This window comes from Rhizobium sp. RAF56, from assembly GCF_052113965.1.
GTDB lineage: Bacteria > Pseudomonadota > Alphaproteobacteria > Rhizobiales > Rhizobiaceae > Rhizobium.
Window position 1 is genome coordinate 114,621 of the sequence record NZ_JBFRDU010000001.1, and the last position, 112,550, is coordinate 227,170.

At 61.4% G+C, this 112,550-nt stretch carries 110 protein-coding genes, 1 tRNA gene and 2 pseudogenes (2 of these 113 cut by a window edge); 58 read left to right on the forward strand and 55 right to left on the reverse strand.

What is annotated here, in order from left to right:
* Together purL and AB4048_RS00505 are read right to left on the reverse strand one after the other, a co-directional pair.
* Positions 1-973, reverse strand: the start of a protein-coding gene (gene purL / locus AB4048_RS00500; RefSeq protein ID WP_442199941.1) for a phosphoribosylformylglycinamidine synthase subunit PurL. It extends 1,256 nt beyond the left edge of the window; only the first 973 of its 2,229 coding nucleotides appear in the window; its start codon is at positions 971-973; its stop codon lies off the left edge, out of view.
* Between the two features lie 143 nt (positions 974-1,116).
* Positions 1,117-2,535, reverse strand: coding sequence for an aminotransferase-like domain-containing protein (locus AB4048_RS00505; protein ID WP_442199942.1), 1,419 nt, complete (start codon positions 2,533-2,535; stop codon positions 1,117-1,119).
* Between the two features lie 104 nt (positions 2,536-2,639).
* Between AB4048_RS00505 and AB4048_RS00510 the strand changes: the two genes are divergently transcribed.
* Entirely contained in the window at positions 2,640-2,954 is a 315-nt protein-coding gene (locus AB4048_RS00510; protein ID WP_442199943.1) for a DUF1127 domain-containing protein, read from the forward strand.
* Here the strand turns inward: AB4048_RS00510 and AB4048_RS00515 are convergent.
* From AB4048_RS00515 to AB4048_RS00545, 7 genes are all read right to left on the reverse strand, one after another.
* Positions 2,908-3,312, reverse strand: coding sequence for a hypothetical protein (locus AB4048_RS00515; protein ID WP_442199944.1), 405 nt, complete (start codon positions 3,310-3,312; stop codon positions 2,908-2,910). The two genes, AB4048_RS00510 and AB4048_RS00515, sit on opposite strands and share 47 nt — an antisense overlap.
* Positions 3,313-3,414: 102 nt before the next feature.
* Positions 3,415-4,086, reverse strand: coding sequence for a phosphoribosylformylglycinamidine synthase subunit PurQ (purQ, locus tag AB4048_RS00520; protein ID WP_442199945.1), 672 nt, complete (start codon positions 4,084-4,086; stop codon positions 3,415-3,417).
* Entirely contained in the window at positions 4,083-4,340 is a 258-nt protein-coding gene (locus AB4048_RS00525) for a hypothetical protein (protein WP_442199946.1), read from the reverse strand. The genes purQ and AB4048_RS00525 overlap by 4 nt, the downstream gene beginning before the upstream one ends.
* 17 nt (positions 4,341-4,357) lie before the next feature.
* Complete coding sequence (gene purS / locus AB4048_RS00530; RefSeq protein WP_442199947.1) at positions 4,358-4,600, reverse strand: phosphoribosylformylglycinamidine synthase subunit PurS; 243 nt, start codon at positions 4,598-4,600, stop codon at positions 4,358-4,360.
* A 17-nt stretch (positions 4,601-4,617) separates the two neighbouring features.
* Entirely contained in the window at positions 4,618-5,382 is a 765-nt protein-coding gene (gene purC / locus AB4048_RS00535; protein WP_442199948.1) for a phosphoribosylaminoimidazolesuccinocarboxamide synthase, read from the reverse strand.
* Between the two features lie 258 nt (positions 5,383-5,640).
* On the reverse strand, positions 5,641-8,190 hold the full coding sequence (locus tag AB4048_RS00540) for a sensor domain-containing protein (protein WP_442199949.1): 2,550 nt from the start codon (positions 8,188-8,190) through the stop codon (positions 5,641-5,643).
* Between the two features lie 125 nt (positions 8,191-8,315).
* Positions 8,316-8,870, reverse strand: coding sequence for an RBBP9/YdeN family alpha/beta hydrolase (locus tag AB4048_RS00545; RefSeq protein WP_442199950.1), 555 nt, complete (start codon positions 8,868-8,870; stop codon positions 8,316-8,318).
* A gap of 166 nt (positions 8,871-9,036) precedes the next feature.
* Between AB4048_RS00545 and AB4048_RS00550 the strand changes: the two genes are divergently transcribed.
* Positions 9,037-9,846, forward strand: coding sequence for a DUF2189 domain-containing protein (locus AB4048_RS00550; protein WP_442199951.1), 810 nt, complete (start codon positions 9,037-9,039; stop codon positions 9,844-9,846).
* 79 nt (positions 9,847-9,925) lie between these two features.
* Here AB4048_RS00550 and purB read toward each other — a convergent pair whose 3' ends face one another.
* The 3 genes from purB to rpe all read right to left on the reverse strand — a co-directional run bounded on the left by purB (position 9,926) and on the right by rpe (position 12,515).
* Positions 9,926-11,227, reverse strand: coding sequence for an adenylosuccinate lyase (gene purB, locus AB4048_RS00555; RefSeq protein ID WP_442199952.1), 1,302 nt, complete (start codon positions 11,225-11,227; stop codon positions 9,926-9,928).
* A 93-nt stretch (positions 11,228-11,320) separates the two neighbouring features.
* On the reverse strand, positions 11,321-11,734 hold the full coding sequence (locus AB4048_RS00560; RefSeq protein WP_442199953.1) for a hypothetical protein: 414 nt from the start codon (positions 11,732-11,734) through the stop codon (positions 11,321-11,323).
* Between the two features lie 94 nt (positions 11,735-11,828).
* Positions 11,829-12,515 carry a ribulose-phosphate 3-epimerase gene (gene rpe, locus AB4048_RS00565; protein ID WP_442199954.1) on the reverse strand — a complete coding sequence of 229 codons (687 nt, stop codon included), beginning with the start codon at positions 12,513-12,515 and terminating at the stop codon, positions 11,829-11,831.
* A gap of 152 nt (positions 12,516-12,667) precedes the next feature.
* Here rpe and AB4048_RS00570 point away from each other — a divergent pair, with 152 nt between their 5' ends.
* Positions 12,668-13,132, forward strand: coding sequence for a hypothetical protein (locus AB4048_RS00570; protein ID WP_442199955.1), 465 nt, complete (start codon positions 12,668-12,670; stop codon positions 13,130-13,132).
* A gap of 5 nt (positions 13,133-13,137) precedes the next feature.
* Here AB4048_RS00570 and AB4048_RS00575 read toward each other — a convergent pair whose 3' ends face one another.
* Positions 13,138-14,220: an ABC transporter substrate-binding protein gene (locus AB4048_RS00575; RefSeq protein ID WP_442199956.1), complete on the reverse strand. Its 1,083-nt coding sequence runs from the start codon at positions 14,218-14,220 to the stop codon at positions 13,138-13,140.
* 169 nt (positions 14,221-14,389) lie between these two features.
* On the opposite strand from AB4048_RS00575, the gene AB4048_RS00580 reads away from it, so the two are divergent.
* Complete coding sequence (locus AB4048_RS00580; RefSeq protein WP_442199957.1) at positions 14,390-14,884, forward strand: flavin reductase; 495 nt, start codon at positions 14,390-14,392, stop codon at positions 14,882-14,884.
* Positions 14,885-14,924: 40 nt separating this feature from the next.
* Positions 14,925-15,245 (forward strand): TfoX/Sxy family protein, encoded by a 321-nt coding sequence (locus AB4048_RS00585; RefSeq protein WP_442199958.1) that lies wholly within the window; start codon positions 14,925-14,927, stop codon positions 15,243-15,245.
* 38 nt (positions 15,246-15,283) lie between these two features.
* Here AB4048_RS00585 and AB4048_RS00590 read toward each other — a convergent pair whose 3' ends face one another.
* The 5 genes from AB4048_RS00590 to AB4048_RS00610 all read right to left on the reverse strand — a co-directional run bounded on the left by AB4048_RS00590 (position 15,284) and on the right by AB4048_RS00610 (position 20,172).
* Positions 15,284-15,709 carry an NUDIX domain-containing protein gene (locus AB4048_RS00590; protein ID WP_442199959.1) on the reverse strand — a complete coding sequence of 142 codons (426 nt, stop codon included), beginning with the start codon at positions 15,707-15,709 and terminating at the stop codon, positions 15,284-15,286.
* Positions 15,706-17,208: a DEAD/DEAH box helicase gene (locus AB4048_RS00595; RefSeq protein WP_442199960.1), complete on the reverse strand. Its 1,503-nt coding sequence runs from the start codon at positions 17,206-17,208 to the stop codon at positions 15,706-15,708. Before AB4048_RS00595 ends, AB4048_RS00590 begins: the two co-directional genes overlap by 4 nt.
* Positions 17,209-17,451: 243 nt before the next feature.
* Positions 17,452-18,744, reverse strand: coding sequence for a peptidoglycan DD-metalloendopeptidase family protein (locus tag AB4048_RS00600; protein WP_442199961.1), 1,293 nt, complete (start codon positions 18,742-18,744; stop codon positions 17,452-17,454).
* A 118-nt stretch (positions 18,745-18,862) separates the two neighbouring features.
* Complete coding sequence (locus tag AB4048_RS00605; protein WP_442199962.1) at positions 18,863-19,687, reverse strand: ferritin-like domain-containing protein; 825 nt, start codon at positions 19,685-19,687, stop codon at positions 18,863-18,865.
* 17 nt (positions 19,688-19,704) lie between these two features.
* On the reverse strand, positions 19,705-20,172 hold the full coding sequence (locus AB4048_RS00610) for a peroxiredoxin (RefSeq protein ID WP_442199963.1): 468 nt from the start codon (positions 20,170-20,172) through the stop codon (positions 19,705-19,707).
* A gap of 126 nt (positions 20,173-20,298) precedes the next feature.
* On the opposite strand from AB4048_RS00610, the gene AB4048_RS00615 reads away from it, so the two are divergent.
* The gene (locus AB4048_RS00615; RefSeq protein ID WP_442199964.1) at positions 20,299-23,703 is read left to right on the forward strand and encodes a hypothetical protein; all 3,405 of its coding nucleotides are present in this window, start codon (positions 20,299-20,301) and stop codon (positions 23,701-23,703) included.
* 1,038 nt (positions 23,704-24,741) lie between these two features.
* Here the strand turns inward: AB4048_RS00615 and tyrS are convergent.
* Positions 24,742-25,998: a tyrosine--tRNA ligase gene (tyrS, locus tag AB4048_RS00620; protein ID WP_442199965.1), complete on the reverse strand. Its 1,257-nt coding sequence runs from the start codon at positions 25,996-25,998 to the stop codon at positions 24,742-24,744.
* Between the two features lie 129 nt (positions 25,999-26,127).
* Here tyrS and AB4048_RS00625 point away from each other — a divergent pair, with 129 nt between their 5' ends.
* From AB4048_RS00625 to AB4048_RS00700, 16 genes are all read left to right on the forward strand, one after another.
* Positions 26,128-27,282, forward strand: a complete 1,155-nt coding sequence (locus tag AB4048_RS00625; RefSeq protein ID WP_442199966.1) for an anhydro-N-acetylmuramic acid kinase — start codon at positions 26,128-26,130, stop codon at positions 27,280-27,282.
* 268 nt (positions 27,283-27,550) lie between these two features.
* Positions 27,551-28,426 (forward strand): Hint domain-containing protein, encoded by an 876-nt coding sequence (locus tag AB4048_RS00630; protein ID WP_442199967.1) that lies wholly within the window; start codon positions 27,551-27,553, stop codon positions 28,424-28,426.
* Between the two features lie 280 nt (positions 28,427-28,706).
* Positions 28,707-29,312 (forward strand): ANTAR domain-containing response regulator, encoded by a 606-nt coding sequence (locus AB4048_RS00635; RefSeq protein ID WP_442199968.1) that lies wholly within the window; start codon positions 28,707-28,709, stop codon positions 29,310-29,312.
* On the forward strand, positions 29,309-30,535 hold the full coding sequence (locus AB4048_RS00640) for a CmpA/NrtA family ABC transporter substrate-binding protein (RefSeq protein ID WP_442199969.1): 1,227 nt from the start codon (positions 29,309-29,311) through the stop codon (positions 30,533-30,535). Before AB4048_RS00635 ends, AB4048_RS00640 begins: the two co-directional genes overlap by 4 nt.
* A 306-nt stretch (positions 30,536-30,841) precedes the next feature.
* Positions 30,842-32,086, forward strand: a complete 1,245-nt coding sequence (locus AB4048_RS00645) for an MFS transporter (RefSeq protein WP_442199970.1) — start codon at positions 30,842-30,844, stop codon at positions 32,084-32,086.
* A 17-nt stretch (positions 32,087-32,103) separates the two neighbouring features.
* Positions 32,104-34,554: a nitrite reductase large subunit NirB gene (gene nirB / locus AB4048_RS00650; RefSeq protein ID WP_442199971.1), complete on the forward strand. Its 2,451-nt coding sequence runs from the start codon at positions 32,104-32,106 to the stop codon at positions 34,552-34,554.
* Positions 34,555-34,558: 4 nt separating this feature from the next.
* Positions 34,559-34,894 (forward strand): nitrite reductase small subunit NirD, encoded by a 336-nt coding sequence (nirD, locus tag AB4048_RS00655; protein WP_442199972.1) that lies wholly within the window; start codon positions 34,559-34,561, stop codon positions 34,892-34,894.
* Entirely contained in the window at positions 34,894-37,551 is a 2,658-nt protein-coding gene (locus AB4048_RS00660; RefSeq protein WP_442200208.1) for a nitrate reductase, read from the forward strand. Before nirD ends, AB4048_RS00660 begins: the two co-directional genes overlap by 1 nt.
* Positions 37,523-39,022, forward strand: a complete 1,500-nt coding sequence (cysG, locus tag AB4048_RS00665) for a siroheme synthase CysG (protein ID WP_442199973.1) — start codon at positions 37,523-37,525, stop codon at positions 39,020-39,022. Before AB4048_RS00660 ends, cysG begins: the two co-directional genes overlap by 29 nt.
* The gene (locus tag AB4048_RS00670; protein WP_442199974.1) at positions 39,022-39,336 is read left to right on the forward strand and encodes a hypothetical protein; all 315 of its coding nucleotides are present in this window, start codon (positions 39,022-39,024) and stop codon (positions 39,334-39,336) included. The genes cysG and AB4048_RS00670 overlap by 1 nt, the downstream gene beginning before the upstream one ends.
* Positions 39,337-39,539: 203 nt before the next feature.
* Positions 39,540-39,737, forward strand: coding sequence for a periplasmic nitrate reductase, NapE protein (napE, locus tag AB4048_RS00675; protein WP_442199975.1), 198 nt, complete (start codon positions 39,540-39,542; stop codon positions 39,735-39,737).
* A gap of 7 nt (positions 39,738-39,744) precedes the next feature.
* The gene (locus tag AB4048_RS00680; RefSeq protein WP_442199976.1) at positions 39,745-40,038 is read left to right on the forward strand and encodes a 4Fe-4S binding protein; all 294 of its coding nucleotides are present in this window, start codon (positions 39,745-39,747) and stop codon (positions 40,036-40,038) included.
* Positions 40,031-40,312: a chaperone NapD gene (locus AB4048_RS00685; RefSeq protein ID WP_442199977.1), complete on the forward strand. Its 282-nt coding sequence runs from the start codon at positions 40,031-40,033 to the stop codon at positions 40,310-40,312. The genes AB4048_RS00680 and AB4048_RS00685 overlap by 8 nt, the downstream gene beginning before the upstream one ends.
* Positions 40,287-42,791: a periplasmic nitrate reductase subunit alpha gene (gene napA, locus AB4048_RS00690; RefSeq protein ID WP_442199978.1), complete on the forward strand. Its 2,505-nt coding sequence runs from the start codon at positions 40,287-40,289 to the stop codon at positions 42,789-42,791. Before AB4048_RS00685 ends, napA begins: the two co-directional genes overlap by 26 nt.
* Positions 42,761-43,267 (forward strand): nitrate reductase cytochrome c-type subunit, encoded by a 507-nt coding sequence (locus AB4048_RS00695; protein ID WP_442199979.1) that lies wholly within the window; start codon positions 42,761-42,763, stop codon positions 43,265-43,267. Before napA ends, AB4048_RS00695 begins: the two co-directional genes overlap by 31 nt.
* Positions 43,268-43,279: 12 nt before the next feature.
* The gene (locus AB4048_RS00700) at positions 43,280-43,984 is read left to right on the forward strand and encodes a cytochrome c3 family protein (protein ID WP_442199980.1); all 705 of its coding nucleotides are present in this window, start codon (positions 43,280-43,282) and stop codon (positions 43,982-43,984) included.
* Positions 43,985-44,021: 37 nt separating this feature from the next.
* Here AB4048_RS00700 and AB4048_RS00705 read toward each other — a convergent pair whose 3' ends face one another.
* Together AB4048_RS00705 and AB4048_RS00710 are read right to left on the reverse strand one after the other, a co-directional pair.
* A complete protein-coding gene (locus AB4048_RS00705) occupies positions 44,022-44,387 on the reverse strand; it encodes a VanZ family protein (RefSeq protein ID WP_442199981.1) in 366 nt (121 codons plus the stop codon).
* A 664-nt stretch (positions 44,388-45,051) separates the two neighbouring features.
* Positions 45,052-45,141: transfer RNA gene (locus tag AB4048_RS00710), tRNA-Ser, on the reverse strand.
* A 390-nt stretch (positions 45,142-45,531) separates the two neighbouring features.
* On the opposite strand from AB4048_RS00710, the gene AB4048_RS00715 reads away from it, so the two are divergent.
* The 4 genes from AB4048_RS00715 to AB4048_RS00730 all read left to right on the forward strand — a co-directional run bounded on the left by AB4048_RS00715 (position 45,532) and on the right by AB4048_RS00730 (position 49,935).
* Positions 45,532-46,695, forward strand: a complete 1,164-nt coding sequence (locus AB4048_RS00715; protein ID WP_442199982.1) for a septal ring lytic transglycosylase RlpA family protein — start codon at positions 45,532-45,534, stop codon at positions 46,693-46,695.
* 176 nt (positions 46,696-46,871) lie between these two features.
* Complete coding sequence (locus tag AB4048_RS00720) at positions 46,872-48,062, forward strand: D-alanyl-D-alanine carboxypeptidase family protein (protein ID WP_442199983.1); 1,191 nt, start codon at positions 46,872-46,874, stop codon at positions 48,060-48,062.
* Positions 48,063-48,217: 155 nt separating this feature from the next.
* Entirely contained in the window at positions 48,218-48,904 is a 687-nt protein-coding gene (gene tmk, locus AB4048_RS00725) for a dTMP kinase (protein WP_442199984.1), read from the forward strand.
* On the forward strand, positions 48,901-49,935 hold the full coding sequence (locus AB4048_RS00730; protein WP_442199985.1) for a DNA polymerase III subunit delta': 1,035 nt from the start codon (positions 48,901-48,903) through the stop codon (positions 49,933-49,935). The genes tmk and AB4048_RS00730 overlap by 4 nt, the downstream gene beginning before the upstream one ends.
* A 44-nt stretch (positions 49,936-49,979) precedes the next feature.
* On the opposite strand, the gene AB4048_RS00735 is transcribed toward AB4048_RS00730, so the two are convergent.
* Positions 49,980-50,777, reverse strand: coding sequence for a sulfite exporter TauE/SafE family protein (locus AB4048_RS00735; RefSeq protein WP_442199986.1), 798 nt, complete (start codon positions 50,775-50,777; stop codon positions 49,980-49,982).
* Between the two features lie 244 nt (positions 50,778-51,021).
* Between AB4048_RS00735 and metG the strand changes: the two genes are divergently transcribed.
* The 4 genes from metG to AB4048_RS00755 all read left to right on the forward strand — a co-directional run bounded on the left by metG (position 51,022) and on the right by AB4048_RS00755 (position 54,762).
* Positions 51,022-52,578, forward strand: coding sequence for a methionine--tRNA ligase (metG, locus tag AB4048_RS00740; RefSeq protein WP_442199987.1), 1,557 nt, complete (start codon positions 51,022-51,024; stop codon positions 52,576-52,578).
* An 81-nt stretch (positions 52,579-52,659) separates the two neighbouring features.
* Positions 52,660-53,439 (forward strand): TatD family hydrolase, encoded by a 780-nt coding sequence (locus AB4048_RS00745; RefSeq protein WP_442199988.1) that lies wholly within the window; start codon positions 52,660-52,662, stop codon positions 53,437-53,439.
* A gap of 4 nt (positions 53,440-53,443) precedes the next feature.
* A complete protein-coding gene (locus AB4048_RS00750; RefSeq protein ID WP_442199989.1) occupies positions 53,444-54,271 on the forward strand; it encodes an MBL fold metallo-hydrolase in 828 nt (275 codons plus the stop codon).
* Positions 54,268-54,762: a YbaK/EbsC family protein gene (locus AB4048_RS00755; RefSeq protein ID WP_442199990.1), complete on the forward strand. Its 495-nt coding sequence runs from the start codon at positions 54,268-54,270 to the stop codon at positions 54,760-54,762. The genes AB4048_RS00750 and AB4048_RS00755 overlap by 4 nt, the downstream gene beginning before the upstream one ends.
* 6 nt (positions 54,763-54,768) lie before the next feature.
* Here AB4048_RS00755 and AB4048_RS00760 read toward each other — a convergent pair whose 3' ends face one another.
* Together AB4048_RS00760 and AB4048_RS00765 are read right to left on the reverse strand one after the other, a co-directional pair.
* Positions 54,769-56,550: a M23 family metallopeptidase gene (locus AB4048_RS00760; protein WP_442199991.1), complete on the reverse strand. Its 1,782-nt coding sequence runs from the start codon at positions 56,548-56,550 to the stop codon at positions 54,769-54,771.
* Positions 56,551-56,730: 180 nt separating this feature from the next.
* The gene (locus tag AB4048_RS00765; protein WP_442199992.1) at positions 56,731-57,483 is read right to left on the reverse strand and encodes a tryptophan 2,3-dioxygenase family protein; all 753 of its coding nucleotides are present in this window, start codon (positions 57,481-57,483) and stop codon (positions 56,731-56,733) included.
* Positions 57,484-57,616: 133 nt separating this feature from the next.
* On the opposite strand from AB4048_RS00765, the gene AB4048_RS00770 reads away from it, so the two are divergent.
* The 3 genes from AB4048_RS00770 to AB4048_RS00780 are packed head-to-tail and all read left to right on the forward strand — an operon-like array spanning position 57,617 to position 58,763.
* A complete protein-coding gene (locus tag AB4048_RS00770; protein ID WP_442199993.1) occupies positions 57,617-58,099 on the forward strand; it encodes an Lrp/AsnC family transcriptional regulator in 483 nt (160 codons plus the stop codon).
* Between the two features lie 47 nt (positions 58,100-58,146).
* The gene (locus AB4048_RS00775) at positions 58,147-58,368 is read left to right on the forward strand and encodes a type II toxin-antitoxin system VapB family antitoxin (RefSeq protein ID WP_442199994.1); all 222 of its coding nucleotides are present in this window, start codon (positions 58,147-58,149) and stop codon (positions 58,366-58,368) included.
* The gene (locus AB4048_RS00780; protein ID WP_442199995.1) at positions 58,368-58,763 is read left to right on the forward strand and encodes a type II toxin-antitoxin system VapC family toxin; all 396 of its coding nucleotides are present in this window, start codon (positions 58,368-58,370) and stop codon (positions 58,761-58,763) included. Before AB4048_RS00775 ends, AB4048_RS00780 begins: the two co-directional genes overlap by 1 nt.
* 7 nt (positions 58,764-58,770) lie before the next feature.
* Here AB4048_RS00780 and AB4048_RS00785 read toward each other — a convergent pair whose 3' ends face one another.
* The 6 genes from AB4048_RS00785 to AB4048_RS00810 form a co-directional block, all read right to left on the reverse strand.
* A complete protein-coding gene (locus AB4048_RS00785; protein WP_442199996.1) occupies positions 58,771-59,844 on the reverse strand; it encodes an ABC transporter ATP-binding protein in 1,074 nt (357 codons plus the stop codon).
* On the reverse strand, positions 59,841-60,776 hold the full coding sequence (locus AB4048_RS00790) for a PfkB family carbohydrate kinase (protein ID WP_442199997.1): 936 nt from the start codon (positions 60,774-60,776) through the stop codon (positions 59,841-59,843). Before AB4048_RS00790 ends, AB4048_RS00785 begins: the two co-directional genes overlap by 4 nt.
* Before the next feature lies 1 nt (position 60,777).
* Positions 60,778-61,797 carry an SIS domain-containing protein gene (locus AB4048_RS00795; RefSeq protein WP_442199998.1) on the reverse strand — a complete coding sequence of 340 codons (1,020 nt, stop codon included), beginning with the start codon at positions 61,795-61,797 and terminating at the stop codon, positions 60,778-60,780.
* Between the two features lie 2 nt (positions 61,798-61,799).
* Positions 61,800-62,645, reverse strand: coding sequence for a carbohydrate ABC transporter permease (locus tag AB4048_RS00800; RefSeq protein ID WP_442199999.1), 846 nt, complete (start codon positions 62,643-62,645; stop codon positions 61,800-61,802).
* Entirely contained in the window at positions 62,645-63,529 is an 885-nt protein-coding gene (locus tag AB4048_RS00805; protein ID WP_442200000.1) for a carbohydrate ABC transporter permease, read from the reverse strand. Before AB4048_RS00805 ends, AB4048_RS00800 begins: the two co-directional genes overlap by 1 nt.
* A 97-nt stretch (positions 63,530-63,626) precedes the next feature.
* The gene (locus AB4048_RS00810) at positions 63,627-64,865 is read right to left on the reverse strand and encodes an extracellular solute-binding protein (RefSeq protein ID WP_442200001.1); all 1,239 of its coding nucleotides are present in this window, start codon (positions 64,863-64,865) and stop codon (positions 63,627-63,629) included.
* Between the two features lie 245 nt (positions 64,866-65,110).
* Here AB4048_RS00810 and AB4048_RS00815 point away from each other — a divergent pair, with 245 nt between their 5' ends.
* On the forward strand, positions 65,111-66,331 hold the full coding sequence (locus AB4048_RS00815) for an ROK family transcriptional regulator (RefSeq protein ID WP_442200002.1): 1,221 nt from the start codon (positions 65,111-65,113) through the stop codon (positions 66,329-66,331).
* Positions 66,332-66,391: 60 nt separating this feature from the next.
* Here the strand turns inward: AB4048_RS00815 and AB4048_RS00820 are convergent, their stop codons facing one another.
* From AB4048_RS00820 to AB4048_RS00830, 3 genes are all read right to left on the reverse strand, one after another.
* Positions 66,392-66,700, reverse strand: a complete 309-nt coding sequence (locus tag AB4048_RS00820; protein WP_442200003.1) for a hypothetical protein — start codon at positions 66,698-66,700, stop codon at positions 66,392-66,394.
* Between the two features lie 125 nt (positions 66,701-66,825).
* Positions 66,826-67,488: a sulfite oxidase-like oxidoreductase gene (locus AB4048_RS00825; protein WP_442200004.1), complete on the reverse strand. Its 663-nt coding sequence runs from the start codon at positions 67,486-67,488 to the stop codon at positions 66,826-66,828.
* A gap of 78 nt (positions 67,489-67,566) precedes the next feature.
* Entirely contained in the window at positions 67,567-68,151 is a 585-nt protein-coding gene (locus AB4048_RS00830) for a HutD/Ves family protein (protein WP_442200005.1), read from the reverse strand.
* An 82-nt stretch (positions 68,152-68,233) separates the two neighbouring features.
* On the opposite strand from AB4048_RS00830, the gene AB4048_RS00835 reads away from it, so the two are divergent.
* Both AB4048_RS00835 and AB4048_RS00840 read left to right on the forward strand, forming a co-directional pair.
* The gene (locus AB4048_RS00835; protein ID WP_442200006.1) at positions 68,234-68,488 is read left to right on the forward strand and encodes a type II toxin-antitoxin system Phd/YefM family antitoxin; all 255 of its coding nucleotides are present in this window, start codon (positions 68,234-68,236) and stop codon (positions 68,486-68,488) included.
* A complete protein-coding gene (locus tag AB4048_RS00840; protein WP_442200007.1) occupies positions 68,485-68,868 on the forward strand; it encodes a type II toxin-antitoxin system VapC family toxin in 384 nt (127 codons plus the stop codon). Before AB4048_RS00835 ends, AB4048_RS00840 begins: the two co-directional genes overlap by 4 nt.
* A gap of 4 nt (positions 68,869-68,872) precedes the next feature.
* Here AB4048_RS00840 and hutU read toward each other — a convergent pair whose 3' ends face one another.
* Genes hutU through hutI form a run of 4 tightly spaced genes read right to left on the reverse strand, consistent with a single transcriptional unit; the run spans position 68,873 to position 74,153 of the window.
* A complete protein-coding gene (hutU, locus tag AB4048_RS00845) occupies positions 68,873-70,546 on the reverse strand; it encodes a urocanate hydratase (RefSeq protein ID WP_442200008.1) in 1,674 nt (557 codons plus the stop codon).
* Positions 70,547-70,562: 16 nt separating this feature from the next.
* A complete protein-coding gene (gene hutG, locus AB4048_RS00850) occupies positions 70,563-71,363 on the reverse strand; it encodes an N-formylglutamate deformylase (RefSeq protein WP_442200009.1) in 801 nt (266 codons plus the stop codon).
* A 1-nt stretch (position 71,364) separates the two neighbouring features.
* Positions 71,365-72,900, reverse strand: a complete 1,536-nt coding sequence (gene hutH, locus AB4048_RS00855; RefSeq protein WP_442200010.1) for a histidine ammonia-lyase — start codon at positions 72,898-72,900, stop codon at positions 71,365-71,367.
* A complete protein-coding gene (gene hutI / locus AB4048_RS00860) occupies positions 72,897-74,153 on the reverse strand; it encodes an imidazolonepropionase (RefSeq protein WP_442200011.1) in 1,257 nt (418 codons plus the stop codon). Before hutI ends, hutH begins: the two co-directional genes overlap by 4 nt.
* A gap of 126 nt (positions 74,154-74,279) precedes the next feature.
* Between hutI and AB4048_RS00865 the strand changes: the two genes are divergently transcribed.
* Both AB4048_RS00865 and hutC (AB4048_RS00870) read left to right on the forward strand, forming a co-directional pair.
* Positions 74,280-75,623 (forward strand): formimidoylglutamate deiminase, encoded by a 1,344-nt coding sequence (locus tag AB4048_RS00865; protein ID WP_442200012.1) that lies wholly within the window; start codon positions 74,280-74,282, stop codon positions 75,621-75,623.
* 110 nt (positions 75,624-75,733) lie between these two features.
* On the forward strand, positions 75,734-76,462 hold the full coding sequence (gene hutC / locus AB4048_RS00870; RefSeq protein WP_442200013.1) for a histidine utilization repressor: 729 nt from the start codon (positions 75,734-75,736) through the stop codon (positions 76,460-76,462).
* Here the strand turns inward: hutC (AB4048_RS00870) and AB4048_RS00875 are convergent, their stop codons facing one another.
* The 3 genes from AB4048_RS00875 to hutC (AB4048_RS00885) all read right to left on the reverse strand — a co-directional run bounded on the left by AB4048_RS00875 (position 76,463) and on the right by hutC (AB4048_RS00885) (position 77,726).
* Complete coding sequence (locus tag AB4048_RS00875; RefSeq protein ID WP_442200014.1) at positions 76,463-76,639, reverse strand: hypothetical protein; 177 nt, start codon at positions 76,637-76,639, stop codon at positions 76,463-76,465.
* 63 nt (positions 76,640-76,702) lie between these two features.
* Entirely contained in the window at positions 76,703-76,849 is a 147-nt protein-coding gene (locus AB4048_RS00880) for a hypothetical protein (RefSeq protein WP_442200015.1), read from the reverse strand.
* A 121-nt stretch (positions 76,850-76,970) separates the two neighbouring features.
* Entirely contained in the window at positions 76,971-77,726 is a 756-nt protein-coding gene (gene hutC / locus AB4048_RS00885) for a histidine utilization repressor (RefSeq protein WP_442200016.1), read from the reverse strand.
* A 194-nt stretch (positions 77,727-77,920) separates the two neighbouring features.
* On the opposite strand from hutC (AB4048_RS00885), the gene AB4048_RS00890 reads away from it, so the two are divergent.
* The 10 genes from AB4048_RS00890 (at position 77,921) to AB4048_RS00935 (ending at position 87,628) form a co-directional block, all read left to right on the forward strand.
* On the forward strand, positions 77,921-78,763 hold the full coding sequence (locus tag AB4048_RS00890; RefSeq protein WP_442200017.1) for a transporter substrate-binding domain-containing protein: 843 nt from the start codon (positions 77,921-77,923) through the stop codon (positions 78,761-78,763).
* Positions 78,764-78,993: 230 nt separating this feature from the next.
* Positions 78,994-79,719, forward strand: a complete 726-nt coding sequence (locus tag AB4048_RS00895) for an ABC transporter permease (protein ID WP_442200018.1) — start codon at positions 78,994-78,996, stop codon at positions 79,717-79,719.
* 10 nt (positions 79,720-79,729) lie between these two features.
* The gene (locus AB4048_RS00900) at positions 79,730-80,434 is read left to right on the forward strand and encodes an ABC transporter permease (protein ID WP_442200019.1); all 705 of its coding nucleotides are present in this window, start codon (positions 79,730-79,732) and stop codon (positions 80,432-80,434) included.
* 30 nt (positions 80,435-80,464) lie between these two features.
* Positions 80,465-81,241: an ABC transporter ATP-binding protein gene (locus AB4048_RS00905; protein ID WP_442200020.1), complete on the forward strand. Its 777-nt coding sequence runs from the start codon at positions 80,465-80,467 to the stop codon at positions 81,239-81,241.
* The gene (locus AB4048_RS00910; RefSeq protein WP_442200021.1) at positions 81,238-82,728 is read left to right on the forward strand and encodes an HAL/PAL/TAL family ammonia-lyase; all 1,491 of its coding nucleotides are present in this window, start codon (positions 81,238-81,240) and stop codon (positions 82,726-82,728) included. Before AB4048_RS00905 ends, AB4048_RS00910 begins: the two co-directional genes overlap by 4 nt.
* 34 nt (positions 82,729-82,762) lie before the next feature.
* On the forward strand, positions 82,763-83,920 hold the full coding sequence (gene solA, locus AB4048_RS00915) for an N-methyl-L-tryptophan oxidase (RefSeq protein ID WP_442200022.1): 1,158 nt from the start codon (positions 82,763-82,765) through the stop codon (positions 83,918-83,920).
* 112 nt (positions 83,921-84,032) lie between these two features.
* Positions 84,033-84,635 carry a hypothetical protein gene (locus AB4048_RS00920; RefSeq protein WP_442200023.1) on the forward strand — a complete coding sequence of 201 codons (603 nt, stop codon included), beginning with the start codon at positions 84,033-84,035 and terminating at the stop codon, positions 84,633-84,635.
* Positions 84,636-84,786: 151 nt separating this feature from the next.
* Positions 84,787-85,575 carry a cytochrome b/b6 domain-containing protein gene (locus AB4048_RS00925; RefSeq protein WP_442200209.1) on the forward strand — a complete coding sequence of 263 codons (789 nt, stop codon included), beginning with the start codon at positions 84,787-84,789 and terminating at the stop codon, positions 85,573-85,575.
* Positions 85,572-86,348: a molybdopterin-binding protein gene (locus tag AB4048_RS00930; protein WP_442200024.1), complete on the forward strand. Its 777-nt coding sequence runs from the start codon at positions 85,572-85,574 to the stop codon at positions 86,346-86,348. Before AB4048_RS00925 ends, AB4048_RS00930 begins: the two co-directional genes overlap by 4 nt.
* Before the next feature lie 89 nt (positions 86,349-86,437).
* Positions 86,438-87,628, forward strand: a complete 1,191-nt coding sequence (locus AB4048_RS00935) for an acetyl-CoA C-acyltransferase (RefSeq protein WP_442200025.1) — start codon at positions 86,438-86,440, stop codon at positions 87,626-87,628.
* Between the two features lie 10 nt (positions 87,629-87,638).
* Here AB4048_RS00935 and cueR read toward each other — a convergent pair whose 3' ends face one another.
* Complete coding sequence (gene cueR / locus AB4048_RS00940; RefSeq protein WP_442200026.1) at positions 87,639-88,049, reverse strand: Cu(I)-responsive transcriptional regulator; 411 nt, start codon at positions 88,047-88,049, stop codon at positions 87,639-87,641.
* A 10-nt stretch (positions 88,050-88,059) separates the two neighbouring features.
* Entirely contained in the window at positions 88,060-90,552 is a 2,493-nt protein-coding gene (locus AB4048_RS00945; RefSeq protein WP_442200027.1) for a heavy metal translocating P-type ATPase, read from the reverse strand.
* A gap of 160 nt (positions 90,553-90,712) precedes the next feature.
* Here AB4048_RS00945 and AB4048_RS00950 point away from each other — a divergent pair, with 160 nt between their 5' ends.
* Together AB4048_RS00950 and AB4048_RS00955 are read left to right on the forward strand one after the other, a co-directional pair.
* Positions 90,713-91,828, forward strand: a complete 1,116-nt coding sequence (locus AB4048_RS00950; RefSeq protein ID WP_442200028.1) for an RHE_PE00001 family protein — start codon at positions 90,713-90,715, stop codon at positions 91,826-91,828.
* A 113-nt stretch (positions 91,829-91,941) separates the two neighbouring features.
* Positions 91,942-93,120, forward strand: a complete 1,179-nt coding sequence (locus AB4048_RS00955) for an amidase (protein ID WP_442200029.1) — start codon at positions 91,942-91,944, stop codon at positions 93,118-93,120.
* A gap of 215 nt (positions 93,121-93,335) precedes the next feature.
* Here AB4048_RS00955 and AB4048_RS00960 read toward each other — a convergent pair whose 3' ends face one another.
* Both AB4048_RS00960 and AB4048_RS00965 read right to left on the reverse strand, forming a co-directional pair.
* Complete coding sequence (locus tag AB4048_RS00960) at positions 93,336-96,482, reverse strand: efflux RND transporter permease subunit (RefSeq protein ID WP_442200030.1); 3,147 nt, start codon at positions 96,480-96,482, stop codon at positions 93,336-93,338.
* 8 nt (positions 96,483-96,490) lie between these two features.
* Entirely contained in the window at positions 96,491-97,717 is a 1,227-nt protein-coding gene (locus AB4048_RS00965; RefSeq protein WP_442200210.1) for an efflux RND transporter periplasmic adaptor subunit, read from the reverse strand.
* A 194-nt stretch (positions 97,718-97,911) separates the two neighbouring features.
* Here AB4048_RS00965 and AB4048_RS00970 point away from each other — a divergent pair, with 194 nt between their 5' ends.
* Entirely contained in the window at positions 97,912-98,580 is a 669-nt protein-coding gene (locus AB4048_RS00970; RefSeq protein ID WP_442200031.1) for a TetR/AcrR family transcriptional regulator, read from the forward strand.
* Between the two features lie 562 nt (positions 98,581-99,142).
* On the opposite strand, the gene AB4048_RS00975 is transcribed toward AB4048_RS00970, so the two are convergent.
* Positions 99,143-99,313, reverse strand: coding sequence for a DsbA family protein (locus AB4048_RS00975; protein WP_442200032.1), 171 nt, complete (start codon positions 99,311-99,313; stop codon positions 99,143-99,145).
* Positions 99,314-99,426: 113 nt separating this feature from the next.
* Between AB4048_RS00975 and AB4048_RS00980 the strand changes: the two genes are divergently transcribed.
* The 3 genes and pseudogenes from AB4048_RS00980 to AB4048_RS00990 all read left to right on the forward strand — a co-directional run bounded on the left by AB4048_RS00980 (position 99,427) and on the right by AB4048_RS00990 (position 102,741).
* Complete coding sequence (locus AB4048_RS00980) at positions 99,427-100,830, forward strand: ISNCY family transposase (protein WP_442200033.1); 1,404 nt, start codon at positions 99,427-99,429, stop codon at positions 100,828-100,830.
* 247 nt (positions 100,831-101,077) lie between these two features.
* A pseudogene (locus AB4048_RS00985) lies at positions 101,078-101,269 on the forward strand (helix-turn-helix domain-containing protein); the annotation flags it as partial.
* A 593-nt stretch (positions 101,270-101,862) separates the two neighbouring features.
* Positions 101,863-102,741: a LysR family transcriptional regulator gene (locus AB4048_RS00990; RefSeq protein WP_442200034.1), complete on the forward strand. Its 879-nt coding sequence runs from the start codon at positions 101,863-101,865 to the stop codon at positions 102,739-102,741.
* Positions 102,742-102,749: 8 nt separating this feature from the next.
* Here the strand turns inward: AB4048_RS00990 and AB4048_RS00995 are convergent, their stop codons facing one another.
* The 4 genes and pseudogenes from AB4048_RS00995 to AB4048_RS01010 all read right to left on the reverse strand — a co-directional run bounded on the left by AB4048_RS00995 (position 102,750) and on the right by AB4048_RS01010 (position 106,396).
* Complete coding sequence (locus AB4048_RS00995) at positions 102,750-103,592, reverse strand: gamma-glutamyl-gamma-aminobutyrate hydrolase family protein (protein ID WP_442200035.1); 843 nt, start codon at positions 103,590-103,592, stop codon at positions 102,750-102,752.
* Positions 103,589-104,445 (reverse strand): annotated as a pseudogene (locus AB4048_RS01000) (amino acid ABC transporter permease). Before AB4048_RS01000 ends, AB4048_RS00995 begins: the two are co-directional and overlap by 4 nt.
* A 93-nt stretch (positions 104,446-104,538) precedes the next feature.
* Positions 104,539-105,363 (reverse strand): transporter substrate-binding domain-containing protein, encoded by an 825-nt coding sequence (locus AB4048_RS01005; RefSeq protein WP_442200036.1) that lies wholly within the window; start codon positions 105,361-105,363, stop codon positions 104,539-104,541.
* A 196-nt stretch (positions 105,364-105,559) separates the two neighbouring features.
* Positions 105,560-106,396, reverse strand: coding sequence for an alpha/beta hydrolase (locus AB4048_RS01010; RefSeq protein ID WP_442200037.1), 837 nt, complete (start codon positions 106,394-106,396; stop codon positions 105,560-105,562).
* A gap of 211 nt (positions 106,397-106,607) precedes the next feature.
* Here AB4048_RS01010 and AB4048_RS01015 point away from each other — a divergent pair, with 211 nt between their 5' ends.
* A complete protein-coding gene (locus AB4048_RS01015) occupies positions 106,608-107,033 on the forward strand; it encodes a DUF4864 domain-containing protein (protein WP_442200038.1) in 426 nt (141 codons plus the stop codon).
* 20 nt (positions 107,034-107,053) lie between these two features.
* On the opposite strand, the gene tgt is transcribed toward AB4048_RS01015, so the two are convergent.
* The 5 genes from tgt to coaD all read right to left on the reverse strand — a co-directional run bounded on the left by tgt (position 107,054) and on the right by coaD (position 111,072).
* Positions 107,054-108,184: a tRNA guanosine(34) transglycosylase Tgt gene (gene tgt / locus AB4048_RS01020; RefSeq protein ID WP_442200039.1), complete on the reverse strand. Its 1,131-nt coding sequence runs from the start codon at positions 108,182-108,184 to the stop codon at positions 107,054-107,056.
* Between the two features lie 6 nt (positions 108,185-108,190).
* Entirely contained in the window at positions 108,191-109,273 is a 1,083-nt protein-coding gene (gene queA / locus AB4048_RS01025; RefSeq protein ID WP_442200040.1) for a tRNA preQ1(34) S-adenosylmethionine ribosyltransferase-isomerase QueA, read from the reverse strand.
* Positions 109,274-109,345: 72 nt separating this feature from the next.
* Positions 109,346-109,855, reverse strand: a complete 510-nt coding sequence (locus AB4048_RS01030) for a peptidylprolyl isomerase (RefSeq protein WP_442200041.1) — start codon at positions 109,853-109,855, stop codon at positions 109,346-109,348.
* Positions 109,856-109,878: 23 nt separating this feature from the next.
* Positions 109,879-110,448: a peptidylprolyl isomerase gene (locus AB4048_RS01035; protein WP_442200042.1), complete on the reverse strand. Its 570-nt coding sequence runs from the start codon at positions 110,446-110,448 to the stop codon at positions 109,879-109,881.
* 129 nt (positions 110,449-110,577) lie between these two features.
* Entirely contained in the window at positions 110,578-111,072 is a 495-nt protein-coding gene (gene coaD / locus AB4048_RS01040) for a pantetheine-phosphate adenylyltransferase (RefSeq protein ID WP_442200043.1), read from the reverse strand.
* 197 nt (positions 111,073-111,269) lie between these two features.
* On the opposite strand from coaD, the gene AB4048_RS01045 reads away from it, so the two are divergent.
* The 3 genes from AB4048_RS01045 (at position 111,270) to AB4048_RS01055 (ending at position 111,911) form a co-directional block, all read left to right on the forward strand.
* Positions 111,270-111,491 carry a hypothetical protein gene (locus AB4048_RS01045; protein WP_442200044.1) on the forward strand — a complete coding sequence of 74 codons (222 nt, stop codon included), beginning with the start codon at positions 111,270-111,272 and terminating at the stop codon, positions 111,489-111,491.
* Between the two features lie 89 nt (positions 111,492-111,580).
* The gene (locus tag AB4048_RS01050) at positions 111,581-111,742 is read left to right on the forward strand and encodes a hypothetical protein (protein ID WP_442200045.1); all 162 of its coding nucleotides are present in this window, start codon (positions 111,581-111,583) and stop codon (positions 111,740-111,742) included.
* Positions 111,743-111,776: 34 nt separating this feature from the next.
* Positions 111,777-111,911: a hypothetical protein gene (locus AB4048_RS01055; protein WP_442200046.1), complete on the forward strand. Its 135-nt coding sequence runs from the start codon at positions 111,777-111,779 to the stop codon at positions 111,909-111,911.
* A gap of 216 nt (positions 111,912-112,127) precedes the next feature.
* Here AB4048_RS01055 and gyrA read toward each other — a convergent pair whose 3' ends face one another.
* Positions 112,128-112,550 carry the 3' portion of a DNA gyrase subunit A gene (gene gyrA, locus AB4048_RS01060; protein WP_442200047.1) on the reverse strand. Its footprint extends 2,349 nt past the window's final position, so the window shows 423 of its 2,772 coding nt (coding positions 2,350-2,772); the start codon falls outside the window, past its right edge — the gene reads right to left on this strand; it ends in the stop codon at positions 112,128-112,130.

The following is a 112,550-nucleotide window of genomic DNA, read 5'->3' on the forward strand; positions in this document are numbered from 1 at the left end:
CGGGCTGCAGGACCATGAGCATGCGCTCCTGGCTTTCCGACAGCATCATCTCATAAGCCGTCATCCGCTCTTCGCGGACGGGAACCTTGTCGAGCTCGAGCTCGATGCCGAGATCGCCCTTGGCGCCCATTTCGACCGCAGAGCAGGTGAGGCCGGCCGCGCCCATGTCCTGGATGGCGATGACCGCGCCGGTCTTCATCAGCTCGAGGCAGGCTTCCAGCAGGCACTTTTCGGTGAAGGGGTCGCCGACCTGAACGGTGGGGCGCTTTTCCTCGATGGACTCGTCGAATTCCGCCGATGCCATCGTCGCGCCGCCGACGCCATCACGGCCGGTCTTGGCCCCGAGATAGACGACGGGAAGGCCCACGCCCTTGGCTTCCGACAGGAAGATGGCATTGGACTTCGCAAGTCCGGCCGCAAAGGCGTTGACAAGGATGTTGCCGTTGTAGCGGGCGTCGAACTCAACCTCGCCGCCGACTGTCGGGACGCCGAAGGAGTTGCCGTAGCCGCCGACGCCGGCAACGACGCCGGATACCAGGTGGCGGGTCTTAGGATGGTCAGGTTCACCGAAGCGCAGCGCGTTCATTGCCGCGATCGGGCGAGCGCCCATGGTAAAGACGTCGCGAAGGATGCCACCGACGCCGGTGGCCGCACCCTGGTAGGGCTCGATATAGGAGGGATGGTTGTGGCTCTCCATCTTGAAGACGACGCAATCGCCGTCGTCGATGTCGACGACGCCGGCATTTTCGCCCGGTCCCTGAATGACGCGCGATCCTTTGGTGGGAAGGGTCCGCAACCACTTCTTCGAGGACTTGTAGGAGCAGTGCTCGTTCCACATCGCCGAGAAAATGCCGAGCTCGGTGAATGTCGGCTCGCGACCGATCAGATCTAGGATGCGCTGGTATTCATCGGGCTTCAGGCCGTGCGCAGCAATGAGGTCGGGGGTGATCTGTACGGTGTTGGAAATGGTCATGGGAGCGCAGGGGTCCTTGCCGATAACGGATTTGGGCCCTCTTTAGCGCAAGTGATGCTGTCGTGCGACAGGAAAATGCCAGCCGTTCACAAAGGCAGCCCGACAAAATGCACGCGATTTCGCGATGCGCGGCGCCGGCCGCGTCAGACGTGGCTGTCGTAGCCGGCTGATCCATTTTCGAGCAGGCCGCGCAGCGCGGTGAAGCCGGCGGCGACCTCGGCGCGGTCCTGCGGCGAAGAGAACGCCACGCGGACGCGATGGTAGGTCCTATCCATCCGGGCGGCCTTGAACTCGTCCTCGTCGTCGACGAGCACGCCCTCGGCGACGGCGGCATTCTTGAATGTCCCTGATAGCCACGGCTCGGGCAGCTTCAGCCACAGGAACGGCACATGCGGGTGAGAGGTAAACTCGAATCCCGCGAGCGTTTCGCGTGCCAGTTTTTCGCGGGCGCGGATCTCTTCGACGCTCCTGCGGCGCAGGGCAAGCGCATGGCCGCCGAGCACCAGCCGCGCGCCCGTCTCGGCCAGAATGAAGGGCATGCCGCCCGTCGTCATCTTGTGCGTGACTTTGATGCGCTGGGCAAAATGCGGCGGGCAGGCGACCCAACCGCCGCGCACGCCTGCTGTCACCGATTTCGACAAGCCGCCGACGAGGAACGTACGCTCGGGCGCGATGCTCGCCATGAGCGGCGTCGGGTCCTCCGTCAAGCTGCCATAGATGTCGTCCTCGATCAGCCAGACGCTGTGGCGCCGTGCAATGTCGGCGATCGCCCGCCGCCGCTCTTCGGGCATGGTCGCAAGCGTCGGGTTGTGCGCGGTCGGCATCAGGAAGGCGAGGCGAGGGTGCTGCTGTTGGCAGAGCCGCTCGAAATCATCCGGGATCACGCCCTGCTCGTCCGACTCCACCAGAACCGAGCGACGACCCAGGAGGCGGGTGGCGCGGCTCACCTGCGTGTAGGTGAGGTTTTCGAAGACGATCTTGTCCCCAGGCGACGTGACCGCGGAAATGATCGCAACTGCGGCGGCGTGGGCGCCGAGCGTCGGCACGACGCTCTCCACGGCGGGTTGCCAATCGTTGCGCGACAACCACGCTTGCCCAGCCAGGAACCAGCTGGCTGGGAAACTGCGCGAATAGGAGGAAATCTCCAGCCGGTGTTCGCGGCTGATATCGCCGAGTAACTGGCCGATGATTTCTCCCTGACCAACGTCAGGGGCGGCCGTCGTGTCAAAGCGGATCTTGTCTCCCGGCACATCGAGCCCGCGCGTTCCCGCAAGCGCCTGAGTGATCGGGTCCGTCTGTTCCACCGGCCTTCCTTCGGGCCGATCGAGGACGTAGGTGCCACGGCCGACCTCGCCGGCGACGAGGCCGCGTTCGTGCACCAATGCGTAGGCTCGACTGATTGTCCCGATTGTCACCCCGATGTCGAAGGCCAGATTGCGCTGCGGCGGAAGCTTCGTGCCCGGCGGCAAATGTCCGCTGGAAATGGCGGTTTCGATACTATCGGCGAGACGGAGATAGACCGGTCCCGCTCCCGTGGATATGTCAGGCAGCCAGTTTGTCATAGTGACAATTTTATAGATTGATCCAGTCATTGAGTCAATCATATCTACAACTTCGAAATCATCTACGAAATTTTGAACATTGTCTCATTTATTGAGAGGCGACCATGAAGACAATCGATACAATTCTTGCCGTGCCGACCCTGCGCAGACGCAGCGTCGCCGTAGGCGTCCCAGGTTTTCGCGTCCTCGCGTCGAAAGCCTATGCCTTGGCGCTTGCTTACCGTGCCTGGCTGCAAAGACGGTCAAGCCGTCGCATATTACGTGATCTGACGGGTGATCAACTATGTGACATCGGCCTCACCCGCGCGGAGGCGCAGGTGGAGGTCGCGAAATCGTACTTCTGGGATCAGGCTTTGTACCCGTCTACGGCGGTCAGCAGCCGCTCGTGCCGTTCGCCCAGCGAACCACGTCATGGTTGATACGCACGGAGGACGGTCCGGCCATCATCGGGCCGAAGGCGTCCAGTTTGGACGGATTGCCCTCTGCCTGCACGACCAACACCGGCCTGCCTGTCGGCTTGGAGCGCTCGACGACGAGAATGCGCGGGCGGCCGGTGAAGGAGTTCAGTTCCGGCGCAAGCTGGTAGCTCGCAAACGCGGCATCTCCCGATTTGAACCAGCAGGCACTCGCGCCGCGCATGACACGCTCCATCGTCGGCAGCGGCGCGCGGTCGGCGGCTGAGCTGGCGCTTGGTGCATGAGACTGACAGGACGCGGCAAGCAATGCCATCGAGGCGGCTGCGGCAATTTTGGCGGCGAGGGCGAGGCGATGGCGCATCGTTGCGTCCTTCAATCATTGGTCGAGGGGACTCAGCGCCGGGAAAGGCGCTGGGCGCACGATGGCGCGGCGGACATGGGTGGAAAGATGCCGGTCGTCGCCTTAAGCGGCGACGACGTCAAGGGCGGATGCGAAGAGACCGCGGCCATCCGAACCGCCATGTGCCGCTTCGATCAGGTTTTCCGGATGCGGCATCATGCCGAGCACGTTGCCGTTTGCGTTTATCACGCCGGCGATGTCGTTGAGCGAGCCGTTCGGGTTTGTCCCCGCGGCGTAGCGGAATACCACCTGGCCGTTGCCCTCGACGGCTGCCAGCGTTTCGGCATCGGCAAAATAGTTTCCGTCATGATGCGCGACCGGGCTGCGGATGACCTGCCCCTGGGCGTAAGCGCGGGTGAAAGCCGTGTCGGCATTGACGACTTCAAGCTTCACTTCCCGGCAGACGAACTTGAGCGAGGCGTTGCGCATCAGCGCTCCCGGCAGCATGCCTGCTTCCAAAAGGATCTGAAAGCCGTTGCAAACGCCGAGAACCTTGACGCCCTTGTCGGCCTTTTCCTTGATCGCCCGCATCACCGGCATGCGTGCGGCAATCGCGCCGCAGCGCAAATAGTCGCCATAGGAGAACCCGCCCGGAATGACGATCAGATCGACGTCGGCGATCTCGGTTTCCGTCTGCCAAACGGTGATCGGCGCCTTGCCGGAAATCTTGGTGAGCGCCGCGATCATGTCGCGATCGCGATTGAGGCCGGGGAGCTGAACGACTGCTGATTTCATGGGTGCGGTTCAAACCTTGCTTGTGCTTCTGCCAGTTCTCGCAGTTCGAGACGGTTGTCGATGCGATCCACGCGATCCAGGATTTGAGTAGTGCTAGATTGCAAGCTGTTTATGTCGCCCTGCAAGACGTGCATATGATTACGAAGACCGTTGATGTCATGGCGAATATCGCGCTGACCCTCCTTGAGGGAAGAAATGTCGGCCTGAATTTTTCTCAGGATTTCAAACATCAAGTCCTGACTCAAATCAGTCATCGCTATCTCCGCAACCTTCAGTCGAGAGAAATAGTATAGTTCTCGATCACCGTGTTTGCGAGGAGTTTTTCGCACATGGCCTTGAGGTCGGCTTCGGCACCGGCCTTGTCGGCGCTGTTGAGCTGCAGGTCGAAGACCTTGCCCTGGCGCACCTGGCCGACGCCGTCGAAGCCGAGCGCGCCGAGCGCGCCTTCGATTGCCTTGCCCTGCGGGTCGAGAACGCCGTTCTTCAGCGTGACGGTTACACGAGCCTTGATCACGATTGTCTTCCCTGCCTTTATTTGACCAATACCGGCCCGGTGCCGCGCACGGGCTCGTTCTCGTTGATGATGCCGAGGCGGCGAGCCACTTCGGAGTAGGCTTCCAGCAATCCGCCCATGTCGCGGCGGAAGCGGTCCTTATCCATCTTCTCGCGGGTTTCGATGTCCCAGAGACGGCAGCTGTCCGGCGAAATCTCATCGGCGAGGATGATACGCATCATGTCGCCCTCGAAGAGGCGGCCGCATTCGATCTTGAAATCGACGAGCTGGATACCGACGCCGAGGAAGAGGCCGGTCATGAAGTCATTGACGCGGATGGCGAGCGCCATAATGTCGTCGAGTTCGGCGGGGTTCGCCCAGCCGAAGGCGGTAATGTGCTCTTCGGAAACCATGGGGTCGTTGAGCGCATCCGACTTGTAGTAGAACTCGATGATCGAGCGCGGCAGGATGACGCCTTCCTCGATACCGAGACGTTCTGCAAGAGAGCCGGCCGCAACGTTGCGCACGATGATCTCAAGCGGGATCATCTCCACTTCCTTGATCAGCTGCTCGCGCATGTTCAGGCGGCGGATGAAGTGTGTGGGAATGCCGATCTTGTTCAGGTGGCTGAAGATGTATTCCGAGATGCGGTTGTTCAGAACACCCTTGCCGTCGATGATTTCATGCTTCTTCTTGTTGAATGCGGTGGCGTCGTCCTTGAAGAACTGGATCAAGGTGCCCGGCTCGGGTCCCTCGTAAAGGATCTTTGCCTTGCCTTCGTATACGCGGCGGCGACGGTTCATAGTGTCGTTCTCTGTCGTTGGCGCTCTTGGGAAAGCGCGTGTTATCGATCTCTGGGCGTCCCCTTAAAGGAAAAGAAGCAAATTCACAATCCGCCCCTCTCTCCTTCCCCCGCGAATGCGCGGTCCGACGCAGGCCTATGAGAATCGATGTCTCGTCCTGTTGTTTTACAGGCTTTTGCAGCGCGAGGGAATGAAGGGGCACCTAGTCGCTCCGCATACTTGCAGCTAAGGGCAGGCATCTTTTCGGCGAAACGTGAGCTAGCGCAGTGCGCGGCGTAGTTCCTGCATCAGGGCGCGAGCGTCCTGGGGTTGTGGACGCCATGTCTGCGCGCGGACGAAGGCGGGTATGTCGGCAGCCGGCATCGGGCGGGCCAGCGCATATCCTTGCAGGCAGTCGCAGTCGAGGTCCGCCAGGATACCGACGTGATCCATGGTCTCGACGCCCTCCGCCGTCACGCGGATATTCAGCGAATGCCCGATTTCGATGATCGAGCCGACGAGACGGCGCTGCTCTGCCGAGTGCGGCAACGGCTTGATCAGCTCCCGGTCGATCTTGAGCGCCTTGGGGCTCAGGCGAAGCAGGCTCACGATGGAGGCGTGGCCGGTGCCGAAGTCGTCGATTTCGATGTCGATGCCGAGCCTGCGCAGCTTCTTGAGGTTCATGATCGCCGCGTCGTCGCAGTCGTCGAGCGAAATCGATTCCAGAAGCTCGAAAGCAACGGTACCCGGCTTCATCTTGAGTGCGCGCAGCGTCTTTCCAAGGTTCGGATCGGCAAGTCGCCGTGCGGAGACATTGACCGAGATCTTTGGGACGTCGATGCCGTCTTTGATCCAGCGGCGGTGATCGGCCAGCGCCTGGGTAAGGATCAGCCCATCGATGGTGGAGACGACGTTGAGCTCTTCGGCGATATCAAGAAAACGGTCGGGCGCTAAAAGGCCGCGCGTTGGGTGGTTCCAGCGCGCCAGCGTCTCGGCCCCGACGATCTCAAGCGTGTCGGCGGCAAACTGAAGCTGATAGGCGGGAACGAATTCCTGGCGTTCGAGGCCTTGCAGGATCTCGTCGGACAAGCGTTTGGTCGTGATGATATGATGCTGCGCATCGAGCGTGAAGAACTCATGCCGATTGCGGCCGCCGCCCTTGGCCCGGTAGAGCGCAATATCGGCGTTCTGCAAAAGCTGGCCTGCATCGACCGCTAAGCCGCGTTCGCTGGCAATTCCCACGCTGGCGCCGAAGCGGCAGTCGTGACCCTCGAAACGCACGGGTTTGCGCAGCTCGCGAATGATACGCGCGGCAAAGTTGGCGATGGAGAAGCGCTCGCGCTTGCAGACCACCACGAATTCGTCGCCGCCGATCCGCGCGACGAAGTCATCCTTATAGACGCTGCTTGTGAGGACTTCGGCCGTGTGGCGGAGCATGGCGTCGCCGGCGCGATGGCCGAGCGTATCGTTGATCTGCTTGAACCGGTCGAGGTCGATGTGCAGGATCGCCAAACGCGTGCCGTCGGCGCGGCATTCCGCCGACCAAGCCTCCAGGACCTCGTCGAGATACCGCCGGTTCGGCAGCCCCGTCAGATGATCGTGCATTGCGATATGCTCGATCCGCTCCTTGGTTCGCTCCAGTTCGACATTGCGGGCTTCCGCAAGTGTCTTTGCGGAGCGCAGTTCGTCACGAAGCGCGACCTCCTCGGTGACGTCCCAGTTGGCGCCGATCATCTTTTCTCGACCGCGCTCGTCAAGGAAGGATGCAGCGCTCGCCCTGATGACCCGGACGCGGCCGTCCGGGCGGACAATGCGGTACTCGCGCATAAAGCCGTCGCCGTTCACCTGCTTTAGCGCCAGCTCGCGGTCCTCGGGATGGATTGCGCTGACCCAGCCGCTGCTGTCCTTGACCTTCGCCGTCCCGTCCAAGCCGTAGATGGAGAGCAGGCGATCGTCCCATTCGATCTCGTCCTTCTCGATATCGGCTTCGAAGACGCCGATCCGCGAGATATGCATCGCAAGATCGAGCCGCCGCGAAACGTGCGCCAGCAGTTCCTCGGCTTGCTTGCGGGCGGTGATGTCGGTGTCGGTGCCGATGATCCGCGTCGGCGTGCCGTTTTCGTCCCACTCGACACAGGCGCCTCGGCACTCGATCCAGATCCACTGGCCATCGGCACGCTGCTCGCGATACTCGAAGATCCCAAAGGCAGGGTCGCCGGCATTCTGGCGTTCGATGGCGTGCAAAACATGGGCGCGGTCATCCGGATGGACGCCGAGTATCCAATTGTCGAGCGCGGCGTTGACCTCTTCGTCGGACACGAGGCCGCGAATTTTTCGCCAGGTATCGGAATAGTAAAGTGTCCCGCGCCGGAAATCGTGGTCCCAGACGCCCAGGCCGGAGCTGACTAGGGCGGAGTTCCAACGGCTCTCGCGCTCCTGCAGAGAGGCCGCGTCCGGTGAAGCGGCTTCGGCGAGCTGGAGAAGCAGATGGCGGTCGCCAGCGATTTCGGCGGCGATAGGGGAGATTGTCGCGCGCATCCAGACTTCGCTGCCGCTGGCGAGCAGGAAGCGTCCCGTGCGTTCGCCGCCTGTTGCCTCGGCAAGTCTTCCCAGCTCGGCAAAATCCTGGTCGTGCACGAAGGAGCTGATGTTTGCCGAAACGCTCTCCGCCGACGAAAGAAACAGCCGCCGAAAGGCGCCGTTCGCGTAGAGGATTTCGCCGTCGCCTATGTTGAAGACGGCGCTCGGCAACGGGGACGCTTCGAGGAGGCCGCCGCTGAGGGCCGCGATGTCGGGACGGGTCAACCGTTCAGGGGATCGAGATGTCAATGCGCAAACCCATCAAAACCAATGGCATTATGCATGCGTCTTATTTAAACAGCCCTTAAAATGCGGCGGAACTTTCACGGAATAGTTATCCGCGGACCAATTTCCCTTCATGAGGGCGCGACGCTTCAACTGCCAAGCTTGCTCAGGAAGCGCGCAAAGACCATCGTTCCCTCCGGCCAGGGACCGTGACCCGACTCCGCATTGATGTGGCCGGCTTCACCCGCATCGATCAACTGCGAGCCCCAGCAGCGGGCGATATCGTCGGCATGTTCGTACGTGCCGAATGGATCGTTGCGGCTGGCGATCGTGATCGATGGAAAGGGCAATGCCTCGCGCGGGTAGGGGCCGAATGTCATCAGATGCTTCGGGCGGATTTTCGGATTGGCGACATCCGGCGGGGCGACCAGAAATGCGCCGGCGACTGGTCTGCGGAAATGCGGAACGGCGTGCAGCAGCGTCGGGACACCAAGCGAATGGGCGATCAGCACGACGGGACGCGTCGAGGCGTTGACTTCCTCGGCCACGCGCGCCACCCAATCGTCGCGCACCGGCTTCGACCATTCGCTCTGCTCGACGCGGCGGGCGGTGCTGAGTTTTTGCTCCCAGCGCGTCTGCCAATGGTCGGGTCCGGAATTGGTGTAGCCGGGGATAATAAGGATATCTGCGTCGGAGGCTTTCATGGTGCGTGGATGTGAGAAGTGGCCGCCGTGAAGTCAAGGGAAAACGCGACACGCGTTTAAAAATTTGCTACGCTCACCAATGCCGGTTGCGAGTTTGACGTGTCGGCTGGGGGTTTGCCGGACGTCGATCGCCGCTAGCCGGATAACGGCTGAGGAGGAGAACACTATGACGGCATTCCATGTCATGGCAGGCGGGAACGAAGCTTTCGTGCGCCCGGTTGTCCGCAAGATCGGTATATCCGACATTGTCGACGCCATGAAGCTCGGGCTTGATGACTTCAGTGAGAAGCCATCCCACTACGTCTTTCTATGTCTCATGTATCCTATAGCAGGCATCTTCCTGGCGATGTGGAGCTCGGGTGCAAATCTTTTGCCGTTGCTCTTTCCTCTGATGTCCGGTTTTGCGTTGCTCGGGCCGCTTGCAGCCCTCGGTCTTTACGAGATCAGCCGACGCCGTGAGCTTGGATTGGACAGTTCCTGGCAGCACGCGCTGGAAGTACGGCATTCGCCGGCGCTGCCCTCGATCATCGCTGTTGGCATCATGCTCGTGGCGCTCTTCATCGGCTGGCTGATTGTGGCGCACGCGCTCTACGGTGCATTCTTTGGCGATACGGTGCCACCCTCGATCTCGTCGCTTATCTCAGACACGATGACGACACCGCAAGGTCTGGCGATGATGTTGTGGGGCAATCTCGCCGGCTTCATCTTCGCTGTCATCGTGCTCGCAACGACTGTCGTGACTTTCCCGCTGTTGCTCGACCGTGACGTAGGCGCTGTCGCCGCCATCGACGCGAGCATCCGCGCCACGCTGACCAATCCGATCCCGGTCGCGTTGTGGGGGCTGATCGTAGCCGTAGGGCTGGTCGTCGGAACCATCCCGATCTTTGCGGGTCTTGCCGTCGTCATGCCCATTCTCGGGCATTCGACATGGCATCTCTACCGCAAGCTTATCGTTGCCCCGCAGCAGCAGCAGTAGCGGGCAAGCCACGAACAGAAATGCCGCCGGGGATGAAACACTCTCCGGCGGCATTTTCTTGTGTCGAGACCAGCGGGTGCTAGCCGAACACGCGCTTGAAGATCGTGTCGACATGCTTGGTGTGGTAGCCGAGGTCGAACTTCTCGCGAATGTCGTCTTCCGAAAGGGCTGAGCGCACCTCGGTGTCGGCAATAAGCTCTTCCAGGAAATCCTTGCCCTGTTCCCAGACCTTCATGGCGTTGCGCTGGACAAGCCGGTAAGCGTCTTCGCGCGAAACGCCTGCTTGCGTCAGCGCCAAGAGCACGCGCTGCGAATGCACGAGCCCGCGGAACTTGTTGAGATTGTTCATCATGTTCTCGGGATAGACGAGCAGCTTGTCGATGACGCTCGTGAGCCGCGCAAGCGCAAAATCTAGTGTGATCGTCGCGTCGGGGCCGATCATGCGCTCGACGGAGGAATGCGAGATGTCGCGCTCGTGCCAGAGCGCAACGTTTTCCATCGCCGGGATGGCGTAAGAGCGCACCATGCGGGCAAGGCCGGTCAGGTTTTCGGTCAATACCGGATTGCGCTTGTGCGGCATCGCCGACGAGCCCTTCTGGCCGGGCGAGAAATATTCCTCGGCTTCCAGAACTTCGGTGCGCTGCAGGTGGCGGATTTCGGTGGCGAGGCGTTCGATCGACGAGGCGACGACACCGAGAGTAGCAAAGAACATGGCGTGGCGGTCACGCGGGATGACCTGGGTTGATACCGGCTCGGGTTTCAGACCGAGAGCGGCTGCCACATGCTCCTCCACGCGGGGATCGATGTTCGCAAAGGTGCCGACCGCGCCGGAAATCGCGCAGGTGGCGACCTCTTCGCGTGCGGTGACCAGCCGCTGACGGCAGCGCTCGAACTCGGCATAGGCAAGCGCCAGCTTGACGCCGAAGGTGATCGGCTCGGCGTGGATGCCGTGCGAGCGGCCGATCGTAACCGTGTCCTTATGCTCGAGCGCGCGGCGCTTCAGCGCCTCGAGCAGCTTGTCCATGTCGGCAAGCAGGATGTCGGTGGCGCGAACCAGTTGCACGTTGAAGCAGGTATCAAGCACGTCGGAAGACGTCATGCCCTGATGCACGAAGCGCGCGTCGGGGCCGACGATCTCGGCCAGATGCGTCAGGAAGGCGATGACGTCATGCTTGGTGACCGCTTCGATCTCATCGATGCGGGCAACGTCGAAGGTCGCCTTGCCGCCTTTTTCCCAGATGGTTTCGGCGGCGGATTTTGGAATGACGCCGATCGCGGCAAGCGCGTCGCAGGCATGAGCCTCGATCTCGAACCAGATGCGAAACTTGGTTTCGGGCGACCATATGGCGACCATCTCGGGTCGGGAGTAGCGCGGGATCATGGGCTCTTCGACTTTCTTTGGGAAACGAGTGTTGGCGCCCCTGTAGCAAAGACGACGGGCAATCTCAACGTTTGGCTCACCGTTTGCTATCGGCTATCGCATACGTTTGGCGAGAAAGAGGCTTGCAGCAACTGCAAACACGGGGCCGAGCGGCAGAAACAGCCGGCTGCCGAGCACAGCGAACTGATAGATCGCGCTCGCGCTGGTGAAGGCAAACTGGAAGAACCAGACAAGTGAGCCGACCGGCTCGTGCCAGCGTTCGTAGTGGCTGCCGTAGTCGAGCGCAAAGAGCGCTGCCGTCACCGCGAGCGTGCCCAGCGACAAAATGGCGGCAAACACCAAGAAACGTGCGGCAAACGGTTGGCGGTGGGCGAGGAAACGCGCGACCGGAAGGGCGATGGGCCAAGAAAGCAACCCGCCGAGGAAGAGAAGGACGATCAGCGCGGGCGCATCCGCCCCATCAAGTCTTTCCCGCCGGTAGAGCGCGAACGAAGCGGCCGCCCCCATGAGTGCAGCCCACGACGGTGCGCCGAGTAACAGCACGGGCCATGGCGACACGGTGGCGGTAAGACGCGAAGGTGCAGTTTCTGACTTTACCGCCTCAGTTTGCTCCACCGCGGCCTCGTTCGGCGGCGGCGCGGAGTTCAGCGACTGTGTGCCGGTAGGCGTCGACCGATTCACCCTTGAAGATCGCAGAACCGGCGACGAGGACGTTCGCGCCGGCGGCGGCGACGATCGGTGCCGTTTCGGTGGTGACGCCGCCATCCACTTCGAGTTCGATCGGCCGGTCACCGATAAGGGACTTCACACGGCGGATCTTGTCAGCCATTGCCGGGATGAATTTCTGGCCGCCGAAGCCCGGATTGACGGACATGATGAGAATGAGATCGACATCGTCGAGAACGTCTTCCAGCGCCGAAATCGGCGTTGCGGGATTGATGGTCGCGCCCGCCTTCTTGCCGAGATTGCGGATCTTTTGCAGGGAGCGGTGCAGATGCGGTCCAGCCTCGGCGTGGACGGTGATGCGGTCGCAGCCGGCCTTGGCGAAAGCCTCCAGGTAGGGCTCGGCCGGCGATATCATCAGGTGGCAATCGAAGGTCGCGTCCGTATAGGAACGCAGCGATTTGATGACGTCCGGCCCGAAGGAGATGTTGGGCACGAAGTGGCCATCCATGATGTCGAGATGGATCCAGTCGGCACCGGCGGCGGTTACGTCGCGCACTTCCTGCCCCAGTCGGGCGAAATCGGCGGCGAGGATGGAGGGCGCGATGCGGATCGGAAGGGTCATGTCACAATGTCCGGTTTGAGCGGAATATCGGGTCTGGTGTCCGCCATATCATTCCGCGCCGACGGCGACAACCGCCGTCGCCTTGCTGCCCCGGCGGCCGCTTTACGGTAGCGTAAGCCGGTGACGATCTCTCAAGCACAGCGGGGGCTTTCATGGACGACCGTGCGATCATCTTCAGTTACTTTCAGTCGGCGTTGGGCCGTATGCAATATTGGCAGGACGAGCGCTCTAAAACGACGACGCTTGTGGTGGCTGCCATCACTATTCTGAGCGCGGCCATCGGCTACGACCAGAAGATCGCGGGGGCGGCCGATGCCTTCCTCGCACTGGTCGTGATCGTCGTCGGCATTATCGGGCTGTTGTTCGTGCTGAAGACGCACGAAAGGGTGATCTTCTTCCGCGAGGTGTCCGACAGCTTGCTGAAGGACCTGAACGTTGCCTCGATCGCCGCCGCCATCGAGGCGTCAGGCGCCTTTTGTGCCGGCAAATACCGGTTCGCCCACCGGCTGAAACTCTACGACGTCTATCTCTTCATGATGATGGCGTTCGTCGTTTACGGCGTGGCTTTGCTGTTCATCGCAACGGGCCTGACCGGCATCAAGCCGCCAGCCGGTTGACGTCCTCACTCGGCGGCGGCATTGGCGGGCAGAAACTTGCCGCCTCTCCATTCGACGAGCCGAAAGGGATTGTCGGAAAGCTCATGGTCCGGTCCGAACTTGACGGCGCCGATAACGGTCGAAAACGTCGTGCCGATCAACTTCTCGAACAACGGCTTGTTTTCCGAAATGGCGCCGCCGACCGCCTGTCCGGCAACGAAGGCGGCCGCCGCCGCCGGCAACACGTAACCCTCCGGCTCGATGCCCTTGTCGCGCAATGCCTGTGCGATGGCTGCGGCTTCCGGCAGGCCTGCATAGTCGGGAAGTGCGACCGCCTGGACACCGATCGCAAGCGGCAGCGGCTGATCCGCCGAGCGCATGGCATCTCCGCCCATCAGCACGAGGGGTATGTTTTCAGCATGGGCGTCGCGGGCGATGATCGCCACGTCGGCCCGGTCGCCGCCGATGAAGATATGGGTGACGCCAGCTTTACTTAGGCGGCGAACGAGCCCGATCTGTTGGTCCTGACCGGGTCGGAAAGTGTCGACGAAGGCCGGCTTTAGCCCTTTTTCCTCAAGTGCGTTGCGAACCGCCTCGACCAGCTCACGGCCGTGGATCGTGCCGTCGTCGACAAGAGCGATCGGCTCTGCCGTCCAAGTCGTCAGGATGACGTCGACGATCTTTTCTGCCTCGTCGCCATCGACAGGCGCCATGCGAAACAAAGGCCAGCCGTTCTTCAACGCATCTTCCATAAGGATGCGCGAGCGTACGGAGACGGTGATGGCTGGAATGCCAGCTTCCTTCAGCCGGGGTAGCGCGCCTTCCAACGTTTCGGTGCAGAGGAACCCGACGGCAATCTGCACCTTGGCGTTGATCAGCGCTTCGGCCGCGGCCTTGCCGCCATCGACGGTGCAGGGCTCATCGACAGCGGTCACAGCATTCTTGGAGGCTTCAGCCTCGAAACCGGCGCCAGCGGCGATCTGGGCCCCAAGGCTTGCGAAGTTGCCTCCCGACGGCGCCACGACGCCGATGTTGACCCCCGCGGCATAGCTGGGCCCGGCTGCAAGAAGCAGTACCACAAAAACCGGAATGCTCAGCCGACTGTTCATGCTAGGGAGTAAATCCTGACAAATTCTCTTGCTCTTTTATCCGGCCCTTGCTTGCCGTCAAAGAAAAAGCAGCGAAGTCAGGTGCTTTTGGCATTCTTCATTGTAGAAAAGCTAAGGCCTCGCGGCCATATTTACGCTAGAGCATGAGTGAGACCGCAGGAGAGACTAGGTGTTGGATAAGCAGCATATGGACCCGATGCGATATCGTGACGCGATGAGCCGTTATGCGGGGCATGTGCAACTGGTGACGACGGCGCTCGGAAAGGAGCGGCGAGGGGTTACGATCACGGCTGCCTGTTCGGTGTCCGACAGTCCGCCGAGCGTGCTGATCTGCCTCAACAACAGCAACCGGAAAAACGATATCTTCCTGGAAAGCTCGATCTTCGCGCTGAACACTCTAGGCGCCCAGCATCGCGGCCTTGCCGATGCCTTTTCCGGTAAGACCCACCTCACAAACGACGAGCGCTTCGACAGCGGAAATTTCGAAACGCTTGTCACCGGCGCGCCGGTGCTTGCCGATGCGCTCGCCGTCTTCGATTGCCGCGTTACCGAAGTGCACCGCGGCTCGACCCATAACGTCATCTTCGGCACGGTGGTCGGCGTCCATTTCAGCGACGCCCAGCCCGCACTTCTCTATTGGAACCGGGATTATCATACGCTCTAGATCTGGAGCCGGATGATTTCAGCTGGTCGAGGGCGCAGGAATGGAAAATATCGACATCGAAGAGATGTTTCAGTCACTTGGCCCAGTGACGATCAAGCGTATGTTCGGCGGCAAGGGCATCTACCATCTCGGCCGCATCGTGGCCGTGGAGGTGAGGGGGGAAATGCTCCTGAAGGCAGATGGAGTGAGCGCGCCTGAATTTGAGACGGCGGGCGCTCGCCAATGGGCCTATGAAGGAAAGCAGGGCAAGCCCGTCAACATGCCTTACTGGTCGATACCCGAAGACGCCTTCGACGATCCCGACGTCATGGCCCATTGGGTGGCGCTCGCCTATGAGGCGGCTGTTCGCGCCGAGAAGTAAGTGGAAATCCGTCGCTAGGACGAGGGAGATCGGAGCCGCTACCGCAGCTCGTCTTCGGTGAGGTGCGCGATTGCGGCCTGCGTAAACGCTGAGAGCGGCTGCGGCAGATCGTTGCGGCCGAACCAGCCGAAGTCGGATAGCTTGTCGGGTTCCATCAGCCGCGGCTCGCCCGACACGTCCTCGGTGACATAGATCAGGGACAGCCAATGCTGGCGGTCCGCTTCGATAATATGTTCGGTGGTGCACAGAAGCGCCATCTTGCCGACGGAAAGGCCGCTTTCTTCCTCCGCCTCGCGGCGGGCGGCAGCTTCGGCCGGTTCCATATGATCGACCTTGCCGCCGACGATGTTCCAATAGCCTGCCTCAGGCGCCCTCATGCGCCTGTAGAGGAGGATCTTGCCGTCGCGAAGGATGGCAAGACCTGTACCGAGGCCGGGAAAATCGATGCCGGGCTTGGCCGTCATGCCTTGGCGTTGGCGACAATCAGCATGAAGGCGGGAATATCGTCGCCGAAGCCAACCGGCGTCGGGCCGTCGTCGTGGTCGCGATGGTAGCGGCGGCGGTCACGGTTGTCGTCGTTGGCCGGATAGGGGCGGCTGTTGCGCGCGCCGTTGTTGGACTTCTGCTCTGCCTTGCGCTCGTTCTTCACGGTCTCGACCTTTGCCGGTGCTGCTGCTGCTGCAACCTGTTCCGTTACAGTATGATCGGCTTCGATATCAGATTTGTGACCCGAGCCGCCACGGCCACCCCTGCGGCCGCGATCCTTTTCCTTGTCCTTGACGCCGCGGCGTGGACGTTCGCTGTCGCGGCTCTCGTCCACCGGCGGAAGCGCCGTCAGATCGCCGTTCAGCCACGCCACCTTTTCACCGATCAGCTTCTCGATCGCGTCCGTATGCTTGGTTTCGCGCTTGGTCACGATCGTGAACGCGGCGCCCGAGCGACCGGCGCGGCCGGTGCGGCCGATGCGGTGGACATAATCTTCCGAGTGGATCGGAACGTCGAAATTGAAGACGTGCCCGACATCGGGCAGATCGAGACCGCGAGCCGCCACGTCGGAAGCAACCAGGAGCTGGATCTGGCCGTCGCGGAAACTCTGCAGCATATTGGTACGCGACCGCTGGTCCATGTCGCCATGCAGCGCGCCGACCGAGAAGCCGTGCCTATCGAGCGAACGGAAGAGATCGGCGACGTCCTTCTTGCGATTGCAGAAGATGATCGCGTTCTTGAGGTCGGTCTGGGCGCGGATCAGGTCGCGCAGCGTCGAGCGCTTCTCATAATCCTTGCCGTGCGAGGCGACGAAGCGCTGCGTCACGGTCATTGCGGCCGTGGCAGGCTTCGCCACTTCGATGCGCTCAGGGTTTTGCAAGAAGCGATCGGCCAGCTTCTGGATCTCCGACGGCATGGTTGCCGAGAAGAACAGCGTCTGGCGGGTAAAGGGAATAAGCTTCGCGATGCGTTCGATATCGGGGATGAAGCCCATGTCGAGCATGCGGTCGGCCTCGTCGATGACCAGGATCTCAACGCCGCTCATCAGAAGCTTGCCGCGCTCGAAATGGTCAAGCAGGCGGCCGGGCGTGCAGATTAGCACGTCGGCGCCGCGCTCAAGCTTGCGGTCCTGGTCCTCGAAGGAGACGCCGCCGATCAGAAGCGCGATGTTGAGGCGGTGATTCTTGCCGTACTTCTCGAAGTTCTCGGCGACCTGCGCTGCGAGTTCGCGCGTCGGCTCGAGGATGAGGGTGCGCGGCATACGCGCACGGGCGCGGCCCTTTTCAAGGAGGGTCAGCATCGGCAGCACGAACGACGCCGTCTTGCCGGTACCGGTCTGCGCGATGCCGCAGATATCGCGGCGCTGGAGCGCGAATGGGATGGCGCCAGCCTGGATCGGGGTCGGTATCGTGTAGCCGGCGTCGGTGACGGCGGAGAGGACTTTTTGGCTCAGGCCAAGGTCAGCGAATGTTGTCAAAGGGGGGGCTATTTCCGTTCCGTTCGGTCGAGCTCTGGATGAGTCGACACGCGTTGCATGCGGCAATGCAGCGCCACATAGTCCCAAAGGTCCACGGAGTCAAGGAAAGGCGCGGTTTTGCGCCGTTCTTCGGTTAAAGATGCCGCAATTTTTCAAGTCGCTTTGGACTTTCCGTAGTTTTGCTGAATTAACGTCCGGATTTTTCAGGTCAAGAGCGGCCGGAAAACTTCGCCGTTCACAAGACTAGTCGATGTAGCTCGCCAGCTTGGCGCCAGCGCGGACGAAGTAGAGAGGGTCGATGGGGTGGCCATCCTCGCGCACTTCGTAGTGCAGGTGAGTTCCCGTTGAGCGGCCGGTGCTGCCGGCAAGCCCGACGATGCCACCGGTCTTGACGGTGTCGCCAACCTTGACCAGGATTTCTGTCATGTGCCCGTAGCGCGTGGAAATGCCATTGCCATGGTCGACCTCGACCATGTTGCCGTAACCGCCGGCCCATCCGGCCGATATCACCTTGCCAGGCGCCGTGGCGGTGACCTTCTCACCCGGCGCGAAGCGGAAATCGACACCGGTATGGAGCGCAAGCCGGCCGAAGAAAGGATCCTTGCGGTTGCCGAACAGGCTGGTGATTTCCCGTCCCGGGGCCGGATTGCGGAAGGGCAGGCTTTCGGCTTCTCCGCGTATGGCTTCGAGGTGGGTGAGTGCCGCGTCGAGATCGACGAGCGACTGATCGAAAGCATCTTCGCCCGCGGGCGGCACATAAGGGCCGCCGACAGCGTCTTCCACATCGGTGCTTGCGCTTGCGTTCGGCAGGCTGACGCCGACATGCTTGATGATCGACGCGATGTTATCAGCCGTTTCCGAGGCGCCGGTCGTCAGTTGCTGAATGCGCGTCAGTTGGTCCTGCTCGATGCGCTTCAACGACAGCGTGACCTTCGAAAAGACGCGGTCGGCGCGGTCGGCTACCGTTTCGGGTGCCGGGACATAGGCGAGTGTAACATTGTCGGGCGTCGCATCAGTGGGGCCACCCGCGAGGCTGGCTTCGATCGCCTTCAGGCCGCCTGCGAGCGCCGCATGCTCGTTCTTCGCGGCGGGCTTGCCCTTGGCGTCCGGCAAATCCTTGTCCATCAGGCCGGAATTTTCGGCGCGGTCGAGCAGGGCGTCGAGCTTGCCGTGACGTGAAGAAAGCGCTTCCTGCTGCTGCAGCAGTTTTTCGACCTTGTCTTCGACGACCTGCTGATCGAGAAGCTGCCGGGAGGTGACGCGGTCAACTTGCGCGCGCAGCGCGGCGATCCGGTCTTCGTAGTCGTATTGCATGCGCGCCTGGCGGGCCATGGTGGCCCCGATCAGGTCGTCGCGCAGAACCAGATAAGACGTGGCGAGTAGGTAGCCGATGGCGAAGATTGCGACGACCGTCAGGCCAACTGCTGCCATCCATGGGCGGACGGCCATATGCCGCACCTTGCTGCCGCTTGCCAGGATGATGAAGTGCTGCTCAGTCCGTCTTCCGAAAACCCGGTTCTGATGCCCGATCGTCACGGAGAATCTCCCAGTTGCCGCCTTCCAGCGCGAATGGGCCGATTACACTGCATTAAGGTTAATATTTGCTTTCGCTCGCCGGTCGCCTGCAGGGTAAACGCATGGAATGCCTTGCGGATCAGGCATTGCTGATCGCGGTCAGCGATCGGTAGAACGAAGGCGTCAGCCCCGCCTCGGCGCGGGCGATGTCGTTGAACGGCGCTTTGAGCGAGCCGCGGAAATTCGCCCGTACCAGTTCCTGGAAGGTGCGTGCGGGATCCCGCTTTTCGCGGGCGCAAAGGAAGCGGAACCATTTGGCGCCCACGGCGACGTGCCCCTTCTCGTCGTTGTAGATGACGTCGAGCACGGCCGCGCTTTCGAGATCGCCGGTCTCGCGCATCTTCGCTTGCAGGGCGGGCGTGACATCGAGGCCGCGCGCCTCGAGAATAAGCGGCACGACGGCGAGCCGCGCCGTCAGATCGTTGCGTGTGGCGTGCGCCGCCTGCCAGAGGCCGTCATGGGCGGGCAGGTCGCCGTAGTCCGCGCCCATGTCGCGCAGGCGCTCCCGCACCATGCGGAAGTGCTTGGCTTCCTCGAAGGCCACCTGCATCCAGCCGTCGAAAAAGGAGTTGGGAACCGGCTCGGTCGCGAATCGGGCCACGATATCAAGCGCCAGATCCACGGCGTTGAGTTCGATGTGGGCGATCGCATGGAGAAGCGCGATGCGGCCCTTGGTGGTGTGCAGCGAGCGCTTTTTCATATGTTTCGGCGGGATAAGCTCCGGCTTTTCGGGCCGTCCGGGCCGCTCAGGAAGCGGCGGGTCGAGCGGCGAGCGCAGCGACAGGCTGCGCTCGAACCATCGGGTCGCCGACAGCTGTGCAAGCGTGGTCTTCAGATCGAGGTCGGCCGAGCGGATGGCTTCGATCGCGCCGCCGCGCAGCGAGGTAATGACAGGTAGCGACATGGTCTGACCAGGCGCTCTCAAAGGCTCTTGACCGCCTGAAGCACCTCTTCGGCATGGCCGTCAACCCTAACCTTCTCCCAGATCCTGACGATTAGGCCATCCGCGTCGATGAGGAAGGTCGTTCGCTCGACGCCCATGTACTTGCGGCCGTACATGCTCTTCTCTTTCCATACGCCATAGGCCTCCAGGATGGACTTCTCCTCGTCGGAAGCAAGGGCGACGCCAAGCGCGTGCTTCTTGACGAATTTATCATGGCGCTTGACCGAATCCGGCGACATGCCGAGAAGTGCGGCGCCGGCCGCCGAGAATTGCGGCGCAAGTGCGGTGAAGGAAATCGATTCGACCGTGCACCCTTGCGTGTCGTCCTTGGGATAGAAGAACAAGGCGAGCGGCTTTCCCTTGAATTGCGAAAGCTGGACACGCCCTTCACCGTCGCGGGGGAGGTCGAAATCAGGGGCATGATCGCCTATGCCGAGTTCGGCCATGGGAAAACCTTTCTTTTGCCAGTATTTTGCATGACTATAGCCGCGTCGATATATAGTGGCGAAGCATGCCGTCCAGTCTTACGCTGCGTCATCCAGAAAAAAACAAAGAACGGGAAACGCACGGCGGTGATCCGAGGCGAAAAGGTAAAATTCCGCAAGCAGGATATCGTCTCTCTCGATCGGCTGCCGTCGTCGCAGGTCGAGGATTCTATCCTCGTGAACTGCCCGCCGCCAGCCCGCCGCCGCTCCCATCTGGGCCATGCGGCACGGATCACTTGCCTCTTCGTCGCCCTCATTCTGCTGGTTCTCGGTGCTTTTGTCGGCACGGTGGAAAGCGGCGTTTTCGACAAGCCTTTGTCGCTCAAGGCTCAGGCCGCACTCGATTCGGCCATCGGTCCCGACTATACCGCCGAGGTTGGTTCCACGGTGGTTCGCTTTACCAGAGGTTTGCGACTGGCGCTCGTCGCGCGCGACGTGAAGATGATCGAGCGCGTGAGCGGCAAGCACCTGTCGACGGCCGACAGCGTGCGGCTCGTACTTGATCCCTTGGCCTTATTGGATGGACGGATCGTGGTCGCCGATGTCAATGCCAAAGGCATCGCGCTCGACACCACCCTCTTGCCCGAAAGCGACCCAATCGATCCGGCCATGCTTCGCGTTGATCGCATCCCGGTCGGCGTGGAGGCGATCTTCTCCAATCTCGATTTTCTTCGCCAGGTCGTCACGCGCGGCGGCACGGAGGCGATGCAACTCTCCGGATTGGCGTTGAAGATCGCCCGCCAGGACGGCAGGCCGCCGCTTTCGGTGATCGTCGACAGCCTTGCATTTTCTCAGCCTGATGCCGCAACGCTCAGGTTGAACGGTCAGATATCGATCGAGGGGGTTCCGGCGACAGTGGATGTCGTGGCCAAACAGGAACTGGGCAAATCCCACGCTCTGACGGCATCGATCAAGCATCTCGACCTGGCGTCCCCGACCTTGGCCTATACCCCGCAGGGTCAGCCGCGCCAGGGGATCAAAAGTTTCGCCGACGCGACCGTTTCGGCCGAGCGCGGCAGCAATGGTGGCGAGCCGACGCTGAAAGCGGCCATCACTCTTGAGCCTGGCACGCTGTACATGGATCGTGACGATCAGCTTCTCTCCGGCGCCAACATCAATCTCACCTACAACGCGAGCCACAAGACACTGGAAATCCTGCCGTCGGAGGCGCATTTCCAGGCGACCACTATCCCGTTCAGCGGCGCGTTGATCGATCTCGATCGTATAGATCCGCAGGCGGAAAAAGGCTTCGGCATCGATTTCGTGATCAAAAACGGCACGGCTGCACCACTGGCGTCCGGCGAGGCGCCGCTCACCTTCGATGGGCAGGCAAATGGCCGCTACCTGACGGATGCGCGAGAATACCAGTTCGACAATATCGCCGTGTCGAGCCCGCTCGGCGCTCTCTTCGGCTCGCTGAAGCTCAGAATGGGTGGGGATTCGCCGGAAGTCAGTTTCGGCGGGCGCGCCGAGATGCTAAAGACCACGGCCATCAAGCAGCTCTGGCCTTTCTGGATGTCGACAAAGGCGCGCAACTGGGCCCAGACCAACCTTTTCGGCGGAACCGTCACCAACGCGACGATATCCGTTTTCATTCCTCAGGGACGGCTAGCCGAGGCGGCAGTAAGCGGCGGACTGAAGCTCCAGGAAAACGAACTGCACATCGCCTTCGATATCGCCGACACCCGCATGAACGTGCCGGGCGAAATTCCTCCGATCCGTGATTTGGGCGGCCATTTCGATCTCACCGGACCAGACTTGAAGGTCGACGTGAAGAGCGGAACATCCTATTTTCCCTCTGGCCGAGCTGTCGTGCTTGGCCCGAGCAGCTTCTCCATACCCTCCACCTACGACAAGCCTCTGATGGCCAAAATGAAGCTCGCCTTGTCGGGCGAGGCCGAGGCCATCGGCGAATTGCTGACGTTCGAGCCGTTGCGTGTCCTTCAGCGCACCGAGTTCAAGCCTGATGATTTCGGCGGAAACGTCAGCGCCGACGTCGAGGCAACGCTCGGGCTGATCAATGACCAACATCCGCCGCGCCCGGTCTGGAAAGCGACGCTCGATCTTCAGAAGGTGGATATATCCAGGCCGGTTTCAGGTCGAAGGATCACCAAGGTGGACGGGCGCATAGAGGCTGATCCCGAGCGTGTGCATTTGACCGCCGATGCGCAGATCGACGGTCTGCCGGTCGAGATCAATATGACCGAGCCGACGGAGGCAAATTCCAGCGTCAAGCGCGAACGCATCATCACGGTGACACTCAACGACCAGCAGCGGGAAAAGCTTGTACCGGGCGTGTCTGATGTGATCGACGGCCCGATCACGGTCGAACTTACGCGGCTCGACGATGACCGGCAGGGCGTGAGCATCGATCTTGCCAAGTCGACATTGACTGTCCCGTGGATAGGCTGGTCAAAGGGCAGCGGCATTCCGGCCACCGCCGAATTCGAGGCAAGCGGGCCGACGGACCAGCTTTCCATCCGGAACTTCGTGCTCAAGGGCGATGGGTTCGGCGTCGCGGGCGACATGACGGTCGGAAAGAACGGGCTATCGCAAGCCAATTTCTCGAGGGTTCGCCTGTCGAGTGCGGATGACTTCTCGCTGGTGCTCAAGCGTGCCAAATCCGGTTTCGATATCTCCATCTCGGGCGAGGCGGCGGATGTGCGCCCCATTGTCAAGCGGCTGAAATCGTCGGGCCGTGGAAACGACGGCCACTCGCTCGACGCGACGATCCGCGCCAAGCTGGATAAGGTCGTCGGCTTCAATGACGAGACAATCGGCAATGTCAACTTGGCCTATTCGATTGCCGACGGCCGGGTCACGGCGGCCGACTTCTCCGGCGTGACGCGCAGCGGTCAGGCGGTGGTGAGTGAACTGGTCAAGGGCGGAGCAAACGGCACGATCCATGTCACCAGCGGCGACGCCGGGGCGGTGGCGCGTTTTGCCGACATCTACCGCAACATGAAGGGCGGGCTGCTCAATCTTTCTCTGCGTGGTGCAGGCGAGGATCGCTGGGAAGGCTCCATCGACATCAGGAATTTTGCCATCGTCAACGAAAAGCGTCTGCAGTCGATCGTCTCGACCCCGACCGGTCGAGGCGGGGAGAGCCTGAGCTCGGCCGTGAAGCGCGAGATCGACACGAGTTCGCAGAACTTCCAGCGCGGCTTTGCCCACCTCGTCGTACGCGGCGGAGCCATCGCGGTCGAAAACGGCGTGGTTCGCGGCGAGCAGGTCGGCGCGACCTTCCAGGGCATCCTCAAGAATGCGGCGGGCAATATCGACCTGACGGGCACTTTCATGCCGGCCTATGGCCTCAACCGGCTGTTCGCCGAGGTGCCGATCGTCGGCTTCCTGCTCGGCAACGGCAAGGACCGCGGCTTGATCGGCATCACCTTCAAGCTGACCGGCGACTTCGATTCCCCCAACCTGGCGATCAACCCGCTGTCGATCATCGCGCCGGGCGTCTTCCGCCAGATTTTCGAGTTCCAATAAGCGCCTAGCCGGACGATTTCAGGTCGGACCGCCGTGAAATCTAACCGTCTGTAGATCAACCATCCAGAGCATGACGCTTTGCGAAAGCTAGGCATATTTCTGACACCATGCTCTTGGCGCCATCGCTATGCGCTAGAGACGGCCGGGATTACGAATACGGTGAAAGCTGTGGGTTTAGATTGAAGAAAGAATTATAGACAACTTTTCCGCGACATGGCATTTTCCGGACCCTACGATGGGGCCTGCCAGTTGACCGAAATCAAGAATTCACCTCGCTTCAAGCCGTTGATGCTTGGCGACTTCCAGTTCATCACTTAAGAATGTTTGGGTTAGAGCTTGCTGAAGGCGACGTGACCTTCACCATCCCGGCACAGCAGCATGCTTTGAAATCCCACCCCGGCACATACATATCGTGCTTGCCGTACTTGGCCCAGACTGTCGTCGATCCGACACATGTGGGACAATCACCAAAACACGCTGGTCAGGGATTCGAGCTAGTGCGTGCGGTCAATGCGGCAGGGCTCATAATTTTGGTCGCAGTGCTGATAAAGCCCACCAAGCGGGGCATATATATTGTTAAGTCGACATATCCGATTGATAGCGGCAAACTTGAAAATCGGCTTCGAAAGGGTCATCTTATATCAACAAAATAAAAAACCCCGCACGCGGCGGGGCTTTCTATTTTCGCTAGGTTGCCAAGTCCCAGATCTCTTCACCTTTCGGCTACTAACCCTTGCGGGTGCGTGGGGAGGCCGTTACCACCTCGAAACTGTTGATCCGTATATGGGCTATGTACGAGTGTTTGTCAACGTTTCTGTCGGTCACTTGTATGCGCCTGCATCCTTGGCGCGCAAAGGTTCACTGTACATCCACTACTCCCCACATTGCGCTGCCAGTTTCAGGTCCGGGCGACGGCATCTGCTCCTAGCAGCACATGGGCTTGCAACACACCTGGCTCCCGGCCCTTGTGACAAACGACGAAGCCGGCGATTGCCGCCGGCTTCCTTGAATTATCGACCCGGACAAGTGTTTTGCCAATCAGGCCTCTGGGCGGATCAGAATGTGCTTCTTCTTGCCGAGAGAGAGCTTGATGACGCCGTCGGCGGTGACTTCGCCGCTGCCGATGATCTTGCGCTCGTCGCTGACCGCCTCGTCGTTGACGCGCACAGCACCGCCTTGAACATGCCGACGGGCCTCTCCGTTGGAAGCGGCAAGACCGGCGCGGACGATCAACGCGAGCAGGCCGATCCCGGCATCGAGATCAGAGGCGGAAACGTCGACCGACGGCAGGTTGGCGGCAAGGCTGCCTTCCTCGAAGGTTTTGCGGGCGGTTTCGGCGGCATCTTCGGCGGCGACGCGCCCGTGCAGGATCGCCGTAACTTCCGTGGCGAGGATCTTCTTCACCTCGTTGATTTCCGAACCGGCAAGAGCGCTCAGCCGCGCTATCTCGTCCATCGGCAGCGTCGTGTAGAGCTTGAGGAAGCGCGAGACGTCGGCATCCTCGGTGTTGCGCCAGTACTGCCAGAAATCATAGGCCGACAGCATGTCGGCGTTCAGCCAGACCGCTCCCGTCGCCGACTTGCCCATCTTCGCGCCCGACGAGGTCGTCAGAAGTGGCGAGGTCAGCGCGTAAAGCTGCTTGGTCCCCATGCGGTGACCGAGGTCGATGCCGTTGACGATGTTGCCCCACTGATCGGAACCGCCCATCTGCAGGCGGCAGTCGTAGCGCTTGGCAAGCTCGACAAAGTCGTATGCCTGCAGGATCATATAGTTGAACTCGAGGAAGGACAGCGACTGCTCGCGGTCGAGGCGGGTCTTGACGCTGTCGAAAGACAACATGCGGTTGACCGAGAAATGGCGGCCGACATCGCGCAAGAATTCGAGATAGTTGAGCGAGCGCAGCCATTCGGCGTTGTTGATCATCAACGCATCTCTTTGACCTTCCCCGTAGGTCAGGTAATTGGAGAAGACGCGCTTGATCGAGGCGATGTTCTCCTCGATCTTGTCGACGGTCATCAGCTGCCGCGCTTCCTCCTTGAAGGAGGGGTCGCCGACCATGCCGGTGCCGCCGCCCATCAGCGAGACGGCTCGGTGGCCGGTCGCCTGCAACCAATGCAGCATCATGATCTGGATGAGCGAGCCGGCATGCAGGCTCGGCGCTGTCGGGTCAAAGCCGATATAGGCAGTCACGATTTCCTTGGCGAACAGATCGTCGAGGCCGGCCTCGTCGGAAATCTGGTGTATGAAGCCGCGCTCCTGGAGGGTGTGAAGGAAATCGGATTTGAATTCGGGCATGGTCTCTGTCTCTTGGACGCCGGCTGCGGGGTGAGGCGGCGAAAACGCTATTGTTGAACCGTTGCGGCGCGTTTAGCACTGTTTTGTAGATCAGTCACCACTTGGATAACGTGCTTTGGGCGAGGGCGCATGAGCGAAATGAGAACGGCGATCGGGTTGATGAGCGGCACGTCGATGGACGGGATCGATGTGGCGCTGGTTCGAACGGATGGGCTCGCCCAGGTCGAGCGCGGGCCGTTTCTCTCGGTTCCCTATGATGCCGGTTTCCGTGCGCGGCTGAAGGCGGGGCTTGTCGATGCGCGCACAATCGAAGACCGCAGCCAGCGGCCGGGCGATCTCGTCCTCCTCGAGCGGGACCTGACGCTGCTGCACGCCGTCGCGGTCCGCACGTTCCTTCATGTCAACGGCCTCAGCGCCGCGGAGATCGATGTCATCGGGTTTCATGGACAGACCGTTCTCCATCGGCCGGATGCCGGGCTGACGGTGCAGCTCGGCGACGGGCCTCTTCTCGCCGCCGAAACCGGCATCGACGTCGTCTACGATATGCGGGCGAATGACATGGTTCACGGCGGCCAGGGCGCGCCGCTGGTTCCCGCCTACCATCAGGCGCTCGCGGCGGGGCAGGGCCAAACGGACGCGCGTCCCCTGGCTTTCGTCAACATCGGTGGGATTTCCAACCTGACATTCGTCGGCGATGGCGATCCTGTCGCCTATGATAGCGGCCCAGGCAATATGCTGATCGACCAGTGGGTGGAGTTGCATACGGGGCAGGCCTTCGACGAGGGCGGCCGCCTTGCCGCCGGCGGCGTCGTCGATGAGGCGCTGGCGGCCCGCTATCTGCGCCATCCCTTCTTCACCGCCAATATCAGGCGCTCGCTCGACCGTGGCGATTTCGTGGTGCCGGCAAAGCATGAGATCGGCCTTGCCGACGGCGCAAGAACGCTCGCCCATGTCGCTGCCGCCTCCATCCTCAGTGCCGCCCGCCATTTGCCCGCGCAGCCCAAGACCTGGATCGTCGGCGGCGGCGGACGCCTGAACGGCACCATCATGGCCGACCTTCGCGCGCTGGCCGCCGAAAAGGGAGCTCAAGTACTGGCCGCCGAGGATGCCGGCTTTAACGGTGACGCGATGGAGGCCGAAGCCTGGGCCTATCTCGCGGTTCGCTCGCTGGACGGACTGCCGCTGACATTTCCGGGGACGACCGGGGTGAGCGAGCCTGTGTCCGGCGGGGTTCTGGCGAGAACGTCGTCGCTAGGCAAGGCCGGATATCATTCTCCAGATTGAATGGAAAAATGGAAACGGCGATCGATAATGGTTTGGCGCCGTGTTCGTCGACAACGTCAGCTTTCCAAGATCGCGGCCGCTCGTTGCCCTTCCTCTCCCTCGACATTTGCTGGCAGTCGAACCCTCATCCGAAAGGCGAGCGTCCATCGTCTTTTGAATGATATCGGCGATTTTTGGTGGGTCGGGCACCCCAATAGGCCAACTTTCAAAAATGGAAGTTGAAGCAGAATATCATGCAAAGCAGTCGTAACCCGAAAAGGAGATTGCTATGTCTTCAAGGGAGAGGGGACCCTCACAGCTTAACCTCGCGCGACGTCATTTCCTCGGGCTGGCTGCTGCGACGGGTGCCAGGGTAGCGGCGATCGGTACTCTCACGGCGACGATATTGCCTTCGTTCAGTGCCCAAGCCGGGAACGGCAATGGCAATGGGAACGGTAATGGGAATGGCAACGGGAATGGAAATGGCAACGGGAATGGCAACGGTCTCCGGTGCTTTCTCCGGGGCACCTCCATTTTGACCCCAACGGGCGAAGTTTGCGTCGAGAAACTTCAGGTCGGTGATCTTGTCGAAACGGTGCGCGGCCAGGCCCTGCCGGTAAAATGGATTGGCCGGGACGTTTATAAGCGAAGCGGTCTATTCTGGAATGCCGAGGTAGTGCCGATCCGTGTTTCGCGACACGCGCTGGATGACCGGACGCCTCACAGGGACCTCTATCTCTCCCCTGGTCACGCCTTGTTCATCGATGGCCACCTCATTCTCGTTAAAGATCTTGTCAATGGGAGCTCCATCGCGCCGGCCACTCCTGGGGACGGAGAGGTAATCGAGTATTTCCACGTTCTGCTCGAAACCCATGAAGTCGTCCTCGCCGAAGGAGCGCCTGCCGAGACCTTGTTTCTCTGGGGAGACAGCCACGAACGCTTCACGAATTTCGCTGAATTCAAGCGCCTCTATCCTGCTGGCCTTCCGATGACGCGATTTGCACCGATCGCGGGTTTTGAATCCGGCCGCGATCATCTGAAGGCTCTCCTCCAGTTCGGGATGCGTCCATTTCTCCCCGGGCTTGAACCACTATCTGACCCACGCGAACCGATACTCCGTGCCCACGCGAGAATTGCAGCACGCGCCGAGCGTCTCTTGGCGTGAAACGACCTCATGCCGGGTGTGAGGAGCGTTAAGTTTAGGCTTCTCCAGTATATCTAAATTGGCGGGCAAAAGGCCCGCTGTATCACGCTTATGCGCGCCATCCATAGCGAACCGCCCGCTGTTGATGTTGCTAGGCGTTGACCAGAGACGGCAATCTGACATTGTACTTTAAACGAAGAACGGCCACGATTCCCAGCGTGCCGTAGGGCTGGTGGCGTATGCAATCTCTGAGAGCGTGGAATACCCCGTCTTGGTTCGCCAGGGGTGACGCGGTGGCCAGATGACAGTAGCCAGCAGCCTGATCGTACTGGTCATAGATGAGAACCGCATCCGCGCCTCCGTCATTGAAGAGGGGCTGCGTGAGGCTGGCTACAGTCGGGTTACGATCATCCACGATATGCAGGGGCTTGCGCGGCGCATCGCTGAGATCAATCCCGACGTGATCGTCATCGATCTCGAAAACCCCAACCGCGATATGCTCGAGAGCTTCTTCCAGATCTCGCGCGCGGTTCAGCGGCCGATCGCGATGTTCGTCGACAAGTCCGACGAGGCCTCCATCGAGGCGGCGGTCGACGCGGGCGTCTCAGCCTATATCGTCGACGGCCTGAAACAGGAACGCGTCCGGCCAATCCTCAAGATGGCGATCACTCGGTTCAACGCCTTTTCGCGACTGAGCCGCGAGCTTGAAGAGGCACGCAGCGAACTGGAAAACCGCAAGCTGATCGAGCGTGCCAAGGGATTGCTGATGCGCTCGCGCGGGATCTCGGAAGAGGCTGCCTACGCGATGCTGCGGAAAACCGCCATGAACCAGAACAGGAAGATCGTCGAGATCGCCCAGAGTCTCGTCACCGCCGCGAGCCTTCTCGATCCAGGAACGGACGCATGACGAAAACCTACGATATCACAGCGGGCTTCGTGCCTCTGCTGGACAGCGCGCTTCTTGTGGTCGCGAAGGAAAGAGGCTTTGCCAAGGGCGAGAACGTCGATCTCACTCTTGTTCGCGAGCGGTCATGGGCATCGATCAGGGATCGATTGGCGGTCGGGCATATCGAAGTCGCCCATATTCTCGCGCCGATGCCAATCGCTTGCAATCTCGGGCTGACGGCTCCGGCGCCGCGTATGATCGTGCCGATGGCGCTCGGCCTCGGGGGCAATGCGGTGACGGTGGCAGCCGAACTTTGGCGGCAAATGGCCGATCACGGTGCAAGCGGCGATCTCGATGCGCGCTCAAGCGGCCAAGCCCTGCGGCGTGTGATTTCCGGGCGGACGGGCGAAAGGTTGCGCTTCGGCGTCGTTCACCCCTATTCGGGCCACAACTACGAGCTGCGCTACTGGCTTTCCGCAAGCGGCATCGATCCCGACCGAGATATAGAGATCGTCATCCTACCGCCGCCAGACATGGCCGATGCGCTGAAAGAGAACGTCATTGACGGCTATTGCGCCGGCGAGCCGTGGAATACCTTTGGCGTTCTGGAGCGCGGTGCGCATCTTGCCACCGTCAAGGCCGCGATCTGGAAATCGAGCCCGGAAAAGGTGCTGGGGGTGAACGGCCGCTGGGCAGATTCCCATCCTGAGGCACTCGCGGCGCTCTTGAACGCGCTCTACAAGGCCTCGCTCTGGTGCGCCGATCGCGCCAACCACGAGGAGCTTGCAGCGCTGCTTGCCAAGCCCGCCTATATCGATCGGCCGGCGGAATGGCTGCTCCCGGCGCTGACGGGCGTGCTTTCGATCGGCGGTAACGAGACGCACGCCGTCAAGGATTTCTTCGTTCCGAACGCGAAGGCGGCGACGTTCCCCTGGAAGAGCCACGCATTGTGGTTCTACACGCAGATGGTCCGCTGGGGCCAGGTTGCCCACAGCAAGCCGCATCGGCAGGTCGCCGCCAACACCTTTCGGCCGGACATCTACCGCGAGGCGCTGAAGACGCTGGGCGTCGCCATGCCTTCGGCGAGCGCCAAGGTGGAAGGCGCCTTGCAGGTCGAAACCCCCGTCGGCTCCAGCGGCGCCCTGACGCTCGGTCCAGACGGTTTCTTCGACGGCAATCTTTTCGATCCCGACCGCCTCGACGACTATATCGCTGCCCAAAAATCGGGGCAGTCCGGCGCCTAGATTATAAGCACTGCACAATTTTTAGCATTCTCGGCGACCGCGTTTGCGGCAATGCACTGCGTATCGCGGTCGATTTTCGCTGAAAACCGTGAAGCGCACCCTTTTTTTGAAATTGGCACGCCCCTTGCTTCGTAATCGCTAAGGCCCACGGGCCGCAGTTTTCGGCGTCCAACGACGGGCGCCTCCAGCAAAGCCGCTGATCAGGATTTTTCGCGCACCTTTGGGTGTTGCGTACCTGACCAGCGGCTTTTTGTTTTTAACCCCAAGCGATGAATTGGCACGACCTTGTCGGGCCCTGGAGAAGCCATGTCTGTCCTTGAGAAAACGCAAACCATGTCCGCCGGCGAACCGGCCAAGGCGTTGTGGATGTCCACGATCGCCTTCACCCTCTGTTTTGCCGTGTGGACGATCTTCGCGATCATCGGCATCCGCATCAAACAGGAACTCGGCCTCAACGAGGCTCAATTCGGATTGCTCGTCGGCACCCCGATTCTCACCGGTTCGCTCGTGCGCATCGTCCTTGGCATATGGACCGGCCGTTACGGCGGCCGTCTCGTCTACACGCTCACCATGCTCGCGGCAGCGCTCGCGACGTTCCTGCTATCCTATGCCCACACCTACACCGAGATGCTGATCGCCGGCCTCGGCGTCGGCCTTGCGGGCGGGTCGTTTGCCGTTGGCGTCGCCTATGTCTCGCCCTTCTTTCCCGCCGAAAAGCAGGGAACGGCGCTCGGCATCTTCGGCGCCGGCAACGTCGGCGCGGCAGTGACCAAGTTCGCTGCCCCCTTCGTTCTGATTGCCTGGGGCTGGCAGGCCGTGGCACAGATCTGGGCGGTCGGCCTGGCGCTGATGGCGATCACCTTCTGGTTCACTACAACGGACGATCCCGCCTTCCGCCTCCGCCGCGAAGGTGGCGCCGCCTCCAAGAGCCTGCTCCAGGAATTCGCGCCCTTGAAGAACACCCAGGTCTGGCGCTTCTCGCTCTACTACTTCTTCGCCTTCGGCGGCTTCGTCGCGCTCTCGCTATGGCTGCCGCGCTATCTGGTCGGCGTCTATGGCTTCAGCCTGGAGGCCGCGGGCATGATCGCCGCTGCCTATTCCATTCCCGGCAGCGTCTTCCGCGCCTTCGGCGGCATGCTCTCTGACAAGAAGGGCGCGCGCAGCGTCATGTACGCCATGTTCGGCGTGTCGGCTGTCGCGACCCTTATCCTGTCGCTTCCGGCGGCCGGCACTGCCCCCGCCGTCTTCATCGTTGTCATCTTCGTGCTCGGCTTCGTCATGAGCCTCGGCAAGGCGGCGGTCTACAAGCACATCCCCGCCTACTACCCCGAAAGCGTCGGCGCGGTCGGGGGCATCGTCGGCATGATGGGCGGCCTTGGCGGCTTCATCCTGCCGATCGCCTTCGGCCTGCTCAAGGACATGACCGGGCTCTGGTCGAGCTGCTTCATGCTTCTGTTCGTGGTCGTCATCGTCTCGCTTGGCTGGATGCACCTGTCGGTCAAAAAGCTCGACCGCCGGGGCCTCTCCGCAGAAGCCGTCGCCGCCACCTGATCCGAGGATTTGAAACCATGACTGAGAAACTTGTCATCATCGGAAACGGCATGGCACCGGGCCGCATGCTGGAACACCTGCTCGAAAGGGCGCCGGGCCAATACGAGGTCACGATTTTCAATGCCGAACCGCGTGTAAATTACGACCGCATCATGCTCTCGCCGGTTCTCTCCGGCGAAAAGGACTACGAGCAGATCATCATTCACGGTGACGGCTGGTACATCAAGCACGGGATTACCCTCTACAAGGGTCACAGGATCGTCGCGCTCGATCGCGACACGAAAACCGTCACCTCCGATCACGGCGTCACTGAAAGCTACGACAAGCTGGTGATCGCGACCGGCTCCGTGCCGTTCATCATTCCCGTTCCCGGCAAGGACCTGCCGGGCGTCATTACCTACCGCGATCTCGACGACGTGCAGGCGATGCTGCTCGCCGCCCAGTCGCGCGAAAAGGCGGTCGTCATCGGCGGCGGGTTGCTCGGCCTCGAGGCCGCCGCCGGCCTTGCGTCCCGCGGCATGGACGTCACCGTACTGCACGTGATGCCGACGCTCATGGAGCGTCAGCTGGATCCGGCCGCGGGCTACCTGCTGCAGAGGGCGGTGGAAGAACGCGGCATCAAGGTCATCTGCAAGGCCAACACCAAAGCGATCGTCGGCAACGGCAAGGTCGAGGGGATCGAGCTCGAGGATGGCCGCATCGTCCCGGCAACGCTGGTCGTCATGGCGGTCGGCATCCGTCCGAGCGTCGGACTCGCAAAGGATGCCGGCCTTGCCGTCAATCGCGGCATCGTCGTCGATGATGGCATGCAAACCTCCGACGGCAGCATCTTGGCGCTCGGCGAATGCGCCGAGGTCGGAGGCAACGTTTACGGTCTGGTTGCGCCACTCTATGAGATGGCCCGCGTCGCCGCCTCGCACCTCGCAGGCGATCGCTCCGCCGCCTTCGTGCATTCGGATACGCCGACCAAGCTGAAGGTCACAGGTATCGAGCTCTTCTCGATCGGCGACTTCGCCGACGGCGATGGCCGCGAGGAGATCGTGCTGCGCGACGCGTCCGCCGGCGTCTACAAGCGCCTCGTGCTGAAAGACAACAGGATCATCGGCACCGTACTTTACGGCGAGACCGCCGATGGCGCGTGGTTCAACGACCTGAAGAAGAAGGCGACCGACATCTCGGAGATGCGCGACACGCTGATCTTCGGCCAGGCCTACCAGGGAGGGTCCCCGCTGGACCCTATGGCGGCCGTTGCAGCCTTGCCGGATGATGCGGAAATCTGCGGCTGCAACGGCGTATGCAAGGGCAAGATCACCTCGGCCATTGCCGCCAAGGGTCTCACCTCGTTGGACGATGTCCGCGCCCACACCAAGGCGTCGGCCTCCTGCGGCTCCTGCACCGGCCTCGTCGAGAAGCTGATGACCCTGACGCTCGGCGACAGCTACAACCCTGCCGCCGTCCAGCCGATGTGCACCTGCACGGAATTCGGCCATGACGACGTGCGCCGCCTGATCAAGGCCAAGGGCCTCAAGAGCATTCCGGCCGTCATGCAGGAACTGGAGTGGAAAACCTCCTGCGGCTGCGCCAAGTGTCGCCCGGCGCTTAACTACTACCTCGTGTGCGACTGGCCGGACGAATATGCCGACGACTACCAGTCGCGCTTCATCAACGAGCGCGTCCACGCCAACATCCAGAAGGACGGCACCTATTCGGTCGTGCCGCGCATGTGGGGCGGCGTCACCAACTCGCAGGAACTGCGCGCCATCGCCGACGTGGTCGACAAGTTCGAAATCCCGATGGTCAAGGTGACGGGCGGCCAGCGCATCGACCTTCTCGGCATTGAGAAGGAAGACCTGCCAGCCGTATGGGCAGACCTCGGCAAGGCCGGGTTCATCTCCGGCCAGGCCTATGCCAAGGGGCTGCGCACGGTGAAGACCTGCGTCGGCTCCGACTGGTGCCGGTTCGGCACGCAGGATTCCACCGGGCTCGGCATCCGCATCGAGAAATTCATGTGGGGTTCGTGGACGCCTGCCAAGCTGAAGATGGCCGTCTCCGGGTGTCCGCGTAACTGCGCCGAGGCAACCTGCAAGGACATCGGCGTCATTTGCGTCGACAGTGGCTTCGAGATCCATTTCGCCGGTGCGGCCGGCCTCGACATCAAGGGCACGGAAGTGCTCGGCCTCGTCAAGACCGAGGACGAGGCGCTGGAGCATATCGTCGCGCTGACCCAGATGTACCGCGAGCAGGCCCGCTATCTCGAGCGCATCTACAAATGGGCGAAGCGCATCGGTCTCGAGGAGATCCGCCGGCAGATCATGGAAGATCCCGAGAAGCGTCAAGCCTACTACGAGCGTTTCGTCTTCTCACAGAAGTTCGCGCAGGTCGATCCGTGGTCGGAGCGCGTCTCCGGCAAGGACAAGCACGAGTTCAAGCCGATGGCCACGATCGGCTATTCGCAGGCAGCCGAGTAAGGAGATGGATATGAACTGGATTGCAATCGGTGACATCTCTGACATCCCTCTCAGGGGCGCGCGCTGCGTAAAGACACCGCAAGGCAAGATCGCCGTCTTTCGCACTGCCGAGAACGAGGTCTTCGCCATCGAGGATCATTGCCCGCACAAGGGCGGGCCGCTGTCCCAGGGCATCGTCCATGCAAAGGCGGTGACCTGCCCACTGCACAACTGGGTGATCTCGCTCGAAACCGGCAAGGCACTCGGCGCCGACGAGGGCGAAGTGCGGACCATTCCCATCCGCAACGAGGACGGCGCCCTCTTCATCGCTCTCGAAAGCCTGATGATGGCGGCTGAATGATGGAAACAGAAGTCAAGACAACCTGCCCCTATTGCGGTGTCGGTTGCGGCGTAATTGCCAAGGTCGCGGACGACGGCAAGGTTTCCATCAAGGGGGACCCCGATCATCCATCGAACTTCGGAAGACTGTGTTCCAAGGGGTCGGCGCTCGGCGAAACCGTTGATTTCGACGGGCGGATTTTCCATCCCGAGATTGCCGGGGAGCGGGCAGGGTGGGACGATGCGCTCGACCTCGTTGCACAGCGCTTTTCGGATGCCATTGCCGAACACGGGCCCGATTCGGTTGCCTTCTACGTCTCCGGCCAGCTGCTGACCGAGGACTACTATGTCGCCAACAAGCTGATGAAGGGTTTCATCGGTTCGGCCAACATCGACACTAATTCACGGCTCTGCATGTCGTCGTCCGTCGCCGGCCACCGTCGGGCCTTCGGCTCGGACACTGTGCCGGGAACCTATGAGGATATCGAGCTTGCAGATCTCGTCATCCTCACCGGCTCCAACCTCGCGTGGTGCCATCCGGTCATCTATCAGCGGCTGGCGGCGGCCAAGGCCGCCCGACCGTCGATGAAAGTTGTCGTCATCGACCCGCGCCGCACGATGACCGCCGATATCGCCGATCTGCATTTGTCGATCCGCCCCGACGGCGACGTCGCGCTTTTCGCCGGACTGTTCGCACATCTGATAGCCGGCGACGCCGTCGACCAGAACTATATTGCCGAGCATACACGCGGCTTTACGGAAACCTTTGCCACGGCCTTCGCGCTCTCCTTCAGCGATCTTCTGGATCTGACCGGCCTGCCGGCAATGCAGCTTCGCGAGTTCTATCGCCTATTCGCGACGACCGAGAAGGTCGTCACCTGCTACAGCCAGGGCGTCAACCAGTCCTCGTCGGGCACCGACAAAGTCAACGCCATCATCAACTGCCACCTCGCCACCGGCCGTATCGGTCGGCCCGGCATGGGCCCCTTCTCGCTCACCGGCCAGCCGAATGCCATGGGCGGGCGTGAAGTGGGCGGGCTTTCCAACATGCTCGCAGCTCATATGGCAATCGAAAGCGCCGAGGATCGCAACCGCGTCCAGCGCTTCTGGCGTGCGCCGACAATTGCCGACAAGCCGGGCTTGAAGGCTGTCGACATGTTCAGGGCCGTCGCTGATGGGCGCATCAAGGCGCTCTGGATCATGGCGACCAACCCGGTCGTTTCGATGCCGGATGCCGATGCCGTCGAAGCCGCGATCAAGGCCTGTCCGTTCGTCGTCGTCTCCGACGTCCTGAAGAATACCGATACCGCGCGTCATGCCCACGTCCTTTTGCCTTCGCTTGGCTGGGGCGAAAAGAGCGGCACGGTCACCAATTCCGAGCGCCGTATCTCCCGCCAGCGTTCCTTCCTCGATGCGCCTGGAGAAGCCCGAGCCGACTGGTGGCAGCTTGCCGAAGTCGCCAGGCGGATGGGCTTTCCCCAAGCTTTCGATTTCGCCTGCGATGCGGAGATCTTTACCGAACACGCCGCGCTGTCCGCCTTCGAGAACAACGGCGATCGCGACTTCGACATTGGCGCATATGTCGGTATGAACCGTCAGTCCTACGACGAACTTCCTCCGTTCCAGTGGCCACAGCCCGCGGGCCAGGATGCGCTCGAGACCCGTTTCTTCGCAAAGGGCGGCTTCTATCATGCCGATGGCAAGGCTCGCTTCATCGCCGTCAAGCCGGTCGCGTCTGATCGCACCAACGCCGACTATCCTTTCACGCTGAACACCGGCCGTATTCGCGACCAGTGGCACACGATGACGCGCACAGGCAAAAGCGCGCGCCTTTCCTCCCATATCGCCGAGCCCTTCGCGGAGCTGCATCCGCGCGACGCCATCGAGATCGGCGTCGGCAACGCCGGCCTCGTCGAGATCGCCAGCCCGCACGGCAAAGCCGTCGTTCGTGCCCTGATCACCGAGCGCCAGGCGCGCGGAAGTATTTTCGTGCCGATGCACTGGAACGACCAGTTTGCCGCCAAGGCCCGCATCGACGCCGTCGTCGCACCTTTGACCGATGCGATCTCGGGTCAGCCGGCCTCGAAAAATGTCGCCGTCGCCGTCCGGCGCTTCAAGGCGGCGCGCTACGGCTTTGCCGTTTCCCAAGCCAGGCCGGCGGATCTTGATGCCGCCTATTGGGCTCTGGCGAAGGCGGACGGCGGGTTTCGGCTGGAGCTGGCCTTCGACCAGCCAGTCGAGGACTGGTGCGCGTGGTGCCGCGCGACCTTTTCCATCCCCGACGGCGTCGAGCCGCTCGGCTACGCCGACGAGCAATCCGGCAACCTGAGGCTAGCCTTCTTCGACGGCAGCCGGCTGTTGGCGGCGCTGTTCCTGGCGCGTGAACCGGTGGCGGTTGCCCGCAACTGGGCAATCTCCCAGCTCACTGCCGAACACCCCTATCTGCGCAAACGTTTCGCTCTCGTCGCCGGTCGCCCAGGTGCGGACAAGCCCGATCCGGGCGCCACCATCTGCTCCTGCTTCGGAGTCGGCATCAATCAGATCGTCGCCGCCGTCCGTAGCGGCTGTCAAAGCGTCGAAGCCGTCGGCGAGGAACTCAATGCCGGAACCAACTGCGGCTCGTGCCGCGCCGAAATCAGGGGGATCATCGATGGATGTCTTGCAGCCGCCGCGGAATGATGCGCCAGCGCGCATGCAGCCGCTCGCCAAGCTTCCGGTCTTCTGGGCGCTGGAAGGCAAGCGGGCGATCGTCGCCGGCGGCTCCGATGCCGCCGCCTGGAAAGCCGAGCTTCTCTGCGCCTGCGGCGCGGAGGTGCATGTCTATGCGCCAGAGCTTTCCGAAGCCTCCGAAACGCTGATCGCACGTGGCGCCGAACATCCTCGGGGGAGGGTGATCTATCACCCGCGCGCATGGGACGGGACAATCTTCGTCGGCGCAGCCATCGCCATCGCCGACTGCGAGGACGAAGACGAGGCGAAAGCCTTCGTTGACGGCGCCCGCGTTGCCGGCGTGCCGGTCAATGTCATCGACAGGCCTGCCTTTTGCCAGTTCCAGTTCGGCTCGATCGTCAATCGCTCGCCCGTCGTCGTCGCGATCTCGACCGATGGCGCCGCGCCTATTCTCGCCCAGGCAATTCGCCGGCGGATCGAGACATTGCTGCCGCAGGCACTGAAGGGCTGGGCGGAATTGGCGCAATCACTGCGAGAAACCATCAATGAGCGGCTGGCGCCCGGCCCGCTGCGCCGCGCCTTCTGGGAGAAGTTTGTCGATCGCACCTTTTCAAGTTGCGATAGGCCGGAGGAGGACGTCGGCGGCCAACTCATCAAAGAAGCCGAGCAACTTGGGAAAGCGTCCGCCAGCTCTTCGAGGGGCCGCGTGACGCTGGTAGGCGCCGGCCCCGGGGATCCGGAGTTGCTGACGCTGAAGGCCGTTCGCGCCCTGCAGGCTGCCGACGTGATCCTCTTCGACGACCTGGTTTCGACCGAGGTACTGGAACTTGCCCGCCGCGAGGCAAAGCGCATGCTCGTGGGCAAGCGCGGCGGCCGCACGAGCTGCCGCCAGGAAGATATCAACGACATGATGGTGAAGCTCGCCAAGGCAGGCAAGCGCGTCGTCAGGCTGAAATCGGGAGATCCGATGATCTTCGGCCGCGCAGCCGAGGAAATCGCCTGCCTTGATCGTCAAGGCATTCCTGTCGACATCATCCCCGGCATTACCGCCGCAAGCGCCATGGCCTCGACCCTCGGGATATCGCTGACGCATCGCGAGCACGCGCAGTCCGTCCGCTTCATCACCGGCCATTCTCGCCATGGCGGGTTGCCAGCGGATATGGATTGGCGCTCGATCGCCGATCCGCAGGCGACCAACGTCTTCTACATGGGAGGGAGAACCGCACCGCTTATCGCCGAGCGCCTGATCGATGCCGGTCTCTCGCCTTCCACGCCGGCTATCGTCATCAGCGATGTCAGCCGCCCCGCTGAGCGCAGATGGCACGGAACGCTCGCAAGGCTGACGGAAGGCATCGACGAGATCGGCTACGACAGTCCGGTTTTGATCGCGGTCGGCGCGGCGCTCGCCGCACGCCAAAAGAACCAAAACGATGCGAACCATTTCGAATGTGATCGTCGCTTAGTCGCAGGAGCAATCTGATGCAGTTTCACCTGATCGCGCCTGCCTTCCTCATTCTCGCAATTGCGCTGAGCGCGCCGCGTTTCCTCAGCATCTTCGACGCGGGAACGCATCCCGCAACAGCAACGGCACCGCTCACGATGATTGCCTGCGCTGTTTGCCTCTCCGCCGCCGCAATGGCCTTCGCCGGCAACGGGCCATGGGTTGGCACGCTCGTTGTGACGCCCGGCCTGCTGCTCGCCGTGGCAATGCGAGGAAGCAAGCCGGTGCTCGCCATATCGATGTCAGCGATCAGCTTGGCCGCCTATCTGCACCTTGGCCTGGTTGCGGTGTAGTCAAGCAGGCAGCGCGCAAACAAGGTCGTCGTGATCAGCACGACGGTCGATGTCGGCACGGGCGGAGCCGCGGCGGGTGGAGCGCAGTCACCGAACGTCTCTTTGACCATTGAATGCCAAGGCCTTATTCGGCTCACACGGCTTTCACCGATTGCCTACGGGTGCTACTATTTAGACGTGATCATGCGTATGGGATGCGCGTCATGTCCGAACTGCCCGCAGAACAATTGTCGGGTACCGATTTTCGCTCGCGACGGCGAACGGAAATCCTGACCTTTCTTGTGCTTGCTTTTGGCATCTGGCCGCTCGTCGCCGTAGGCGTCGTTGGAGGCTACGGTTTTCTCGTCTGGATGCTGCAGATCGTTTTCGGTCCTCCGGGACCTCCACCCACGCTCCATTGAGGCAATCATGACCGTCCGCGATGCGCAGATGACGAGACGGAGTTTTCTGAAAGGGCGCCTGCCGGAACGCGACTTCGTTGCGGGCGTTGCCGAAAACTGTCTGCCGAAGTCCGGGATCGATTGTCAGGCGTGTCGGGATAGCTGTCCCACCGAGGCAATCCGGTTTCGACCGCGCCTCGGCGGTCCTTTCCTGCCGGACATCGACAGCAGCCGTTGCACCGGTTGCGGTGCGTGCATCGGTGTTTGCCCGGTCGCGGCGATCGATCTTCGCGAGCATATGCGGGAGAACGCGAATGTCTGAGGCCCGCCATCACATCTCCAGCGCCGTCATCGTCACGCGCCAAGCCGACGAACAAGCCGTGGTTGCCCTGCTCGCATCCATGTCGGACGTCGAGGTGCATGCCCACGAGCGCGGCAAGATCGTCGTCGTCATCGAGGGTGCGAGTACGGGCGCGCTCGGCAACTGCCTGCAGCGGATTTCCGATCTTCCCGGCGTGGTGGCCGCGAACATGGTGTTCGAACATATCGAAACAGAGGAGACAGGCGGCTATGACTGTCGAACTGACGCGGCGTGACATGCTGAAGGCGCACGCTGCTGCCATTGCGGCGGCAACGGCCGGTATCTCGCTTCCTGCTTCCGCACAGCCAGTGCCTGGCGGTGTCAGCGCGCTCGAAATCAAGTGGTCGAAAGCGCCCTGCCGTTTTTGCGGCACGGGCTGCGGCGTGATGGTCGGCGTCAAGGAAGGGCAGGTCGTTGCGACGCATGGAGACATGCAGGCCGAGGTCAATCGCGGGCTCAACTGTATCAAAGGCTACTTCCTCTCGAAGATCATGTACGGCGCCGATCGCCTGACCACGCCGCTTCTGCGCAAGAAGGACGGCGTCTACAGCAAGGACGGCGAATTCACGCCGGTCACCTGGGAGGAGGCGTTCGACGTGATGGCCGACCAGTGTCGGAAGGTCCTCAAGGAGAAAGGGCCGACCGCAGTCGGCATGTTCGGATCCGGGCAATGGACCATCTTCGAGGGCTATGCAGCGACCAAGCTGATGCGCGCCGGCTTCCGTTCCAACAATCTCGACCCGAACGCGCGCCATTGCATGGCTTCCGCAGCCTATGCCTTCATGCGCACGTTCGGGATGGACGAACCGATGGGCGTCTACGACGATTTCGAGCATGCCGATGCCTTCGTGCTCTGGGGCTCGAACATGGCCGAGATGCATCCCATCCTCTGGACGCGGCTGGCCGACCGGCGGCTGGGAACGGAGCACGTCAAGGTGGCGGTGCTATCGACCTTTACCCATCGCAGCATGGATCTCGCCGACATCCCGATCATCTTCAAGCCGGGCTCGGATTTGGCGATCCTCAACTTCATCGCCAACCACATCATCAAGACGGGCCGCGTCAACGAAGACTTCGTCAAGAACCACACCGTCTTCATGCGTGGCGTTACCGACATCGGCTATGGTCTAAGGCCTGATGATCCGGTGGAAACGAAGGCGGCGAACTCGGCCGACCCGGCCAAGACGGAAGCCATCGATTTCGAGGCCTTCAAGGCCTTCGTCGCCGAATACACGATAGAGAAGGCGGCGGAGCTCAGCGGGGTCGACAAGGGCTTCCTCCTCGAACTTGCCGAGCTCTATGCCGATCCCGCCCGCAAGGTCATGTCGCTCTGGACCATGGGCTTCAACCAGCACGTCCGCGGCGTGTGGGCCAACCAGATGGTCTACAATATTCATCTGCTCACCGGAAAAATATCCGAACCCGGCAACAGTCCGTTTTCGCTGACCGGCCAACCGTCGGCCTGCGGTACCGCGCGCGAGGTCGGCACCTTTGCCCATCGCCTACCGGCCGACATGACCGTGACCAACCCCGAGCACCGCAAGCGGGCCGCGGAGATCTGGCGCATTCCCGAAGGGATCATTCCGGAGAAACCCGGCTATCACGCCGTGCAGCAGGATCGGATGCTGCATGACGGCAAGCTGAATTTCTATTGGGTGCAGGTCAACAACAACGTTCAGGCGGCTCCCAACACCAGCAACGAAACCTACCCCGGCTACCGTAATCCCGATAATTTCATCGTCGTGTCCGACGTCTATCCGACGATTACCGCCATGAGCGCCGACCTCATCCTGCCCGCCGCCATGTGGGTTGAGAAGGAAGGGGCTTACGGCAACGCCGAGCGGCGGACCCAGATGTGGCGACAGCTCGTCCAGGCGCCGGGCGAGGCGCGCTCGGATCTCTGGCAACTGGTCGAATTCTCCAAGCGCTTTACCACCGACGAAGTCTGGCCCGCCGAAATTCTCGAGGCCAATCCCGATTTCAAGGGCAAGTCGCTCTATGAGGTGCTGTTCCGCAACGGCGAGGTCGATCGCTTCGCGCTGAGCGAAACCAGCCCGGACTACGACAACAACGAGGCAAAGGCCTTCGGCTTCTACATCCAGAAAGGCCTGTTCGAGGAATATGCGAGTTTCGGCCGCGGCCATGGCCACGACCTTGCGCCCTTCGACCGCTATCATGAGGAGCGCGGACTGCGCTGGCCGGTGGTCGACGGCAAGGAAACGCTCTGGCGTTACCGCGAGGGGTTCGATCCCTTCGTCAAGCCGGGCGAGGGCGTGCGGTTTTACGGCCGTCCGGACGGCAGGGCGGTGATCCTTGCCGTGCCATACGAGCCGCCGGCGGAATCGCCCGACGACGATTACGATGTCTGGCTGGTCACGGGCCGCGTGCTGGAACACTGGCATTCCGGCTCGATGACCATGCGCGTGCCGGAGCTGTTCAGGGCCTTTCCCGGCGCGCTTTGCTTCATGAACGCCGACGACGCACGCAAGCGCGGGATCAACCAAGGGGCGGAAGTCCGCATCGTGTCGAGGCGCGGTGAAATCCGTTCCCGCATCGACACGCGCGGACGCAATCGCATGCCGCCGGGCGTGATTTTTGTGCCGTGGTTCGATGCAAGCAAGCTCATCAACAAAGTGACATTGGATGCCACCGATCCCATCTCGAAACAGACGGATTTCAAAAAATGCGCGGTCAAGATCCTTCCTGTCGCATAACCCGAAATCGCAGATGGCAGTTGGGTGCCGCGGCGGCCCTGCTGCTTGCGGGAACGGGCGCGATCGCCCAGGTCGCGCAGATCACGATGGTACCGCAGCTCACCGGACAGCAGCCGCCGATGAGCATACAGCCTGCCAAGCCCGTGCCGAAATGGGTGGTGGACGACGCCCGCCGGATGCGGAACTATCCCGACCAGCCGCCGATTATCCCGCATTCGATCGAGGGATACCAGCTTTCCGTCAACGCCAACCGTTGCCTGTCGTGCCACAGGCGCGAGTTTACGCAGGGCTCGGGCGCGCCGATGATCAGCGTAACGCACTACATGACGCGTGACGGGCAGATGCTCGCGGACGTTTCGCCGCGGCGCTACTTCTGCACTGCCTGCCATGTGCCGCAAGCCGACATCGCCCCGCTCGTCCAAAACAAATTCCGAGACATGAGCGATATGGGCGTCAAGCCGGCGGGAAGCGAGTAGGCGATGGCGTGGATGATGGGGGTTCTCCGCTGGGTCTGGAAAATGTTGACCACGCCGGCAGCAACGCTGAGCCTCGCCTTCCTGACGCTCGGTGGCTTCGTCGGCGGCGTGATGTTCTGGGGCGCGTTCAACACCGCGCTCGAGCTGACCAATACGGAAAAATTCTGCGTCTCGTGTCATGAGATGCGATCGAACGTATATGAAGAACTCACTCGCACGATCCATTTCTCCAACCGCTCCGGCGTGCGCGCGACTTGCCCGGATTGCCATGTGCCGCACGCGTGGACCGACAAGATCGCCCGCAAGATGCAGGCCTCGAAGGAGGTCTGGGGGAAGATCTTTGGAACGATCGATACGCGGCGGAAATTCCTCGATCACAGGCTAAAGCTGGCACAGAACGAGTGGGCGCGGATGAAGGCGAACGACAGCCTCGAATGCCGCAACTGCCACTCATCCGTTGCCATGGACCTGTCGAAACAAACGACGCGCGCCGCCGAAATCCACACGCGCTACCTGCTTGCCGGCAAGGCTACCTGCATCGACTGCCACAAGGGCATAGCGCACGAACTACCCAACATGCAGGGCGTGGATCCGGGGTGGAAAGTGGCGCCGGAACTCCAGGGCGAGCCGACGCCCGCGGCTTCGGCGATCGATGACCTGCAGCGAGCCATGGCCGAAGCCCATACGAGTGTGATGATGGATAGCGCTCAGCCCTAAACCAAATCGGCTTGCTGTACCGGGCGGCGTTCCGGCTCTACGTGTCGAGCCTCGCCTCCTTGACTATCTGGCGAGCCTTGTTGATCCCATACCCGACGCACACCCCGACGGCCGCTCCGATAGCCTTTACGGAGGCATCCTGAAGCCGCGCGTGCCTGGTATGGGATAGAAGCTGCAGAAGTTCCATCGCAGCCGCGCCACAAATGAGGAGAAGGGCGCAAAGCCAAAAACGCTTGGGATAGGCGGTTACGAAAAGCATCGCCACCACCGTAAAGGATAGTGCGCGATCGGCATCCACCGGCAGGACGTCCCGCGGACGCAAGCCGATTGGGGATATCGTCACGAAGATGATCGCGCAAAGCGAGAGCCAGGCGGCCACTTTGATGAATCGATCGAGATACATCTTGCCATGCTAGGCGAACGTGCAGTGTGGCTCCAGTGGGCCGAGACCGTCCATTCGACGTAGAGGCGCCATGCCAAATAGTGAGAGTGGAGCGTTCCCCGGATGTGGACCGCTGGCGCATGCCAGGGCAGGTGGTATCGAAAACTATTTCAGCAGCGACAAAGGGCGTGACGCCCTACGCGGAAGGCGGCGGGGCCGAAGCCCCGCTGTCTTGCATTATTTAAACTACGAAAGAGATCTCGGTAGGCGTGGACCACAAGGCTCAGTGGCGATTGGGCTCGAAACCACCGAGCCCTGCGATCCAAGCGCCTAACAGCCAACGGCTAGTCTCGTTGGCTCTTCTCAAGAAGGCCACCACGGCCAATCCTCGCGCGGAGCGAATGCTGTAATTTAGCGTCAGAAAAGACGGTTGGCTTGCTAGCCGTTGCCAATGATTTTCGAGGCAAGCGCCACTGCTGGAACGATCACGATCACGGCAAGAATCGCACTATAGATCAGGGCTTTCATGGTTGTGATCTCCTCTCGGTGATCGCATAGAGGTGGCGACGCCGCCATCGAGGCGCAATAATCCTTAGGTACGAGGAATTGGGTGATGCTACCTAACCCCTGGGGGAGCAGCTTCGCTTTTGCTGAATAGGTAACATATTGTTTTTACGCCAAAAAATGGCGGAAGAGGTGGGATTCGAACCCACGGTACGGTTTCCCGCACGCCGGTTTTCAAGACCGGTTCCTTAAACCACTCGGACACTCTTCCGTCGCTCAGATGGGAACTCGTCGGCGATGTTTCCTCGGCGACGTCCATCAGGTGGTGGTCCGGGGCTTTATAGCGTTTCGCATGCCAGCGTCAACCGGCGACGACGGGTGTCACGGCTGCTGGAAAGCGAGCGCGCGGACAGAGAAAAGCGTGTGAAAGCGGCCGACGACAGGGATCGCATAGGGATCTGTTGGCGCCAAGGGGAGGCGGAAAGCAAGGCTTGGTTAACCATGATCGTTAGAATTGTTCGGATATTGCCGAAATGCATCGCAAATTTGACACGATATAATCATGATTAATGGGCCGTTAGTGCTTGCGGGGGTAGTTGTCCGCTGAGGGGTGGACACGGTCTTCCCGGTCATGTGTGCATCGAGTAACGGCGTAGGACAGATGAATTTTCAGATTGCTGCGGGGACATACGCAACGGCTTTGCGAGGCTTCGGTTTGTCGCTGATGTGCGCGACGGTGACCGCTTGCGGCTCGACGCATGTCGCTGAGAAGCGTAGCCACGGCAAGGAATATTTCGCCGAAAAGGAATATGGGGTGAAGGCCAGTCCCCGTGTCGCCTACGGCAACAATATTCCGAAGGGCGGCGGCCGCTACATGGTCGGCGATCCCTATGTCGTTCGCGGCAAGTGGTACTACCCGAAGGAAGACTATTCCTACAACAAGACCGGCGTCGCCTCCTGGTACGGTTCGGCCTTCCATGGGCGCCTGACCGCGAACGGTGAAGTCTACGACCAGCTCGGACTGTCCGCCGCACATCCGACCTTCCCGCTGCCGAGCTATGCGCGCGTGACCAACGTCGAAAACGGTTCTTCCGTCGTCGTTCGCGTCAACGATCGTGGCCCCTATCATTCCGACCGTCTGATCGATCTTTCCAACAAGACAGCGGACCTGCTCGACATGCGCGACAGCGGCACCGGCAAGGTGCGCGTCCAGTATGTCGGCCGCGCGCCGCTCGACGGTCACGACATGCCATATCTCATGGCGTCCTACATCCCGAAGGGTTCGCGCGTTCCGAGCATCAATCCCGGCGGGCAGATTGCGACCGGCGTCATGGTGGCCTCCAATCGCATGACGGCGGACCAGTTGCCGGCCTATGACGGCGCGACGGAACGTGCGCCGAAGCGGGTCGCTTTAGCGCCCGTCGCAGTTCCCGTGCCGGCACCTGCTCCGTCAGTCGTCCCCGTTCCGGTTTCTTATTCCGCGACCGCCTATGCCGGCTCGACGCCGAGCGCGCCAGCCCGCGGCCGTGAGCCGACCATGGTTTGGGGCGGCGTCGCGCCCGTGCCGCAACCGGCCGCCGTCGGTACGGCCGTTCCGGCGGCGTTGCCGCTGGTCGTTCCTATTCCCCAAGAGAGGCCTTATTCGCGGGGAAAAGTTGCCAGCCTCGATACGCAGCTGGTGACGGCCTATGGCGAGGAGCCGGTGAAGACCGTGTACGTCAAGCTCGCCTTCGATGCGGTGATGGTTCGCAACGATGGGCTTACCGAACAATCGATCCTGGCCGCATATAAGCGCGAGCGGCAGGGTACCGTCGTTACCGAATGACGCTGTGGCGCGGCATGGCGGCGACTGCGAGATCGTGAACGCAGGGCGCATATTTTCGCGCGGCGCCCGCCGCGTATAGGAATTAGAAACTCTCACCGGGCACTCTAAACATATTGCTCTTGAGCTTTGCCCGCGGCTAGTCTGGTCGCGGCTGGATCGGGTTTTGGGGAGCCGACATGCTGAGGCGCGTTGGAGTAGCGTTGTTCCTGATTGGCGCGTGTGGCGTCGCCGCGGCGGCGGACAATGCGCCGCCGTCCTTCGAGACCAAGGCGCAGCAGGCCTTCCTCATCGAGGGATCGACGGGGACTGCTCTGCTTGCCAAAAACGAGGATGCGCCTTTTTCGCCGGCATCGCTCGCAAAGCTGATGACGCTAGACGTGGTTTACGATGCGCTTCATCGAGGCACGATCACGTCGGACACCGAATACACCGTCTCCGAAAATGCCTGGCGTACCGGCGGGGCGCCCTCGCGCGCCTCGACAATGTTTGCGGCTTTGAAGTCGAAGATGCGCGTTGCGGATCTGGTCCAAGGCGTTGCGATCCAGCAGGCAAACGACGGCTGCATCGTACTGGCGGAGGGTATTTCGATCAGCGAGCGGGAGTTTGCGCGCCGAATGACGCTGCGCGCCCGCGAAATCGGCATGCCGAGGGCGGTATTCGGAAATTCCACGGGACTGCCCGACGCGCCGAGCAAGGTTTCCGCGCGGGAACTTGTGACGTTGGCGCAGGACCTGCAACAGAATTTTCCGGATCAATACAAATATTTCGGACAGCCGGACTTTACCTGGAACAGGATCTTCCAGCGCAATCGCAATCCGCTGCTTCCTTTGAGTATCGGCGTCGACGGCCTTGGCACCGGCTATGCGGAGGGCGAGGGATTTTCGATCGTGGCATCCCTCGAGCGTAATGGACGTCGCCTCTTTGTTGCGCTCGGCGGGCTCGGCAGCGACAAGGAACGGACCGAGGAAAGCAAGCGCGTGCTCGAATGGGGCCTCAGCAACTTCCAGAGCCAGCGCATCTTTGCCGAGGGCGAGGTGATCGGTGCTGCCAGCGTCTACGGCGGAGCGTCGTCTTCGGTTGCGCTGGCCGCGAAATCGGCAGTCGACGTCTATGTGCCGATCAACAACCCTGAAAGGCTTTCCGCCCGCATCGTCTATCGCTGGCCGCTTTCGGCGCCGCTCGAGGCGGGATATGAGGCGGGCACGCTCAAGGTGTTCTCGGGTGCGCGCATCGTTCGCGAGGTGCCTCTCTATACGGTCGACGCCGTTTCGCGCGGATCGCTTAGCAGCCGGGCCTACGACGCGCTTGTCGAGCTTACGGAAACGCTTCTGTTTTCATGGCTTTGGGACGCTCCCGCTGCGACCTGAGATCAGGCGAGGGGCCACCTTCAAAAATCTCTGTTCAAATCCGCAAAAACTTCGCCCAACGCGTTTGTGGTTGGATTTGTTAAGCGTTGTCTTTAGGCTAACTCAACAAATCGACGAAACGACGCCGCGCGCGTCGCGCATGCAGGATGTGAGCATTGCTGAACGAAACCGGGTTGTTCGTGAGCTTCGAAGGCGGCGAGGGGGTGGGTAAGTCCACGCAGATCCGCCGCCTCGCGGAGGCGTTGCTTCGCCGCGGCCACGATGTCCTGATGACGCGTGAGCCGGGCGGTTCGTCCGGTGCGGAGGCAGTGCGCCACGTGCTTCTGTCGGGCGCGGCCGAAATGTTCGGCACTCGAATGGAGGCGATCCTCTTTGCCGCTGCGCGCAACGATCACGTCGAGGAACGCATTCGCCCCGCGCTTCACCGTGGCACGATCGTTCTTTGCGACCGCTTCATGGATTCGTCGCGGGTCTACCAGGGCGTCACAGGCAATCTCGAGCCGGAATTCATCGAGGCGCTGCAGCGCATTGCGGTCAACGGCGTCGTTCCCGATTGCACGGTGATACTCGATCTGCCCGCCAGCGTCGGCCTGGAGCGGGCGCGAAGGCGTGGTGCCGTCGAAGCGACGGGCGAGCCGGATCGCTTCGAGAAGGAGGAAATCGAGACGCACGAAAAGCGGCGTTTGGCATTCCTGGACATCGCCGCGCGCGAGCCTGAGCGCTGCCGGGTGGTTGATGCGATGCAGGGCGAAGCTGAGATTGCGGCGGAAATTCTTGCCGTGGTCGAAACGTTCCTGATGCCGAAGTTGGCACCGCTCGCCAATGCGGAGCCGGCACGATGAGTGAAGAAAGGCCGGGCGTTCTCGATGGCGCCATTCCGCCTGCGGAAAATACGCGTCTCTTCGGTCACGAAGCGGCAGAAGCGTTTCTGGCGCAATCCTATCGATCGGGCAAAGGGCACCACGCGGTTCTGATCGAGGGGCCGGAGGGGATCGGCAAGGCGACGCTCGCTTTCCGCTTTGCCAATCACGTACTCAATCATCCTGATCCGGCTACGGCTCCGGATACTATCGCCGATCCGGATCCGGCTTCCATGGTGAGCCGCCAGATCGCTGCCGGCGCCTCGCACAACCTTCTCTATCTGTCGCGTCCGGTGGACGAGAAGACCGGAAAGGTGAAATCGGCGATCACGGTCGACGAGGTGCGGCGCGCCGGCCGGTTCTTCTCGCAAACGTCAGGGACGGGAAACTGGCGTATCGTGATCATCGATCCCGCCGATGAGATGAACCGCAACGCGGCCAACGCCATTCTCAAGATTCTGGAGGAGCCGCCGAAACGCGCATTGTTCCTGGTGCTGTCGCATGCGCCGGGCAAACTCCTGCCGACAATCCGCTCCCGTTGTCAGCCGCTGCGGCTGTCGCCTCTCGGAGATGCGGCGCTGAGCAATGCGCTCGCCCATCTCGGCGTTGCCACAGCCGACAGCCAGGCCCTGCTCGGGGAAGCCAAGGGCAGTGTCGGCGAGGCGCTGAAGCTTTTAAACTACGGCGGTGGCGATATCATCGAGGCCTACGAGCAGGTGATTGGATCGCAGGGGCCGGCGGCGCGTCGGGCCATGCATCGCCTGGCCGATGCGCTTTCCGGCAAGGACAGCGACACCATCTTCGGTTTCTTCGTGTCGCACATCGGAGACGACGTCATGCAGCGGGCGCGTGCCGCCGCTATGCAGGGCGGGATCGGCCGGGCTGAACGACTGGCGCGGCTCTACGCCGACATCAATGAGCGGATCACGGTATCGCAGGCCTATAATCTCGACCGTAAGCAGACGATCCTCACGGTGCTTGGCGAGTTGAAGCAGCAGCTTTCCGGCGTTTGAGCGCTATCTATGGCGGAAAACTGCTCCGTATTTCGTCGATGTGCTCAGGCAACCAGCTTACAGCCGACGATGACGAGCGTTGCCGCAAGCACCATGCGGATCACGCGCTCATGCACGCGTGGAGAGATAAGGCTGCCGACGACGATCCCGGGTATGGAGCCGATCAGCAGGGCCAGCAGCATCACCCAATCGATCTCGCCGATCATCCAATAGCCCAAGCCGCCGATGAGCGTGAGCGGCACCGCATGCACGATGTCCGAACCGACGATCTCGCGGACATCCAAATGCGGATAGAGCGCGAGAAGCACCGTTACGCCGAGCGCGCCGGCGCCGACCGAAGTCAGCGTCACGAGCACGCCGAGCACCAGGCCGAGAATGACTGTCATCAAGGCGATCGTGCGGGCGGATACTGCCTCGCGTTCGCCGCGCCAGCGTCGCGCCGCCTTTAAGAGCGGGTTGCGAAACACCAGCATCAGCGCCGTTATGAACAGGAGACAGCCAAGCGAGAAGGTAATCGCGTTGGTGACGGACAGGCTCCTGCGATCGACGCCGGCCAGAGCCCACAACATCAGAAGTGCGGCGGGAACGCTGCCGGCAGCGAGTGTCCCGGTAATTTTCCAGTTTACGCGGCCATGAAAGCCGTGGACCGCGGTTCCAGCGGATTTCGTGACCGCTGCGTAGAGCAGGTCGGTGCCAACAGCCGTGGCGGGATGGACTCCGAAGAGCAACACCAGCAAGGGCGTCATCAGCGATCCGCCCCCCACGCCGGTCAACCCGACGAGCATGCCGACGACGAGGCCGGAAAGAGAATAGAGGGGATTGAAAGCCTCGGCAAAGCTCAAGGTTTGTATTCCTGCGCGGCGCTGAAAAACGTTTGATGAAAGGAAGTCAGTCTCACGTTTTTGTTGGTCCTCGCCGCTGCTTTTCCCATGGGTAGACGGCGGGCCGAGGTCGAGTCAAGCCGACAGCCGGGCACGGGTGTCGGTTTAGCTCTGCCGAAACTTAATGTTTCGCTTGGGCGGAACTTGCGCTAAGAGCGTGCGGTGCAAAAATAACAATAGACCCGCCATAGGGACGATGCCGGCCATGACTGAAAAAACCCCGTTCTACATCACCACCGCGATCTCCTATCCGAACGGCAAGCCGCATATCGGCCATGCTTACGAATTGATCGCGACGGACGCCATGGCTCGCTATCAACGTCTTGACGGCCGCGAGGTGTTCTTCCTGACGGGAACGGACGAGCACGGGCAGAAGATGCAGCAGACGGCGCGTGCCGAAGGCGTCGCTCCGCAGGAACTGGCAGACCGCAACTCGGCGGAATTCCAGGCAATGGGCAAGCTGCTCAACGCCTCGAACGATGATTTCATCCGTACGACGGAACAGCGCCATCATCTGGCGTCCAAGGCGATCTGGAAACGGATGGCGGCAAACGGCGATATCTACAAGGACAGCTACGCCGGCTGGTACTCGGTTCGCGACGAGGCCTACTATCAGGAGAACGAAACCGAGCTGCGCGCCGACGGCGTGCGCTATGGTCCGCAGGGAACGCCGGTGGAGTGGGTGCAGGAGGAAAGCTATTTCTTCCGCCTCTCTCAATACCAGGACAAACTCCTGAAGCTCTATGAGGAGAACCCTGACTTCATCGGCCCGGCGGAACGCCGCAATGAAGTCATTTCCTTCGTGAAGTCGGGGCTGAAGGATCTGTCGATCTCGCGCACCACTTTCGACTGGGGCATCCAGGTGCCGGACGATTCGGCGCACGTCATGTATGTCTGGGTCGATGCACTGACGAACTACATCACCGCAACCGGCTATCTCGACGATGAGAACGGCCCGCGCGCGAAATTCTGGCCAGCCGATATTCACATCATCGGCAAGGACATCATCCGCTTCCACGCCGTCTACTGGCCGGCCTTCCTGATGTCGGCGAAGCTGCCGCTGCCGAAACGCGTCTATGCCCATGGCTTCCTGCTGAACAAGGGCGAGAAGATGTCGAAGTCGGTCGGCAACGTGGTCGATCCGGTCAACCTCGTAAACCATTTCGGCCTCGACCAGGTGCGTTACTTTTTCCTTCGCGAGGTCTCTTTTGGCCAGGACGGCAGCTACAGCGAGGAAGCGATCGCGACCCGCATCAACTCCGACCTTGCCAACGGCATCGGCAATCTCGCCAGCCGCTCTTTGTCGATGATCGTAAAGAATTGCGACGGAAAGATTCCGGAGTGCGGACCTCTGACGGACGAGGACAAGGCGATGCTGGCGCAGGCCGATGCGCTGCTCGACATCACGCGCCAGGACATGGAAAAGCAGCTCATTCACCGCGCGGTGACATCGATCATCGCGGTGGTCTCGGAAGCCGATCGCTATTTCGCCGGCCAGGAGCCCTGGGCGCTGAAGAAGACGGACCCGGCGCGCATGGCGACGGTGCTCTACGTCACGGCCGATGTCGTGCGCCAGATCGCGATCCTCTTGCAGCCCTTCATGGCGGGCTCGGCGGGCAAGCTGTTGGATCTCGTCGCCATTCCCGCCGACAAGCGGGATTTCGCAAGCCTGGGTGCAGCCGGCCGCCTTGTGCCGGGCACGCCGCTAGAGGCTCCCAAACCGGTGTTCCCGCGCTATGTCCCACCGGAGACGACGGACTGATCAACGCGGCGTACCGCGCGTGAAGCCAGAGAGTGCCGGGCGTGCCGCGCCCGGTGTCCATGCCGGAAGAAGACAGACAAGATGCTGATCGACACGCACTGCCATTTGGATTTCGCAGATTTCGTCGAGGAGCGCGACGATATCGTGGCGCGCGCCCGCGCGGCCGGTGTCGGCCAGATGGTGACCATTTCGACACGCGTGCGCAAACTCGACGGGCTGTTGGCTCTTGCGCGTGCCTATCCCTCGGTATTCTGCTCCGTTGGCACACACCCGAACAACGCCGACGAGGAACTCGACATTCAAATCGCGGATCTGGTGCGCCTTTCGGCTCACGAGAAAGTCGTCGCGATCGGCGAGGCCGGCCTCGACTATTTCTATGACACCGTGAAGCCAGAAGATCAGAAAACCGGTTTTCTTCGCCACATCGCCGCCGCGCGCGAAACGCAGTTGCCGTTGGTCATCCATAGCAGGGCGGCTGACGAGGACATGGCGGCGATCCTTGTCGAGGAAACCGGGAAGGGCGCATTCCCCTTCATCCTGCACTGCTTCTCGTCAGGTGCCGCACTTGCAAGGACCGGCGTCGAGCTTGGCGGCTATGTCTCGTTTTCCGGTATTCTGACGTTTCCGAAATCGGAAGAGTTGCGCGAGATCGCGAAGACGATCCCGCGTGACCGGTTGCTGGTGGAGACCGATGCGCCTTACTTGGCGCCGAAGCGCTGGCGGGGAAAACGCAACGAACCGGCCTATGTCGTCAATACCGCCGAGGTGCTTGCCGACACGCTGGGCGTGAGCTTCGAGGAGGTCAGTGCCTTCACCACGGAGAATGCCTATCGTATCTTCTCCAAGTTGCCGAGGATCTGACGGCGTGACCTTCCGGCGACGCTTCACCATTCTCGGCTGCTCGTCGTCCCCCGGCGTACCTCGTATCACCGGCGACTGGGGCGCTTGCGATCCGAAGAACCTGAAGAACCGTCGCACGCGCGCCGCGTTTCTGGTCGAGCAGATCGGCCCGGACGGCGGCCTGACAACCGTGGTCGTCGATACCGGCCCCGATTTTCGCGATCAGATGATCCGATCGGGTGTCGCGGCGGTCGATGCCGTACTCTATACGCACGCTCACGCGGACCATATTCACGGCATGGACGACTTGCGCGGCTTTTTCCACACCGCCCATCATCGGATTCCGATATACGCGGACCAGCCGACGATGGAGCGCATTCGCGAAGGTTTCTCCTACTGCCTCGAGACGCCACCCGGCAGCAACTACCCCGCGATTGTCGACCCTGTGATCATCGAAGATCTCGAGGCGCCGTTCGTCATTAACGGTCCGGGCGGGGCCATCGATTTCCAGCCCCTTCGGCAGGTACATGGCGACATCCGCTCTTTGGGATTTCGAATCGGGAGCGTCGCTTATTGCAGCGATGTCAGTGATTTCCCGGCGGAAACTGTTGCAAGACTAGAAGGCCTTGACGTCTTCATCGTCGATGCCCTGCAATATCGTCCGCATCCGAGCCACCTGTCGCTGGAGCAGTCGCTGGCGTGGATCGAGCGCCTGAAGCCGAAGCGGGCGATCCTGACGCACATGCATACGCCGCTCGACTATGAGACCGTGCTCGCCGAGACGCCACCACATGTTGAGCCGGCTTTCGATCAGTTGCGTTTCGAGATTGACGTGGAGGATGAGCACCTGTGAGCGAGGACATTAAAAAACTGTCGAGCCTGGAGCGTGTTGAAGAGGCCGCGCGCGAGCTCGGCCTCGATATCGTCGTCAGACGCATGGAGCAGTCGACGCGAACAGCCGAAGAGGCCGCAAGCGCCGCCGGCTGCCACGTCGGCCAGATCGTGAAATCGCTGGTCTTCGTCGATGCGGAAACGAACCGGCTCGTGCTGCTCCTCGTGTCCGGAGCGCACAATGCCGACGTCGCCTTCATTGCCGCGACCTACGGACTTCGCCTGAAGCGGGCTGATATCGATCGTGTGCGGGAAGAGACCGGATTTGCCATCGGGGGCGTTGGCCCGATCGGGCATCAGGTCGCGCTGCCGGTGTTCCTGGATGAAAGCCTCTTGGCGCATGAGGTCGTCTGGTGCGCCGCAGGCCGGCCGGACAGCATTTTCTCCTGCGATCCAGGGGTGCTCGGCGAAAAGATCGCAGCGACCGTGATCAGGGTTCGGGCGGACGGATAGGCGCGCCTATCGCTTCTGCGTGCCGGCCGGTTGCGGCTTGGCTACCGCGAAGGGGCTGGTTTCGCCCTGCTGCGGCACATCCAGATAGCTCATGATGTTTTCGACGTGATCGACCTGCGAGCGCAGGTTCGCGAGCGATTTGCCCTTGAGGTTCGTTCCGGCCGGCAGGGAGGCCGTCATCGGATCCTCGTAGCGTCCGTTGACGCGAAGTTCATAGTAGAGGTGAGGGCCGGTCGAATAGCCAGTCGAGCCGACGAAGGCGATCGTTTGTCCCTGCGTGACGCGCTGGCCCACCTTCAGGTCCGATACGGCAGACGCGATATGCGCGTAGGTGGTCTCATAGCCCGAATCGTGGCGAATGCGGACGTATTTTCCGTAGCCGGTCTCTTCCGAGATCTTCGAGACGATGCCGTCGCCTGCCGCCAGGATCGGGCTGCCCATCGGCGCACGGAAATCGACGCCGTTATGGAACTTCTTCACGCCGAGAACCGGATGGATTCGCCAGGCAAAACCATCGCCCAGCTTGCCGCCGGGAACCGGCTTGTGGGCGAGAACCTTTGCAACCGAGCGACCAGCCTCGTCGTAGAACTCGGATGGAGCGTCCGTTCCGTCGCGGTGAAGATAGAAGCGGTGCGCCTCGTCGCCGGTGTGGAATTCGATGAACATAAGCTCCGTCTTGCCGTCATCGGACTTGCGAAACAGGAGATCGATGCTGTCGGGGGCATCGTCGCTATCGTCGAGCGCGACATCGTTCGCCTTCGCAAGCCGCATGAGATCGGCGACGGCATTGGATGACAGCCCGGCATTCTCGAGCCTGCGCTTGAGCGCGCCCGCGCCGCGCATGCCCTTGAGATCGACGGCGGCAACTTCGGAGGACGACGGCGCGTCGGCCTGGCCTTCGCTATAGAGCGTCGAAAACAGGCGGTCGTCGGCAAGGGGCACGAATCCGTTGGAATCGTCCTTCGCAACCACCTTTTCGTGGCGGCCTTTTTCGCCGTTCAGCTTGGCCATGATGAGCTTCGGCTGCGCGTCGGAAGGATCCGTTTCGAGCAGTAGCTCCAAGCTGTCGCCTGGTGCTACAGCGTCCGTTGCGAGCGCTCGCGCAAGTTCCTCGCGATGGTCGGCGCTGACGCCGGCGCTCTCAAGAATATCGGCCAGATCCTGGCGGCTCTTCGGCATCGTCACGAGCCGCTTTATTTCGCGCGTCGGCGCCGGCCCGGCGGCAGCGACGCTCATGTTGAGCGGCACGCCGTTGAGGGGGAGACGCGCGCGTTTCGCGGTGGTGCGAACGAGCGGGATCGTGTCAGTCAAATCGCGGAAATCGAGGAATGACGGACCGGGCAGGAAATCGTCTATTTCGGGCCGCGCCCTTGCCGACACGAGAGTGGCTTCGGCTCGCTCGCTGTCTCCCCTGAACACCAGCGTCGTGCGGTGGTACTTGAAGATGCGTGTCTCGCCGCTGGAAAGCTGCTCGGCCACCTCGGCAAAGCGGTTCCCGTCGAAGCGGCGTTTCGTTGCAAGCCGGGCGCTTTTTTCCATGGCGGGAATGGGCGGGACGATTTCTGCTGGACGGGCGGGCACAGCGGCCGCGACGGCGGTTCGGGTAGCGATCGGATAGAGAACCGCCGAGAGCAGCGCCACGGACGTGCAGGCGGCGAGGCCAACCGCAAAGGCGTGTCTGAGGTGGGGAGAACCAGGAAGGAGAGGGATGCCTGACGCGTTTGCCACAGTGCTCGCCGGAATGGCCGATTCCGGCGGATACTGAACATTCAACAAATTGTCGGCCATGAAATGCGAATGCCCTGCCCAAATTCTTTGAGGCTCAAACTATTGGGGATCGTGGCGGAATCTAGGCGATTGTCGAAACGTTGTTAATTTCTACGTCTTTAGCCGGGAATTCGCGTTAACGAGTGGAAATATCTCAGTCCGGGCGTGGGCAGACCGCGCGATACGCGGTCTGCGGAGCGTTCATTCGGCAGCTGATTCGGGTCGCGGCAGGGTGTCGCGAACGACACCGTATTCGGCTCCCCATCGATCCGTCATGTCGCAACGGATATCCCAGAGCTCCGGGAAGAAGCGATGGCGAGCGCCTGCCTGCAAGAGGTCCACGGGACGGCCCTTCAGCGACTTCGAGCCGAGACCGATGGAGCGGTGGATAAGGTAGACGTGATGAGCCCGGAACTTCTGGAACAACTCATCGAATTCCACCAGCGCTTCCGCCACGACATAGCTGTCGCCGTGGTCGTACTTGGCATCGTAGACGTCTTCGACGGTCAGGTTGCGGCCTTCGAGATAGGTGGTCCTGAAGGCTTTCCAGAGATCAGGGGGGATGCGCAGCAAAAACTTGAACCCCGGGGATTCCTGGCCGCTGCCGTTGCCGAGTTGCAGGCGAATCTCCTGGTATTCTTTCGGCGACATGGTTTCCAGGAGATCGAGCTGCTGCGTCATCATGCGCATCAGCCGGTGGACGCGTCCCATCAAGGTCACGATGCGGTGTGTGTCGGCCTTTTCGAGGTAGTCGATGACATCGACGAGCGTATACGCCATCAGCTTCATCCACAGCTCTTCGACCTGATGGACGACCTGGAACTGCAGCTCGTCGGCGTTGACCATGTCGGAGAGCGGCTTCTGACAGTCAAGCAGCTTGTCGACCTTGAGGTAGACCCCGTAGTCGCGCAATTCGGGCTGCTCGATGCGAGCGTAGTAGTCTTCCTTCTGCATGTGCCGTTCCTCGTATTTGGCGCTTTAGTAATAAAAGGATACGGAATTTTCACTTGAACATTGTTTCTAATTGTCATTCAAAATGCAGGATAACGAGAACGTATGCTGCATCCAATGGGAAAATTGTAGAACGATGGACCTCAATCCACTTGATCAGAAGATTGTCACGGCTCTCGAGGCGGACGCGCGGCTTTCGTTTGCGGCACTGGCCGACCAGGTGGGTCTCAGCAAGACGCCGTGCTGGAAACGGGTGAAGGCGCTGGAAGAAGCCGGCGTGATCCGTGGCTACCGCACGATGCTCGATCCGGCTCTGCTCGGCTTCGGCATCGAGGCTTTCGTCCAGATCTCGATCGACCCGGAGCGCTTCGAAGCCTTCGAGGCGGCGGTGCGCGAGCATCCGCTCATCTGGCGCTGCCATGCGACGACAGGTGAGGCGGACTATCTGCTCCACGTGCTTGCCGCCGATATGTCCGACCTAGATCGCCTGCTGCGGCAGGAATTGAGCCGCCTTCCGGGGGTCCACCGCACGATCACCTCGATGGCGACGCGGGAGATCAAGAGCGATATTTCCTTTGCAAGCGCCGCCCTTCACCGTCGCCGGCGAAACGGGCAATAGTGTCGCGCCGGCTGGTGAAGACATCTGAATGCAATCGAGGAGAAGGCATGCCGCTTTACATCAAGGACGACGCCGTCGACCGGCTGGCGCGACGTTACCAGACACTGACGCAGGCGCCGTCGAAGTCGGAGGCCGTGCGCCGCGCGCTTCAGAAGGCTCTCGACGAAGAGATGACGAAGCCGGCGCTGGAGGATATCGCGGTCGCCTTCTGTCGTGAGTTGAGGAAACGGGCGGACAATGCTTCCGCCCCAGGCAAGGTGGATACCTGATGTTCGTCGATCACTCCGTGATTGCTGCCATGATGAGCGATGAAGAGGCAGCACGAGTGTTCGCCCGCCGGCTGCAGACCGCTTCCAGTCGGATGACGTCTCCGATCGAGGCGGCGCGGGCCGCCATTGCCGTTTCGCAGACGCTGTCGCTGCCGATCGCGGATACCGACGCCGCCGTCAGGGCTTTTCTGCAGGTCGTCAACATCCAGTGTCTCGCCGTGCCGCCGCGAGCCGCCACGCTTGCATGCGAGGCCTATGCGCGCCGCGCCGGCGAGGAAGGTGTGGCGGCTCTCGATCTCAACGACTGCATGACCTATGCATGCGCCCGCTACTATCGTCAGCCGCTGCTCAGTGCGTCGGATCGCTTTCGCGGCATGGATGTTGCTCTGGTCTGAGCATTTCTCAAGCGAGAGCGCGGCCGTTCTCGGGATCGAAGAGGTGCATTGCCTGCTCATCGAAGACCAGCGTCAATTCCGCGTCTGTCGCCACGGCTGAACGCGGCGGCAGGTTCGCCATGATCCCTTGATTGCCGACGAGCGCAGTCACCACCAATTCCGGACCGGTCAGTTCGGCCACATCCACGCGGGCCTTCAGCGTCAGGCCACCGCCTTCGCCGAGGCGCATAGCCTCGGGCCGCACGCCGAGGATGAGCCTGCGCCCATCGGTCGCGATGCCACGAAAGCGCGCCGGAAGCGGCAGAACCATCTCGGAATTGTCGATCGCCAATTGCTCACCCTTGACGGTCACGTTCAGCATGTTCATCGGCGGCGCGCCGACAAAGCCGGCGACATAGAGCGTGGCCGGTTGATTGTAGACCTCCTCCGGCGTGCCGAGCTGTTCGATCCGTCCGTCGCGCATGACGGCGATGCGGGTTGCAAGCGTCATTGCTTCGATCTGGTCGTGGGTAACGTAGACGACCGTGGTCTTCAACATCTGGTGCAGACGCTTCAGCTCGGTGCGGGTCTCCATGCGCAGCTTGGCATCGAGATTGGAGAGCGGTTCGTCGAACAGAAAGACCTCCGGCTTGCGGACCAGCGCGCGGCCGATGGCGACGCGCTGGCGCTGGCCTCCAGAGAGCTGGCTGGGTTTGCGCTCGAGCAGCGGTTCGATCTGCAACAGCTTTGCAGTATCACGCACCGCCTTGTCACGGACGTCGGCGGGAACCTTGCGCATCTCAAGGCCAAAGCCGATGTTGCGATGGACGGTCAGGTTCGGATAGAGCGCATAGGACTGGAACACCATCGCGATATCCCGATCCTTCGGATGCACGCCAAGCACCGAACGGCCGCCGATCAGAATGTCGCCGCCGGTCGGCTCAGCAAGGCCGGCGATGATGTTCAACAGCGTTGATTTCCCGCATCCAGAAGAACCAAGCAGCACCAGGAATTCGCCGCTTTCGAGCGAAATGTCGATGCCCTTCAGCGTTTCGACGTCGCCATAGGTCTTGCGGATATTCTGGATATCGAGCGCGCTCATCGGCGAAACTCTCCGGTTTCGGGCGACGATGGGCCGCCATAGCTGCGGGGCAGGGTGGAAATGGCGCGGGAGGCGACGGTAGTTCCTGCTTCGAGGCAGGCGGCCAATGGCTTCTCCTCGGCAAGCGCCGCAAGGAAGGCGGCGTTGAAGACGTCGCCCGCGCCAATCGTATCGACCACCTTGACGGTCGGTGCTGCGGCTAACACAAGCAAACCGTCGGCATCGATCGCAATGGCGCCTTCGGGCCCCCGCTTGACGACGACGATAGCGCCGGCCGGCATGTGGCTCTTGAGATCCCGTGCCGCCTCGATCGGATCAGAAAGACCCGAAAGCGTCGTCGTCTCGACCTCGTTGAGCAAGGCGCATCCGCAACGCGACAACCAGCCGCGTGTGGCTTGCTTGTTCGCCTCCGTCCAGCCGTCCATCGGCCAGCCGGTATCGAGCGCCACCGTGATGCCATGGCGATCCGCCCAGTCGAACAAGCCGGGATAAGAGGCGGTGAGGTCGTCGGTCAGGAAGGAGCCACACAAAAGCGCGTAGCCGCCGGAAAGCGTGTCGCCGTCGAGAACGGAAAAGACGTCCGCCAGCGAAAAGCGCGGCAAGTGTCCCCGCGTGGTGAAAAAGGTCCGCTCGCCGTCCGGATGGGTGATCCCGACCGAAAGCGTCGTGCCTTCGGGGCCGACAGTCCACTTCTCAGCGCGGTCCCCAAAGGATTCGCGCAGCCAGCGGCCAAACTCGTCGGCGCCGACATGGGCGGCAATGTCGAAATCAACGCCAAGCGCTTCCCAAGCAAGTGCGCTGTTGCCTGCCTGGCCGCCAACGCGAAGCTCGTCGTGGTCGACGATAACCTCGGTCCCCGCCTTGGGCCACGGCTCGGCTGGTCCCAGGATCAGGTCCACATTGACGTTGCCGATAACTGCAAGCGGACGCATCTCACTCACTCCGGGTGATCTTGGTCGAGCGGACCGGCGTCCCTGCGTTCTCGACGCGAGCGTCGGCGAAGGCGACCATGAAACGCTGCGCGACAGGCAGCATCGCAAATATCGCCGCCATGTCCGCAGCGGGCTCGAATGGGATCGTCGTTGCACCCGCTACGGCCGCCTCGCCAGAGGAGTCGAAGATGATGACGGGCGAGCCGGTCTCCACGGCCGACACGGCCATCGCGGTCACAAGCGCGGAGGTGTGATCCTGCCCGCGGAAGAGCACGACACCGATCTCCGGCCCCAGCATCTCCATCGGTCCGTGACGAAGCTGACCGCCTTCGAGCGAAAAGCAGGGGCGGCGAGAGAGTTCGGTAAGGCCAAGCGCCAGTGCTTCCGCAAGGCCCTGCAGACGGCGGCCAGAGGTGACCACCGCTGAAACATTTGCGAAAGCGGCGAGCGCCGGCGCGTTGTCCTTCGTGGTTTCTTTCTGAAGCGCGGCAAGTGCGGCCGTGGGATCGTTGCCCAAGGCGGCGAGGATCGCGAGATGCAACGCGAAGCTGACCGTCAAGCTTCGCGTCGCGGCAAAGGCAAGCTCGGTGCCACCGGCACCGACGAGCGACGGTGCGGTCTTGGCGAGCGACGAGGAGCCTTCCAGCGTCAGGCCGAAGGTGTGTTGCGTGCCGCCGTCGTTTTCCTGGAACCAGCGCAGCACCTCGGCGCTCTCACCGGATTGGGACGTGATGAGCACGGTGCGATCGTCGATCGGCAGCGGCTGGCAAAGTTGCTCGGAGAGCGGAACGGCGATCGCTTCGATGCCCACCGCGCGGTAGAGCGGCTCGACGGCGCGGTTGACGGCGTGCGAGCCGCCCATGCCGAGCAGCAGAATGCTGCCGGTGACCTCCACCGAGGCGGCGACTGTCGCGGCTGTCTCACACGCGCCCTCGAAGGAGGCGATGGCGTCGACGTGCTGGCGGGCCATCTCGCGATCGATCGCCTGCAAGCCGGTTGGGCGGTTGCTGTTCGAGTTCATGGTCATCCTTTGACGCCGCCGCTGGTCAGCCCTGAAATCAAGGCGCGTTGCATGACGAGACCGATCACGACGGGTGGCAAGGCGGCAAGCACGCCCGCGGTAGCGATCAGTCCGTAGTCGGACACGCGGCCGCCCGCGAGATCGGCGATGGCGACGGTGAGAGTTTTGGCACGCTGGTCCGAAGTGAAGAGCAGCGCGTAGAAGAATTCGTCCCAGGCAAGCAGCAGCGCGAACAGCGCCGACGTCGCGAGCACCGGTGCGGCGAGCGGCAGCGTGATGATGCGGAGCGTCTGGAACAGGCTCGCGCCATCCATCATCGCCGCGGCTTCGATTTCGCGCGGGATAGAATCGAAACCGGACTTCATCAGCCAGGTGGTGAACGGCGCAAGTATGGTGAGGTACACCAGCGCCAGCCCAAAGACATTGTTGAGCAAGCCGAAATAGGCAAGGCCCATGTAGAGCGGCACCGCAAGCGCGACCGGTGGCAGCATGTAGGTGGCGATCACCATGTAGAGTGACCAGCCGACCGACGGCGTGCGCGAAACCGCCCAGGCGGCAGGAATGGCGAGTGCGACGGCCGCGATCGTTGCCATTCCCGATACGATGAGGCTGTTGAAGAGCGAGGCAGTGAAGGCCGCGCCGGCGCTGTTTTGGAGCCGGGAGAGCAGCACGGCATACCGCGAAAAATCGACGGCCTGCGGCCACCAGCGCAGCGGCTTGGCAGCGAGATCAGCGGCCGGCGATATGCTCATGACGAAAAGCCAGACGAGCGGCGCCAGGATGACGGCCGCAAGAACGAGCGCGGCGACATACACGAAAGCGGTGAAGACAGGGCTTTGGCGTTCCATCAGGCGGCACTCCCCGCGCTTTTGCGCACCAGGGCTGCGTAGGCGGCCGCAAGCACGCTCACCAGCAGCGTGACCATCAGCGCAAGCGATGCACCGGATCCGGCACGCTGGAAGGAGAAGGCCTCTTGATAGACGAGGATCGACAACGTGCGGGTGCTGTTGGCCGGTCCCCCTCGTGTCATGACCCAGATGATATCGAAAACCTTGAAGGCTTCGATCGTTCGAAGCACCAGCGCCACCATCAGCGGGCCGGCAAGATAAGGCAGGATCACGAAGCGAAACCGGTTGAAAGCGCCGGCGCCGTCGACCAACGAGGCGGCGGTGATGTCGCGCGGCACTGCCTGCAGGGCGGCAAGCGCTATAAGCGCCACCAACGGAAAGTTCTTCCAGCAATCGGCGACGATAAGTGCGGCCAGCGCGGTGCCCGGCTCGCCGAGCCATGAGCGGTAGGCGTCAATGATACCGAGCTGGGTGAGCGCAGCGTTCAACGCGCCGTACTCGGGATTGTAGATCAGTCGCCATAGTGTGGCGTTGACCACGGTCGGCAGTGCCCAGGGCAGGATCATCAGCCCGCGCAACAGGGCACGCCCTCGGAATTCCTGATTGAGTAGCAGCGCCGCGAGGACGCCGAGCACCATTTCGGCAAAAACGGAAATGACGGCGAATTGCGTCGTGGTGATGAGCGTGCGCTGGAAGTTGGCACCGCTGATCATCTTCACGTAGTTGTCGAGCCCGACGAAGGTGCCAGGCGTGCCGACGAGCTTGGCGTCGGTGAAGGAGAGCCCCACGGTATCGACGAGCGGCCATCCGATGACGCCTACCATCACCGCAAGCAGCGGAAGCATCAGGAGCCAGGCGCGGGTTGTCATCGAGCTGCCGGACATGAGGCGCTCCTTCGTGAACATCTGAGTTTGCAAAAACGGATCCGGGCGGCGTGGGAGGAACGCCGCCCGGACATCGGCGGATGCGATTAGGCTTCCGTCAGAGGCCGCTGTTGTCGGCGGCCGTCTTCAGCGCATCTTCCGGTTTTGCCTGGCCAAGCAGCGATTCCTGGATCGCCTGCTGCAAGGCGGTGGAAAGCTCCTGATACTTCGGCGTCGTCGGGCGCGGGAACATTGCGGCAAGTGCATGCTTGGCGGCGGCGATCAACTCTTCCTGGCCCTTTGTGACCGCCGGATCGTCATAGGACGTCGCCCAGATCGGCAGGCTGAGCTTGGCGTACTGGTTTTGCACCGGCTGCGAAGTCATGAAGACGATGTATTTCCAGGCTTCGTCCTGATTCTTGCTGGTCGCGGTGATGCCGAGACCCATCGAGCCGTTGACCGCCGAGACTTCGCTCTTGCCGGCAACCCCGGGAGCTGGCACGACACCGACCTTCCCGGCAACCTTGCTTTCCTTCGGATCGTTGGCAAGGTTGTACATATAGGTCCAGTTCAGCGCGAAGGCGGCATCGCCGTTCTCGAATACCTTGCGGACGTCTTCCTCAAGGAATTCCTTCGAGTTCGGATTGGTGACGCCAGAGGCATAGCTGGAAACCATATATTTCAGCGCATCGAGACCGCCGCCGGTCTGGAAGGCCGGCTTGCCGTTATCGAGGAACTTGCCACCATAGGCGCTGAGCAACGTGGTGTAATCGCAGATCGCGGCTTCGGCCTGCGACCAGCTCCAGGCGATCGGGGTTGCGAGCAGGCCCTTGTCCTTGATGGTCTTTGCCTGTTCGGCAAGCTCTTCCCAAGTCTTCGGCGGCGCCTTGATGCCGGCCTTCTCGAGAATGTCCTTGTTGTAGAATAGGTATTTGGTGTCGAGGATCCAGGGCATGCCGTAGGACTTGCCGTCATATTGGACCGTCGTCCACGCACCGGGCAGCACGCCCTTTTTCATGTCGTCGGTAATACGCGAGGAAACGTCGACCATCACTTTGTTGGTCGCATACTCGGCAGGCCAGATCACATCGAAGAGTGCGACGTCATAACCGCCGCCGGAGCCCTGTGCCAGCACCGTCTTGTCGTGCAGGCCTTCGTAGGGCACGAATTCGAGATTGACCTTGATGTCCGGATTGGCCTTGGTGAAGGCCTCCGTCATCGCACGGATATCCGCCTCGCTATAGGCCGCCTGCGCCATGAACAGCGCGTTCAGCGTCGTTTCGGCATAGGCGTGCGTTGCGAACGATGCTCCGATCAGAGCGGCGCCGAGAAGCGCTGTGTGTCTTGATTTCAACATTCCATCCTCCAGTGACTGACGGTCGCGATGACATGCGATGTCCACACTGACGATGGCGCATCGCGGGTACGGATGACGTCGCGCGAACGCGGCGCCGGCAAGCATGTCGGAGCGTCGTTGGGCGTTTGGACCGTAGCGGTCTTCCGCCTCTGCGTTCCCCCGGAACTCTGCGGTTCCTTATTAAGTCAATTGTCTTGACTTATTTGTTCTTCAACATTCTACTTAAGTCAAGAGGGAATTAGCCAATGGATGATGTTCGCCCGATCCGCGCCAAAACCGGCACCAATCAGGAAGGCGCCAGCGCCCATAACCGGCGTGTGATCATGGATGCGCTGAGGGTGAACCGCTCGCTTTCGCGGGCGGATCTGGCGCGCGCTACAAGGCTCACGAAGCAGACCGTTTCCAACATCGTAGAAGAGCTCGAAGGCGACGGGCTCGTTGTCTCGCTCGATGCCGTCAGGCGTGGCCGCGGTCAACCATCGACGCCATACCGGCTCGTGGCCGAAGGCGCCTTTGCCATCGGCCTACACATCGACAGATACCTGACCAGGGCTGTCGCGGTCGACCTGCTGGGCAACGTGCTGGTGCGCGCAGAAACAAGCCTTTCGCTCGGATCTCCCGCCTTGGGAGTGAAGGCGATCCTCGACCTGATAGAGGGTGTGCGAAGGGACCTCGGGACACTCCACCGGCAATCCGAAAAGCGATTGGTGGGTCTTGGCGTTGCCATGCCAGGCCCGTTCGGGTTGGAGGCCAAGGATGACGACCCCTGGATGATGGCGGCCTGGCAGAATTTTCCGTTGCTGGAAACGCTTGCTGCCGGAACGGGGCTCGAAGTCGGCCTTCAAAACGATGCCGCCGCATCCGCCACCGCGGAGCGGATGGTCGGGGCCGCGCATGGCCTCGATCATGCCGTCTGCCTCTATCTCGGCTACGGCATCGGCGCCGGATTGATTTTGAACGGCGAACTCTACAGCGGCTCGACCGGCAATGCGGGTGAGATCGGCATGGTCCTGTCGCCTCCCAGCTCAGAACAGGGCGAGCGCCGGCCGCTGGAGCATCGCGCGTCGCTGGCCTCGCTTTATCAGCATATGGGTATGAACGCCGCCGATCCGGATCTCTATCAGGCGCTGGCGGCTGCCTCGCAAAACAGGGATCCGATGCTGATGTCGTGGATCGGCTCGGCGGCCACGGATCTGCGCTGGAGCGTTCAGCTCATCGAGACGATATTCGACCCCGAAAGCGTCATCCTTTGCGGTACGGCGCCGGAACCGCTGGCGCGTCTGCTGATAGAGGCCATGCATCCGCTCTTGCCCTCGATTGCGGAGCACCGCGACCGACGCGCGCCTCGCCTTCAACTCGGCATGAGCGACCCCTGGGCAAGCGCGCTCGGAGCTGCGGCCGAACCCATCAGCCGCACCTTCGATCCAAGGTTCTCAGCCATACTGAAGACGCGAGACAGCGCATAATCCCTCGAACCGAAGCGGTTCGATCCAAGGGGATAAGCGCAAGTCACACGTTTCGATGCGTCACTGGCAACCGGAAATGGCGCCGAGATTATACGTGTTTGCCCGGTTGCCGACCGTGTTCGGGCTCGAGTCGCACTGAAGCCGCGGCTGGCTGAAGCTATTGGTGTCGTTGACGCTGCCGGTAATCGACGGATCGAGATTGATGTTGCCATTCGGAAGGATCGAATCCTTGGAATGGTCAGTACCTGAGAAGGCCTGATGCAAACGCGGCCCCTTGAACATTTCCGTCGTGCGCGTGTCGTTCTGCGCGGCGGCGGTACCTGCTATGCCGATGATGAATGCCGAGATTGCAACTGATCTGAGGAACATCGCCCTAGTCTCCCGGGTTGGTGGCGAATCACTGAAGTCGGGAGATCTCCAAAAGTTCCGCGTTTTTATGTCATCACGAAAAATTGATGGGAAATACACGGCGGCAACAACCCAAACGACGCGCGTCATTCCTCCGAATAGCGCTGTTCTCGCCAGGGATCACCGTACATGTGATAGCCGTTCTTCTCCCAGAATCCGGCCTTGTCCGCCGTGAGAAATTCTATGCGGTGCAGCCATTTGGCGCTCTTCCAGAAATAGAGATGCGGCACAACAAGCCGCATCGGGCCGCCATGATCGCGCGAAAGCGGCATGCCCTCCCAACGCGTTGCCAGGATGGCATCCTCGGCTGCGAAATCGGCAAGGGGCAGGTTGGTGGTGTAGCCGTCGTAGCTTGTCAGCATGACGTAGTTCGCTTCGGATTTGGGCATGGCGTGATCCAGCAATTCACGTGTCGACACGCCCTCCCAGGTGTTGTCATAGCGCGACCACGTCGTCACGCAATGGATATCGGTGAGGCGACTGGTGTGATCGAGCGATTGAAATACCGCCCAGCTGAGATCGAGGGGGTGGTCGACAAGCCCGCGGACCTCAAGACGCCAGCTTTCCAAGGCGATGACCGGTTGCTGACCAAGGTCGAGGACGGGCCAGTTTTTCACCAGATGCTGACCGGGTGGCAGTCGCTCCGTTTCGGGCCGGCTGATGCGCCCGGTCAGGAACTTACCTTCGGCGGCCCAGCGGCGCTTCGACAAGGTCAGCTTGCTGTCGGTGGGTTCGCTATCGTCGCTCATGCAGCACTCTCCAGATCGGCTCGCGGCGATAGGATAGGCCGTATGGCTGCACGTCAAGAAGCGGTGCTGACCGAATGTCTATACCTGCTCAATCGCGATCACGAAGTATCGCCCTTCGCCTGAGAGCACCACCTGACAGTGGCCGTGTATTACGAGGCAATCGCGTGCGGCAAGGCTTGCGTTCAGTTCAGCCCCCGTGACATCGAGGCGGCTGCCGTCACACAGGATGAGCGTCGTTGCCGTCGTCAATTCGATGGTCCGTCTGTTGTCCGCAACCGCGCGCGCAACGCTGTGCCGGTGCGCGCCGCGCCGCGTCATAACGTTGAGGTCGGTGATTGCGCCTTTCACAAGCGTCGCGGAGGTTGGCGCGTCGGCGGCGAAGGGCAGCGGCTCGCTGTCTTGGGTCAACAGGACCGGTTCGCGGCCATCGATCGCAAGCGTCATGCCGGCGCCGTCGATAATCGACAGCGTCCGATCGATCTCGGGAAAAACGGAAAACGGACCATCGGCGGCAACGGTTGCCATGCTGATCCGCCACTCGAATTCGGCAAGGCCGGCGCCTTCAGGAAAGACCGCGATCTCTACCGTCTCGCCGCCGCCGTTCTTCCACGGCATGCGGCGATAATCCTTGGCCCTGAGGATCGTCACGAGGGGATTACCCATGCAAACGGCTCGCTTTCTCTGATTTGCAAATAGCGCTACGGTAAACTAAGTTTAGTGGACTAAGTCCACGCAAGAGACAGACATGGAAACCGTCAACATCCACGAAGCGAAGACCCATCTCTCGCGGCTGGTCGAAAAAGCCGCCAAGGGCGAAAGCTTCATCATCGCCAAAGCCGGCAAACCCATGGTCAAGGTCGTTCCGATCGACGAGGCCATTGTGCCCATGAAACGGCGCATTGGGTTTATGAAGGGCATGTTCACCACGCCGGACGATTTCGACACGATGATGGCCGATGAGATCGAGGCCATGTTCGACCGTAACCTTGAGGACAAATGAGGCTCCTTCTCGATACTCATTTTCTTCTCTGGCTTGCCGAAGGCTCGCCACGGCTTCCGAGCAGCTTGATCGAAATGGTCGAAAACCCGGAGAACCAGCTTTTCTTTTCTGTTGCCAGTATCTGGGAAATCGCCATCAAGGTGGGGCGTCGGCCGAACTTTGACGTCACCGCCACCTTGCTTCGACGGCATCTTCTCGACAACGGCTACGAAGAACTGGGGGTCCACGGCAATCACGCCGTTGCGGTCGAGAGTCTACCTCATATCCACAAGGATCCGTTCGACCGCATCCTCATCGCCCAGTCTCTCGTCGAAGACTTGGCGCTGCTTACAACTGACAAGACCGTCGCGAGATACGGCGGCCCTGTCATGCTGCTGTGAGCCGTCAGTTTCCGAGTATACCCGGTAGTCGGAGGCCCTTTTCCTTCGCGCATTCAATGGCGATTTCATAGCCGGCATCGGCGTGGCGCATGACGCCGGTTGCCGGGTCGTTCCACAACACGCGCTCGATGCGGCGGTCTGCATCTTCGCTGCCGTCGCAGCAGATGACGACGCCCGAGTGCTGCGAGAAGCCCATGCCAACGCCGCCGCCGTGATGCAGCGACACCCATGTGGCGCCCGAAGCGGTGTTGAGCAGGGCGTTGAGCAGCGGCCAGTCGGACACGGCATCCGAGCCGTCCTTCATCGCTTCCGTCTCACGGTTCGGCGAGGCGACCGAGCCCGAATCCAGGTGGTCGCGGCCGATCACGATCGGCGCGCTGAGTTCGCCGTTGCGGACCATTTCGTTGAAGGCGAGGCCGAGGCGGTGGCGGTCGCCGAGACCGACCCAGCAGATGCGCGCCGGCAGCCCCTGGAAGGCGATGCGTTCCTTGGCCATGTCGAGCCAGTTGTGCAGGTGCTTGTTGTCCGGCAGCAATTCCTTGACCTTGGCGTCGGTCTTGCGGATGTCTTCCGGATCGCCCGAAAGGGCAGCCCAGCGGAACGGACCGATGCCGCGGCAAAAGAGCGGGCGGATATAGGCGGGGACAAATCCCGGGAACGCGAAGGCGTTTTCGAGACCCTCATCCTTCGCGACCTGGCGGATGTTGTTGCCGTAGTCGAAGGTCGGTACGCCCAGGTCCTGGAAGGCAATCATCGCCTCGACGTGGACGCGCATGGAGGCGCGGGCGGCCTTTTCAACGGCCTTCGGATCGCTGACGCGCTTTTCCTTCCACTCTCCCATCGTCCAGCCCATCGGCAGGTAGCCGTTGACCGGGTCGTGGGCGGAGGTCTGGTCGGTGACCATGTCGGGGCGAATGCCGCGACGGACCATCTCGGGGAGGATTTCGGCGCAGTTGCCGAGCAGGCCGACCGACTTTGCTTCGCCAGCCTTCGTCCAGCGGTCGATCATCTCCATGGCTTCGTCGAGCGTTTCGGCCTTGGCGTCGAGGTAGCGGGTGCGCAGGCGGAAATCGATCGAGTCGGGATTGCATTCGACCGCGAGGCAGCAAGCGCCGGCCATGACAGCCGCGAGAGGCTGGGCACCGCCCATGCCGCCGAGACCGCCGGTCAGTACCCACTTACCGGTAAGGTTGCCGTCATAGTGCTGGCGGCCGGCTTCGACGAAGGTCTCGTAGGTACCCTGAACAATGCCCTGGGTACCGATATAGATCCACGAGCCGGCGGTCATCTGGCCGTACATGGCGAGACCCTTCTTATCGAGCTCGTTGAAATGATCCCAGGTCGCCCAGTGCGGCACGAGGTTGGAGTTGGCGATCAGAACGCGCGGCGCGTCCTTGTGGGTGCGGAAAACGCCGACCGGCTTGCCGGACTGCACCATCAAGGTTTCGTCTTCATTGAGCGTCTTCAGCGTTTCGACGATGCGGTCGAAATCAGCCCAGGTGCGGGCAGCGCGGCCGATGCCACCGTAGACCACCAGTTCGTTCGGATTTTCGGCAACGTCGGGATCGAGGTTGTTCATGAGCATGCGCAGGGGCGCTTCCGTCATCCAGCTTTTTGCGTTGAGCTGATTGCCGCGCGGGCTGCGGATTTCGCGGACATTGTGGCGAGGATTGGTCATGATGGGGTTCCCTTAGTTACTGTGCGAGGCCGAGCGCGATCTGTTCGATCCGCACGAGCACGTCCTTGAGATGAATGCGAAGCCGATCCGCCTTGGCGGGATCGTAGGCGAAAGGCGGCGCTTCGGTCGCCAGATGCGTGGACTGGGCAAGCTCCATCTGGATGGCGTGAACGCCGGTTTCGGGTTTGCCGTAATGCCGTGTCGTCCAGCCGCCCTTGAAGCGGCCGTTGAGAATGCTCGTATAGCCCTCGGCCGCGGCCGTTGCCGTCACCGCCGCCTGCTCTATGGCAGAGGCGCAGGTGACGCCGTTGTCGGTTCCGATGTTGAAATCCGGTAGCTTGCCCTCGAAGAGAAAGGGGATGCGCGCGCGGATCGAATGGCAATCGTAGAGCACGGCGATGCCGTGGATTGCCTTTACACGCTCGATTTCCGCGGCGAGCGCGGCGTGGTAGGGCGCGTGAAAGTCGCGAAGTCGCGCGTCGATATCGGCCTGCGTCGGCGCGGCGCCGTCCTTCCAGATCGGCTTGCCGTCGAAATCCGTTTCGGGCACGAGGCCGGTCGTGTTTTGACCGGGATAGAGGGAGACGCCCGCTGGATCGCGGTTAGCGTCGACGACGTAGCGATGGAACGTGGCGCGCACCGTCGTCGCGTCGTCGAGAAGCCCGTCATAGAGCCTGTGGATGTGCCAATCGGTATCGGCAAGGATCTTGCCGTTGTCGTTGAGGCGATCCCAGATCGTCGCCGGCACGTCGGTTCCGGTGTGCGGAAAGCCGAGGATGACGGGGGAGGAGCCCCGTGCGACTTCGAAAACCGCCATATCAGCCTCCCAGGCTCGGCAGGATGCCGCTCGAGACGGAGCCGTTGAGCTTGCCGCTGGCGACGAGATCGGTGGCGGCGGAAAGATCGGTCGCCATGTAGCGGTCCTCCTCGAGCGACGGCACTACGGCGCGGATCGCGGCGATTGATTTTGCCAGTTCCGCGCTGGTGATCAGCGGCGCGCGCAGTTCGACGCCTTGCGCCGCCGTCAGCGCTTCGATGCCGATGATGGCAAACAGGTTGTCGGTCATCTGCAGCAACCGGCGGGCGCCGTGGCAGGCCATGGAAACATGGTCTTCCTGGTTGGCGGAAGTGGGCGTGGAGTCGACGGAGGCCGGGTGCGACATCTGCTTGTTTTCCGACATCAACGCGGCGGAGGTCACCTCGGCGATCATCAGACCGGAGTTGAGGCCGGGTTTCTTGGCGAGGAAGGCCGGCAGACCGTAGGAGAGGGCGGGATCGACCAGAAGCGCGATGCGGCGCTGGGCGATGGCCCCGATCTCGCAGACGGCAAGCGCAATCTGGTCGGCGGCGAAGGCGACCGGTTCGGCATGGAAGTTGCCGCCGGAGACGACCGAATTGTCGGAAAGCACCAGCGGGTTGTCGGTGACGGCGTTGGCTTCGATCTCAAGCGTGCGTCCGACCGAGCGCAGCAGGTCGAGGCAGGCGCCATCCACCTGCGGCTGGCAGCGGATGCAATACGGATCCTGCACGCGCTCGTCGCCTTCGATGTGGCTTTCGCGGATCACCGAGCCGGCAAGCAGGCCTCGAAGGGCTGCCGCTGTGTCGATCTGGCCCTGGTGGCCGCGAAGCGTGTGGATGTCGGGATGGAAGGGAGCGGAGGAGCCCATCGCGGCGTCTGTGGACATCGCGCCGGTGATCAGCGCGGCTTGCGCGGCGCGGTGAGCGCGGAAAAGGCCGGCAAGCGCCAGCGCCGTCGATGTCTGTGTGCCGTTGATCAGCGCCAGGCCTTCCTTAGCGGCGAGTACGACCGGCGTCAGGCCCGCCTCGCGGAGCGCTGCGGCGCCGTCCATGCGTTTACCAGCATAGAAGGCCTCGCCGTGACCCATCATGACGGCTGCCATGTGGGCGAGAGGCGCCAGATCGCCGGAGGCGCCGACGGAGCCCTTTTCAGGGATCAGGGGAATGACGCCTTTTTCGAGCATGTCTTCGATCAGCCGCACCAGTTCGATGCGGACGCCTGAGGCGCCACGACCGAGCGATACGAGCTTGAGGGCCATGATCAGGCGAACAATGTTTTCCGGCAGCGGCTGACCAACGCCGCAGCAATGCGAGAGGATCAGATTGCGCTGAAGGGTCGCGACGTCCGCCGCGTCTATCTTGATCGAGGCGAGTTTGCCGAAGCCGGTGTTGATGCCGTAGACGGGCGCGTTTCCGGCCGCGATTTCGGCGATACGGGCGGCAGCCTTGAGGATGCCGGCATCGAACGACCTATCGAGCCTTGCCGGCTCTCCGGTCCAATAGATGGTTTCGAGATCCCTCAAGGAGACCGATCCGGGGTGAAGCGCGATAGTCATCGATCGATCCTTTCGCCCTCGAAAATGCGGGCATGCAGTGGGTTGAAGCCGATGCGGTAGACGAGTTCGGCGAGACTATCGACATCCCAGATGGCGAGATCGGCAGACTTGCCGGCCTCAAGCGTTCCGGTGCGGTCGAGAAGCCCGAGAGCGCGGGCGCCTTCGCGCGTAGCGCCGGCGATGCATTCCTCCACGGTAAGCCCGAAAAGCGTCGCCGACATGTTCATGGTCAGAAGCAGCGAGGTGAGCGGCGAAGTGCCGGGATTGCAATCGGTCGCGATCGCGATACGGGTGCCTGCCTCCCGCAGAGCCTTGACCGGCGGCTTCTGCTTCTCGTTGATGGCGTAAAAGGCGCCGGGGAGGAGCACGGCAACGGTGCCGGCGGCGGCCATGGCCTTGGCCCCTTCCTCGTCCAGATATTCGACATGATCTGCCGACAGTGCGCCATAGGAAGCAGCGAGCTTGGCGCCCCCCAGATTGGAAAGCTGCTCGGCATGCAGCTTTACGGGAAGGCCAAGGGCTTTGGCGGCGTCGAAGACGCGGGCGATCTCGTCCGGCGAGAAGGCAATGCCTTCGCAGAAACCGTCAACGGCGTCGACCAGTCCCTCGCTATGTGCCTGCGCAAGGCCGGGAAGAACGACGTCGGTGATATAATCGCCGTTGCGGCCCCTATATTCCACCGGCGTCGCATGCGCACCGAGATAGGACGTAACGACGCGCACCGGGCGGATGGCCCCAAGCGCGCGGGCAGCGCGCAACATCTTCAATTCGGCTTCGACATTGAGGCCATAGCCGGACTTGATCTCGATCGTCGTGACGCCTTCGGAAAGCAGCGTGCCGAGGCGGGGCAGGGCGGCATCGACGAGGCCTTCGACCGAAAGCGCATTTGTCGCCTTCACCGAGGAAACGATACCGCCGCCGGCCCTCGCGATTTCCTCGTAGGTCGCGCCTTCGAGGCGCATTTCGAACTCGCGTGCGCGGTTACCGCCGTAGACGATGTGGGTGTGGCAGTCGACGAGGCCCGGCGTGACCCAGCGGCCTTCAAGATCGACGATATCGGCGCCTTCGATGGCCGATGGCGGCAGTTCGCTTTCGGCCCCGACAAAGACGAAACGTCCGTCATCGGTGACCAACGCGCCCTTCTCGATGATGCCGAGACCTGCGTCTCCGGCGAGCGTCGCCAGACGCGCGTTACGCCAGAGGGTTTTGGTCCTCGAGAGCATGCCGTTGTTGGAAAAATTGTTCCCGCCCATTTGCTTTACGCCTTTCCTTCCCCACAAACATGTATATACATATTCATCGGAGTGACAAGTGGAAATTTATGCGCTTCCGTGAAAAAGAAAGAGCGGCAGCGTCCATAACCGAGGAAGGAAGTGGCCATGATCAAACTTCACGCAAGCACGGCATTGCTCGTCGACGGATGGCACAAGGATGTGCGCCTGACCCTCGACGGCGGCCGCATCACCGCGATCGAGACCGGGGTCGCGGCAGCCGCGGACGATGAGCGCCACGCAGTCCTCGTTCCCGCCATGGCAAACCTGCACAGCCACGCTTTCCAGCGTGCCATGGCCGGCCTTGCCGAAGTGCGCGGACCCGCAGACGACAGCTTCTGGAGCTGGCGCACGGTCATGTACAAATTCGCGCTTTCGATGACGCCCAAGCACGTCGAGACGGTTGCCGCGCAGCTCTATATGGAGATGCTGGAGGCGGGCTTCTCGCGCGTCGGCGAGTTCCATTACCTCCACCATGACAAGGACGGTACGCCCTATAATAATATCGCCGAGCTTGCCGAGCGGATTGGTGCCGCCAGCGCTGAAACGGGGATCGGCCTGACGCTGTTGCCCGTCTTCTATGCTCACTCAGGGTTTGGCGGCGCAGCGCCGATCGAAGGGCAGCGTCGTTTCATAAATTCCGTCGATCGTTTCGAAGCGCTGATGGCCGGCTGCCGGACGGTGGTCGGTCGGCTGGACGGCGCCGAACTCGGCGTCGCTCCCCATAGTCTCCGGGCGGTGACGCCGGAGGAATTCGCAAAGGTCGTGCCGCTTGCGGGCGACGGCCCAATCCACATTCATGTCGCCGAACAGGTCAAGGAAGTCGAGGATTGTATCGCCTGGTCCGGCGCGCGACCGGTCGGCTGGCTGCTCGATCATGCGCCTGTCGACGGCCGCTGGTGCCTGATCCATGCAACGCACATGACGGAGGCGGAGACGCGTGGCATGGCGCGGAGCGGCGCGATCGCCGGTCTCTGCCCGGTGACCGAGGCCAATCTTGGCGACGGCACGTTCCCGGCTCCGCTGTTCCTGGAGGAGGGTGGGCGCTATGGCGTCGGCTCGGATTCCAACGTGCTCATTTCAATCCCCGAAGAACTACGACAGCTCGAGTATTCGCAGCGCCTGGCGTTGCGCGCCCGCAACGTGATTGCAACGCCGGGCGGCTCGACGGCGCGTGGGCTTTTCGATCAGGCAATCGTCGGCGGCGGAGCGGCGCTCAAGGCTCCGGGCGGCTTGCGTCAGGGCAATTACGCCGACATCGTTTCGCTGGATGTGAGCGCCGTGCAATATCTTGCGGGCGATCAGCTGCTGGATCACTGGGTGTTCGCAGGCGGCGTCCGCATCGACAGCGTCTGGGCGCTCGGGCGCAAGCGGGTCAAGGAGGGTCGCCATGTCGGCCGTCAAGCGATCGAGCGACGCTTCCGCGATGCAATGACGGAATTGCTCGGCTGACGAGGAGCTTGCCGTAGTCGCTGGTGGATTTTATCGGCGGTTGCGGCTACTCCATAGGGTCATGACACGCGCGGTGGTGCCTGTGGTTTGAAAAGGATACGACGAACTGCATGAGCCCTCCCAAGGAAACGATGACACTCCACCAACGCATTCTGGGCGAGATCGAAGGCCGCATCGTTTCGGGCGAGTGGCCGCCGGGGCACCGCATCCCGTTCGAGGTGGACCTCGCCGATCAGTATGATTGCTCGCGCATGACGGTGAACAAGGTAATGACGCAGCTTGCCAAGGCAGGGCTGATCGAACGCAGGAAGCGTTCAGGCAGTTTTGTCTCACAGCCGCAGGCGCAGTCCGCTGTCCTTGAGATCCACGACATCAAGGCGGAGGTGCTATCGCTCAACCTGCCTTATTCCTACACGATGACCAAGCGCCTCATTCGCAAGAGCCGGGCCGAGGATCTTCGCCGGTTGGAACTGCCGACTGCTTCTCAACTCGTTGAAATTGCCTGTGTCCACTACGCCGGCAAGCGCCCGTTCTGCCTGGAAGACCGTCTCATCAGCCTCGTCACCGTGCCTGAAGCCGCCGAAGCCGATTTCGATGCGATTGCGCCCGGGGCCTGGCTTATCAATCAGGTTCCCTGGAGCGCGGCTGAAAACATGATCCGCGCGATGGCGGCCGACGCGGATGCCGCAAAGGGATTGGACATCGACACCGGCACGGCTTGCCTCGTCGTCGAGCGGCGAACCTGGAGCGGAGCAGGGCCGATCACTCATGTGCGCTTGACCTATCCGGGTGACCGCCATGTGCTCGTCGCCCGATTTGCACCGGAACAGGCGAGATAATCACTCCTGATGGTTTGATGGAACTGCTGCTTGCTGCGCCTGATTGGCTGCGGGCACGTGAACGGTGGCTTCGATGTTCGCGCTTTCGGTCTGCTGGCCGTTGCCTGACTTGCCAAGGAACGTGATGCTGAGGACGGAGACGACCATCAAGATTACGACGAGTATCATCAATCGCATGGGTACCTGCCTCGTTGTTGATCCCTGAAAACAACGTCTGGCGGCAAGCAACGGTTCCGGACGCTACTGTTGCGGGCTGGCGGTGGGGGCCGGCATGAGACCCGTCGATTCATGCATGGGCCGCGTCGGATTGACGAGCAGAATACTGAGGACGATGAGCACGAGCGCAGCGATGAGGCTGATGCCGATCAGCAGAGAGCGTATTGCCATCAGTCTGTCCTCCTGGCGAACGGAATCGTACACTAGCAGCTACCTGGTCGTATTTTGAGGCAGCCGCTGTCGAAAATTATGTTCGGCGCGGATGGTTCCCTATACAACACGTGCAAGGCAGCTAGTCGTCTTGAGGCACGCCGCTTTGTGTCTGCAAACGGTAGCGCTGTCCGGGATAGACGAGCCGCGCGACCGAAACCGCCTGCCTTGCGGACCATGTGCGGCGCCGGATCATCAGGCACGGTTCGGTCTTCAAGATCATCAGAAGCTTGCATTCCCATGGCTGCGGCATGGCTGCTTCGACAATATGTTCGGAGCCGCTCAAGGGGGCGGCGTTTGTGAGATAGGCGTTTGGCGTCGTGTCGGTGAAATCCTGCTCCAGATAGGCCGGCGCCATGTCAGGATTGACGAAGCGGTCTTCGATCTGCACGGGAACGCCGTTCTCGCTGTGAACGATCAGCGAATGAAATACCGGAGCGCCGATTTCCACTGCGAGGGCATCCGCAACCTCCGGAGAGGCCGTTTCGCGGGCTAGAATGACCACCGAGGCCTCGTGCGAATGACCACGCTCGTGGATCTCGTCGGCGATGTTGCGTACCTCGAACAGCGCCGAATATCCCTTGCGCTCGGCGACGAACGAGCCGACGCCCTGGATGCGGACCAGTTCACCCTCGTTTGCCAGTTCGCGCAGTGCGCGGTTGGCGGTCATCTTGCTGACGCCGAGATCGACAACCAGTTCGTTTTCCGAGGGCACGCGATGCTTCGGCGGCCATTCGCCGCTATGGATGCGATCGAGGATTACTTGCTTGACGCCGGCATAGAGCGGGCCGCCGTCGTTTTTGGCAAGTTCGCGTTTCATGTCGCGTGGACGCATCATTGCTCTTCCTTGTGTGGTGGCCTGTTTGGCTTCATAACTCCACTTACGACTTGCATATCATAAAAAATCTCATATGGTACCCTATACAACTGATCTGCTCGATCCTCCGGGATCGACAGGTCGGGCAAGCCGGCGCAGATCGGCAAGAACCGGATAAGTTAAGACCCGTTTCGATCTCAAGAGGAGAACTCCGTATGAAAATCAAATCCCTATTGATGACCGCCGCCGTGGCTCTCTCTGTCGTTGCCGGACCGGCCGCGCAGGCGAAGGACTGGAAGACGGTCACGATCACTCTCGAAGGCGCCTATGCGCCCTGGAACATGACCAATGCCGACGGCACGCTCGGCGGATTCGAGCCGGAATTGGCGAAGGTCCTCTGCGAGAAGGCTGGCGTCGAGTGCAAGCTGGTACCCTCCGATTGGGACGGCATGATCCCGGCGCTCAATGCCGGCAAGTTCGACATCATCATGGATGCGCTTTCGATCACCGACGAGCGCAAGCAGGTCATCGACTTCACGATCCCCTATGCCGCAACGCCGGCAGCCTTTGCAACGGCCAAGGATAGCCCGGTGGCGAATGCCGCAGGTTCGGGCGCCGCAGTCAAGATGACCCCGGGCCAGACAGGCGTGAAGGAAATCGACGCGCTGAAGGAAGCCTTCAAGGGCAAGACCATCGGCATCCAGGCGGCGACGGTTTATGCCAAGTTCATCTACGACAACTTCGGCGACATCGCGACCATCCGCGAGTACAAGACCGGCGCCGATCGCGACCTCGACCTCCAGACCGGCCGTATCGACCTCGGCTTTGACGATGCCGTCTATTTCCAGACGGCCTTCGATGCCGCAAACGGCGCACTTGTCTTCACCGGACCTGAAATCACCGGCTCGATCTGGGGTGCCGGCGAGGGCCTTGGAGTTCGCAAGGCCGACACCGATCTTCGCGACATGTTCAGCAAGGCGATCGAGTCCGCGCTTGCCGACGGGACCGTCAAGAACCTGTCGATGAAGTGGTTCAAGACGGACGTTTCTCCGCAATAAAGCCTATTGCTTCCGGCTCTTCGGGTCGGAAGCAATCCGCGCGAGAAGGGCACGACCTCGGGCGCTTTGGGTAGTCCCGAACTGCCTCATGGCGGTATGCGGGATTGGAATGCGTTCCCGAGAGCTGGCGCCTTCAGCGCGGAAGAAGCCACAAACTGCCGAAGAACTGCGCTTGTGCGCTCGTCCGTATCGGACTGGCAGCGCCGGGCGCAAGAACGGGGATACCGGCAATGTCGATATTTGAACTCATTGGCTTCGGCGCAAAGGGTTGGGGCGCGCTCCTCCTCCTGGCGACGTTGATCACGCTCTGCGTGACCGCCGTCGCGTTGGCGATCGGCGCGGTTTTCGGTGCGATCGTCGCCTCGGCGAAGCTCTCCGGCAACGTTGTTTTCGCGACGCTCGGCAACGCCTATACGACCGTCTTTCGGGGCGTTCCCGAGTTGCTCATCATCTACCTGATCTATTTCGGCGGATCGAGCGCCGTGACGGCGATCGGCAAGGCGATGGGCTATGAGGGTTTCCTCGGGCTGCCGTCGTTTATCGCCGGCGCGCTTGCGGTCGGCATCATCTCCGGTGCCTATCAGGCGGAAGTCTACCGAGGCGCCTATCTTGCGATCCACAAAGGTGAATTGGAAGCGGCCGAAGCAATCGGCATGCATCATGGCATGCGCTTGCGGCGCATCATCATGCCGCAGGTCTTGCGCTTTGCCATTCCAGGGATCGGCAACGTTTGGCAGTTGAGCCTCAAGGATTCGGCGCTCATCTCGGTTACGGGACTGGCCGAACTCATGCGAACGAGCCAGGTGGCCGCCGGCTCGACGCGGCAGTACTTCCTGTTCTTCATTGTGGGCGGCTGTCTCTACCTGATCCTGACAAGCCTTTCCGACCGCGTTTTCACCCGCGCCGAGCGTCGCGCGAACCGCAGCATGCCGTCCGCGGCCATGGGTCAGGCGTGAGGAGGCGGTCATGGATTTTGCATTCCTCTCCCAGACCATGATCACGTTGCTCGCGGCAGTACCGATGACGCTGGCGCTGTTTTCACTGTCGGTGTTTTTCGGCTGCCTGCTGGCGCTGCTGATCGTTTGGATGCGCGTCGGCGGGAACCCCGTCCTCTCCGCCTTCGCCAAGGGTTACATTTTTATCTTCCGCGGATCGCCGCTGCTGATCCAGATGTTCCTCGTGTTCTATGGTCTCGGGCAGTTCGGCTTCATTCGCTACAGCTTCCTGTGGCCGCTGCTGCGCGAGCCTTTCGTCTGTGCAGTGCTGTCGCTGGCGCTCTGCACCGCGGGATATTCGGCGGAGATCTTTCGCGGTGGTATCCGCGCGGTCTCGCCGAAGGAACTCGAAGCCGCGCGGTCGATCGGCATGTCCGGTTCTCTTCTCGTCCGGCGCATCCTCGCGCCGATCGCCTTTCGTCACGCGCTTCCGGCCTATTCGACCGAAGTGGTGCTGATGATGAAGTCGACGGCGCTTGCGAGCCTTGTCACCGTCTGGGAAGTGACCGGCGTGGCCCAGCGGCTGATTTCCCACAGCTACCGCACCATGGAGGTCTTCCTCTGCGCGGCGCTCATCTACCTGACCCTCAACTTTATCATTCTGCAGGCCATGTCCTTGCTGGAATACAGGCTGTCCCGTCACCGCAGAGCCGCACCGGCGGCGCTGAAGGCGTGACAAGAAAGCCCAAACGGAATTGGAGCGATCATGCCCGGCGTAACTCGACTTTCGGTTCGCAACATTCATAAGAGCTTCGGCACGCACGAGGTCTTGCGCGGCATTTCCCTTGATGCCGAGGATGGCGATGTCATTTCGCTGCTCGGCTCTTCGGGCTCCGGCAAGTCCACATTTTTGCGATGCATCAACCTCCTGGAGATTGCCAACGACGGCGAGATCTGGGTCGATGGCGAACAGATCCGCATGGTTCACAAGGGCGGCAAGACCCGGCCTGAAAGCCAGAAGCAGGTTGATCGCATCCGCTCGGAACTCGGCATGGTGTTCCAGTCCTTCAATCTGTGGTCCCATATGACGATCCTTCAGAATGTCATCGAGGGACCGCTTCATGTGCTGAAGCGCCCTCGCGCCGAATGCATCGCCGAGGCCGAGGCGCTTCTCGAAAAGGTCGGCATCGCCGACAAGCGCCATGCCTATCCCGCGCATCTGTCTGGAGGACAGCAGCAGCGCGCGGCCATTGCCCGTTCGCTCGCGATGAAACCGAAGGTAATGCTCTTCGACGAGCCGACCTCGGCGCTCGACCCCGAACTTGTCGGCGAAGTGTTGAGGGTCATGCGTTCGCTCGCGGAAGAAGGTATGACAATGCTCGTCGTCACGCATGAGATGGGCTTTGCCCGCAACGTCTCGAACCGCGTCGTTTTCATGAAACAGGGCCAGATAGACAGCTCCGGCGCGCCGGACGACATGTTCGGCAGCGGTGCTTCGCCGGCTTTCCGCCAGTTCATCGGACACTTTGGAAACCCGTCATGACTGTGACTATCAATGATGTCGTAAGCTGGCGCTGCATCGGCCGCGTCGCCGAAGGCGAGGCTTTGACGCTCTCGCAAGCCGCCTGGCAGCGCGTGGAACTGGCGAGCCGTATCGTTGAGCGCATTGTTGACACCGGCGTGCGCGCCTATGGGGTCAATACCGGCGTCGGAGCCCTTTCCGATACGGTCGTCGACCGGGCCTCCCAGAGCAGGCTGTCACGCAACATCATCCTCAGCCATGCGTGTGGCGTCGGCGAACGGCTGGCGCCGCGCGAAGTACGCGCGGTGATCGCAGCCCAGATCGTCAATTTCAGCCACGGCCATTCCGGCGTACGCCTTGAGATTGTTCGTCATCTCGCCGCCTTTCTCGAAAAGGATTGCATTCCCGACGTCCCGTCGAAAGGTTCGGCAGGATATCTGACCCATAACGCGCACACGGCGCTCGTGCTTTTGGGGGAGGGCAGCGCACGGGTTGGCGGCACCGACATGAACGGCAAGGACGCCCTTGCGGCAATCGGGCTTGCGCCTCTTGTTCTCGGCGCCAAGGAGGGGCTCAGCCTCGTCAACGGCACGGCTTGCGCCACCGGGCTCGCGAGCGTGGCGCTGCTGCGCGCCCAACGCCTGCTCGAATGGGCGGATGCGGTGGCTGCGCTGACGCTGGAGGCGGCGGGCTGCCAGATGACGGCCTTCGATGACGCGGTGCTGGCACTCCGCCCCTCCACGGGGATCGCGACGGTCGGCGCCTCCCTGCGGGCGCGCCTGAGCGGCAGTGGCCTTGTCGCCGCAGCGCTTGGTAAGCGGACCCAGGATGCGCTCAGCCTGCGCTCCGTTCCGCATGCTCACGGCGCTGCGCGTGATGTCTTCGACAACACGGCGGCTGTGGTCGATCGGGAGCTTGCCTCCGTCACCGATAACCCGGCGGTTTCCGGAACGGTGGACCGTCCGCTCGTTTCCTCGGAAGCCCACGCCGTCGCGCCAGCCCTTGGCCAGGCTGCGGACAGTCTGGCGATCGCACTGGCGCAGATCAGCGCCATGAGCGAGCGCCGCATGGACCGGCTTGTCAACCCTCTGGTGAGCGGCCTTCCGGCGTTTCTGGCCAGCGACGCGGGCAGCAATTCCGGCTTCATGATCGCGCAGTACACGGCAGCGGCGCTGAGCAACGAAAACCGTCGCCTCGCCGCGCCTGCATCCACGGATGGCGGGCTCACTTCGGCTCTGCAGGAAGACTTTCTCGCGCACCCGACGGCGGCGGCGAACAAACTTCTCTCGGTCATCGACAACGCCGAATACATTCTGGCGATCGAGTTGATGGCGGCGTCTCAAGCGCACGACTTCCTCGCCTCCACCGCCGCTCGTGCAGCAGGAACGGACGAGATCTACGGGCTCGTGCGCGGCCGGATCGCGCATTATGCCGACGATCGCCCGCTCAGCGGCGATATCGAGGCAGTCCGGGGACTGATCCGCGAAGGCGTGCCGCCGTCGGCCTGATTTCGCCGGCACCGACTTCCAAGGAGACTGCTTGATGACAGCGCAATTCGACGTAGCCGTGATTGGCCTTGGCGCCATGGGAAGTGCCGCACTCGCCTTTCTCTCGGCGCGGGGCGTCCGGGCGATAGGGATCGACGCGCATTTTCCGGCGCACGCGCTGAGTTCGTCGCATGGCGATAGCCGGTTGATCCGCCTCGGCTATTTCGAAGACCCGTCCTACGTTCCCCTGCTTCAGCGTGCCTACGAAAACTGGCGCATGCTTGAGGCACGGCTGCGAACGGACGTGCTGACCACGACGGGCGTGCTGCAGATCGGCGCACCCGACAGCAAGATCGTCGCCGGTACGCGCGCCTCGTGCGCTTTGCACAGCCTCGCCTATGAAGAACTCGACCGGCAGGCCATGGCGGCGCGGTTTCCCGCCTTCTCGCTCGACGAGGGCGAAATCGCGCTTCTCGATCCGCAAGGGGGATATATTCGCCCGGAAATCGCTGTTATGGGCTATTTGACCACTGCGGCGGCCGACGGAGCAGTGCTGCATCTCGGCGAGAAGATTACTTCGATCGAGCCGGATGACGCCGGCGTGACGATCACGTCGCCGCTAGGATCCTATCGCGCCGGAAAGGTCATTGTCTCAACCGGGTCCTGGATAGCGGAACTGGTGCCGCAGCTGAAGCAGCATGCCGTGCCGATCCGTCAAGTCGTTGCCTGGTATCAGCCGCGGAACGGCTTTGCCACCCAGCCCCAGCGCATGCCGGTTTTCCTGCGCGACGAGGGCGCGGAGGGATCCTATTTCGGATTTCCGGCCATCGGCGCCGATGGCGTCAAGGTGGGCCGCCACGCCCATTTTCGCGAACCGATCGATCCCAACCAGCCGAATCCGCCCGTGAACGAGACCGACACCGCGCTATTGGACGGCTTCGTTGCAAAGCGTCTGCCGGCAGTGAGCGGCCTGCGCGTCAACGCGACGACCTGCCGCTACACCATGCTGCCGAGCGAGGACTTTCTCCTCGACTTCATGCCGGGCTCGTCGCGCGTCGTGGTGGCGTCGCCTTGCTCGGGGCACGGGTTCAAGTTCACCAGCGTCGTCGGCGAGATCCTGGCCGACCTTGCGGCGGATGGCGGCACCGACCTGCCGATCAATGCCTTTTCCTTCGAGTCCATGGAGCGCTTTGTCGCCCGCTCGGTGGGGTAAGACCGGCCGGCATCCCGGTCGCCTCACCATTGTTTGATTGGCTGTGCTGTCGGGCCACCGATAGGATCGCGCCATCGAAATCACCAACCGGCGATACGCCACGGAGACGGTGATGATGCGCAAATCCATGATTTCCTTTGGCATGATCCTGATTGGAGGCATGATACTCGGCGCCTCCGCGGCGCTACACGCCGCCGAGCTTACTCGCGTTCGCGGTACGATCGAGAACGTCGACGCAAATAGCCTCAAGGTGAAAAGCCGTGAGGGTCAGGACGTCACTGTCCAGCTGAAGCCGGGTTGGGCGGTCACCGGCGTCGTGGCGGCGTCCGTGGCGGACATCAAGCCCGGCGATTTCGTCGGCATCGCCTCGCAGCCGACGGACAACGGCGTTGCCGGGGCTATCGAGGTGGTGATCTTCCCAGCCGCCATGAAAGGAACGGGCGAGGGCGATCGTCCCTGGGATGTGAAACCGAACAGCTCGATGACGAATGCGACGGTCGCCAACGTCGTAAAGTCGGTGAACGGCCCGACGCTGACACTTGCCTTCCAAGGCAAGGAAAAGAAGATCAACATCCCCGAGGGCACGCCGATCGTGACCTTCGCACCCGCGACCAAGGATGATGTAAAACCAGGTGCTGGCGTTTTCATCATGGGCGACAGTGCCGGAGCCGAGCGCGTGGTCGTCGGCTTGCATGGCATTGCGCCACCGATGTGAGAAGGGGCGCGGCCTGTGCTGCTTGCGGCCGCCATGGTATGATGCTGGCTTGCCGTAATCGGATCCGGAAGGGAGCGACGTCGTGAATGTCGATGGGGTGAAAGCATCTTCAACGGGGCCTCCGACAACGATCTACATTCGACGTCATTCCCTGGTGACGCGCATCACCCACTGGATCAACGTCCTCTGCTTGACCTTGCTGCTGATGAGCGGCCTCCAGATTTTCAACGCGCATCCCGCGCTTTACTGGGGACAGTATGGGGCGGACGCGGACCCCTCCTGGCTGCAAATGGGAGCGGCCGAGAATGGCGAGACAATCCGCGGCGTGACGCGGATCGGCAGCCTCGAGATTCCGACGACCGGCGTGCTCGGGGCGTCGAAGGTGGACGGTGAACTGACCGAACGCGGCTTTCCCTCATGGGCGACGATCCCGAGCTACCAGGATCTCGCCACGGGAAGGCGCTGGCACTTCTTCTTCGCCTGGCTCTTTGTCATCAATGGCCTGGTCTATATTCTCTGCGGTTTCATTGGGGGTCACTTCCGCCGCGATCTTGCGCCCTCCGGCAACGAGGTGACGCCGCGTCATATCTGGCACGAAATCGTCGAGCACTCGCATCTTCGATTTCCGAAGGGAGATAGCGCGCGGCGCTACAATTCCCTGCAGAAACTCGCCTATATCGTCGCCGCCTTTATTCTGCTGCCGCTGATGCTGGCCACGGGCCTCACCATGTCACCGGGCATTGACGCCGGCTTTCCCTTCCTCCTCGATATCTTCGGGGGGCGCCAATCGGCGCGCGCGATCCATTTCATCAGCGCCTGGACAATCGTGCTTTTTGTCGTCGTTCACATTGCGATGGTCCTACTTTCCGGCTTCTGGAACAACCTCCGCTCCATGATCACCGGCCGCTACGCGATCCGCAGCGGAGGCAGCGAGCGATGACAGGCTTTCTTACCCGTCGCCGTTTTCTGATCGGCTCCGCAGTGGGCGTCGGCGCCGTCGGCCTGTCCGGGTGTGACGACGTTGTTCAGAGCGAAGACGTTCAGAAGGTGTTGAATGCTGCCGAGGGCCTGACAATGCGCGCTCAGCGACTGATCGTTTCCCCTCAGAAGCTGGCGCGTGAGTTTACCGAAGCCGACCTGTCGCCGGTCTTTCGTTCCAACGGCACCAGCAACCCTGACAACGAAGCGTATGCGCGTCTCTCGGAAGACGGATTTTTGAACTGGCGACTGAAAATAGATGGCTTGGTCGACCGGCCGATGGAGTTGTCGCTGGCGGATCTGAAGAAGCTGCCGTCGCGAACGCAGATCACCCGTCATGACTGCGTCGAAGGCTGGAGCGCCATCGGCAAATGGACCGGGGTCCCCCTAGGCCAGCTCCTGCAGAGCGTGGGTCTCAAGCCGGAAGCCCGCTATGCGGTCTTCTATTGCGCCGACGAACTGGAACAGACGCTCGACGGCAGCGGCCGCTACTATGAGAGCATCGACCTCATCGACGCATTTCATCCGCAGACCATTCTCGCTTACGGCATGAACGGGAAGGATCTCGATATCGCGCACGGAGCACCGCTCAGACTGCGCGTCGAACGTCACCTCGGCTACAAGCACGCAAAATATCTCATGCGTATCGAGATCAAGGATACCTTCGCCGGCCTATGGGGCGGCAAAGGCGGTTTCTGGGAAGATCGCGGCTATGAGTGGTACGCCGGGATCTAGGAGTAACGGACGATTTTCGTTTTCATGATGATCATCATGTAATAGGATGCCGTCGCTACTCCAAACCAGAGACCAGCGAGGGAGTGATCATGCCCACCAGCGATCCTGTCGTCATCGTTGCCGCCGCCCGCACGCCGCTCGGGCGCTTTCAGGGCGAGCTTTCGTCGCTCGCCGCCCCCGAACTCGGCGCCCATGTGATCCGGGGCGCTCTGGAGCGGGCACGGCTCTCGCCGGAGCGAGTGGATGAGTTGTTGTTCGGCTGCGTACTGCCGGCGGGGCAGGGGCAGGCGCCGGCGCGGCAGGCTGCCCAGCAAGCCGGCGTTCCGGACGCGGTTGGCGCGACCACGATCAACAAGGTGTGCGGCTCGGGCATGAAGGCAACGATGCTTGCCCATGATCTTATCCTCGCGGGCTCCGCGTCGGTCGTCGTCTCCGGCGGCATGGAGTCGATGTCCAACGCTCCCTATCTGCTTGCCAAGGCGCGAAGCGGTTACCGGGTCGGCCACGATCGGATCTTCGATCACATGATGCTCGACGGACTTGAGGACGCTTACGAGAAGGGCCGTCCGATGGGCGACTTCGGGGAAGCCGCTGCCGAAGCCTTTCAATTCAGCCGCAACGATCAGGATGCCTATGCCATCGAGACGCTCACCCGCGCCCGCCGCGCGGTCGAGGGCGGCGCGTTCGATGCTGAAATCGTGCCGATTGCCGTGCGTACAAAGGCTGGAGCGGTCATGATCGACAAGGACGAGCATCCGTTGAAGGTTACGCCGGAAAAGATCCCGACGCTGCGGCCCGCTTTCCGACCGGACGGGACGATCACGGCGGCGAGTGCGTCGGCCAATGCCGATGGTGCGGCGGCCCTGGTTTTGACACGCCGTTCGATCGCCGAGAAGGAGGGGCTTCGGATTCTTGCGGAAATCAAGGCGCATGCGACGCACGCCCAGGAACCCGCCTGGTATACCACCGCGCCTATTCCCGCGATCCGCAAGCTGCTCGACATGACCGGCTGGAACGTCGGTGATGTCGATCTCTTCGAGATCAACGAGGCCTTCGCGGTGGTGGCTATGGCTGCGGCCAAGGATCTCGGCATCGAGCGCGATCGGCTAAACGTCAATGGCGGCGCCTGCGCGCTCGGTCACCCGATCGGGGCGACTGGCGCGCGCATTATCGTGACCCTGCTCTACGCACTCGAAAGCCGGGGCGCGAAACGTGGTGTGGCGTCGCTTTGCATCGGTGGCGGCGAGGCGACGGCGATCGCGATCGAAAGGCCGGATTGATCGTTATCCGTTATCTTCTGGCGTTCGTAGCCGGTAGATCGTCTGCCAGTTCTTCTAGGATGGGACAATCCGGCCGGCTGTTGCCGTGGCAGGCGTGGACGAGATGCTCGAGCGTGTGCTTGAGCTCCGTCAATTCGCGGATCTTCCGATCGATCTCGAAAAGCTTTGAGGAGGCGATCTCCTTGACGTCGGCGCTGGCGCGGCTCTTGTCTTCGTAGAGCGCGAGCAGCTGCCTACACTCCTCGACCGAAAAGCCGAGCCCTCGCGAGCGCTGCAGGAAGCGAAGCTTGTGCACGTCGTCGTTGCCATAGTCACGATAGCCGTTGTCATGGCGATCCGGGCGGATAAGGCCGATCTCCTCGTAGTAGCGGATCGTCTTGGCCGGCAGGCCGGAGCGGTCCGATGCTTCGCCGATATTCATCTCAAGCCTCCTATAATTTCTCGCCTCGCAGCCTGAGCGCGTTGGTGATGACGGAAACCGACGAAAGGCTCATGGCCGCCGCCGCGATCATCGGGGACAACAGCAGACCGAAGACCGGATAGAGAATGCCGGCCGCGAGCGGTACACCGAGCGCATTGTAGCCGAAAGCGAACCCGAGATTCTGGCGGATGTTGCGGATCGTTGCCTCCGACAGGCGCCGCGCCCGGACGATTCCGGTAAGGTCGCCCTTGACGAGCGTGATGCCGGCGCTCTCGACCGCGACATCGGCGCCGGTGCCCATGGCAATGCCGACATCGGCGGCCGCGAGCGCCGGCCCGTCGTTTACACCATCCCCCGCCATGGCGACTGTCGCGCCCCGAGCCTGCAGCGCGTTGACGAGCGCCAGCTTGCCTTCGGGCAGGACGTCGGCGCGCACCTCGTCGATGCCGAGCGATCTCGCTACGGCGGCCGCCGTGACCGCGTTGTCGCCGGTCGCCATGATGATCTTCAGCCCGCTCTGGTGCAGTGTTCGGATGGCCGCGGCCGCGGTGGACTTGATCCGATCCGCCACCGCGACCAACCCGGCAAGATTGCCGTCGATGGCGAGGAACATGACCGTCTTGCCTTCGCCGCGCAGGCGTTCGGCGTCATCGCGCGCGCCCAGCAAATCGACGTTCAGATCCGCCATCATTGCAGCGTTGCCAAGGGCCACCGCCTTGCCTTCGATCATGCCCTGAACACCCTTGCCGGTCTCGGCCTCAAAGGCCGAAATTTCGCTGAGGACGGCGCCGCGCTCGACGGCACCGTTTGCGATCGCCTCGGCAAGCGGATGTTCGGAGCCGCGCTCGAGGCCGCCGGCGAGCGACAGCAGACGCACCTGGTCAAACCCAGTCCACGCGATGACATCGGTCAGCCGCGGCTTGCCTTCGGTCAGTGTCCCCGTCTTGTCGACGATAATCGTGTCGACCTTCGCGAGCCGTTCCAGCGCCTCCGCGTCGCGGATCAGTACGCCTTCCTGCGCGCCACGGCCGGTCGCGATCATAATCGACATCGGCGTTGCGAGCCCAAGCGCGCAAGGGCAGGCGATGATGAGCACCGAGACGGCGGCAAGGAGCGCATGCGCCAGCCGCGGCTCTGGCCCGAAGATCGCCCAGGCCGCAAAAGCGGTGACGGCAACAAGGACGACAGCGGGCACGAAAACGGCGGAGACGCGATCGACCATACCCTGGATCGGCGCCCGCGAGCGCTGTGCCTTTGCCACCATCTCGACAATGCGCGCGAGCATCGTGTCGGCGCCGACCTTCTCGGCGACCAACACGAGCGTGCCGTTGCGGTTCATCGTGCCGCCGGTGACGCGATCGCCGGCCTCTTTCTCCACGGGGACCGGTTCGCCGGTAATCATCGATTCATCGATCGCCGAACGTCCCTCGGCAACGGTACCATCGACGGGAATACGCTCGCCCGGCCGCACCCGGAGCTTGTCGCCAACGTGGATCTCTTCGACCGGCACGTCGACCTCGCGCCCCTCGGGAAAGATCTTGCGGGCGGTCTTCGGCGCAAGGTCGAGCAAGGCGCGGATTGCCGAGCCGGTGCGCTCGCGAGCCCGCAGTTCCAGTACCTGGCCAACGAAGACCAGAGCCACGATCACCGCCGACGCTTCGAAATAGACCGGTACCGCGTCACCGTGGCCGCGAATGCTCATCGGGAAAATTCCGGGAGCGAGGGTTGCGACGAGGCTATAGAGATAGGCCGCGCCGACGCCGAGACCGATCAGCGTCCACATGTTGGGGCTGCGGTTGATCAGCGAATTCCAGGCGCGACGGAAGAAGGGCAGGGCCGCCCAGAGCACGACAGGCGTCGCGAGCATCAGTTCCAGCCATGTCGCGATGGGCTCGCCGATCCAGCCGCGTAGCGGCACTCCCAGCATCGGGCCCATGCTGAGGAGAAGCAACGGGATGGCAAAGGCTCCGCTGATCCAGAGGCGGCGCGTGAAGTCGACGAGTTCGGGGTTCGGCGCGTTGCCTTCTGCCGGAACGCCCATCGGCTCAAGCGCCATCCCGCATTTGGGGCAGTCGCCCGGGCCGTCGCTGACGATTTCGGGATGCATCGGGCAGGTATATTGCGTGCCCTTGGGCATCGGACGTGGCGTCGGACGGTCGCCGCGAAGGTAGGCGTCTGGGGTCGCCTCGAACTTCGCCTTGCAGCCGGAGGAACAGAAGTAGAATTTCTCCCCCTGATGCCGAAGGAAATGCCTTGCTGTCGCGCGGTCGACGCTCATGCCGCAGACCGGGTCTTTTGCAATCAGATATTGCTCCGGTGCGGCCTCGAATTTGTCCTGGCAGCCTTGGCAGCAGAATTGATGGGTGTGATCGCGATAGGTGATCGACGGCTTGGCCGCGGCAGGGTCGACAAGCATGCCGCAAACGGGATCGCGCGTGACCGGCGCTCCCGGCGAGGCTGGATTGTGATCATGGCTGTGCGGATGTTCGTCGTGCAATGTCATGCTTGGAGCTCCATGCCCTTTCGAGCGTTGGATCCCTTATGAACCTTCCAGCAACTGGAGGGTCAAGTGGAAATTATCGAGGCTGGTGGTTATCGGTTGGCTATCTGGAAGTGAGGGGCGGTGGTAGGTTCCGCAAGACAAATACCATGGCATGATTCCAATGCGATACGATTTTCAATCCCTGCCGATCGAAACCCTGCTGCCCGCGATGACGCGCGCTGAGGATATGATCGCGCGTCTCGATGAGCGGGTCTTGCGACATCCGGTCGGCGAAGGGTTCCGCGAGCGCGGGCATTTCTTCGATTCCGTTGCGGCTCTGTGGGTGAGCGGCGAGCTGGTTCATGTCGAGGATCTGGTGCTGCACGATGCGCATATGGACGCGCGCGCGCCCACCCATGAACTCACGATCGCGCACGCCATATTGCGAACCCGCCGACGCCTCTGGCACTCCGAACCGGACTGGTGGCTGAGCGCTGCAGGTCTTGCGACCCTGCGAACCAGCGGTTCCGTCCGCGATGACGCTGTGCAGTCGACAGCGACACGGAACGAAGCAGCGCTGCAGGAACCATTGGAGGACGAAGACGAAACGCCAGATGCGCTGGTGAAAGCGTTTGCCGAGATCGATGCAGTCATTGCGCGTTCGGACCGGGCGCTTGCGGGAGAACGGATTGCCGAGACCGCGAGCGCGTCCCTCGTGGATCCACTCGGCCTCGTGCATGACGAGGACTGGGATGAGGTCGCGCGCATGGAGGCGTGGCGGGACATCATTCGCAAAGCCGATCTGCTGCCGCCGGCGCTTGCCGCCGCGGTGCTCTTAGACGCGTGGGAGCGCATAGAGCCGCTGCGGCGCCAGCATTGGCTGGGAAGCCTGCTCGTGAGCGCTTATCTGCGCAGCCGCGGCAAGACGGCATCGCATTTCTTCTCTCTTAACGTGGGACTGAAAGCGGTGCGCCACGAGCGACGTCGCGCGCCCGAGCGCGGCGTCAGGCTCGCGGCCTTTCTCGACGCCATGGTCGAGGCCGCCGACGCCGGGTTGCGCGAGCTCGATCGACTGCTGCTTGCGAAGACCCAGATGGAGCGAAGACTGAAGGACCGACGTTCAAACAGCAGCCTGCCGGGGGTGGTCGAACTGGTACTGTCCCGGCCTATCGTCTCCGCCAATATGGTCGCCAAGCATGTCGGCGTTACCTCGCGAGGCGCGCTCAATCTCGTGGCCGAACTCGGTATTCGCGAAATGACGGGGCGTGGCCGCTATCGCGGCTGGGGGGTACTTTGACGGGAGAGCGGTCTCAATCGCTTTCGACTTTTTATCGACGCTATAAACGCTTAGACGTTGTTTCTAACCTGGTTTAATAGCAACTTTCACAGCCGCCTCCATGGATAACGCACATGCCACTCATCGACGATACCGTTGGTGCCTTCATCGAAGTCTTCCAGTCCCCGCTCATGGGGGCAGCCGGTCCTCTCAGCGGTCTGACTTTCGCGGCGAAGGACAACTTGGATGTCGCGGGAAAGGTGACCGGCAACGGCAATCCTGCATGGCGTGCTGCTCAGCCGGCCGCTGGCGCGCATGCATCGGCCGTGGAACGCGTGCTTTCGGCGGGCGCGAGCCTCGTTGGCAAGACCCATATGGACGAGTTCGCCTACAGTCTAATGGGAACGAACGCGCACTACGGCACGCCGTTGAACAGCGCGGCACCCGAGCGAGTGCCCGGCGGATCGTCCTCGGGCTCGGCTGCGGCGGTCGCCGCCGGTTTGGTCGACTTCGCGCTTGGAACGGATACCGGCGGTTCCGTTAGATTGCCGGCCTCGTTCTGCGGCATCTTCGGAATTCGGTCGAGTCACGGAGCCGTCGATATGAGCGGTGTCGTCCCCATGGCACCCGGCTTCGATGCTCTCGGTTGGTTTGCCCGCGATGCAGCTATGCTGGCGCGCGTCGGCGGCGTCTTCGGCCTTTCCGGGGTGGCGGACTATTCCACGCCTTGGTTGCCGGCCGATATCTGGGATGCCCTTGATCCCAGGGTCGCGCACGCGTTGAGGCCCTATGCCGAGGCGGCGGCCGATCGGATCGGTCGGGTCGTCAGAGATCCACTTGCGATCGTCGGCGCGGCGGAGAGGGCGGAGGCTTTTCGGCTGTGGCAAGGTCGCGATGTGTGGCGGGCGATCGGCATCTGGGTCGAGGCAAACAACGCAAAGCTCGGCCCGGATATCGCAGCGCGATTTGCAGCGGCGAAAGCAGTCGACGCCGCAACCTTCGAGAAGGCCGACGCCACGCGCAAGGAGATTGCAGCGGCAATGGAGGAGGCGCTGGACAAGGGCGTGGTGCTCATCCTGCCGACGGCACCCGGGCCGGCGCCCCGGAAAGACTCCACGCAAGAGGCCTTCGATCGCTTTCGCAAGGAGGCAATCGGTCTCCTATCCATTGCCGCCCATGCCAGATTGCCTCAGATTTCCATGCCCGCGGCCACGGTCGACGGAGCGCCCGTCGGCCTGTCGCTGGTTGGCGCTCGCGGCAGCGACGCCAAGCTCCTGGCGCTTGCCGAAGCTTTGAAAGGTATTCAGGACTAGTCCCGGAGATTCGACAGCAGGCCGCTTAAGCATCAAATTCCATTTGGAACTTTATTTGCACGGAAGGGGCTGGGCGGTGGAACCATTTCGCCGCTCGCGTGTTGTGGGCGTGCAGGAAGCCTGCAGAAGGCTTTTGGAGGAAGCACCTGACCGAGACGAAAAGCGCGACCGGACTGCTGCCCGGTCGCTTTATTATGTCCGGCGATCGCAATCACTCAATGAGCGGCATCGGTAGACGCTTCGCTGGCGGTCGCCTTTTCCTCGTGTACTTTGCCCTTGAATACCCGCCTCGTTGCAACGAACAGCAGCGGGATGAAAAAGACGCCGAGCACGGTCGCCGAGATCATGCCGCCCATCACGCCGATACCGATCGAGTTCTGACTGCCGGAACCGGCTCCGTGCGCGATCGCCAGCGGCATGACGCCGAGAATGAAGGCGAGCGATGTCATCAGGATCGGGCGCAGGCGCTGGCGTGCCGCTTCGAGCGTCGCCGTGACCAGGTCCTTGCCGGTCTTCTGTTGCTCGAGGGCGAATTCGACGATCAGGATCGCGTTTTTCGCCGCAAGGCCGATCGTTGTCAGCAAGCCTACCTTGAAATAGACGTCGTTCGATTGGCCAAAGATAGTCGCGGCGAGCAGGGCGCCGAAAATACCGATCGGCACCGAGAGCATGACGGCAAGCGGAATGGACCAGCTCTCATAGAGTGCGGCAAGTGCCAGGAAGACGACCAGAATCGAGATGGCATACAGCTGCAGAGCCTGGTTGCCGGAAAGCTTTTCCTGGGCCGAAAGGCTCGTCCATTCATGGCTGAAGCCCGGAGGCAGTTGACCCATCAGGCTGTCGATCTCCTTCATGGCGTCACCCGAGCTGACACCGGGGGCGGCCGCCCCCTGGATTTCCACCGCCGACGAGCCGTTATAGCGCTCGAGACGAGGCGACCCGTAGCTCCAGCGGCCGGTCGAGAAAGCCGAGAAGGGCACCATGGCGTTGTCGGAGTTCCTGACATACCAGCGGTCGAAGTCTTCGGGCTGCATGCGGAAGTTCTTGTCGGCCTGCACATAGACGGGCTTGACGCGTCCTCGATCGATGAAGTCGTTCACGTAGCTTCCGCCCCAGGCGGTCGAAAGCGTCGTATTGATGTCGGCGAGATTGATGTTGAGTGCGCTTGCACGCTCCTGGTCGACGTCGATCGAATATTGCGGCGTATCTTCCTGGCCGTTCGGCCGCGTGCCCACGATCTGTTTGCTCGCGGCGGCGAGGCCGAGGAGTTGGTTGCGCGCTTCGATCAGTTTCTCATGGCCGGCGCCGTTAATATCCTTGATGAAGAAATCGAAGCCGCTTGAGCTGCCGAAGCCGGGAATTGCGGGCGGTGCCAGCGCAAAGACGCTGCCGTCCTTGATCTTCGAGAAGGCGGCCATTGCGCGGGCGGCAATCGCCTGGGCGGTCGATTCCTTGGTGGTTCGCTTCTCGAAATCCTTGAGCTTGACGAACACGAGGCCGACGTTTTGCCCCTGACCGCCGAAACCGAAGCCGGCGGCTGCAAAGGCGCCGTCGACATAGTTCTTTTCGTCGATCAGATAGTGATCGCGGACCTGGTCCAGTACGGCCTGGGTGCGCGCCGTGGTGGCGCCCGGAGGCAGCTGGACGCTGGTCAGAAGAATACCCTGGTCCTCTTCCGGCAGGAAGGAGCTCGGCAGCCGGTTGAACTGGTAGCCGACGGCCACAGCAATCAGCAGGAAGATGACGAGAAAGATGCCGCTTCGGCGGATCATCGCCGCGGTGCCGCGCTGATAGCCGTTGGTCGCACGCTCAAAGCCACGGTTGAACCAGCCGAATAGCCCTCTATCCTTCGCCCCGTGTACGGGCTTGCGCAGAATGGTGGCGCAGAGGGCAGGGGTCAGCACCAGCGCCACCAGGACCGAGAGCACCATCGCCGAAACGATGGTGACGGAGAATTGCCGATAGATGACGCCGACCGAGCCCGAGAAGAAGGCCATCGGAATGAAGACGGCGGAGAGCACGGTGGCGATGCCGATCAGCGCGCCGGTGATCTCGTTCATCGACTTGATGGTCGCCTCGCGTGGCGAGAGGTCTTCCTCTTCCATGACGCGTTCGACGTTTTCCACCACGACAATGGCGTCGTCGACCAGAAGGCCGATCGCCAGCACCATGCCGAACATCGTCAAGGTATTGATCGAATAGCCGAAGGCCGACAAGACCGCAAAGGTTCCGAGAAGAACGACCGGCACGGCGAGCGTCGGGATCAGCGTTGCACGGATGTTCTGCAGGAACACGAACATCACGATGAAGACGAGCACGATCGCCTCGAACAGCGTCTTGACCACGTCCTCGATCGAGAGCTTCACAAAGGGTGTCGTGTCGTAGGGGTAGACCACCTCGACATTGGCCGGCAGGGTCTGACTGAGATTATTGATCGTCGACTGTACCGCTTCCGCCGTGTCGATCGCGTTTGCGCCCGAGGCGAGCATGATCGCAAGACCGGCAGAAGGCTTGCCGTTGAACGTTCCCGAGCTGGTATAGGCCGAGGCCCCGAGTTCCACCGTGGCAACGTCGTTCAGGCGCACCAGCGAGCCGTTCGGCAAGCTCTTGAGGATGATATTTTCGAACTGCTCCGGCGTCTGCAAGCGGCTCTTGGCCGTCACGGTCGCGTTCAGTTGCTGGCCGCCGCGTTGGGGCAGGGCGCCGAGCTGGCCGGCGGCAACCTGGGTGTTCTGCGCCTCGATTGCGTTCGTGACGTCGCTGACCATCAGCTGGTATTTCGCAAGCTTGTCCGGGTCCACCCAGATACGCATGGCATATCCGGCACCGAAGAGCTGCGTGTCGCCGACACCTGGAACGCGCTTCAGCGTATCGTTCAGCGTACTGCTGATATAGTCGGCGAGGTCGTTTGAATTCATCCGTCCGTCGGTGGACACGAAGCCGATGACCATGAGGAAGTTCGAGGTCGACTTGGAGACGACGATACCGGTGTTCTGGACAGACTGCGGCAACTGCGCGGTGACGAGTTGCAGCTTGTTCTGCACCTGCATCTGCGCGACGTCGGGATTGGCCTTGTTGGTGAAGGTCAGCGAGATCGAAGCCTGACCCGTCGCGGTCGACGTCGAGGTCATGTAGTCGAGATTGTCGATCCCGGTCATGCCCTGCTCGATGACCTTCGTCACCGAATTTTCAACGGTTTGGGCGTCGGCGCCGGAATAGTTCGCGCTGACGCGCACGGTGGTGGGCGCGATCTGCGGATACTGCGAAATCGAAAGCGTCGTGATCGACAGGATGCCCGCGAGCATGATGACGATGGCGATCACCCATGCGAAGATGGGGCGGTCAATAAAGAAGCGAGACATTCGTCACCTCACTTCGTCGCGCCGGTGGTGACGGCGTCTTCGGCCGCCTCGCGCGAGGCCTGCTTGTCAGGCTTTGCGCTATCCGCCTCGGCCTGCTTCACCGTTCCGGTCGCATCGTCGATGGTGACCAGGGTGACTTTCACCTCCTGGCCGGTACGGACACGTTGGGTACCTTCGACGATCACCTGGTCGCCGTCTTTCAGACCGCCATTGACGAGCCAGCTATTGCCGACGCTGCGCTGGACGGCGAGCACACGCTCCTCGACCTTGCCGTCGTCAGAGACGAACTTTGCCGTCGGCTCGCCCTTGGTGTTGCGGGTAACCGCGCGCTGCGGAACGAGAAAGCTGTTTTCTGCGACGCCTTCCTGGAGCCTCGCACGCACATACATGCCCGGAAGCAGGATTCGGTCGGGGTTCGGGAAGATCACGCGGACCGTGATCGTGCCGACGGTTTCGGCAACGGCGGCCTCGGAGAACTGCAGCTTGCCCGTCTGATTGTAGCTGCTGCCGTCCTCGAGCGTAAGATGCACCGAAACATTGTCGCCGCTGATCTTCAGCCGTCCCTCGTCGACCGCGCGCCGGAATTTCAGGAGATTGGCACTCGACTGCGTGACGTCGACGTTGATCGGGTCGAACTCGCGGATGGTCGTGAGCGTAGTCGTCTGGTTTGCGGTCACGAGCGCGCCGACGGTCACGGTCGATGCGTCGACGCGGCCCGAGATCGGGGCAACGATCTTTGTGAAGCCAAGATTGATCTTTGCGGCTTCCAGCGCCGCCGTTGCGGACGCGACATCGGCCTGCGCCTGCACGAGACTGGCGCGTGCGTCGTCGAATTCCTGCTTGCTGACGGCGCTCTGGGCGCTGAGGCCGGTATAGCGGTCTAGTTTCGCCTGCGCGCTCGGCACGGCGCCTTTGGCGCGCTGCAGCGCCGCCTCGGCGCTGTCATAGGCTGCCTGGTAAGCCGCGGGGTCGATTTCATAGAGAAGGTCGCCCTTCTCCACTTCGCTGCCTTCTCGGAAATTGCGGCTCCTGATAATGCCGCCGACCTGAGGCCTGACCTCGGCCACGAGATAGGGACTGGTGCGTCCCGGCAGCTCGGCGGTAATCGCCACGGACTGCGGATGCAGCGACACGGCGCTCACCTCCGCCTTGACGGCAGGCGCATTGGTCTGCGCGGATTTCTGCTCGTTGCAGCCCGAGAGCGCCAGGCCAAGGCCGAGAACGGCAATGGCCAGGCCTCGGCCCCGCTTCGTCGGACCGAGGTCGGACGAAGCGTCTAGATAGCTAAAGTTGCAAAGGGGGGAGGCGGGCTTTTTCACGTTGCTATTTTCCGTAGGCTTATTTAGAGTACGCGAGAGTACAACAATATCGATTTGCGCCAAATGTCAACCGGGTTGGTGCATCGCACAAAAGGGAGAATGCGCCGAAAATGCATCGCGAAGCGCAGGTTCTCTCTCGTCCGCGCGGGCGGCCGAAGACGGTAAGCGACGAGCAGCGGCGGGCCCAAATCATGGCTGAAGCCCGCACGACATTCCACGAACTCGGATACGGCGGCACCACCATGGACCTCGTCGCAGCCCGGTGCAAGCTGTCAAAACAGACGCTTTATAAGCTGTTTCCGAGCAAGGCAGACCTTTTCATGGCGATCATTGACGCGCATCGCGCCACGATGCTGCGGCTGCCGCGCGACCCGGACGAACACCTGCCGCTCGCCCAGACGCTCGAAGATATCTTCATGCTCGATATTGGCGAGGAAGAGGAAAGGGACCGCGAAGCTCTCATTCACCTTTTCGTGAGAGAATCCCAGGCGGTTCCGGAAATCGGGATCCTGCTGACGACCCACGCCATCCAGCAATCGCGCCAGTTGCTGGCGGATTGGCTTGAGTTGCAAAAGGCTCAAGGCCGCATCGAACTCGCCGACACCTCCGGCGGCGCACGCATGCTCATGAACATGATCTTCGGCGCGATGACCTCGCTACCCGGATGCCCGAGCGACTGGCCAGACCGCGAGGCGCGCAACCGGCATCTGCGTCAATGCATCGAGATCTTTCTGGCGGGCGTGAGGAGACCGAGCCACCCGATTTCCGCGCTTGCCTAAGCCGCGCGATGAAAAAAACGCCGTTGCAGAGGGCCAAATTTACCAGTTTAGATAAAAATAATGAAAGTGCGTCTATGCGGTCACACCATCGCGAGGTGCGTACGCAGGCGTCATTTCACCCCAACCAATTGAATAAATTCAATATTCTTCGGCCTATCTCGACCAAATAGGTTAGAGGTCCCGCTGACATTAGCCGGAGTCACGTCTTGACCGTGTAATATTAGAGAGTCTTAATGCGGTATGTCCGGTCGTGCCCGCGCCCGGATATGTTGCTGGAGTCTTTGACCCGCTGGATTAAGCCGGCGGGTCTTTTTTTATCTGTTGTATCAAGCGCATGCTCACCGACGGATAGCGCAATCGCATTCGTCAATCCGACAGGTGAGCCGGACGATCAATTATATTATGATTGTCGTCAACGGGTGCTCGACGATATCCACAATATTCCACTTGAGCAGGCATTGTTTTTCGTTGCGCGCCGAGAAGCAGCCAGGAGTATGGCGCCGACGCCACGCAGTTGATGCGGACTATACGCGTCCTGCGGCTTGTGGCCTTCTTGAGCCGATCAATTCTTTCCGCGCGCAAGCGCAATCTGCGCCGTCAGCTTTTCCGAGCCGACTGCGCCTTTGAGAATGGTGCCACCGACGACATAGACCGGTGTACCAGTGAGACCGAGATCTTTCGCAAGAGGTCCGGTCGTTGATGCCGATCCCAGCATCCGTTGGTAAGCCCACATGTTCCATAATCCATATTATCTGATCTTCGGGTGTAGCCGCAAAGTTAAAGTGTCCTGTTTTTGCAAAGTTGGAATGTCACACTGCCCGCGTTTGAGGACGTGGGAGATTGCGGATGGGACTGATTGCGATGAGCGAGCGTGATCTGCAGCGGATCGAGATTTTGTCGAAGGTGATCGCCGGCCGCATGACGCTGGTATCGGCGGCGCATGTGCTTGATCTGAGCACGCGCCAGGTGCGTCGCCTGCTGGAGCGGATCAGCACTGGCGGTGCGGCGTCGATCCGGCACAAAGCGATCGGCCGGCCGTCGAACAACCGGATCAGCGATGGTGTTCGGGATTACGCTGTGACGCTGGTTCGCGAACGCTATGCGGATTTCGGGCCGACATTGGCGGCGGAGAAGCTCGCCGAACGCGACGGCTTGCATGTCTCGCGCGAGACGCTGCGCCATTGGATGTCGGGTGCCGGCATCTGGCTGTCGCGCAAGCAGCGGCGAAGGTTTCACCAGCCACGACTGCGACGCGAGGCTTATGGCGAGCTGGTGCAGATCGACGGATCCGAGCATCGATGGTTCCAGGATCGCGGACCACCGTGCTCGTTGCTGGTGTTCATCGACGATGCGACTGGCAAATTGATGCAGTTGCGGTTCGTGCGTTCGGAAAGCACGTTCACCTACTTTGAAGCGCTGGCGTTGTATCTCGAGCAACACGGCGCTCCGATCGCATTTTACTCCGATAAACATACGGTGTTCCGCGTCCCCAAGAAGGACGCCAAGGGTGGCCAGGGTATGACTCAGTTCGGGCGGGCGCTTTGCGAGCTAAACATCGAGATTCTCTGCGCAAATTCGAGTCAGGCGAAGGGCCGCGTCGAGCGCATGAACCGGACGCTGCAGGATCGGCTGGTCAAGGAATTACGGCTGGCTGATATCTGCGACATGGAGACTGGCAATGCGTTTTTGCCAAGCTTCATGGAGCACTACAATGCGCGGTTTGCAATTGTCCCTGCCCGGTCCGAAGACCTGCACCGGCCGATCTCCCTTGCACCGGATCGGCTTGCCGAGATCCTGTGCAAGCGCGAGCAGCGTTATGTCGGGGCGCAGCTGACGTTCTCGTTCGAGCGCCAGCGGGTCATGCTGGAAGAGACCGAGGTGACGCGTGGGCTGGCTGGTCGGTATGTCGAGACCTATGCCTATGCCGACGGTCGGCTCGATGTGCGCTGGAAGGGACATTCCCTGCCCTACAGGACGTTCGACAAGGACCAGCGCGTGACGCATGCGGCGATTACCGAGAACAAGCGGCTTTCCGATGTCCTGGCTTATATCAAGGAGCGTCAGGAGCAGCAGCAGCCGGAGCCCGTGGTGAAGACCAACAGCGAGAAGAACGGCTATGTGCGACGTGCTCGCGGCCCGGGACGAGCCAAGGATTTCATGAACGATCCGGCGGTGATCGAACGCCGCAAGGCTGCCCTGGAAAGGCTTGATGCCGCGAGTGAAGCGTCGATTGGATCGTCTCAAAGCTAAAGCCGAAGGGCTGTCCCTCACCCGCCCCGATCAGATCTTGCAATCGGGTGAGCCGGTCAGATCGGGGCTGGTCGTCATGCCGTCAGACAGCACGCTGTGACACTTCTACTTTGCGCTCCAGCAGACATTCCAACCTTGCTGACACATCGGGTGTAGCGGCTATTTAGTAATGCGACAGTTGGGCCAGTTAGAGATGTGACGGTCTCGCCTGTCGACGTTCTGGTCAATGCCAACGTTGGGAGCAAGGATGACGACCTTCAGCCTGGTCGAGACCATGAGCGGTCGGAGTGATCAGGGCCTGAGCGTCGTCCAGGCCGCCGAGCTAGTTGGGCTCAGCCGAAGTCAGGTGCACAGGCTGCTGCAGGCCTATGACCGTTCTGGTGCGGCCGGCTTGGATTCGAAGAAGCGGTCGCGACCAAGCAATCGGCGCCACAGCGAAGCCGTCTCGCGCGAGACATGCAAGCCGTCGCGTTCGGCGAGCTTCTCGGCCGCCAATGTCGGCCCGAAATCCGCATGGCGTTCGCGGATGAGATCCAGCGCCGCATTGCGAAACGATTGTCGAAGCCTTCACCACCGCTATTCATAACAATAATTTATAGCTACAATCTTCGGGCGGCGTTTGGCCAGCGAAGACTTGAAGTTGTCAAAATAGGGTGCGCGACAGCCAGATGCCGGCGCCCGACATCCAATGGCGCAGCGGCCTATCGTAAAGTCTACGACGATGTTATCTGACTTCTGGTGTAGCTTGGTGGATTCAAGGATGAAGTGCGACTTGCAATAGATAACAACGGTTTATCGCTTGCAAGGAACGTTACATGAAACGCACCTCCTCCCAGATCGACATGGACGAACGCCGCAATAGAGATCATTGGGGCGTTGCCAGACAGTGGCAGCAGCTCCCCTATTTTGACAATTTTCAAGACGTCGCTGGCCAAACGCCGCCCGAAAATTGTAAGCTATAAATTATTGTTATGAGTACCTGTGGTGAAGGTTTCGACAATGCCTATCGTAAAGTCTTCGACGATGCCTACGATGAATGAATTGCGGACGTTTGAAAGCGTTGCAAGATTGCGGTCGATTTCCAAGGCGGCGCTCGAGTTAAACTGTTCTCAGCCATGCGTGTCGCAGCGCCTCCAATCCCTGGAACAACGCTGGTCGCTGCGTCTTTTTCATCGCACCACGCGCGACCTTGAGTGGTCGGAATCGACACAGGTGCTTTATGAGGTGGTGCAACGTTCATTGAACGATATCGAACACGCTCTGGCAACGGTTGTTCAAGAGCGAGAACAGATACTTACGATGAGCGTTTCAGAGGACTTTGCATCCGGTTGGCTGGAGGAAAGTCTTGAACGCTTCCATCAGCAACATCGCCGCATCCGGGTAAAGCTATATATAACAAACAGGTTTGTGGATCTCACCCGCGAAAGTATCGATGTGGCTCTTCGGCTCTTGCCTGCGGATGTCAGATTGAGCCCGGATTTGCAGGGAACAGAGCTTGATTGCGGCGATTATCTCGTCGTCACTTCGCCAGCGTATTTGGCAAAATACCCCAATGGCCTTTCAAAGGGAAACATAGGCAAGGCGACGCTTCTTACCGAAAGATTTAGTGGAAGCTGGGACCATGTGTTGGCTGGACTGGACTTCGTGCCGACACAAAAAATGAACTCTGTCGCGTACGCCACTCAAGCGCAGGCCCTCGAGGCCGCACAAGAAGGCAAAGGGCTTGCGATTGCTCGAAGACTGTTTGTTTCGCGGTTGATGAGCGAGGGCCAACTGGTCTTGGCTCTTCCAACCGAAATCGTATCCAGCGACACATACTATTTTGTGCACTCACGACATGTGGTCCATAAAGTCCAGCTGGCAACGCTATACGCATGGCTTGTCGAGGATATCGCCGCGAGCGTAAAATAGTTCGTCGCTCAACTTTTGCCTGCGGCATTGTTCGCCTTTGCTCGCGCAAAGGGCCTTTGGGCGCGATACGTTGCAGCAGCCCTGCCAAAAGCGGCAAACAGGCTCGATGAGGTCGCATTGGTGGCGGCCTGGTATTCCGGGTGCCATTGAACACCGACAACAAAGCTGCTTTCCGGACGGCTGATCGCTTCGATCACTCCATCTTCGGCCCGCGCCTCCACCCTCAGCCCCTCGCCCAGCCGCTCGATTCCCTGTTTATGGATCGAGTTGACCTCGATTTTCAGCTGTTTGAGGATCTGGCGCAAAACGCCGTCCTCCGCCGTTTCAACGGTATGGAAAGGCTGATAGATCGTGTCGATCGGTTGCTCTCGGTCCCACGGGCGATGATGAGGAAGCGCCTCAGGGTTCTGCAAACCGATCATCAACGTGCCGCCGCAAAAAACATTCAGTTCCTGCATCCCGCGGCAAATGCCGAGAACCGGTACATTCTCGCGGATGGCATAGTCAATTATGGCAAACGCCGTTTTGTCGCGCTGGATGTCAAAAGGTTCATGTGCGGCAATATCTTCGGCTGCGATGTAGAAGCTTGGGTGGACGTTGGAGAGCCCACCGGTCAACAATATTCCATCCAAAACCGAAAGTGTGGCGGCAAGGTTCTCACTGCCTTCTGATAAGGGCAGAACAAGCGGTTCGGCATTTGCCACGTTGCGAATGGCATCGAGGTATTTCTGATCGACGCTTTGCACGGGAATAGTGTCATCAAGACCAGGCGTTGCAAGCACGCCGATCAATGGACGAGCCTGATCGTCAAGGCCCACGTTTGGGCCGGATGCCGGGGATGCCGCTTTCATCTGCGCGCACCCATGATTGAGCCTACAGACTGGGTATCTCGGCCGAAATACCGCTCGATCCGGCCTTGAACAAGGTCGAGCACGATCGACATGATCCAGTAAATCAGTGAGGCCGTTATCAGCATCTCCAGCAGACGGAAATCAGCGCGCCCTTGCGTCCTCGCCACGAACATCAAATCCCAAACACCGACAGTAGAGATCAGCGACGAATCCTTGAGCATCGCCGTAAATTGGTTTCCAATCGGCGGAACAATGATCTTCATCGCCTGCGGCAGAATTATCGTGCGAAAGGTGCGAGAGCGGGCGAGCCCTAAAGCGTCCGCTGCCTCCCATTGTCCTTTCGGTATGCTGCTGATGCCGGCGCGGAAAATCTCATCGCGATACCGTTGCCCGACAATTTCGCTATCGCCCCGAGAATTGCAAACAGCGTTGCAAGCGAAATGGACAGCACCGACACAAAAAGGGTGTTGAAAAGGCCCACTGAAAGCAGGTAGGGCAATTTTTCCGCAATGGTGCTGTAGCTGAGATCAAACAGGAAGAAGAAGTAAAGGAACAGTCCGAAAAGCGTGAACCAGGCGGCAAAATACTGGAGGCGGGAGGGCAACTTCAACAGAAGAAACAAATAGGTAGACAGTATTGCAGATACTATAATGAACTTCTTTGACGAGGCGATCAGGCCGCCAAAACTGTCGGCGGAAAATCCGATAGACCCTGCATGGTATAGCGTCAGACCCGCCTGCCCCAGCAGCAGAAGCGCTAGAAGCAGCGGGAACGTGGTGGCGGCAAATCTGGCGGCCTGCCCTGTCGACCAAGGCTTTGGCGTTGCAAAGATCTGTAAGTCCGGATTTCTCATGCGGCTCTCGTCTTGACAGTTTAAATTGCGACCCTCGCGCGCCGCCAAAATGGAGGACAGCGCGCTAGGCTATCACAGGTCTGAATGGCCGCACTATTTGGCAGTGCTATAGTCGGTGCCGTACCATTTTTCCGAGAGCGCCTTCATCGTGCCGTCAGAGCGCATATCGCTGATGATCTGGACGAGCTTTGCGTTAAGCTCGGCGTCGCCCTTGTCAGCGGCGATTGCCAGCGGCTCATAAAACACCGGTTTCCCCAGCAATCGGATTGGCTGGCCCTTCTTGATCGCCGCTTCGATGCGCGGCTGTGCCTGCAAGACACCGTCGAGCCGTATACCGTCGCCAAGTGCGAGCTCATCAATTTCATCGGCCTCCGTGCTTTTCACGGCAGCTGGCGTAACTTGGTATTCGAAGGAAGGTGTGCCTATCGCATCGATTTTCAGGTTGTGCTTCAGGTAGGATTCGTAGGTGGACGCCGAAACCACGCCGATGACCTTGTCATTCAAATCGCCGACATCCTTAGCCTTAGAGTCGCGGTGAACAGCGAAGATGGCAGGAGAGTAGTAATAGATCGCCGGGAAATCGAGCACTTCCGCGCGTTTCCCTGTCGGTGTGATCGAGGCGACAGCGATCTGCCAACGATTGGCCCAGCGTCCGGAGGTCATGACCTCCCACCCCGGTGTTACGAAATTCGCCTTGGCGCCCATCCGCTTTGCAACTTCGCGAGAGACTTCGATGTCGAAGCCGTCGAGTTCGTTTTCCGCGTTCAGGAAGGCTTGCGGCGGATAGTCGGAATTGGTGGCGACCGTCAGGACTTTTGTCTTCTCGATCTCATCCAGCACCGCGCCTGCACTGGCCGCACTCGCAATAAGGGTAGCCAGGCCCGCGCTGGAAGCGAACAATATTGCAATGGTTTTCAATCTCATTTGCGTTCTCCCTTTGCGCATGAAGCTATCTGGGAAACGGAGCCGCAACAAATTCAACTTTTCGCGCTATTTATAATGCCCATGCATGAATACCGCTCCGCAGGTGGCCTGGCCGCCTAGACCAGCGAGGTCATCCAGATCGGGCAGCGACCAATACGCTTTCCAGCAACACGTCTCCCATTCCCCCCAGCTACTCCGAAAGCAAACACCTTGTGAGGGCGTGGGCGGGGTCGATGAGCCCGTCGATGACGGTGTAGTGATGGGTGTCGGCTTCTTCGACGATTGCGGTTTGCGCGCCGAGGCCGGTCCAGATGTTGGCGAGCAAGGCGTTCTGGCGGATGAACTCGCCGCGTTCTCCGGCCCCAACCCAGCAGGTAAGCCGTGTGCCGGCAATCGGCTCCAGCAGTGCCGGGCTTTCGGCCAGGCACTCCCCTGCATCCAGGTGAAGCGTTTCCTTCATGTCCGTGTTCATGAGCGGGCGCAGGTCGTGAACGCCGGATATCGGGACAACGTTGCCGATACGGGCGCGCACGGCATCCGGCAGTGGCGAAGTCTTCGTCACCATCCGCGCGACCAGGTGGCCGCCGGCTGAATGGCCGGTGAGATGGATCGGGCCATCCACTAGGCTTGCCGCCTTCTCGATAGCCTTGCCGACGGCCGCCGTGACGTCCGAAATCTTCACCTCCGGGCACAGCGGATAGGTCGGAACCGCAACCGCATAGCCGTGATCGACGGATCCTCCGGCGAAATGCGACCAATAGCTGGCATCGAAGGCCTGCCAATAGCCGCCATGCACGAAGACAACGAGCCCTTTCGGCCTGCTTTCGGGCATAAACAGATCGAGCTTGTTGCGGGCATGCTCGCCATAGGCAACATCAAGCCTGGCGCGCCCCTCACCCAGCAGTTTCTGGCGGAATTGTCTTGCCGGTTCGACCCAGGCCTCGGGCCAACGATTTCCGCCCGCGATGTTGACGGTGTTGGCATAGGCATTGTTCCAATCAACGATCGACCGCATCGGCATGGCCATTCCGTTTTTCCTCCACTCGTTGTGTCTCCGCGATCTTTGTTAGCATCGCAGATCCCTCAGCGGCAGGCGGCTCGCAGTGAAAATCGAAAAATATTTTAGGCTTTAAGCATATGGGGTGCGCAACGGAGCTTTTGTCGCCGATGGGTGACCGGATCCCTTCTCAAGCCCCCTCGCCGCGCTATCCTTGTTCTCATGAGCCGGAGGTCGTTCCATGCGCGCTTTCTCTCTTGCCGTCAGCCTCATCATCGCTCTCGTCATAGGATCAGCCGTGCGGGCGGAAGATCCGCTGCAGACGACCAAAACGATGATTGAGGAACAGATCGAAGCCTTCCTGCATAACGATGCGGCGACCGCCTACTCTTTTGCGGCACCGGGCATCAAGGCTCTCTATCCCGATAAGGACATCTTCTTCTCGATGGTGAAGAGGAGCTACGAGCCGGTCTATCATCCCGGCAACTATGCCTTCGGTCGCAGCAAATCGATCGACGAAGGCGCCGTTGTCTATCACGAGGTGCTGATCACAGGACGCGACGGCAAGGATTGGTCGGCCATCTACCAGCTCGCCCGCCAGCCCGACGGATCCTACAAGATCAACGGCGTGACTATCTTGCCGAATACGACGAGCAAGGGAATTTAGGGGCGCGTCCCTCCAGTCGGTCAGACCGGCTCCAAGTCGCCCCTTGCCCAGCTTTCCTGTGTCTCAGCCATGAAGTCCGCGAAGCGGCCCTCGGCAATCGCCTGGCGAATGCCCTGCATAAGCTCCTGATAATAGGCGAGATTGTGCCACGACAGCAGCATGCCGCCCAATGCCTCATTGGCGCGGACGAGGTGATGCAGGTAAGCGCGGGAGTAGTCGCGCGAAGCCGGGCAATTCGATTGATCGTCGAGGGGCCGCATGTCCTCGGCGTGGCGGGCGTTGCGGATGTTGACCTTGCCGCGACGGGTGAAGGCAAGGCCATGCCTGCCGGAGCGCGTCGGCATCACGCAGTCGAACATGTCGATGCCGCGCGCAACGGATTTCAGGATGTCGTCCGGCGTACCGACGCCCATCAGATAGCGAGGACGGTCGGAAGGCAGCACGGGCAGCGTGGTCTCAAGCATTTTCAGCATGACGTCCTGCGGCTCGCCGACCGCAAGCCCGCCGACCGCGTAGCCCTTGAGGTCGAGCTGTCTCAGCCCTTCCGCCGAGCGGACACGCAGTTCGGGGATATCGCCGCCCTGCACGATCCCGAACATCGCCTTGCCCGGCTGATTGCCGAAGGCGATCTTGCAGCGTTCGGCCCAGCGCAGCGACATCTCCATCGCACGCTCGATTTCCTTCGGCTCGGCCGGGAGCGCCACGCATTCGTCTAGCTGCATCTGGATGTCGCTGTCGAGGAGGCCCTGGATTTCGATGGAGCGCTCAGGCGACATGTGATGGGTGCTGCCGTCGATGTGCGACTTGAAGGTTACCCCCTTCTCGTCGAGCTTGCGCAGCGCGGACAGTGACATGACCTGAAATCCGCCGGAATCGGTCAGGATCGGACCCTGCCAGCGGATCAGCTGGTGCAGGCCGCCAAGCCTTGCCACGCGCTCCGCCGTCGGCCGCAGCATGAGATGATAGGTGTTGCCGAGAATGATGTCGGCGCCGGTCTCCTTGACCTGGTCAAGATACATTGCCTTGACCGTACCAACGGTGCCGACCGGCATGAAGGCGGGCGTGCGGATCGTGCCGCGCGGCATGGAGACCTCGCCGAGGCGTGCGTTTCCGTCGGTCTTTTTCAGCTGGAATTGAAAGCTTTCGCTCATCTAGGTTCAGTCTTTCCGGAACAGAAGGCTGGCGTCGCCATAGGAATAGAAACGATAACCGCTCTCGATCGCATGACTATAGGCTGCCCGCATGGTGTCGAGGCCCGCGAAAGCCGAGACCAGCATGAACAGCGTCGAGCGCGGCAGGTGGAAATTGGTCATGAGTACATCGACGGCTTTGAAGCGGTAGCCGGGCGTGATGAAGATGCCGGTAGCGCCCGACCAGGCGTGGATCTCGCCATCGACCGACGCGGCACTTTCTATCAGCCGCAGCGAGGTCGTGCCGACGCAGACGATGCGCCCGCCCCTCGCCTTCGCCGCATTGAGCGCGGCAGCGGTCTCTGCTGAGACGTGCCCGATTTCCTGGTGCATCTTGTGGTCGCGCGTGTCGTCCGCCTTCACTGGCAGGAAGGTGCCCGCGCCGACATGCAGCGTTACGAAATGCCGCTCCACGCCGATCGCGTCGAGTGCGGCAAAGAGGGACGGCGTAAAGTGCAGGCCGGCGGTCGGCGCGGCGACGGCGCCTTCCTCGCGTGCGTAGATCGTCTGGTAGTCCGCCCGGTCGCGCTCGTCGTCGGGGCGCTTGGCGGCGATATAGGGCGGCAGCGGAATGTGCCCGACGGCGGCGATCGCTTCGTCGAGGGCCGGACCCGACAGGTCAAAGCGCAGGTCGATCTCGCCGCCCTCGCCCTTTTCCTCAACCGTTGCCTCCAACGCGCCGAGCATGCAGACGTTTTCGTCGTGGCCGAAACGGATGCGGTCGCCGATCTTGATACGCTTGCCGGGCTTGGCGAAGGCCTTCCAGCGGTCTGGACCGGCGCGCATATGCAGCGTCGCAGACACGTGAAGAGCCGGCGCGTCCTCCCGGTGGCGCACACCTTCGAGCTGAGCCGGAATGACGCGGGTATCGTTGAAGACGACAACGTCGCCGGCTTTCAGAAACGACGGCAGATCCCGCACTTGGAAGTCTGAAAGCGTCTGGCTGGCGCTCGGCTCGACAACGAGCAGGCGCGCGCTTTCACGCGGCTCGGCAGGCCTGAGCGCGATATGATCGTCCGGCAACTCGAAATCAAAAAGATCTACACGCATTCTCTATACTCGAACAAAGCGAAACCCGCCTCCGCGCCGAAAGCGCGAAGGCGGGCTCGAAATCCACCGCGATCAAACGTCCGCGGCAACCCGCATCGAGACGATCGAATCCGGATCGCGAACCGGCTCGCCGCGCTTGATCTTGTCGATGACGTCCATGCCCTCGATGACCTGACCCCAGGCAGAATACTGCTTGTTCAGCCACGGCGCGTCGGTGAAGCAGATGAAGAACTGCGAGTTGGCCGAATTCGGGCTCTGCGAGCGGGCCATGGAGCAGGTGCCGCGCACGTGCGAGGTGGCCGAAAATTCGGCCTTCAGGTCAGGCTTCGAAGAGCCGCCCATGCCGGCGCGCGCCGGATTGAAGCTATCGGACCCCTGCTTGCCGTACTGGACGTCGCCGGTCTGGGCCATGAAGTCTTCGATGACGCGGTGGAAAACGACGCCGTCATAAGCCTTTTCGCGCGCCAGTTCCTTGACGCGGGCGACGTGGTCGGGAGCGACTTCCGGCAGAAGCTGGATGACGACTTTCCCCTTCGTGGTTTCCAAAACGACGGTGTTTTCGGGATCCTTGATCTCGGCCATTCTTTTCTCCTTGGGTTTTAGTCTTACTTCTTGCCGACGGTGACCTTGACCATCCGGTCCGGTTTGCTCACTTCGCCGTTCTGGCCTTCGCCGCGCTTGATCTTATCGACGAATTCCATGCCGGAGACGACCTTGCCGACAACCGTGTACTGGCCGTTCAGGAAGTCGCCATCGGCGAACATGATGAAGAACTGCGAATTGGCGGAATTCGGATCCTGGGAGCGGGCCATGCCGATCGTGCCGCGCTGGAAGGGAACCTTCGAGAACTCGGCCTGGATATCAGGCAGATCGGAGCCGCCGGTGCCGGCTTTTTCCGGGTCGAAGCCTTTTTCCATATTGCCGAACTTGACGTCGCCGGTCTGGGCCATGAAGCCGTCGATGACGCGGTGGAAGGCAACGTTGTCATAAGCGCCCTTGGCGGCCAGCGCCTTGATCTGTGCTACGTGCTTGGGCGCGACTTCGGGCATCAACTGGATGACGACCGGGCCGTCTTTCAGCTGGATCGTGAGGGTATTGTCGTCCGCGGCAAACGCATTGCCTGCAAAGGCGGCAAGGCACAGAAGCCCGGCAAACGCGATCTGGATGAGTTTCATGGTTGCTCCGTTTGGAATGTCTTCGGCTTAGACCGTTTCCGTTTTTCTTCGAAACACGTAGACGTTCTATCTGTCTGTATTTACGCAATTCCGGACGGAAAACCGCGTCACACATTTCCTGGAATTGCTCTAGTCGTTAAGCTTGGCCTTCAGCGCCGCGAGAACTGCCGCTGGCACGAATGCGCTCACATCGCCGCCCATGGCCGCGATCTGCCGCACCAATGTGGCGGTTATGGGCCGCGACGCCGTTCCGGCCGGCAGAAACAGGGTCTGGATATCAGGCGCCATCTGGCGGTTCATGCCGGCCATCTGCATTTCGTAGTCGAGATCGGTGCCGTCGCGCAGGCCTCGCACCAGAAGCGTCGCGCCATGCGCGCGCGCCGCGTCGACGACCAGATTGTCGAAGGCAACCACGGAAATATCGTCGTCCCTGCCCCGCAGTGCGTCCGCCAGCGACCGACGGATGAGTTCCGCCCTCTCCTCGAAAGAAAAGAGCGGCTTCTTTCCAGGGTGGACACCGATGCCGATGATGACCTTTCCCGCGACGTTCAACGACTGCACGAGGACATCGAGATGCCCGTTGGTCATCGGATCGAAGGATCCCGGATAAAAGGCTGTGATCATACTTTGCCGGCCGGTTGTTTTCGACGCCTTTTGTCACGGAAAGGCGCTTGCCGCAAGTCATTTGCGACTACGGGACCGGGGCGGCTGAACCATGGATGAACGCCGTGTTCAAGGCCGTTTCAGCCTGAACGTGCAGTATGGACCCCAGTCAGCCAGCGCGGCGATCAGGCCACGCGGCACATCCGGAGCCCTCGTCCATGCTGGTCCTCGTCTTGTCGGTCGCGATCGTCGGTGCCGTTACGCTGGAAATCGCCCTTCATCATTTCCGCAACCACTATGAGATCGAATGGATCGCTGTTTGCGAGATCAAGGAGACCAGCATCGCGGATGAGATCGTCCAGACGATGAGGCGTCAATGCTCCGAAGCTGAACGCCAGATGAACGCGCCATTCAAGGTCGCTTCACACGCAGATTGGTAAACGGCAGTTGAAAATCGCCGGAACCATTTTGTAATGGCGGCGTTAGTGGATCAAGCGGTCGAAAGATTGCGGCGAAGAGGAACTCAAATATGCCCGATAAGATTACTGTGATCAGTGTGGTTTGGATGACAATGATCTCGGCGATGCTCGCTGCAACTTTTGCGCTTTATGACCACAAGCCCCAGGAAGCGAAGGTATATGGCCCCTTCGCTACCGCTTCCGCCAAGCCATATACGTCTGTCCAGTATTGAGGACGCTAAACATCTGAGCCGGAAAGGAAACAGGATGTTCACGATTCTGACGTTGCTCACTGCCCTTATCAGCACCATGTTCGTCGTGTCCGTCGCTTCCACCGTCTCCGCCATCCGCCGCGAAAGCGCAGAGGCAAACCGGGTCGACCGGCACCGCAAGGTCTTTTAATTGCATATTTTCCCCAGACCCTGAGCGCGCTCCCCAAGGCCTCAGGTTACCTCAAACCGGGCGCTCCCCCAGCGTCCGGTTTTTTATTTGCCTCACAGTCAACTACAGAAAACTGATTTCCAATCCGGCCGCCCGCGAAGACCGAGGCGATCAGAAACAAAAAGCCGGGCGACAACGCCGCCCGGTTTTGGATGATGATCCGGCTAATGAAAATCGCTACTCTTCCGTCGCCGGCGTATCGTTTTCGATCTCCGCATCCGCTTCGGCACTCTCATCGTCGCCTTCCGGCTCGTTGATGCGCTCGACGGAGACGACCTTTTCGTCCTTGGCGGTCGAGAAGATGGTCACGCCCTTCGTTGCGCGGCTGGCGAAGCGAATGCCGCCGACCGGAACGCGAATGAGCTGGCCGCCATCAGAAACGAGCATGATCTGGTCGCCATCCTCGACCGGGAAGGCGGCGACGAGTTCGCCGATCTCGTTGGTCTTTGAGGTGTCGGTGGCGCGGATGCCCTTGCCGCCGCGGCCGGAGATACGGAAGTCGTAAGTGGACGACCGCTTGCCAAAGCCCTTCTCCGAAACCGTCAGCACGAATTGTTCGCGTACCTTCAGGTCCTCGTAGCGCTCGTCGCTCAGCTGTCC

Coding starts and splice junctions, on each gene's coding strand:
- AB4048_RS00505 (WP_442199942.1), bottom strand. CDS start 2,535: ATGACAAACTGGCTGCCTGACATATCCACGGGAGCGGGACCGGTCTAT.
- AB4048_RS00510 (WP_442199943.1), top strand. CDS start 2,640: ATGAAGACAATCGATACAATTCTTGCCGTGCCGACCCTGCGCAGACGC.
- AB4048_RS00515 (WP_442199944.1), bottom strand. CDS start 3,312: ATGCGCCATCGCCTCGCCCTCGCCGCCAAAATTGCCGCAGCCGCCTCG.
- purQ (WP_442199945.1), bottom strand. CDS start 4,086: ATGAAATCAGCAGTCGTTCAGCTCCCCGGCCTCAATCGCGATCGCGAC.
- AB4048_RS00525 (WP_442199946.1), bottom strand. CDS start 4,340: ATGACTGATTTGAGTCAGGACTTGATGTTTGAAATCCTGAGAAAAATT.
- purC (WP_442199948.1), bottom strand. CDS start 5,382: ATGAACCGTCGCCGCCGCGTATACGAAGGCAAGGCAAAGATCCTTTAC.
- AB4048_RS00545 (WP_442199950.1), bottom strand. CDS start 8,870: ATGAAAGCCTCCGACGCAGATATCCTTATTATCCCCGGCTACACCAAT.
- AB4048_RS00550 (WP_442199951.1), top strand. CDS start 9,037: ATGACGGCATTCCATGTCATGGCAGGCGGGAACGAAGCTTTCGTGCGC.
- purB (WP_442199952.1), bottom strand. CDS start 11,227: ATGATCCCGCGCTACTCCCGACCCGAGATGGTCGCCATATGGTCGCCC.
- AB4048_RS00560 (WP_442199953.1), bottom strand. CDS start 11,734: ATGGGGGCGGCCGCTTCGTTCGCGCTCTACCGGCGGGAAAGACTTGAT.
- rpe (WP_442199954.1), bottom strand. CDS start 12,515: ATGACCCTTCCGATCCGCATCGCGCCCTCCATCCTCGCCGCCGATTTC.
- AB4048_RS00570 (WP_442199955.1), top strand. CDS start 12,668: ATGGACGACCGTGCGATCATCTTCAGTTACTTTCAGTCGGCGTTGGGC.
- AB4048_RS00575 (WP_442199956.1), bottom strand. CDS start 14,220: ATGAACAGTCGGCTGAGCATTCCGGTTTTTGTGGTACTGCTTCTTGCA.
- AB4048_RS00585 (WP_442199958.1), top strand. CDS start 14,925: ATGGAAAATATCGACATCGAAGAGATGTTTCAGTCACTTGGCCCAGTG.
- AB4048_RS00590 (WP_442199959.1), bottom strand. CDS start 15,709: ATGACGGCCAAGCCCGGCATCGATTTTCCCGGCCTCGGTACAGGTCTT.
- AB4048_RS00605 (WP_442199962.1), bottom strand. CDS start 19,687: ATGTCGCTACCTGTCATTACCTCGCTGCGCGGCGGCGCGATCGAAGCC.
- AB4048_RS00610 (WP_442199963.1), bottom strand. CDS start 20,172: ATGGCCGAACTCGGCATAGGCGATCATGCCCCTGATTTCGACCTCCCC.
- tyrS (WP_442199965.1), bottom strand. CDS start 25,998: ATGCCCGAATTCAAATCCGATTTCCTTCACACCCTCCAGGAGCGCGGC.
- AB4048_RS00625 (WP_442199966.1), top strand. CDS start 26,128: ATGAGCGAAATGAGAACGGCGATCGGGTTGATGAGCGGCACGTCGATG.
- AB4048_RS00630 (WP_442199967.1), top strand. CDS start 27,551: ATGTCTTCAAGGGAGAGGGGACCCTCACAGCTTAACCTCGCGCGACGT.
- AB4048_RS00635 (WP_442199968.1), top strand. CDS start 28,707: ATGACAGTAGCCAGCAGCCTGATCGTACTGGTCATAGATGAGAACCGC.
- AB4048_RS00640 (WP_442199969.1), top strand. CDS start 29,309: ATGACGAAAACCTACGATATCACAGCGGGCTTCGTGCCTCTGCTGGAC.
- AB4048_RS00645 (WP_442199970.1), top strand. CDS start 30,842: ATGTCTGTCCTTGAGAAAACGCAAACCATGTCCGCCGGCGAACCGGCC.
- nirB (WP_442199971.1), top strand. CDS start 32,104: ATGACTGAGAAACTTGTCATCATCGGAAACGGCATGGCACCGGGCCGC.
- nirD (WP_442199972.1), top strand. CDS start 34,559: ATGGATATGAACTGGATTGCAATCGGTGACATCTCTGACATCCCTCTC.
- AB4048_RS00660 (WP_442200208.1), top strand. CDS start 34,894: ATGGAAACAGAAGTCAAGACAACCTGCCCCTATTGCGGTGTCGGTTGC.
- cysG (WP_442199973.1), top strand. CDS start 37,523: ATGGATGTCTTGCAGCCGCCGCGGAATGATGCGCCAGCGCGCATGCAG.
- AB4048_RS00670 (WP_442199974.1), top strand. CDS start 39,022: ATGCAGTTTCACCTGATCGCGCCTGCCTTCCTCATTCTCGCAATTGCG.
- napE (WP_442199975.1), top strand. CDS start 39,540: ATGTCCGAACTGCCCGCAGAACAATTGTCGGGTACCGATTTTCGCTCG.
- AB4048_RS00680 (WP_442199976.1), top strand. CDS start 39,745: ATGACCGTCCGCGATGCGCAGATGACGAGACGGAGTTTTCTGAAAGGG.
- AB4048_RS00685 (WP_442199977.1), top strand. CDS start 40,031: ATGTCTGAGGCCCGCCATCACATCTCCAGCGCCGTCATCGTCACGCGC.
- napA (WP_442199978.1), top strand. CDS start 40,287: ATGACTGTCGAACTGACGCGGCGTGACATGCTGAAGGCGCACGCTGCT.
- AB4048_RS00695 (WP_442199979.1), top strand. CDS start 42,761: ATGCGCGGTCAAGATCCTTCCTGTCGCATAACCCGAAATCGCAGATGG.
- AB4048_RS00700 (WP_442199980.1), top strand. CDS start 43,280: ATGATGGGGGTTCTCCGCTGGGTCTGGAAAATGTTGACCACGCCGGCA.
- AB4048_RS00705 (WP_442199981.1), bottom strand. CDS start 44,387: ATGTATCTCGATCGATTCATCAAAGTGGCCGCCTGGCTCTCGCTTTGC.
- AB4048_RS00715 (WP_442199982.1), top strand. CDS start 45,532: ATGAATTTTCAGATTGCTGCGGGGACATACGCAACGGCTTTGCGAGGC.
- AB4048_RS00720 (WP_442199983.1), top strand. CDS start 46,872: ATGCTGAGGCGCGTTGGAGTAGCGTTGTTCCTGATTGGCGCGTGTGGC.
- AB4048_RS00730 (WP_442199985.1), top strand. CDS start 48,901: ATGAGTGAAGAAAGGCCGGGCGTTCTCGATGGCGCCATTCCGCCTGCG.
- metG (WP_442199987.1), top strand. CDS start 51,022: ATGACTGAAAAAACCCCGTTCTACATCACCACCGCGATCTCCTATCCG.
- AB4048_RS00745 (WP_442199988.1), top strand. CDS start 52,660: ATGCTGATCGACACGCACTGCCATTTGGATTTCGCAGATTTCGTCGAG.
- AB4048_RS00760 (WP_442199991.1), bottom strand. CDS start 56,550: ATGGCCGACAATTTGTTGAATGTTCAGTATCCGCCGGAATCGGCCATT.
- AB4048_RS00765 (WP_442199992.1), bottom strand. CDS start 57,483: ATGCAGAAGGAAGACTACTACGCTCGCATCGAGCAGCCCGAATTGCGC.
- AB4048_RS00770 (WP_442199993.1), top strand. CDS start 57,617: ATGGACCTCAATCCACTTGATCAGAAGATTGTCACGGCTCTCGAGGCG.
- AB4048_RS00775 (WP_442199994.1), top strand. CDS start 58,147: ATGCCGCTTTACATCAAGGACGACGCCGTCGACCGGCTGGCGCGACGT.
- AB4048_RS00780 (WP_442199995.1), top strand. CDS start 58,368: ATGTTCGTCGATCACTCCGTGATTGCTGCCATGATGAGCGATGAAGAG.
- AB4048_RS00785 (WP_442199996.1), bottom strand. CDS start 59,844: ATGAGCGCGCTCGATATCCAGAATATCCGCAAGACCTATGGCGACGTC.
- AB4048_RS00790 (WP_442199997.1), bottom strand. CDS start 60,776: ATGCGTCCGCTTGCAGTTATCGGCAACGTCAATGTGGACCTGATCCTG.
- AB4048_RS00795 (WP_442199998.1), bottom strand. CDS start 61,797: ATGAACTCGAACAGCAACCGCCCAACCGGCTTGCAGGCGATCGATCGC.
- AB4048_RS00800 (WP_442199999.1), bottom strand. CDS start 62,645: ATGGAACGCCAAAGCCCTGTCTTCACCGCTTTCGTGTATGTCGCCGCG.
- AB4048_RS00805 (WP_442200000.1), bottom strand. CDS start 63,529: ATGTCCGGCAGCTCGATGACAACCCGCGCCTGGCTCCTGATGCTTCCG.
- AB4048_RS00810 (WP_442200001.1), bottom strand. CDS start 64,865: ATGTTGAAATCAAGACACACAGCGCTTCTCGGCGCCGCTCTGATCGGA.
- AB4048_RS00815 (WP_442200002.1), top strand. CDS start 65,111: ATGGATGATGTTCGCCCGATCCGCGCCAAAACCGGCACCAATCAGGAA.
- AB4048_RS00820 (WP_442200003.1), bottom strand. CDS start 66,700: ATGTTCCTCAGATCAGTTGCAATCTCGGCATTCATCATCGGCATAGCA.
- AB4048_RS00825 (WP_442200004.1), bottom strand. CDS start 67,488: ATGAGCGACGATAGCGAACCCACCGACAGCAAGCTGACCTTGTCGAAG.
- AB4048_RS00830 (WP_442200005.1), bottom strand. CDS start 68,151: ATGGGTAATCCCCTCGTGACGATCCTCAGGGCCAAGGATTATCGCCGC.
- AB4048_RS00835 (WP_442200006.1), top strand. CDS start 68,234: ATGGAAACCGTCAACATCCACGAAGCGAAGACCCATCTCTCGCGGCTG.
- AB4048_RS00840 (WP_442200007.1), top strand. CDS start 68,485: ATGAGGCTCCTTCTCGATACTCATTTTCTTCTCTGGCTTGCCGAAGGC.
- hutU (WP_442200008.1), bottom strand. CDS start 70,546: ATGACCAATCCTCGCCACAATGTCCGCGAAATCCGCAGCCCGCGCGGC.
- hutG (WP_442200009.1), bottom strand. CDS start 71,363: ATGGCGGTTTTCGAAGTCGCACGGGGCTCCTCCCCCGTCATCCTCGGC.
- hutH (WP_442200010.1), bottom strand. CDS start 72,900: ATGACTATCGCGCTTCACCCCGGATCGGTCTCCTTGAGGGATCTCGAA.
- hutI (WP_442200011.1), bottom strand. CDS start 74,153: ATGGGCGGGAACAATTTTTCCAACAACGGCATGCTCTCGAGGACCAAA.
- AB4048_RS00865 (WP_442200012.1), top strand. CDS start 74,280: ATGATCAAACTTCACGCAAGCACGGCATTGCTCGTCGACGGATGGCAC.
- hutC (WP_442200013.1), top strand. CDS start 75,734: ATGAGCCCTCCCAAGGAAACGATGACACTCCACCAACGCATTCTGGGC.
- AB4048_RS00875 (WP_442200014.1), bottom strand. CDS start 76,639: ATGCGATTGATGATACTCGTCGTAATCTTGATGGTCGTCTCCGTCCTC.
- AB4048_RS00880 (WP_442200015.1), bottom strand. CDS start 76,849: ATGGCAATACGCTCTCTGCTGATCGGCATCAGCCTCATCGCTGCGCTC.
- hutC (WP_442200016.1), bottom strand. CDS start 77,726: ATGATGCGTCCACGCGACATGAAACGCGAACTTGCCAAAAACGACGGC.
- AB4048_RS00890 (WP_442200017.1), top strand. CDS start 77,921: ATGAAAATCAAATCCCTATTGATGACCGCCGCCGTGGCTCTCTCTGTC.
- AB4048_RS00895 (WP_442200018.1), top strand. CDS start 78,994: ATGTCGATATTTGAACTCATTGGCTTCGGCGCAAAGGGTTGGGGCGCG.
- AB4048_RS00900 (WP_442200019.1), top strand. CDS start 79,730: ATGGATTTTGCATTCCTCTCCCAGACCATGATCACGTTGCTCGCGGCA.
- AB4048_RS00905 (WP_442200020.1), top strand. CDS start 80,465: ATGCCCGGCGTAACTCGACTTTCGGTTCGCAACATTCATAAGAGCTTC.
- AB4048_RS00910 (WP_442200021.1), top strand. CDS start 81,238: ATGACTGTGACTATCAATGATGTCGTAAGCTGGCGCTGCATCGGCCGC.
- solA (WP_442200022.1), top strand. CDS start 82,763: ATGACAGCGCAATTCGACGTAGCCGTGATTGGCCTTGGCGCCATGGGA.
- AB4048_RS00920 (WP_442200023.1), top strand. CDS start 84,033: ATGATGCGCAAATCCATGATTTCCTTTGGCATGATCCTGATTGGAGGC.
- AB4048_RS00930 (WP_442200024.1), top strand. CDS start 85,572: ATGACAGGCTTTCTTACCCGTCGCCGTTTTCTGATCGGCTCCGCAGTG.
- AB4048_RS00935 (WP_442200025.1), top strand. CDS start 86,438: ATGCCCACCAGCGATCCTGTCGTCATCGTTGCCGCCGCCCGCACGCCG.
- cueR (WP_442200026.1), bottom strand. CDS start 88,049: ATGAATATCGGCGAAGCATCGGACCGCTCCGGCCTGCCGGCCAAGACG.
- AB4048_RS00945 (WP_442200027.1), bottom strand. CDS start 90,552: ATGACATTGCACGACGAACATCCGCACAGCCATGATCACAATCCAGCC.
- AB4048_RS00950 (WP_442200028.1), top strand. CDS start 90,713: ATGCGATACGATTTTCAATCCCTGCCGATCGAAACCCTGCTGCCCGCG.
- AB4048_RS00955 (WP_442200029.1), top strand. CDS start 91,942: ATGCCACTCATCGACGATACCGTTGGTGCCTTCATCGAAGTCTTCCAG.
- AB4048_RS00960 (WP_442200030.1), bottom strand. CDS start 96,482: ATGTCTCGCTTCTTTATTGACCGCCCCATCTTCGCATGGGTGATCGCC.
- AB4048_RS00970 (WP_442200031.1), top strand. CDS start 97,912: ATGCATCGCGAAGCGCAGGTTCTCTCTCGTCCGCGCGGGCGGCCGAAG.
- AB4048_RS00975 (WP_442200032.1), bottom strand. CDS start 99,313: ATGTGGGCTTACCAACGGATGCTGGGATCGGCATCAACGACCGGACCT.
- AB4048_RS00980 (WP_442200033.1), top strand. CDS start 99,427: ATGGGACTGATTGCGATGAGCGAGCGTGATCTGCAGCGGATCGAGATT.
- AB4048_RS00990 (WP_442200034.1), top strand. CDS start 101,863: ATGAATGAATTGCGGACGTTTGAAAGCGTTGCAAGATTGCGGTCGATT.
- AB4048_RS00995 (WP_442200035.1), bottom strand. CDS start 103,592: ATGAAAGCGGCATCCCCGGCATCCGGCCCAAACGTGGGCCTTGACGAT.
- AB4048_RS01010 (WP_442200037.1), bottom strand. CDS start 106,396: ATGGCCATGCCGATGCGGTCGATCGTTGATTGGAACAATGCCTATGCC.
- AB4048_RS01015 (WP_442200038.1), top strand. CDS start 106,608: ATGCGCGCTTTCTCTCTTGCCGTCAGCCTCATCATCGCTCTCGTCATA.
- tgt (WP_442200039.1), bottom strand. CDS start 108,184: ATGAGCGAAAGCTTTCAATTCCAGCTGAAAAAGACCGACGGAAACGCA.
- queA (WP_442200040.1), bottom strand. CDS start 109,273: ATGCGTGTAGATCTTTTTGATTTCGAGTTGCCGGACGATCATATCGCG.
- AB4048_RS01030 (WP_442200041.1), bottom strand. CDS start 109,855: ATGGCCGAGATCAAGGATCCCGAAAACACCGTCGTTTTGGAAACCACG.
- AB4048_RS01035 (WP_442200042.1), bottom strand. CDS start 110,448: ATGAAACTCATCCAGATCGCGTTTGCCGGGCTTCTGTGCCTTGCCGCC.
- coaD (WP_442200043.1), bottom strand. CDS start 111,072: ATGATCACAGCCTTTTATCCGGGATCCTTCGATCCGATGACCAACGGG.
- AB4048_RS01045 (WP_442200044.1), top strand. CDS start 111,270: ATGCTGGTCCTCGTCTTGTCGGTCGCGATCGTCGGTGCCGTTACGCTG.
- AB4048_RS01050 (WP_442200045.1), top strand. CDS start 111,581: ATGCCCGATAAGATTACTGTGATCAGTGTGGTTTGGATGACAATGATC.
- AB4048_RS01055 (WP_442200046.1), top strand. CDS start 111,777: ATGTTCACGATTCTGACGTTGCTCACTGCCCTTATCAGCACCATGTTC.